Genomic DNA, 83,445 nt, shown 5'->3' on the forward strand with positions numbered 1-83,445 from the left:
CGGTCAAAGTTCCGCACGTTCGGAGACCGGCCGCCGTCGAACCGTGGGCCCAGGTGCAGCCTGCCGAAGGGGCCGGATGGCCAGGCCGGGGATCACCATTCCGACATGGTTGGCCCAGGCGGGGATTCCGGGGGAGCCCCCGGTACCTTTCGTCTCCCCCGGCAGTCGCGTAGATTGAACAAACACGGCGCTTGTCGCCATGGTCCGGACGGGAATCATTGGACGCCATGCGGCCGACAATGGGAGCGGGCTCTTTCTGACGGGAGTTACGTTGCGCGAGATATCTCTTCCCTCCGGTGAGGCTGTCCCGGTGCTCGGGATCGGAACGTGGGGTATGGGCGAGAACCCCAGCACCGCCCCGCGAGAGACCGCTGCGATCCATGCGGCCCTGGATTTGGGAATGTCCGTAGTGGATACAGCTGAGATGTATGGCAACGGCGCGGCCGAGGAACTCGTCGGAAGGGCGCTGGCAGCCCGGCGGAAAGAAGCGTTCCTGATCACCAAAGTCCTGCCGCACCACGCGACATTACGCGGAACCATCGATGCTTGCGAAGGTAGCTTGCGCCGTCTTGGAACGGACATCATCGACCTTTATTTACTCCATTGGCGCGGCGTTGTGCCCTTGGCCGAAACGCTCGAAGCATTTGAACGCCTGCAGGAGGCCGGGAAGATCCGGCACTGGGGCGTCAGCAACCTCGATGTGGCGGACATGGAAGAACTTATGCGCCTGCCGGGCGGGCGGAAAGTCGCGACCAACCAAGTGCTCTACAACCTGACCCGCCGTGGTATCGAGTTCGATCTTTTGCCCCGCTGCGGCGACGGGGGTATACCGGTGATGGCGTACTCGCCGCTGGAGCAGGGGAGGATGCTGAATGATCCTGTGCTGGTGCGCATCGCAACCGAACACGGTGTAAGTCCCGCGCAGATCGCCCTCGCCTGGGTGCTCAGGCATCCGCTCGTCCTCGCCATTCCCAAAGCTTCCAGCCCGCACCATGTCCAGGAATGCCAGCGGGCCCTCGACGTTCAGCTTGCGCCCCACGACCTGGCGGACCTGGATCGCGCCCATCCTCCTCCCACCCACAAACGCGTGCTTGAGATGATCTAGGCGGTGTCAGGGCTTTTCGGGCAGCGCCCTCGGCGAGGGCGCGATGATGGCCCGCGGAGTCCCGGCGGGGAACTGTACTGAAGTTGGCAGACGGAAACATCCCTTGTGGTGGCCGGCGATCACTGCGAGACTGGCAGTGCATCGCGCCGCTCCCTCGTTACGTGGAGGAGGTGCCACGAGGCCAGTTCGGTCCGCACCATACTCGCCGCAGCACCGTTCCAAGGAGGCTCGCCATGAAAACTGTCGTGCAGTACGGAATCAGTCAGGGCGGGCCGGGTGATGGAGCATGATTGAGGTTGCATTGTTGGTGATCCTTAAGGCCAAACCCGGCAAGGAGAAGGACGTCGCAGATTTCCTCCGCTCCGCGCGTTCCGTCGTTGAACAGGAGCAAGGCACGCGTGCTTGGTTCGCCCTCCAGTTAGACGAATCGACTTTCGGAGTATTTGACGTTTTCCCCGATGACGACGCCCGCCAGACCCACCTCTCCGGGGGAGTCGGGCAGGCACTTGCCGCTCAGGGAGCAGAGTTGTTCAGTGTGGAACCGAACATACAGAACATCGATGTGCTCGCATACAAACTCCCCGGCGAAGGCGGATAGGGGACCGGCAAGCCGTCGCCGCTCCACGGTGCCACGTCATGCGCAGGCTTAGGAGCAGAGGGTGACACGTTCGGACACGCGCCGTGCCGAGGCGTTCAGCGACGCCGTCATCGCGATCGTCATCACGTTCCTTGTACTTGAGCTCACGCCGCCGGAGACTGAGCCAGGCGGGCTGATGGCCGGGTTGTTGGGTCAGTGGCCGACATACTTGGCTTATGCGGCCTCCTACACCTACCTGGCCGTGATCTGGCTCAACCATAAATCAGCCTTCTCCCGTATTCGGCAGATGGATATCGGCCTGCAGTGGGCCAACCTAGGCATCCTCGCCACGCTCGCTCTTTTGCCTTGGCCCACAGCGGTGATCATCGATACAGCCAAGTCAGGCAATCTGGCCGATGAGCGGGTCGCGGTCGCGCTGTACGCGATCGTCGGGGCACTGCTGTGCCTGTCATGGCTGGTCTTCTTTTCGCACCTGGCACGGCACCCTGAGCTCACCGAGGAGGAGGTGGAGGATACCTATTTCGCGCGCGAGCGGCCACGTGCCCTTGCCGGGGTGGTGCTTTACCTCGCGGCGGGAACGGCAGGTGTCCTCGTCCATCCGCTGGTCGCATCGGTGATCTTTGTGATCCTGCCTGTTTTCTACGGTCTCACCAGTCACGGGTTCGATCACAGGCCGGCCTTCCTGCGGGGCCCGTAGGCCAGTGCTCGTTGCCCCTGCCTACCTCGCCGGTGCAGTTCCCACGCTCCACCCTCATGTCGAGCGGTCCTGCGTTAAGTGGTCCTACTGACGTTGCAAGCAGGATCCCTGGCCCATAAGGTACTAAGGAAGCTTACCTTTTTGGTTGAGTGCAGTAGTCGATTTGCCGATCAACATCGAGGAGAACGCGCAGTGCCAGTTGAGGACAACATCAAGATTCCAGGGACTCCGTCGATTGAGAGCCCCGCGGTTGAAGAGCCAACAGATGCACGGGAGCCGTTGCCGCCGAAGCCTGATCAGCGGGGTCCGGAGGCCGTGTCACCTACGGGGAGTCCCACCGGAGCACCCGTGAACTCGCGTTCGCAGTCCGGCCAGTACCTGACAACGGCCCAAGGTCTAAGGCTTGGAGATACAGACCATTCACTCAAGGCGGGTCCGCGGGGCCCGATTTTGCTGCAGGACCATCACTTGCGTGAGAAGATCACGCACTTTGACCACGAGAGAATTCCCGAGCGTGTTGTCCACGCCAGAGGAGCCGGGGCACATGGAATCTTCCGCTCTTATGGCACGGCTTCAAAAGTCACAAAGGCAGGGTTCCTTGCGCCGGATGTGGAAACCCCGGTGTTCGTGAGGTTTTCCACTGTCCTGGGATCAAGGGGGTCCGCCGATACCGTCCGTGACACCCGTGGCTTCTCCACGAAGTTCTACACGGATGAGGGCACCTACGACCTGGTGGGAAACAACATTCCTGTCTTCTTCATCCAGGACGGCATCAAGTTCCCGGACATCATCCACGCGGGGAAACCGCACCCTGACAGGGAGATCCCGCAGGCCCAGAGTGCGCACGATACATTTTGGGATTTCGTTTCGTTGCACACCGAAGCCCAAGCCCACACGATGTGGAATATGTCTGACCGCGGAATTCCCCGTTCCTACCGGACCATGGAAGGGTTCGGCGTCCACACATTCAGGTTGGTGGATGCGGCCGGCAAGACCACTCTGGTGAAATTCCACTGGAAGCCGAAGCTGGGCGTCCACTCATTGGTGTGGGAAGAGGCCCAGATTATTAACGGCATGGATCCCGATTTCCACCGCCGTGATCTGGCGGATGCGATCGAATCAGGTGCCTACCCGGAATGGGAGCTCGGCATCCAGACTTTTCCGGACACTGAAGATCAAATGTTTGAAGGTATCGACCTTCTGGATCCCACCAAGTTTATCCCTGAGGAATTGGCGCCGGTTCAGCCGATCGGGCTGATGACGCTGAACGCCAACCCGACCAACTACTTTGCCGAGACCGAGCAGGTAGCCTTCCACCCCGGACACCTCGTCCCAGGTATTGATGTAACCAACGATCCTCTGTTGCAGGTCCGGCTCTTCTCCTACCTGGACACGCAGATTTCGCGGCTCGGCGGCCCGAACTTCGCGCAAATTCCCATCAATCGTCCCCACGCCCCGGTCAATGACATGCTGCGTGACGGTATGCACCAGACTGCCGTGCATGGGGGAGTAGCCCCTTACCATCCAAATTCCCTTGATGGTGGTTGCCCCTTCATGGCAGGGCAGGACGTGGGAGCATTTGTGGACGTCCCTGAGGAAGTCGCCACAGGAATGAAGGAACGGCGCAATCCCGCGTCGTTCGATGATCACTTCAGCCAAGCCCGGCTGTTCTTCCACAGTTTGACTCCGGTGGAGCAGGACCACGTGATCCAGGCCTACACCTTCGAGCTTGGCAAGTGCTACGAAGTGGCAATCCGGGAACGGCAACTTATGGCGTTGGCCAATATCGATGCCGGCCTTTGCGCTGCTGTCGCCAAGGGCCTCGGGATGCCCGCTCCCACGGCCACCGTTGACACGCCGGACGTGAAACCGAGCCCTGCTGTGTCCCAGATTGGTGGAAAGTGGCCTGTTGCCGGTCGCGTCGTGGGCATCATCGCGGACAGTGAAAGTGACCTGTCGTTGGTGACAGCGGCACGCGAGGCGCTGGATGCGGCAGACATGGTTCCGCTGGTTATTGCACCGTCCGGAGGTGTGATCGAGTCGGATCAGGGTCCGGACGTGACTGTTCAAAGGAGCTACCTCACTGCACGCTCCACCGAATTCGACGCAGTCATTGTGGCAGGCGGAGGCACTCCGGCAGCCGACGCCATGCCGGGCCGCGACGCCAAGGCCGGTGAACCCGGGGTGACCCTTGATCCGCGGGTGGTCCTGATGGTGTCCGAAGCGTTCCGTCATGGCAAAGCCATTGGTGCCTGGGGTCCAGGTGCCGCAGTTCTTGACGCGGCCGGCGTCCCTCAGGCTGCCCCCGGGATCGTCAGTGGTGAAGGTCCGGACACGGTAATTCCGGTGGTCCGGGAATTGCTCTCCGCACACCGGGCGTGGGAGCGGTTCCCGGTGGCGGGGTCGGCTTCTTAGCCCCCAAGGACAAACTGTTAAGCACGACGGCGGCGGGTTGCCCCTGTGGGCCAGCCCGCCGCCGTCGTGGTGTCAGGCCGGTCGGTGCTTCCGCACCCTCCTCAAGGCGGCTACTGCCCCCAGACCCGCCAGTACCCACGGGGCACCGACAAGTATGGGGTCGATCCACTGATGGTTCAGGTCAGCTCGCTTTTTCCCGAAGCGGGAACGCGCACCATGGTGGGTGAACTCGCTGAGCACGCCGGTTTCGGTCACCGGGTTGTCCGGTTGCAGAGTTGCGAATGCGCGCACGTGGTTTTCCCACGCGTCCACTCTGTCGGCGGCGATCAGCACAAGCCAGTGGGCTGCGCGGCCCTCGCTGTATTTCCCGTACGCGTACTTCCGCAGCGCACCGGAGATGCCCTTGGGAGGGGTTGAGGTGCCAAAGACGGGGGTCACGAAAGCGTGTTCGATGGACCGCTCCCGGGGCCATTTCTCCTTCTGGCGTTCGGGAAAGTCCCAGCGCGCCCCGGTCTCGATACCGGGCTGCTCGCGGGGGTAGGAGGGCCTGTCCGCCGGGTCGAGGTCCACGCCCCATCCCGGGATCCGTGCCCGCAGCTCCTCCGCAGTTTCCTTCAGCGCGGGCGTGCCGGAGGTGTAGGGCGTCGGTATTTCAGCCATTGCGATCCCCTTTCAGACCGTGGTTGCGACGATCAGGGGCTTGATGCAGTCATCAAGCTTCGCCGAGAAGATGTGGTAACCCTCGGCGATGTGCTCCAGAGGGATGCGGTGGGTGACAATGTCGCTGGGTTTAAGATGCCCGTTCTGGATGTGTTCGAACAACCGGGGCCACTGCCTTTTGACAGGGCACTGGTTCATCCGAAGCGTCAGCCCTTTGTTCATCGCGTCACCGAACTTCACGGCGCTGAAGAGCGGTCCGTAGGCGCCCACTACTGACACCGTGCCGCCCTTGCGGACGGAGTCGATGGCCCAGTTGAGGGCGATGGGAGACCCACCCTGCAGTTTCAGCTTGCTGCTGGTCACGTGCTGGAGGAAGTTACCGTCCGCTTCGGCTCCTACCGCATCTATCACGACGTCGGCGCCCAGGTAGTCCGTGGCTTTTTTCAGGTGCACCACAATGTCGTCGTACTCAACAAAGTTATAGGTTTCGGCATGGGCGAACGAGCGGGCCTTTTCCAATCGGTATTCCAGGTGGTCGATGATGATCACCCGCCCCGCTCCCATGAGCCATGCCGACTTTGCCGCGAACAGGCCCACCGGGCCGGCACCGAACACCACAACGGTGTCACCTTCGGCAATGTCGCCCAACTGGGCGCCGAAGTAGCCAGTAGGCAGTGCGTCCGTGAGCAGGACTGCGTCTTCCTCGTCCATCCAGTCCGGAATCTTGCTGGGACCCACGTCAGCGAACGGCACGCGCACAAACTCAGCCTGGCCGCCGTCGTAACCCCCGCAGGTGTGGGAGTAACCGTAAATACCGCCCACGGCAGTGGCGTTCGGATTCACGTTGTGGCAGTTGGAGTACAGGCCGCGTGAGCAGAAGTAGCAGGACCCGCAGTAGATGTTGAACGGAACCATGACCCGGTCCCCGACCACCAGGTTCTGCACCGAGGAACCCACCTCGTGCACCACGCCCACAAACTCATGACCGAAGGTCATCCCGACCCGCGTGTCCGGCATCATGCCGTGATAAAGGTGCAGGTCTGAGCCGCAGATGGCCCCCAACTTCAACTTCCCGGAAGGGGAACTGATGCGATCCATGGTGTATCGCGGGCCCTATAAGGTACGCGTGGAAGAAAAAGACATACCGCAGATCGAACATCCCAATGATGCGATCGTGCAAGAGGCGCAGAAATGGCGCGGGGTCCTGAACGGAATAATGGCGCAGCCGTAACCCAGAAACGGGTGTTGATTCAGCGAGGAAATGGGGAGTGCAGGTTGAGACGCGAGAGTCGCTCAGAAGGGGCCGTAAGGCCCAACGCTTTCAGACCGCAGGATGTCCGGGACGATCCGCCTGCTGGTCCGTCCGCAAACGAGACAATGAATAAGCTTCAATACTAAGCACACTTATTAATACTGTCGAGGTGTAGCGACAGAAAAGATGACGATCAATTTTGCCGGTTGCGTTGGGCGGGAATGGTGACAGTCACGGTGGTGCCCTTGCCCGGCTGGCTGCTGAGCTTGATCGTTCCGCCGTGGGCGTCGATGACGGCCTTGGTGATGGGGAGCCCCAGGCCGGCGCCTTGGATGGCGGTCTCCATGACGTAGTCGGCTCTGAAGAACTTTGCGAATGCCATGTGTTGCTCTTGTTCTGTCATGCCTATTCCCTGATCACGGACGGACAGTGTGAGAAGCCCGGCGTTAACCACAGCCACATCGTTTGGGGTCTTGAGGTCAAGCCTGGGGAGAACGGCGAGGAGGGCGGAGCCACGAAGGGGCCCGGGATTGGTCAGGCGATGCCGGTCGCCTTGCCAACGGGTGAGGCTTGGAATCCACCTGAAGAGCTAGCGGATTTCCTCGCTGCGGGGAGCCTCCTGTCTATGGTGGGTTCGGCTCTGCCTTGGAACAGATCGCGGGTGCCACGGTTCCGGGTGACATGGTTTACAAGCTTCGTGTCCAGTGGCTCATGCTGCGAGGTCTCGCTTGCTGAGCAGAAAGCCGGCTAGTCCGGCTACAGCCAGGGCAATGCCGGTCATGGTGAGGGCAGCCAGGGGCTCGAAGGCTTCGACGGGCATCGCCGCCGTGTGGCGGAACGGGCTAAGGTCCTGGAGCCAGGCGGGCAGGCGCATCAGTTCGCCGAATTGCCCCAAAACCAGCCCGACGGCCAGAAACCCCCAGCCTAAGGCGATGCTCGCCCGCGGGATAACAGAGAAGGCCACGGCCGTAGCGGCAATGAAAACGACGGCGGCCGGTACGTGAGCCAAGGCGGCGCCGATCAGCAATCCAGGAGGTCCGCTTGCCACGCCCGACACGGCAAGACCTGCGGCGGCTGCGGTTCCCGCAACCGCAGCCACCATCACAGTAGAGACGGTAGCGAGGAGCAGGTTCGCACCGAGCCAGCGTGCCGGGGAACGCGGCGCCGCCAGGAGCAGTTCAGCTCGCCCTTCCGCTTCTTCTGCGCGAAGCCGCAGCACAACCTGGACACCTGCGGCAGCCGCGAGGACACCCGCGATGCCCAGCAGCGCGGTAGTGAAAACGTCAATGAGCTCTCCCCGGCCGCCGGGAACGAGCCGGAAAATCAGCTCGCGAAGCGACTGATTCCCGCCGATGACGTTGGTGACCACGGGCCCCAGCCCACCGGCCATGCCGCCAAGCAGGCCCGAGAAGAGACACCAGCCCAGCAAGATGAATCGTTGTTGGTGCCATGCCAAGCCGAGCAAAGAAGAGGCCCCGGTCGCGGCCCGCTCCCGTCCGGCGCGTTCGGCCAGCAGACTTTCTCCCAGATCTCTTTTGCTCCTGAGCCCGATGACGGCCAGCGCCAGAAGAAGGCTCACCGCAACCAATCCCAGCAGCGGGATGGGATCAGCCACCGAGAACGGCCGGGAACGTTGTCCCCAGCCGATGGGGGAGAACCACGAAAACCATCCACTGGTCACCTGGGTCAGGTCAGCGGACGGGGTACCGAACGCGTCGCCGACGCCCCGCACGAAATACGCCCCGCCGACCAAGGCGGCAGCTGCGCCGTTGGCTGCCCGGCCTGAGGGCATGATCTGTGCGACGAGTCCACTGATTGCTACGAAGAACGCGCCCACCGCGCCGACTGCCGCCCCGGCAGTGATGGCGCCGGACAAGGGCAAGCCTGCGGCAACGTAACCGGCCGCCACGGAGACTGCCAGAAGCAGGTTCGCCGTGCCTCCAAGGATAAGGGTTGCCGTGATGGGTGCGGCCCGGCGGACCGGGACGGAGCCAATCAGTTCCGCTCGTCCGAGTTCTTCATCCGTGCGGGTGTGCCTGATGACCAGGAAGGTGCTCATCAACCCTGCGAGGACGGCGGTGAACGCATAGCCTTGAAAGAACACGACTGCCCCGACTGTGGTCCCGTCGGGAAGTCCCCGGACGAACAGGAACGCAGGGCTTGCCCCGGCAACAGTGATGATCGCTGTCCGGGCTGCTTCATCACCAAATTCGGTGGCCACGGCATTGGCGATGATGAAGCCAAGAAAGGCAATGCTCAGGATCCACACCGGCAACAGCACCCGTTCCCTGCGCGCCTGCACCAGCAGAAGTCCCGTCACTCCGGACATCAGCGAACCTGGCCGTTCGCGCCGCTGTAGTGGCTGAGGAAAAGGGACTCCAGCGATGGTGGCGACACGGTCAAACCGCTGAGTCCGGCCGCTGCTACGGCCTGCAGCAACGGCGAAAGGTCGGCCGGGTCGACGTCGAACTCAACCACGCCGCCGTCGACTAAGAGGTTCTGCACGCCGGGCAAGGAGTGAAACAGTTCAGGTTCGGTGGCTTCGACCCTGAAATGGGTGTGTTTCAGGTGACGCAATCCGGCCAGGGTTCCTGATTCCACGGTGCGTCCCGAGCGAATGAGGGTCACCTTTTCACAGAGCTGTTCAACCTCGCTGAGGATGTGGCTGGACAGCAGCACTGTGGCGCCCTCCGAAATGACGCGCTGAACCTGCCGACGGAAGACCGACTCCATGACGGGATCCAAACCCGCGCTGGGCTCATCGAGCAAATACAGTCGTGCCGGCCGCGCGAACGCAGCAATCAGGGACACTTTTTGGCGGTTTCCCTTCGAATATGTCCTGGCCTTACGACGCGGATCCAATTCAAATTCTTCGATCAAGTCCCGGCGGAGCCGTTCGTTGACACCGCCCCGCAGGCTCGTCAGCAGATCGATGACTTCGCCGCCGGAAAGGTTAGGCCACAAGCTCACATCCCCCGGAACGTAGGCGATGTCCCGGTGGGCGCGGACGGGGTCTTGCCAGGGGTCGAGTCCGAAAACGTGGGCCGTTCCTGCGGTGGGACGCATCAAGCCCAGGAGGACACGCAACGTTGTTGATTTGCCGGCCCCGTTGGGGCCCAGGAAGCCGTGGACTTCCCCGTACCCAACCCGCAGGTCCAGCCCGTCAAGGGCGCGGGTCCTGCCGAAAACTTTGACGAGCTGCACGGCGTCGACGATTGGTTCTGACGATGATGGCATTGCGGAGATCCTGTCTTCGGTCCAACGACCCAGACGGACGCCGGAGCCGTTCCGCGGGCATTTCACCCAGCGGGCCGACCAGGCTTCCCGGCCCTCCGATCCACAGCCTACGTCTGTGCAGTCCCCCAAGGAAGAGGACCACGCACACCCGTTAGGGCGCGTTGTTCACCTTACCGATCAACGCGTCAGCCCGAATTCTCAGTGGTCCACGCCGGGGCGTGCGCGGAAGACGGTGTTGGTGTGGTCCGGTTGGTTGAAGGTGAGACCGAGCAGGGCGTTTTCGGTGACCTCGGGTAGTGCGGGGTGAATCCAGTATTGGTTGGCAGCGAACGTGCGTACATCGAGGTCGAAGGCCAGGACGGTGATCATCTGCTGGATCAGGGTTGATGCTTGGGGGCCCATGTAGTGGGCGCCGAGGAGTTTGCCGGTGTCTTTGTCGGCGATGAGTTTGCAGATGCCGGTGGTGTCTTCCAGGGCCCAACCGTAGGCGACATCCCCGTAGCTTTGGACTTTGGTTGTCACGTTGTGGCCGTGTTCGCGGGCTTGGGATTCGGTCATCCCGACGGTGGCGATCTGGGGGTGGGTGAAGGTGGCGGCGGGGACGTGGTCGTGGGGCATTCTCTGCAGGCTTTCCGGGTTGAGCAGGTTGTGCCGCACCGCGCGCATCTCGGCGTTGGCGACGTGTTTGAGCATGTAGGGCGATGAAACGTCGCCGAGGGCCCAAACTCCCGCAGCGGAGGTTGACCGGCCGTAGTCATCGACCTTGATGCGTCCGGCGCCTATCGTCTCGATCCTGCCGGAGGGCAGGTCCAGCAGGTCCCCGTTGGGGATGCGCCCGGTCGCTACCAGCAGTACCTCCCCGGTGGCGGAGGTGCCGTCGTCGAGCCTGACAGTTATGCCTTGACTTGTCTGGTCGGCGCCGATGATGGTCCGGCCGGACCGGACGTCGAAGCGTTCGGCGGCGAGGTCGTTAAACGGGTCGTGCAGGTCCTCGTCGAGGTTCCGCAGGAGTGTGGAGCGGGCGATGATTGTGACGTCCGTGCCGAGGGCGTCGAAGACGTGGGCGAACTCCATGGCGATGTAGCCGCCGCCGATGACCACCAATGATTTGGGTAGATGAGGGAGCCGCATGATGTCCTCATTGGTGTGGTACCGCACGCCCGAAGCGGCGATGGCCTCCGGGATGAAGGGGCGGGAGCCCGCGGCGATGACAACCTGGTCACCCGAGATGGTTTTCTGCTGGTTGCCTTGACCTGTTTGCAAGGTGCGTTCTCCGATGAAGACAGCGTGCTGGTCGTAGACATCGATGTTCGGAGTCTGTGGTCCGCGCCGGTATTCCTCACCGGCGGCGGCAATGGGGTCGACGCGGTTCTCGAAGATCCGGCCCACTATGCCGGGCCAGTCTACGGAGTTGACCTCGGCGTGGAGGCCCAGCCGTGCGGACCTGGCGGTCTGCAGCGCGGTGTCGGCGGTGTGGACGTACATTTTTGAGGGGATGCAGCCGGCGTTCAGGCAGGTGCCGCCGAACGTTGCTTCCTCGATGATCGCGATCGACCGGTCTTCGAACCCGGGTCCGGGAATGGAGTTCCCGGAGCCCGTGCCGATGATGATCAGGTCGTAATGCCGATCCACGGCGGCCTTGCTGGAAGTGGTGTGCATGCAGGTGGTCCTCACTCTGGGGTCTTCCCACCCTACTGAACACAACCTGTCGGGACCCATTACACGGGCCGCACGGCAAGGCAGGGGAGCGCCCGCGAAGCACGGACACCCCCCTGAATACTTACCGGGTCGCCTGATCATGGCGCAGCGGAGTCAACGTTCTGCTCGTTGTGCACCCCTGACGCCCTCAGCGATTGGTGCTGGGGGCTGTTCCCCGCTCAGCACTGCGAGGGCGTTGTCGGCGGCGAGCATGGCCATGGCGGTGCGCGTCTCCACCGTCGCCGAGCCAAGGTGCGGCAGGAGCGCAACATTGTCCAGTTCCAGCAGGCCGGGATGGACGCGGGGCTCCTGCTCGTAAACGTCGAGCCCAGCTCCCGCGATTGCACCCTCCCGGAGCGCGGATGCCAGTGCGTCTTCATCGACAATGGGTCCGCGGGCGGTGTTGACAAGGTATGCCGAGCTCTTCATTTCTGCGAGTTGCCCGGCCCCGATCAAGTGGTGAGTGGCGGGACCGTAGGGGCAGTGCAGTGAGACGACGTCGGAAACGGCCAGCAGCTCGTTGAGATCGACGCGTCGTGCATCCAACTCGGCGGCGATCGTGGAATCGATTTCGCTGCGGGACTGGTACACGATCTCCATGCCGAAGGCCTTGGCCCGATGCGCGGTTGCCTGGCCGATGCCGCCCATGCCCACGACGCCGAGTGTCTTTCCTTGCAGGCTGGACCCCAGCAGGAAGAACATGCCCCACTTCCATGCCTCGCCCGACCGGATATGCCGTTCGCCCTCACCGAGCCGGCGGGTAGCCATCAGGATGAGGCCGAACGCGATGTCCGCCGTGGCGTCGGTGAGCACACCGGGCGTGTTCGTGGCGACGACTCCGCGCGCGGTGCAGGCGGGCACATCGATGTTGTCGTATCCGACGGCGACGTTCGCTACGACGTTGAGCTGCGGGCCGGCGGCGTCGAGCAGTTCGGCATCAACGCGCTCGGTCAGCAGGGACACGATCGCGTCTGTACCGGCTACCCGCCGCAAGAGCTCTTCGCGGCTGATGGATTCAGGCCCCGTCCAGGCATCGACGTCGTGCTCGGCGCGGAGCTTTTCAATGGCAGCATCGGGAATGCGTCCCGTGACGAGGACCCGGCTCATGCCGTTGCGATCCAGTCGCGCAGGCGGCCAAGGCCGTCGCGGATGTCAGCGACGTCGATGCCTGAGTAGGCGAGCCGGATGTACTGCCGCTCCTCGCCGGGTTGGCGGCGCCCAAAGTGCTCACGTGTGCAGAAGGAGACTCCGGTTTTGTAGAGTGCGTCGCTGGCGAAGTCGCCCACTGCTGTGTATCCCATTTTCTCCATGACGTCGGTAACGTCGGGGAACAGGTAGAACGTCGATTGAGGTACCGCGACGTGCATCCCGGGGACGGAGTTCACGAGCTCGCAGGCAGCATCCCGGCGCTCACGCAGGATGTCGAGCATCTGTTGGACCGGTTCCTGGGTGCCGCGGAGTGCTTCGATGCCAGCCCACTGCACGTAGTGGGTGGTACAGGATTCGTCGTTGGTGTTGAGCGTGCTGAGGACTTTCGCGATCTCAAGTGGTGCGACTGCGCAGCCCAGCCGTGAGCCGGTCATGGCGAACTTCTTGCTGAAGGTGTAAAGAATGACAGTACGTTCAGCCATGCCAGGAATCGAGGCAATCGAGCTCGAGACCCCCTCGTAGCGGGTCTCAAAATAGGCCTCATCGGAGAGAACCCAGAGATCGTGCTCCTGCGCGATCTTGGCGATGGCTTCACGTTCGGCAGCAGTCGACTCGGCGGAGATGGGGTTCTGCAGGTCGTTGTAGATGATTGCGGTGGTGTTCGGAGTGATCGAGGCCCGAACCTGATCGAGGTCGATCGAGAAACCCTGGCTCGTGGGGAGGTAGCGGTACGGTACTGCCTTTCCTCCGAGGTATTCGATCTGCGACTCGTAGATGGGGAATCCCGGGTTCGGGTAGAGCACTTCCTGTCCGGGGTTCATCACGGCCTGCAGGAACTTCGTGATGACCGGTTTGCCGCCCGTCATTACTACTACGTTCTCTGCAGAGAAGGTCACTCCGCGGCGTGAGCCAAGGTCTTCGGCAAGGGCTTCGCGGAGCTGTGGGATGCCCGGGCCGGGGCAATACCCGGTGTAGCCGTCAGCGATTGCCTTGGTCATGGCTTCGACGATATGTGGGGCGGTCGGGATGTTGATGTCGCCGAGATGGAAAGGGTAAACCAGGTTTCCCTTTGCCTTCCAGGATGCCGCGGCTTGGGCCACGCTAAAGGCGGTTTCAGTGCCGAGCCGTTCGAGCCGATGCGCGAGTTGCTGCATGCCGTTTACTCCTCGTTGAGTCAAAAGTCCGTCGTAGACATCTAATATTTAACTAATATATCAAAGGCGGAGCGCTCCGCTCAAGGATGCTCGCGTTCGAGCGGCGTCGCCGATGACCCAAAAATCTGGATCCGGATACTTGAACTACCGGACTGGCGGTCTTTATTGGTTGCGGGTTTGCATCCCATCCGCTGGGCGTATTACGGTCTAGCTACTGAAACCGGCATGGGCGCAAAAGCCCGGAGGGGAGGGGCGCATCACCACTGACCGATCCACGTATCGCCCCATTCCCGTTGAAAGCCCCTCCCGAGGGGCTTTCCCTGTGTTTCAAGGGATGAGATTTATAAGTATACTTATGATATTTGCTGGTTCGGATATCCCGGCACATGTTGCTGAGGTCTTCGGTCTCCGTCGTTGCGAGGAGTAGTTCATGGTCAGCTTTCGTCCCCTGGCCCGCATCGCCTCGGTTTTGACCACCCCACTTGCGCCTGAGGATGTCCTGGCGCTGTTCAATCCGGTCTATTCGTCCCGTCAATTGCGTGGAGTCGTCACCGAGGTAGTCCGCGAAACACCTCAATCAGCCACCATTTTCTTCCGGCCCGGCCGAGGCTGGCATGCCCACCTCGCCGGGCAGTGGGCGAGGATAGGCGTCGAAATCAACGGGGTCCGCCAATGGCGCTCCTATTCGCTGAGTGCGCCGGCTGGCAAAGGTCCGGCCATCACGGTCACTGACGTAGGATCCGTATCCGGAACCTTGGTCCGCAAGACCAAGGTGGGTGACGTCCTTTTCCTGGCGCCGCCCCAGGGCGATTTTGTCCTCCCCGAGCATCCCCGTTCGCTGCTCATGCTCACTGCGGGAAGTGGCATCACACCCGTCATGTCAATGATCCGGACGCTTGTCCCAAGCCGCCCTGACGCTGACGTTGTCCTGATCCACTCCTCCCGTGAAGAAGGCGACAGTATCTTCCGCGAGGAACTGGACGAACTTGCCGATCAATTTCCCAACTTCCGCGTGGTGCAGTGGCACACCAGTGGACGTGGCCGCATGAACTTCACGTCTGCGGCCGCTCTCGAAGAAGTGTGCCCGGACTGGCGCGACAGGGCCGCATACGCGTGCGGCCCGGGGTCTTTCCTGGATGACGCCGAAGCTATGTGGAACCAGGCAGCGTTGACTCCTGCCGGCACATCAGGGAAGACAGCCAGCGGTGGAACGGGGCAGGGCTCGCTCACTATCGAGCGCTTCAGCACCGAGCTCCTGGGAGGTGACGGCAGCGAAGGCGGCGTGGTCACGTTCGAAACTTCCGACCGGGAGGTCACGGCCGACGGCGGTGTCCCTCTCCTCGACGTCGGCGAGGACGCAGGGGTCCTGATGCCCAGCGGCTGCCGCATGGGTATTTGTCACAGCTGTCTGACTCCCTTGCTCGCCGGGAGGGTCCGCGATCTGCGCACCGGTGAGATCCATGGGGCACCTGGGGAACTTATCCAAACCTGTGTCTCGGCAGCCGCCGGGCCTGTCAATCTGGAAATCTGAGGAGTACAACCGCATGTCAGTAGTCTCAGCCAAAGGCTCCGTCACCGCCGTCGGATCCAAGACCCGGCCCGGTGCCCTTGCCGATGAGGGAAGGCCCACGGTGCGGCCGCCGGCGGCCGCACATCTGAGCGACGAGCAAGTAGCCCAACTGGGCCGTGAGCTTGATGCAATCCGCGACGAAATTCTTGCCAAGCGTGGCTCCAGCGACGCTGCCTACATCAGGCGGATGATCAAGATCCAACGTGGGTTGGAAATCTCAGGTCGTGCCGCACTGCTGGTAGGCAAGAACAAGGCTGCCTGGTTCACCGGCACCACACTTCTCAGCCTGGCAAAAATCCTGGAGAACATGGAACTTGGCCACAACATCCTCCACGGCCAGTGGGACTGGATGCGTGACCCGGACATCCACTCCACCACCTGGGAGTGGGACTTCGTTACCCCGTCGCGATCGTGGCAGCACACGCACAACGACCTCCACCACCGTTGGACCAACGTGGTTGGCAAGGACCGCGACGTCGGCTACAACCTTCTGCGCATGGACCCTGACCAGGAGTGGAAGCCCTTCAATCTGGGCAACCCCCTTTACAACGCTTTGCTTGCGCCCGTATTTGAATGGGGCATAGCCCTCTACGACTTGGAGATCCCTGAGTACAAGGAAGGCCTGAAATCCAAGGAGGCCATGAACAAGGACCTCAAAGCGCTGGGGCGGAAGGCGCTCAAGCAATTCGCCAAGGACTATGCGGCCACCCCAGCCTTGGCCATGCTGACGGGCTCCGGGAAACAAGCCCTCTATGGCACCCTCACTGCCAACGCCATCCGCAACGTGTGGGCACACGCCGTCATCTTCTGCGGCCACTTCCCGGAAGGAACGGATACGTTCACCGAGGAAATGGTGGAAGGCGAAACCCGCGGCGACTGGTATGTCCGTCAGATGATCGGATCCGCCAACATCTCCGGGTCACCGTTCATGCACCTCATGACGGGGAATCTGTCGCACCAGATTGAGCACCATCTCTTCCCTGACCTGCCGTCCAACCGGTACGCCGAGATTGCGCCCAAGGTCCGTGACATATGCCAGCGCTACGGCTTGAAGTACACCACAGGGCCGCTGCTTAAGCAGGTCGGCTCTGCCTGGGCCAAGGTCTTCAAGCTCGCTGTGCCCTAACCCTGCCGGATGAGCGCCCGTCCGCGCCGCGATCCCGGTCCCACGGTCTTGGTGAACCGGTTTCTACTCGGGCTTGAATGGTGACAGCCGGCTGATTCTCTGTCGTGCATCGGCTATCAGGGGACGTGCTGCCAGGGCTCCTGACTTCACAGAAGAGAACACCTTACTGATGGTGCCGCTGAAGCGTCCCTCGCTTCGCATGTTTTGGGTCAGTTCCCACGTGGTCCGGATGGAGTGCACGGCGAGGACAACGACGAAGAGGGAGATCACCAGGCCGGCAACTGAGGCGGCCACGATCATCACCCCAGTGATGTGCACCAGGAGCACGGCAGAAATCACAACGGTGTGGGCGTCAAAAAGTTCCATATTCATTTCTTGTGGAGTAGAAGGTGGGCTGGTTTCGCTGGGAATCCCTTAGCCGGAATTATCCTAGAACAGAGGCCAGGGCACCGCCGGCATGTCACCGCTCGGAGCCGGGAACCGTCCAAGCAGGCGCAGTCGCTCGCAGCGTGCGGCGAGCGATGCGATTTCTTCGGCGCTCAGCAAGTCCGCCAGGTTTTGACCCAGCCCACCGTTCAAACCCTCTGCGACACGATCGATGCCTTCGAGCTCCCCGGCGGCCAACGGGTCGCCCAGCCATCCCCACAGCACCGTGCGCAACTTATGGTCATGGTGGAAGGTCAGTCCATGGTCCACGCCGTGTCGGTGTCCGTCCGCCATGGCCAGAATGTGGTCGCCTTTACGGTCGGCGTTGTTGACGATCATGTCGAAGACTGCCATGCGTCTGAGCGCTGGCGAGTCTTCGTGAATGAGGGTGACCATCCGTCCCTTCTCATCCTGTCCTTCGAGAACGTGCTTCCATCCCGTTTCCTGCGCGTGGTCCGTTGCAACCAGATCGACGGCGCGCTGGGCAGGGTCTCGCTCTTGCCACAGTTGGACCATTCCTTCGCCCAACGGGCCATCGCGCAGCCAGGTGCATGGCACGATGTCCCCGCCGAATACCTGCGATACCAGGTACGCGGCCACCTCCCGGTGAGCAAGTTTGCCATCGGGGAAATCCCAGAGCGGACTTTCGCCTGCCATCGGCTTATAAACGACTTTTACGTCCCCGATGGCGCCCAGGAATGTCGCATTTGAAGCCGTCGTGATGCGGCCAGTGAGCGTCAGCTCGGCGGTCGCCAAGTCCGGCGCCGGCATCACGCCTCGGGAAGGGTGCAACTGTGCCCGTCGGCGTCTATGGGGTATCCACAGAGCGGGCACGTCGGGCGTCCGGCTCCGACGATTTCACGGGTGCGCTTGGCGAATGCGCGGGCGGTGCCTACCGGCATGCGCACCAGCAGCATTTCCGCTTCGACTGCGTCGTCCCCAACGAGCGGCTCGTCGTTGTCATCAGCATCGACGTCGGCGATGGGGTAGGCCTCAATCACCACTTGGGCTGTGGTGGGATCCCAACCCAAACTCATGGCTCCAGCGCGGAACTGCTCGTCAACCGCCTCAAGGGGATCGTTGTCGACAAGCTCGATGGGAGTACTGGTCGGTACGCTGAACGGATTCCCCTGAACAGTGATGAGCTGGTCAAGGATCTCGTCGATCTTTTCTGCGAGCTGGGCCGACTGCTGCTTCTCCAAGGCAATACTCACGATCTGCTTCCCTGCACGCACTTGCAGGTAGAACGTCCGCGACCCTGGAAGGCCAATGGTCCCAACTACAACCCGATCAGGCCAGGCAAACTCGTGAACACTTGTAGGCATGCTTGTATTTTAGGCACATAAGGTTCACGGCGCGTTCTGTCCTGCACCGCCGCCCACCGGCGCATCGCCGGAATGGATGCCGTTCGACAGCCATGACAGATCACCCGCATCGGTGTTGGTCGCGTAGACACTGGGCCTGTCAGCGCCGTAGCGCACGATCGATACGGAGGCGGGGCCCACGTTAATACGCTGGAACAGGTCAAGGTGCATGCCGAGCGCGTCCGCAAGGATCGACTTGATGATGTCACCGTGACTCACCGCCACCCAGGTTGCTCCCGGCCCATGCTCGGCTTCGAAGGCTGCATCGTGGCGTCTGATGGCTGCCACGGACCTGGCCTGCATCGCGGCCATGGATTCACCGCCGGGAAACACGACGGCGGATGGTTGTGTTTGCACCACCGGCCACAAATCCTCAGTTGCGAGATCACTGAGCATGCGGCCCTGCCACTGGCCGTAATCGCATTCGGTGATATCGATTTCGACTGGTGCATACGGCGTGCCGGCCTGGCGGTCGAGAATGAGCTGGGCGGTCTGCCGGCAGCGCTCGAGAGGACTCGACACTACCCCGACTACCGGCACTGCTGCGAGCCGGTCTGCCGTCAATGCCGCCTGTTCGCGCCCTACCTGGTCCAGGCTCACGCCCGCGGTCCGGCCGGCCAGCAGTCCAGTTGCATTGGCTGTGGTGCGGCCGTGCCGCACGAGAATAACTGTCGCCATCCACTCAGCCTAGTATCCCGCACGTCCCGGCGTGATCCGCGAATCGTTTATCCCGGTCTCAGGCCATCATCAGGGCCTCGACCTGCTCGGGCAGCAGCAGGCCTTCACTGACAGCGACGTCGACGACGCTCTGTCCGGACACGAGCGCCTTGTGGGCGATGTCGGCCGCAACGGCGTATCCCAGCACAGGGAGCAGTGCCGTGGCTTGTGCTGTGGAGGCCCGTGCCCTGGACCGCAGCAATGCTTCGTTCGCTTCGATGCCCTCGACGCATAGGTCCCGCAGAACATCCGTGCTGTTGGTCAGCCAGTTCATTGATTGCAGCAGGGAGTGGGCGATGACCGGTTCAAAGGCGTTCAGTTGTAGCTGTCCGTTGTCGGCAGCCATGGTGACAGTGAGATCGGCCCCGGCAACGAAGAACGCAACCTGGTTGACGACCTCCGGAATCACCGGGTTGACCTTGCCGGGCATGATCGAGGAGCCCGCTTGGCGCGGGGGCAACCGGATTTCGGCGAGCCCTGTTTGGGGTCCGCTGGAGAGCAGCCGAAGGTCGCTGCAGATCTTGGAGAGCTTGATGGCAGTGCGTTTGAGCGCTCCGGAGAACGTCATGAACGCGCCGGTGTCCCAGGTTGCTTCAACAAAGTCGTGGGCACGGTCCAGTTTGACCCCGCTCACCACCGAGAGCTTGTCAATGACGCGCTCCACATACCGCGGGTCCGCGGTGATGCCGGTACCGATCGCCGTTGCACCCAGACTGCATTCCCGCAACAGCGCGGCTGCCTCGCGCAGACGCCGTTGGTCTTCCTCCAGAGTTACCGCGAACGCGGTGAATTCCTGGCCGAGGGTCATGGGAACTGCATCCTGAAGCTGCGTGCGACCAATTTTCGGGATGGCCGCGAAGGCCCGGCCCCGTTCGGCGAATGATTCTGACAACAGGGCCAGGCGCTCCAGGAGGTCCTCCAACGCGAACACGAGGGCCAACCGCACCGCTGTCGGGTAGACGTCGTTGGTGGACTGGCACTTGTTGACGTGCCCGATCGGGTCCACCACATCGTAGGAGCCGCGGGGGTGGCCCAAGGCCTCCAGGGCGAGGTTGGCGATGACCTCGTTGGCGTTCATGTTGGTCGATGTCCCGGCGCCACCTTGGATGACGTCGACGGGAAAGGCATGGTCAACGTCACCGGCGGCCATTGTGTCGCAGGCTTCAGCGATGGCCTTGCCGACTTCCGACGGAATCAAGCCCAGCTCGGCGTTGGTCAGGGCTGCAGCCTTCTTCACGAATGCGAGTGACCGGACGAGGTGCCGGTGGGTTCCCAACTGGATGCCGCTGATCGGGAAATTGAGGATCGCCCGTTCAGTGTGGATGCCCCACAAAGCGGATTTTGGGACAGCCAAAGAACCCAGGCTGTCGTGCTCGATTCTGACCCCTGCGCTCATGAAGCGATCGCAATGACTTTGGGCTGGGTCATTTCCTCGTAGGCGAAGTGGACGCCTTCCCGGCCCATGCTGCCGTACTTGGAACCGCCGAACGGCATCGCATCATGTCGGTAGTCGGAGGAGTCATTGATCATCACGCCGCCTGCGTCGATCGCCTTGGCGGTGGCCAGGGCCCGACCCAGGTCCTTGGTGAAAACCCCTGCCTGGAGGGCGTATTCGCTGTCGTTGGCCAGTGCGATGGCTTCCTCGGCGGTGTCGAACGGTTCGACGAGGACGACCGGGGCGAAGAGTTCCTCGCTCCAGGCTTCGCAGCTGCGGGGGACTCCTGTGAGAACAGCGGGTGTGAGGACCGGCCCGTTCAGGGTCCCTCCCGTCAGCAGTCGCGCCCCGGCGGCTACGGCCTCCTCGATCTTCCGTTTCGCTTCGGCGGCGGAGGCGCTGCTGATCATGGGCCCGACGTCGGTGTGTTCGTTGCTCGGGTCGCCGGTCTTAAGTGCCGCGGTTTGGGCGACGAAGGCATCAAGGAACGTGTCGAAGACCGATCGTTGGACAAGGATCCGCTGGGCGCCGATGCAGTTCTGCCCGGCGGCCCAGAAGGAGCCGGACACGCTGGCTTCGACGGCGGCTGGGATGTCGGCGTCGTCGAAGACGATGACGGGTGCGTTGCCGCCAAGTTCCATGGACAGGCGCTTGATTCCGGCATTCGCGGCGATGGCCCGGCCGGTGGCGAATCCTCCGGTGAAGGAGACCATGCGGACCAGTTTGGAGGAGATGGTGGTTTGCGCGACCGTGCGGTCACCCAGAACAACGGTGACGAAGTCTGAGGGCAGTCCGGCCTCGCGAAGCAGGTCCACGAGGAGGATGGCCGTCAACGGTGTCAGCTGCGATGGCTTCAGGATGACGGTGTTCCCTCCGGCGATTGCCGGACCGAGCTTGTGGGCCACCAAGTTCAACGCGTCGTTGTAGGGCGTAATCGCTGCGATGAGCCCCAGTGGTTCACGGGTGAACCATCCCTGGCGGTTCTCAGAACCGGCGAACGAGTCGAACGGAACGACTTCACCAACATTCCGGCGCGTTTCCGCAGCGGAGAGCTTAAGGGTGTTCACCGCACGGGAAACCTCTTTGCGGGCCTGCTTGATGGTTTTCCCGGCTTCGGCAACAATCAGTTCGGCGACCTTCTGCGACCGCTGCTGCAACAGGTCCGCGGCGGTGTCCAGAATCCTGCCACGCTCGTGGCGCGGCAGGGCTGCAGCTGCCGGAGCGGACGCAGCGGCACGGATGAGCTCGACACGTACATCCGCCTCACTGCACTGGGGCAGGGTAGCCAGAACGGTACCGTCAAACTTGTTGCGAACCACCAGATCGTTGGTTGTGGCTTCGCTCTTGGCCTCGGCGATGGCTGTTTCAGGCACGGACGGCTCCTTTGGCGAATTCGTCAACGGCGATGATGTCGGAAATGAGGGCGTAGGCGGTCTCGACGCGTCCGGCTCCCGGACCGGAAACGGTGACGGCCCCGAGCAGGTCGGTGGTGAAGGAGACGGCGTTGGTGGCACCGGAAATCCCGGCCAGCGGGTGGTCCGCCGGAAGGGCGATCGGCTGGACGGAAGCAGTGATGCTGCCATCGCTCTCGCGGCGGGCTTCACCGATCAGCTTCCACCGGAAACCGCTTGCCAAGGCCTGGGCGACGTCATCACTCTTGATGTCCTGGATACCGGTGGTTTCCACGTCATTGGGGTGGATGGTGGCACCGAGCAGTTCGTTGGCCAGGATGGCGACCTTGAGCCGGACGTCGGAGCCTCCGATGTCGGCGGTCGGATCCGCTTCGGCGTATCCGAGATCCTGGGCCTCTGAGATGGCCTCGTCCAAGCGCAGGCCGGCTTCCATACGCCCCAGGACGTAGTTGCTGGTTCCATTCAAGATTCCCTGCACGGCGTTCAGCTCCAGACCTCCGAGCATCTTGTGCGCCAAACGGATCACGGGCGTGCCGCTCATGACAGCGCCTTCATACTCAAAGCGAACGCCGTTGTTGGCGGCGAGCTTGGACAATTGAGTGCCTTGCAAGGCCACCGGCCCCTTGTTGGTGGTCACCACGTGCTTGCCCGATTCGATGGCCCATTTCACGTGCGAAACGGCCGGTTCCCCGTCAAGGGGGCTGGTGAAGGTGGCTTCGACCACGATGTCGGCGGGGCTGTTCTTGATGACGTCTTCGTTGCGGGGGTCGGAGCTGCCGCCCGGGAGTCCGTCGAACGAAGATCCGCGAGGCATGGCCAAGACAGCGGCAAGATCGATGCCATCGCCTTGGACGAGCGAGCCAAAGGCGAGGTCGGTAATGGCCACAACGCGGAGCTCGAACCCGAGGGAAGCGAAGCGCTGCGGTTCGTCGCGGATCAGTTCGGCCAAGGCGCGGTTCACGCCTCCGAAACCAATCAGGGCCAGGTTGTAAGTAGTCACGTTGATCTCCTTGGGTAGGGCGGTGATGCTGTCCTCCAAGCTTCAGTCCGCGGAGTGTCAGTTACTTATGGGCGAATCGCCCGCCGAAGATGCCGAAACGCCCAAATGCGGGCAGTTTGATCCGTGGCCGCTTCATATCGCGAGGACTACAGTGGATGTATGGCTGCAAGCCGCAATCCGCTCGATGAGCTGAGGGAAACGATTGGCCATCTGGCCAATCAGCTCAAGCTGCCAGGGTCGGAACGCGTTGACGACCTGGTGGGCGATTTCATCGGTGCGCGGCCCGGTCCCGCCCGGCCGCTGTCCGAAGTGCAGGCCGAGCTCGATGCGCTGGTCGGGCTGGAGACCGTAAAGGAACAGGTCAGGGCCTTGGTGGCATTGCTCCAGGTCCAGGCCCGTCGCAAAGCCCACGGACTGCCGGAGGTGGCCACATCCCAGCATCTTGTATTTCTCGGAAACCCGGGCACGGGCAAGACCACCGTGGCGCGCCTCCTGGCCGAAATGTACCGTGCAGTGGGCTTGCTCCAGAAAGGACACCTGGTCGAGGTGGACCGTTCCGGCCTGGTGGGTCAGTACGTTGGGGCAACTGCCATCAAGACGGATCGGGTAATCCGGCGGGCGTTGGACGGCGTCCTGTTCATCGATGAGGCCTACGCGCTGGCCCCGGAGGACGGCCGGATGGATTTCGGCCCCGAGGCGATCGAGGTCCTGCTCAAGCGGATGGAGGACCACCGCCACCGCTTGGTGGTGATCGTGGCCGGTTACCCGCGGCTCATGGAGTCTTTCTTGCTCTCCAACCCCGGGCTGCGGTCAAGGTTCGCCCGCGAGATCACCTTCCCCGATTACTCAGTAGACGAACTGGAGACGATATTCCAGCAGATGCTGGCCCAACATGAGTACACGCTGGAGCCAGGCGCGGGTCAGATGTTGCGCCGCATCCTCGCCGGGCTTCACGCAGGAGAAGACTCAGGGAACGCCCGCTTCGCCCGCACCTTGTTTGAGCAGTCACTGAATCGCCAGGCGCTGCGGCTGACGCGCGACGAAGAACCGGGCCTCGACGCACTTGATCGTGAAGCGGTCATCACGCTCACCGAGGATGACATCGTCGGGGCCGCTCTGGCTCTGGGCCAGGAGCCGCAGCCGGAAGCCATCCCGGAACCGGAGCCCTCACGCTGGTGGCGCTGGCTTGCCTGACCTGAATCAGGCCTTATCCTTCTGGCTATGATCGCTTCCGGGCCGGTGGCCGGAGATCGCAGCACGGACATCGCCTTCTTTGTGTGCGTCCTTTTTCTTGCCGAACGGCAGCACTTTGAGAAGCGGGTGCAGGATGACCATGATCACCAGGCCCCAGATGGCGCCGAGAATGGCTGAGCACAGCGTGTTGACCAGCCATGCGAGGAAGCCACCCACAACGGGGATTCCGGCAAAGGGTGTCTCAAGGACATGAACAAGGTCGTACGGGCCGTGCCAGCCGAGGTCGTGTGCCCCCTGCAACATGATGTGGCCGCCAACCCAGAGCATGGCGATGGTCCCGATGAGGGTGATCGCGGCCAACACGGCGGGCATTCCCTTGACGAGAAGCCGGCCGAAGCGCTGTGAGCCCGCGGAGTCCTTGGTGGTCAGGTGCAGGCCGATGTCATCCATCTTGACGATCAGTCCTACCGCACCATAGACGATTACCGTAATGGCGATCGCTACGACGACGAGGATGAACGCCCGGGCCCAGAGGGACTCGGTGGCTACCTCGTTCATGGCGATCACCATGATTTCGCAGGACAGGATGAAGTCGGTGGTGATGGCTCCCTTGGTCACCTTGGCTTCGGCCTCAGGGCCGCGTTGGACAGCTGGTGCCTTCTCGGCATCATCAGCATGGCCGCGGAGCTTGTGCCAGACCTTTTCGGCGCCCTCGTAGCAGAGGTAGGAACCGCCCAGCATGAGGATGAACGGAATGATTCCCGGGATGAAGGCGCTGACGAGCAGCAGCGCCGGCAGGATGATCACCAGTTTGTTGCGCAGCGAGCCCCAGAAGATCTTTTTGATCATGGGCAGTTCGCGGGATGGGTCAGCCCCGGACACGTACTGCGGCGTTACGGCGGCGTCGTCGATCACTACGCCGGCAGCTTTGGCCCCAGCCTTGGCGGCTCCCGCTGCGATGTCGTCCACCGATGCGGCCGCGATGCGGGCCAGGGCAGCAATGTCATCCAACAGGGCGACGAGACCGCCGCTCACAGGGCTGCTCCGTCCTGGTCAAGGCCGGAAGGCTGGGCGTGGATAACTGGTACAAGGAGCATGAAGGGCATGCTCGGATTATACGTTGGCTGGTAAAACCGGGGATGGCCGTGACGCGCCTTAGCCCGGACATTGCCACCTGAAATATACCTATGCGCGGGTTTTGCCTGCCAGGCATCACCGGCGTGATCCACCTATGCTGGCTTCATGTCTACTGATGAAGAGAAGGATCCTCCCGTACCTGCTGACCTTGAGGGCAAAATGCCGAGAAAGGTCCACGACGCCTCCCGGCACGACGAAAAGGAAACAACCAAGGAAGAACCTGACGAAAGTTAGTTGGTCGGAGGCGCTCAAAGGAGTGTTGACAGACTCGAAGTAACGCGGGTAACCTGAGTCACATGCTCGCTTAGTAACGCGCGTTACCATCACGCATTACAAGGCAAGCGAACCAGACAAGGAAGGTCTGGCGCACGACTCAGAACACCGAACACCGGAGCATTCGATGGCGAAAAGCACCACCCCCGGCACTGCGGCCGTCCGGCAGCGCGGAGTCACCATGAAAGACGTCGCCAAACATGCCGGTGTTTCCCGGACGGCTGTTTCCTTTGTGCTGAGCAACCGCGAAAATGCCAGCATCTCAGAGGAAACCCGCACCCGGATCAATGACGCCGTGCAGGAATTGGGCTACCGCCCCAATGCCGGCGCCCGTGCGCTGGCATCACAGCGCAGTGACTGGTACGGAATCGTGACGGAGATCGTCACGGCACCCTTCGCCGTCGACATCATCAAAGGCGCGCAAGACCAAGCCTGGCTTGACCGCCGGTTTCTGCTCATCGCGCCATCCGACCAGGCCGATGCCGTAGGACCCAACCAGGGCCTGGAGGATGCTGCCATCGAAAAACTGTTGGAGCAACGAGTGGAAGGGCTTCTCTACGCAGCCACCTTCCACCGGGGCGTCCGGGTTCCAGAGAGCGCCAACGAAGTACCCACCGTCCTGATTAACTGCTACGACGCTGATGGAAAACTGCCCTCGATCGTCCCGGACGAACGTGGGGGAGGCAGAGTCGCCGTCGAACGTTTGCTCCAAGCCGGCCACTCGCGGATCGGAATCATTAACCTTGACCCGGTTATCCCTGCCGCAGTAGGCCGGTTGGAAGGTGCACGCGAAGCACTTTCCGCTGCCGGACTGGAGCTTGACCCGGACTTGGTGGTGTCCGGATACGCAACGGCGGACGGCGGTTACGACGCCGCATGCCGGATTCTGGACCGCTATCCACCGAAGGACAGGCCAACGGCCCTGTTTTGCCTCAATGACCGCATGGCGATGGGCGCTTATGACGCCATCAAGGAACGGGGACTGACCATCCCCGGGGACATCGCCGTGATCGGCTTCGACAACCAGGAACTCATTGCGGCCTACCTCAGGCCAAAACTGACCACGGTTGCGTTGCCATTCGAAAAAATGGGCGCCTTGGGTGTCCAAACGCTTGCCGCTCTTACAGCAGGACAGCCGATCCTTGCCGACCAGCAATTGGTCGACTGTCCGCTGCTAGAACGCTCTTCGGTCTGACCGCGAAATCAACCTCGAAGAGCAAACCCCTTACCCACCCCTTCACCTTGGACGATGAAGATAGGAAAGAGATAACCATCATGACACAACCCCGATTCAGGGCTGCCCGGATGACGGCGGCGAGCCTTGCAATAGGCGCTATGCTTCTCACCGGTTGCACCGCGAACGTTGCCAAGACCAACACGTCCGACGCCGGCGCGAACGCCGGCGCGTTCCTCACCATCCCGCGTGAAGACATGGGCACGTTCGTGCAGAACTTCAATCCGTTCGCCCCCACGGTGAACCCCATGGTTCAGCAATCCATCTACGAATCCCTCCTCATCTTCAACCCCGCCAAGGGTGACACGGTGCCGTGGCTCGCCACCGAGTGGAAGGCCGCCGAGGATGGCAAGTCCGTCACGTTCACCCTCCGTGATGGTGTGAAATGGTCCGACGGGCAGCCTTTCGTTGCAGACGACGTTGCCTATACGTTCGAACTTCAGAAGAAGATCAAGGGCGGCTTCGAGTACTTGGACACCGTCACCGCCGAGGGCAACAAGGTCACTTTCACCTTCAACAAGCCGTGGTCCCCGGCCCTTTACGACGTCGGCCACATCACCATCCTGCCCAAGCACATCTGGTCCGCTGTGCCGGACCCGGAAAAGGATGCCAACGCCAAGCCCGTGGGCACCGGACCATACACCGAGGTTGACAGTTTCCAGGCACAGTCCTTCGTGCTGAAAAAGAACCCCAACTACTGGCAGCCGGAAAAGCAGAAGATCGCCGGTATCAAGATGCTCGCCTTCGCAGGAAACGACGGCGCCAACCTCGCCGCAGCGAACGGCGACGTGGACTGGGCTCCCCAGTACATCCCCAACATCGAAAAGACCTTCGTCTCCAAGGACAAGGAACACCGTCAGTACTGGTTCCCGGCTACGGGTGCCATGATCAACTGGCAGCTCAACACCACCAAAGCGCCATTCAACGATGTTGATGTCCGCAAAGCACTGAGCATGGCAGTTGACCGCGGGCAAGTCACTAAAATCGGCATGAGCGGCTACGCCAAGCCGGCCGACTGCACCGGGCTGTCCGGCAACTACGAGACCTGGAAGAATACCCAGGTCAAGGACAACTGCACGTGGACCAACCACGATGTCCAGAAGGCCAACGAGCTGCTGGACAAAGCCGGCTACCCGAAGGGAGCTGACGGAAAGCGCACGCTGAAGGACGGCAAGCCTTTCGAATTCAAGATCTCCGTGGGTGCTACTTCGTCCGACTGGCTGTCCGTGGCCAACGTCATCTCGCAGAACCTTGCAGAAGTCGGCGTCACCACCAAGGTGGAGTCCCCGGACTGGGCCGCTGTGGTTGCCGGCTACGAGACCGGCGACTTCGACTCCGGCATTGTCTGGAGCGCCAACGACCCCAGCCCGTACAAGTACTTCAACACTTCCATGGGCACAAGCACCGTGAAGCCCGTGGGCACCAAGACGTTCGACAACTACCACCGGTTCGGCGACACCACGGCGGATGCCTTGCTCGCCGACTTCGCAGCGGAGGCCGATCTGTCCAAGCAGAAGGACATCGCCAACAAACTGCAGGAACAGTACAACGACGTCGCGCCGCTGGTGCCGCTGTTCTCCGGCCCTGAATGGGGTGCCTTCAACGACACGCGCTTCACCGGCTGGCCCACCGAGGCCAACCCATACGCCACTCTCTCGGTCCGGTCGCCTACCACAGTGCTGGTCCTGACCACGCTGGAACCGCGCAAGTAGTCCCCACCGCCGCCCTAACCTCGCTGCGCTTCGGCCAGGGAACCCGGGCGGCGTGGGCCCACCCACCGCCGCCCTCACCTCGCTGCGCTTCGGCCAGGGAACCCGGGCGGCGTGGGCCCACCCACCGCCGCCCTAACCTCGCTGCGCTTCGGCCAGGGAACCCGGGCGGCGTGGGCCCACCCACCGCTTGAGGCCCAGTCGGGCCTCACCGCGCACGCCCGGCGGTTCTACGCCGCTGACCCGGCCGACTCCGCCGGGCGTGCCTCCCATACTTTCCGCACTTCCCGAATGGAGGGAAACCGTGCGCTTCATCCTGCGCCGCCTGGGTTTCTACCTGATCGCCTTCTGGGCGTCCATCACCCTGAATTTCCTGCTTCCGCGGTTCATGCCCGGGGACCCCGTCTCCCGCATGTTCGCCCGTTCCCAAGACCGGATGCAGCCTGAACAGATCGAGGCCCTGCGCAAGCTGCTGGGTGTTGACGACCGGCCCCTCTGGGCTCAATACATCGATTACCTGCACAACATCTTCACCGGGCAGATGGGTGTTTCCATCTCCCGTTTCCCCACCCCGGTGACCGAGGTCATTTCGTCCCAGATCGGTTGGACACTCTTGCTGGGCGGTACCGCACTGGTCATTGCCGCCGTCGTAGGAAACCTGCTGGGCATCCTGGCCGCCTGGCGGCGCGGCGGAGCGATCGACTCCGCACTTCCGCCGGTGCTGGTGTTCATCGGCTCCTTCCCGTACTTCTGGCTCGCCATGGGCGCTCTCTACCTGTTTGGCGTGGTGCTGGGTTGGTTCCCGATCCGCCACGCGTTCACGGACGGTTTGGAGCCGGCGTTTACTTGGGAATTCATCGGCGACGTCGGTGCGCACCTTGTGCTGCCGGCGCTGACCATTGTGTTGGTGTCCATCGGCGGCTGGATGCTCGGCATGCGGAACACCATGATTGCCACCAATTCCGAGGACTACATCACCATGGCCGAAGCCAAGGGACTCCGTCCGGGCCGCATCATGCTCCGCTACGCAGCACGCAATGCCATGCTTCCCTCCGTCACGAGCTTCGGCATGGGACTGGGATTCGTGGTGGGCGGCGCCCTGCTCACAGAGGTGGTGTTCGCCTATCCCGGCGTCGGCTACCAGCTCCTCAACGCTGTCCAAGGCCTCGACTATCCGCTCATGCAGGGCCTGTTCCTGACCATCACTGCCGCTGTTCTGCTTGCCAACTTCCTGGTGGACATCCTCTACGTCCGCATCGACCCGCGCGTGCGCAGCAACTAGAGGGACCGATCATGACAACCGCACTTCTGAAGCAGCCAACTCCAACGCCGGTCCGCAAGCCGAACCGCAGCTTCGTCCACGGCCTGCTCACCAACAAGAAAGCCCTGACGGGCATGGCCGTGATGATCATCTTCATCGCCTTGGCCTTACTGGCACCGATCCTGTTTCCCGGCGATCCGTCGCGGATCACGGCCATGGCTTCACTGGAACCTTCAGCCGAGCACTGGCTGGGAACTACGGCCAAGGGACAGGATGTCCTCGCGCTGACCGTCCATGGTTCGCGGAGCTCACTGTTCGTGGGCCTGACAGTGGGCGTGGCATCCACTTTCATCGGTATCCTGGTGGGCCTTGCCTCGGCGTACTTCGGCAAATTCATTGACGAAGCACTGTCCCTGGTCACCAATGTTTTCCTGCTGCTGCCCGGCCTGCCGCTGTTGGTCATCCTGGCCGCGTTCCTTCCGCCGGGACTGGGGACCGTAATCCTGGTACTCGTGGTGACCGGATGGGCCGGTTCCGCCCGCGTGTTGAGATCGCAGGCGTTGTCCATCCGTTCCAAGGATTTTGTGGCTGCAGCCGTGGTGTCCGGCGAACGGGCCGGCCGGATCATGTTCCGCGAGATCCTGCCCAACATGGCCTCGATCGTCATGGGTACGCTCCTGGCTTGCGTCATCTACGGAATCGGCGCCCAAGCAGGCCTGGAGTTCCTGGGCCTGGGCGATGTCAGCACTGTCTCCTGGGGCAACAACCTCTTCTGGGCCGGCAACGAAGGTGCACTGCTCACCGGAAGCTGGTGGGTCTTTGTCCCCTCCGGCGTGTGCATCGCGCTGGTGGCTTTCGCCCTCGCCCTCATCAACTACGCCGTGGACGAGGTCACCAATCCGCGGCTTCGGAAGATCAAAACGCCTAAAACAACACCCACGAACACCGAAAGGAGCACCGCCAAATGACCATCTCCCAAGTTTCTTTCGGCTCCCGCCAACCGGTCCTTGACGTCAAGGACCTCACCGTCAAGTACATCGGTGACACCCGCTCCACCACCGCCGTCGACCGCGTTTCCTTCAGCATCGGCACCGGTGAGGTATTCGGCCTTGCGGGGGAGTCCGGCTGTGGGAAGTCCACCATTGCCAACTCCATCATGAGGCTCCTGAAGGATCCCGCAAAGATCGCAGGCGGAAGCATCTCCTTTGGCGGCAAGGACGTCCTGGCCATGAGCCCGGAAGAGCTGCGGCGTTTTCGGTGGCAGGACGTTGCAATGGTGTTCCAGTCAGCCATGAACTCGCTCAACCCGGTGCTGACCATCGGAGAACAGATCGTGGACATCTTCACCACCCACGCCGGTTACTCCCGTAAAGAGTCGATGAGGCGTGCCGGTGAGTTGCTGGAACTTGTAAGGATCGATCCCGCACGGCTGAAGTCCTATCCGCACCAGCTCTCCGGCGGTATGCGTCAGCGTGCCGTTATTGCCATGGCCGTTGCGCTCAAGCCATCACTGTTGATCCTCGACGAACCCACCACCGCGCTGGACGTGGTGGTGCAGCAGGAAATCATGGCCCAGATCAAGGAGCTTCAGCGCGAACTCGGCTTCTCCGTCCTTTTCATCACGCACGACATGTCCCTGATGGTGGAACTCTCGCACCGGATGGCCGTGATGTACGGAGGCCGGATCGTGGAAACCGCCAAAGCCCAGGACGTCTACGCCACCCCCCGCCATCCGTACACCCAGGCGCTGATGGGCGCATTCCCGCCGCTCACCGGTCCACGCGTTCCGCTGACGGGATTGCCCGACGGCGTGAAGTTCCGGAACATCCCGGACCTCGCCGAGGTGACACCCGGCCATTTTGTGGCTCCGTTCGGTGGCGACGCCCCGGTGGTTGATTCAGCAAACCTGGAAGGAGCCGCACGATGAGCCACTCCCTGATGAGCCCATCGGCCGTGTCCACTACCGGCACCCCCGCCCTTGAGATTCGAGGCTTGGGAAAGACCTTCCCGATGGGCGGCCTGTTCTCCCGCGGGTCCGTCCGCGCTCTGCATGGGGTTGATCTGACCATCCACCAAGGCGAAATCGTGGCCCTCGTGGGGGAGTCCGGTTCCGGGAAGAGCACCCTGGCCCGCTGTGTCGCCCGTCTGGAAAAGCCGAGCTCCGGGGAGATTCTCATTGACGGCGTCGATGTCCTGAAGCGGGATCGTTTCCAGGCGTCGCGGGCGTTTCGGTCCCAGCTGCAGATGGTGTTCCAGGATCCTTTTGGCTCCCTGAACCCGGCGCACAGGATCGAGCATTTCCTGCGGCGCTCCCTGGCGATCCACGGGAAGAATGGTGGTTCCCAGGAGGAGACCCAGCGGCGGCTTGAGGAGCTCATGACCACTGTTGGCCTGGAGGCCGACATGCTGAACTCGTATCCGCACGAGCTCTCCGGCGGTCAGCGCCAACGCGTTGCGATAGCCAGGGCGCTCGCCGTTGAACCGCAGGTCATCCTGGCCGATGAGCCTACCTCCATGCTGGACGTTTCCGTACGGATCGGCGTTCTGAACCTCATGCGCAAGCTCCGTGACCAGCAAGGCATCTCCATGCTCTACATCACCCACGACCTCGCCTCCGCCCGGTACCTGGCGGACCGGACCGCGGTCATGTTCGCCGGTGAACTGGTGGAGGAAGGGGAGTCCCTGGACCTGTTGGCCAACCCCGCGCATCCGTACACGCAACTCCTGGTGTCGGCTGTCCCGGATCCCGCCCGGGCAGGCTCGTACGATCCCGTCCGTAGAGCCGAATTGCGGCAGGCGGTCATGGCTTCCACACACTGCGCTTTCGGCGGCGACCCGGACCAGGCGTGCTCGGACAAAGCACCCGTCCGTCATCAGGTGGGGGACCCCGAAAACCGTCACTGGGTCCGCTGCCACCTGTACCGCCCATGGGCCGCTGCCGGCGGCCATGCCCTGGCGAGTGAACCACTCCACCCCGGCCACCCGGCGTCGATCGCTCAAGAAGAGGCTTCCGCATGACTGAACTGACCCATCCGCTCGCCACCGTTCCGCAGGATGAGCTGGTGGCCCGCGCCGAAGCCGATCCCCTGAGGCCGCGCTTCCACTTTGTCTCACCGGCCGGTTGGCTCAACGACCCCAACGGTGTCAGTCACTGGGACGGCACCTACCACCTCTTCTATCAGTACAACCCCGAGGGCGCTTTCCACCACCGCATCCAGTGGGGCCACGCCACCAGCACCGACCTGGTCACGTGGATTGACCAGCCTGTTGCTTTGGAACCCTCCGAGGGACCTGACGCCGAGGGCTGCTGGTCCGGGGTGTTGGTTAACGACGGCGGCACGCCCACCTTGGTGTATTCGGGCCGCGCAGAGGGCAAGGAGTTGCCGTGCGTCGCTGTAGGAACCCCTGACCTGCTGAGCTGGACCAAGGACCCCGGGAACCCTGTTATCGGTGCCCCACCTGCCGGCGTTGACATCACGGCCTACCGCGATCATTGCGTATGGCGCGAGGGAAGCACATGGCGCCAGCTGGTGGGTTCAGGAATTCGACACCTCGGCGGCACGGCGTTCCTTTATGAGTCTTCGGACCTGCGGTCTTGGGACTACCTGGGCCCGCTGATGATCGGGGATGCCTCGCAGGGCGACCCCGCCGACACTGACTGGACCGGGACGATGTGGGAATGCGTTGACCTCTTCCGGGCAGGGCAGGGATCGTTGGGGTCTGCGCCCGCTGACGGCTCGCCGGATGTGCTGGTCTTCTCCGCGTGGGACGACGGCGAAACCCGCCACCCGCTGTATTGGACCGGCCGCTACGGCGGCGATACGTTCGAGCCGGATACGCTGCACCGATTGGACTTCGGAGGGCGGTTCTTCTATGCACCGCAATCGTTCCAGGATGAGTCCGGCCGGCGTGTCATGTTCGGCTGGATGCAGGAAGGGCGAAGCGATGCCGCCATGGTGGAAGCGGGCTGGTCGGGCGTCATGAGCTTGCCGCGCGTCGCCACGTTGGCGCACGACGGAACCCTGGAGTTCGCACCGGTTCCCGAAGTAGAGAAGCTGCGCAGAAGCCTCTTCAGCGTCCCCGGCCACGTGATGGTGGGGGCGGGTACGTCCGTGGAGACCGGCGTGTCCGGTAACCAGCTGGACCTTGAACTGGATGTGCAACTTGCACCCGGGGCAGAGGTCCGGCTCGGAGTGCTGGCGTCGTCGGACGGGGCCGAGGAGACAGTGATCGTGCTGGACCGGGCCGCTGATGGGACCCCCGGCGGCACCCTTCGCCTGGACCGTACGCGCAGCAGCCTCGACCCCACCATCGATGCGGAAGACAAATCCGGGCCCCTGCCGATGACGGACGGCCGGGTGCGCCTGCGCGTGTTGGTGGACCGGTCCGCCGTCGAAATTTTCGCCAACGGCAAGCCGCTCACGGCCCGCGTCTACCCGACCCTGGGCGGCGAGCGCGTGACGCTGGCAGCCACTGAAGGGTCGGCGCGGCTCCTCTCCTTCGATGCCTGGACGATGGCCGGGATCTTTGACAGCGCCCGCAACCTCATCCCGAAAGGACTGTGAACCCATGGAAATCTCATCACCGATTACCCGCCGTGGATTACTGACGGGCGCCGGCGCGGTTGCGCTGGGCGGGTCCCTGGCGCTGTCCAGCCCTGCAGAGCCCGCCATGGCGGCGGGTGGCCCAGCCTCGAAAGGATCATCGCGGATGCGCCCGGTCTATCACTTCAGCGTGCCTGACAACTGGAAGAACGATCCCCAGCGACCCATCTACCTCGATGGGGAGTACCACTACTACTACTTGTATAACGCTGACTACATCAACGGCGGTGGCGGCACGTCATGGCGCCGTGCCACCACCACTGATCACGTCGCGTTCAGGGACCGCGGGGTCGCGGTGCCGAAGTTCAGCAATTCCAACGGCGACTGTTGGTCCGGATGCCTGGTGGTTGATGAGCGGAATACTGCGGGTTACGGGGCGGGTACGGTGGTGGCACTCGTCACCCAGGCGCCGGAGGGCCGGCAGGCACAGTACCTCTGGTACTCCACAGACAGGGGCCGGTCCTTCATATCAGGTGGCCAGGCTCCGGTTTTGCCCAACCCGGGGGTTCACGATTTCCGCGATCCCAAGGTGATCTGGGACGAGGACCGCAACCGGTGGTTCATGGCCAACGCGGAGGGGCAAAAGCTGGGTTTCTACACGTCCCCGGATCTGCGCTCCTGGACGCGGGTTGGCGAGTTTCTGCGCAGCGATTTGGGGCTGCTGGAGTGCCCCGACCTCTTTAGGATGACCGCCGACGACGGCACCCGGCACTGGGTGCTGGGCACCAGTGCAAACGGCAAGGGCCGCGGACTGCCGGCAACCTATGCCTACTGGACTGGAGCTTTTGACGGCAGCTCCTTTGCTCCAGACCATCCTGAGCCGGAATGGCTCGATTACGGCTTCGACTTTTATGGCGCAGTAACATATCCGCATCACGACGCGTCGGGGGTGGAGGACCCAACCCTCCGACGGGCGATTGGTTGGGCAAATTTCTGGGACTACCCCCACAACACGCCAACCCTTGCCACTGAGGGCTACAACGGCGATGACATGATCGTCCGGGATATCCGGCTCAAGCGTGGCAATGGCGCCTATTATCTCGCCTCCGCCCCCACCTCTGCGCTGGGTGACCACGTAACGCGAACACATCGCGTGGGTGACGTGGCGGTTGCGGGTACACATGACCTGGAGATTCGCTCGACCGCTTACGACCTCACGTGCGAACTGGTGTGGGATCCGGCTGCGCCGCCCGCCAATCTCGGGTTGGAGGTCTGCCGAGCACCCGGTGGCGGCAGGCACGTGGCCGCGGGGGTCTTCCTGGGTGGCCCGTTCACGTACGTCAATCGCCGCCCCACGATCAACCCGACAGCCGGCGAAACGCAAACGCCGGTGGACCCTGCCACAGGCCGCCTCACGCTGCGGATCCTGGTGGATCGAACCAGTGTGGAAATACTCGTTGGAGATGGGCGCGTGGTGCACTCGCACCGGGTGTTCCCCCTTGAAGGCGACGACGGCATCCGTCTTTACGCCCATGAAGGAACAGCGACGTTCCGGGATATGACCATCAGGGAACTCAAGGTCACGCCGTAGCACTGGAGGGCGTGGGGGAATAACTACTGAGAGCACTCAGTTATGAGTGAAGTCAATAAGTGGTTTTCCCATCAGGGATCAGTATTCCCCCACAGCCCAGCCCACCAGGAAGAAGTCCCCATCATGCCTTCACTGAACACGTCCGTCTTGACTGATGCAGTTGTCCTCGTCACTGGGGCCAACGGTGGCATTGGCACCCACTTTGTCCACGAGGCTTTGGCCCGCGGTGCGAGCAAGGTTTATGCCACGGCGCGGAATCCGCGCACGTGGGGCGATGATCGCATCGTCCCGCTCACCTTGGATGTCACGGATCCGGCATCCGTTCGGGCGGCCGTCGAGGCTGCGCAGGACACAACAGTCCTCATCAACAATGCCGGTGCCAGCACACCGACGCCTGGCATCCTCAGCCACACGGATGAGGAGATCCGGCACAACGTGGAGACCAATTTCCTTGGGCCGTTGTTCCTGGCCAGGGCCTTCGCTCCGGTCTTGTCCGCCAAGGAGGAGTCGGTGCTCATTGACATTCATTCCGCCCTGAGCTGGTATGCGGTGGCAGGGATCTACAGTGCCACGAAGGCGGCCCTGTGGTCAGCCACGAACTCCCTGCGCCTTGAACTCGCCGCCGGGAACGTGCATGTCGTGGGGGTCCATGTTGGCTACGTTGACACCCCCATGGCCGCGCACTCCGCCGAGCCGAAAACCGCCCCCGCGGACTTGGTGGCAACCATCTTCGACGCCGTCCAGGCCGGCGAGTATGAAGTCCTCGCGGATGAGACATCCGTGAACCTTAAGGCCGGACTTAGTGCCCCTGTGGAAGCCATCTACCCACAGCTGAAGCGCGTCAGTGCCTGAAACCAAAGGCAGGGACACCTCAGTGGTGGCCCTGCCTTTGGTGCGTATGGTGCCGGTCCCTGCGCCCGAGGTTCGGGCTTCCTGTTGCGACGGTATGCAGGTACGATCCCCTACGCTTGCCGAACCTGTACTTCGGCGGTCAGTGGGGTCCAGGACTTACATGATCCCGGTGGGAACCAGCAGTGCCCAGGCCAGTGCGGGTGCTACGAGGACCACACCGCCGGCGTACACCATCAGTTGCTTGTAGACACGCTGGCGATCGTCTTCGCGGGCATTGGCGACAACCAGTGCGCCGTCGGTGGAGAACGGGGATACATCGACGACGGTCGCGGCGATAGCCAGTGCTGCCACGGTGCCCGAGGCGCTCAGTGAACTGGTTGCAAGCAACGGTCCCGCCAAGGGGATGAAAGCCGTGAGCAGGGCGGTGGAGGATGCAAAGGCCGAGCCGACGCCGATGACGTAGCAAAGAACCAGTGCAATGAGGAGCGGGGCTCCGAGTGCCAGTGCCTGCTCGGCGAGCGTATCGATGACGCCTACGTGCTGCAGCAGGGATACGTAAGTGATCATGCCGGCGACCAGGAGCACGGTGGACCAGGAGACTCCGCCGATGAACGTCTGGTGTTCCTTGATGTTGACCAGCGCCAAGAGCAGTCCTGCGGAGAGTGCCACGAAGCCGATAGGCATGTGGAAGCCCAAGGCGCAGACAAGCATTGCGACGATCAGTGCCAGCGTGAGGATCTGCTGGCCGTGTGGCCGGGCGGTATGCGTGGTGTCCAGGTCAGCGAGCTGGCCTGTGGCGCCGTCGCGGATCTTGCCCAGGAGGGCAAACAGCACCACTGTCAAAACTGACAGGATGAGGTTCAGCGCAAAGCTTGCGGCGAAGAGTGAGCCCTGCGAGATGGGGAAGCCGTTCTTCACTGCGATGTCGTGGACCAGAACACCCGCCACTGACAGCGGTGAGAATCCACCCGCATGTGCTCCGTTGATGATGAAGGCACCCATGAGGACGGGGTGGATGCGTGATTCATAGGCCAGCCCTATGGCGGCAGGGGCAAGAAGGGCGACGGCGGCAGGGGAGAAGGTGCCAAGGGCTGTCAGCGATGCTGCCAGGAGAAAGAACACCCAAGGCAGGAGCATGGTCTTGCCGCGAACCAGCCGGACACACGTCTGGACGATGATGTCGATGGTCCCATTCCGTTGGGCCATGCTGAAGAAGTACGTGACACCGATGATGGTGATGACGATGTTGGCAGGGAAGTCCGCCAGGATTTCCTTGTCCGTCATGCCCAGCATGAAGTAGCCAACGCCGAAGGATGCTACCAGTCCCATAACCCCGATGTTCAGCGGCCATTTCGTGGCGACGACGAACATCACCACGAGGATGACCAGCGGGATGATCTGGATGGCAGTCATGGTCGGCTCCGATTCCGGGGTGGCCGCCGGGTTGAAGATGGCGCCCCCGAACAGGATGGCAACCAGGCCCAGGATCACGGAAGCGGCAACCGTTACCAGCAGGATACGGCGGTGGCGGTTGGGACTGCCGGAATTCTGATCCCGGGTTTCGCTCTCCGATTCGGGAGCTGGTTGGTAAGTAACTTTAGCCATGGTGGTGTCTCCTCATTGAGTGGCTGATGCCAGCGGGGCTTCGACGGCACTGCCGAGAGCCTCCGGGACGTGAATGATGCTGGTGGCGATGGTGCGGGCGGTCCGGTCGACGCCCACCAGGAGGGAACCGTCCCGGTGTTCGGTCCAGGTTTCAATCACGCCGGCCGGCGTGCGGAGTTTTAGCGTGGGGCGGGAAGGGATACCGGTAATGTGGTTCAGCACTGTTCCCGGGGTGCGGGCGGCCAGTGTCAAAGCGATGCTTCCCGTGATGGCCAACGCCGGATGCGGTTTGCCCATGGAGAGCATCATGACGTTGACGTCGCCTTCCAGGTCCTCCCCGGTGGGTGCGCCCACGATCGCAAGCTTGGGGACGGCCCGCGCGGCTTGCGAAGGACTGGCCGCCAGGCCCATCCGGACAGCTGCGAGGCGTCGGATCATGTCCAAAGTATCCAGCTGCAGTTCGACGCCGGCACTCCAGGTTTCATAACGGGCAGTGTCCAGTCCCAACTCCTCGGCACGCACCATGACCACCGGCGCACCGGCGTCGACCATTGATACCGTCCACCGGGTGCCGTTTGCGACAATGACGTCCGTCGGCGCGCCGGTAGGAAGGAGCTTGCCGGTGGTTTTTCCTGCCGGATCACGGAAGCCAAGACCCACCCTGTAGCCAGGAAAAACGACGCCGGGCATGTCTGCATCCGGAATGATCGGCAGTGCGCCCTCGGGGGTCGAAACCCGTTGGATGATGATCTGGCCCGTATTGGTGTTGCGGGTGACGATGCGGGTGGAATCGCCGTCGGGCGAAACCCAGCCTTTTTCAATGGCGTAAAGCCCCACAACCGCGGAGCAATTCCCGCAGTTGCTTCCCCAGTCCACGGCTGCCTCTTCGATGCCTACCTGGGCGAAGGTGAATTCGACATCGACTTCATCGTCGTCGGGCCGACTGAGGATCATCGCCTTGCTGGTGGTGGAGGTGGCCCCGCCGACCCCATCGATCTGGCGGGAGTCCGGGCTTCCGAAGAGCCTGGGAAGCAGCTCGTTGACGTCGGTGCCGGCTTCTTCCAGATGAGCAGTTTCAAAGACCCAGCACTTGCTGGTGCCCCCGCGCATCCATTCCGCTTCTATCTTCATGGTGTTCCCTGCATCTCGGTGATGTTCTTCTTGTACGAGGATGATCGGGATCACAAATGAAGACAATGTTGGATATATGATGGGGGCTGAAGGGATGCTTAATTCACAAGGGTGTCAGCTCACAGTGACTGGATTCGGATACGCCAATGTCTGGAAAAGCTGGCTCTGTGGCAAGTCGGTCTCCCGTAAATACAGTGAATGAACCACTTGGACAGGAGCATGAACGCATGCTTAAGGATGAAAACGCCGAACTATTCGATGTCCGGCGGCTTGCGCTGCTGGTGGAAGTGGTCGAGCAGGGATCGATCACCGCTGCGGCCGACACCATGCTGTATACGCCATCGGCCGTTTCGCAGCAGTTGCGCAAGCTCGAGCAGGAAGTCGGACAGCCTCTCCTCAACCGCCGTTCGCGCGGCGTAGTCCCCACCGAGGCCGGCCAGATACTGGCAGGGCACGCCCGGAAAATTGTTGGGCAGATGCGGGCGGCCCGCGCGGACCTGGACCAGATCGCGGGGCTGCGCCGCGGGTCACTGACGGTTGGTACTTTTCCCACGTTGGCGGGATCGTTTCTCCCGCTTGTCATCCGGGCATTCAAGAAGCGTTACCCCGCCATTGGACTTTCTGTGCGCAGTGCCCGCTTCGACGAATTGGTCTCGGACCTTGAATCCGGGGTAACGGGACTGTGTCTGCTGTGGGATTACCCTTGGAACCGTTTCAGTGATGAGTCCATCCGCATCACTGAGGTCTTCCAGGAGAGCACGGTGATTCTCGTGGCCAAGGGGCACCCCTTGGCTGACCGTGAGGAAGTAAGTATGCGTGAACTCCGGAAGGAGTCATGGATAGTGCGCGCTGAAGCTCATCCGGTAGTGGAAGTGTTGCAGCGATCTGCCCACGATGCTGGTTTTGAACCAAACATCGGGTTCCTGGCCAACGACTACCAGGAGGCGCAGGCCATGGTCAGCGTGGGCATGGGCGTGGCAATGGTGCCTAAGACGGCTGTTGCACTCCAACATCCCGATGTCCGCGTCCTCAGTTTGGGCCCGGACGCCCCCTTACGGCGGGTACTTCTGGCCCAGCGCCAGGACAAGGTCTACGCCCCCGCCGAAGTGGCATTCCACTCCACGCTGGTGGAAATCGCCCGCGAACGGGGGCGCGACTACTTGTAATCAGTGGTCGGCGTCGGCATCAGCCTTCCGGGCGCTTTTCTCTGCGTCCTTCTCCGCACGCACTGCTTCTGCCTCGTGTTGCTCTTCTGCCTTTTCCTGGTGGATGACTTCGGCGAAGAGCTTTTCCATTTCCTTGGCCACGCCAGCGGCCGAGGCGGGGTTCTGGCCCGTAACCAAGCGGCCGTCCACCGCTACCTTCTCCTCGAAGACCCCTGCGGAGACGTGGCGGGCCCCCTGTTCCTCGAGCCGGTCCGCCAGGAAGAACGGGATGACCTTGTCTTTCCCCGCAGCCACTTCTTCGTCATTGGTGAACGCGGCTACGTCGCGGCCTTCAACCAGCCTGAACCCGTTGTCCAGTTCTACGTTCAACAGGCCGGCCGGCCCATGGCAGACGGCACCGACCAGACCGCCCGCGTTGTAGACGCTGGCCACCAGATTCTGCAGGCCTTCGCTGTCCGGGAAGTCCCACATGGTCCCATGGCCGCCCACGAGGTAGATGGCATCGTACTGTGCGGGGTCTACGACGTCGACGCGTGCGGTGTTGTACAGGCCGGCGCGTGTTGTCTCATCCTGGGTAAAGGCAACCTGGATGGGATCGTCCGTGTCCACTTCGTCGCGCGGAGGTTGGCCTCCTTTGATGGAAGCAAAATCGACGAAGTGGCCTGAGTCTTTGAAGACCTTCCAGGGATGTGCGGCCTCTGCCACGTTGTAGCCGGTCTTCTCTCCCGTGTCGCCGAGCTCGGAAACGCTGGTTAGTACCATGAGGATTTTCTTCATGAAGTGCTCCTTTCGTCCTCCTCCACCCTACGCCCCCATCAATTCCGGTCCTTTAGTAGGCTGAACGAGCATCCATGCGTCTGCTGTCGCATGCTGTAGTTGTTCCCTGGATCAGGAGAGTGAGTGCCATGCCCAAGACCGGCAAGAATGATCATGCACGGAAAAACGAGTTGCCATCGACGCTCCAGCGCTCGGATCAGAAGGCCCAGGACACGTTCGCCAAGACCTACGACTCGGCGATGGATTCCTATGACGGCGATGAGGGCAGGGCCGCCCGCACGGCTTTCGCGTCGCTGAAGCACAGCTACGAGAAGGTGGGCGACCATTGGGAACCCAAAGAGGAAAATGGACCTTCCGATGACCACGCGGCTGGAGGGGCCAGCTCGGATAAGCCCACTGCCGGCGGAGTGGACGCCAACGCTTCCAAGGAGCACCTCTACCGGCGGGCCCGCGAGCTGGACATCAAGGGCCGTTCAACCATGAACAAGGATGAGCTGGTCCAGGCACTGCAGAAAGCCAATGACGCGGCTACCCGGAAAGCCCGGGAAAGCTGAATCTGGGCGCAGGATGCCGCAGCGGGCGAATGGTTGGGCTGGGTGATGTCAGGCACATTGTGACGCGTCTGCGAAGCGCCCGGTTTTTGCTGTTGCGCCGAGGTAAGGCTAACCTAAATAGTCTCCATTTCCCCATGCCCTCCCGTTCCGGGCATACATCGCAGGCGGTTCCCTTTGCGCAAACTCAGCCGTTCCACAGCAGCCCTTGGGGTCGCTGCACTTCTTTCCCTGACCGGTTGTGGTCTTAGCGGTGGACAGACAGGCGCCACCGGGAAAGTGGCCGATACCAACCAGCGCATCGTCGTGGATAACTTCCGGGCCCCCGTGGCCAACTGGGCCCTGGAGTCCGATGCCGCGTACATTCTGTCGTTGTCCGGCTGCCTGGAAACCCTGACCAAATATGATTCCGCCCAGGGCAAGGTGGTCCCGTTCCTGGCAACTGAGTGGAAGCAGGTCTCACCACTTGAGTGGGACTTCACCATCCGTGAAGGCGTGAAGTTCCAGGACGGTACCGATCTCACCGCAGAGACCGTCGCCGCTTCGCTGAACTCAGTCCTTAAGGCCAAGGTGCCTGCAAGGGCGTTCAGCCCGGGCATTGTCAGTGGAGTCCAGGCAACTGACGCCAAGACCGTTCGCGTCACCACGCCGGTGGAGAATCCGCTGGTGCCGTTCCGCTTGGCGAGCGTCAACACGGGCATCCTCGCGCCTGCTGCCTATACCGGTGCCACGGTGAGTCCCTTCGGCCACTGCACGGGACCGTTCACCCCAGTGTCTGAGAAGGCGAAGCAGTCCCTGACCCTGGACCGCAACGAGAATTACTGGGGCGGAAAGGTGCAGTTGGCTGGCGCAGAAGTCCGCTTCATCACCAATGGCGCTACCAGGGCCGCGCAAGTGCAAACCGGCGAGGCCGACATTTCCTTGTCCATTCCAGCCTCCGCACTGTCCACGCTTGAGAGTGCACCCGAGGTGTCCGTCCTGAAGGCAGATTCACCCCGCACGGCCACCCTGTACATGAACAACGGCAGGGCACCCTTCAACAACGTGGATTTCCGCAAGGCACTCCGGTCCGCTCTGGACCTGGAAGCCCTGGCCGCCAGCGTCTACGAAGGCGCGGCGTTGCCTGCAGCTGGTCCCATCGCGCCCTCCGAACCATGGGCATCCAGCGAAGCCAAGACTCCCAAGCAGAACCTGGACGAGGCGAAGAAGCTCCTGGCCGATGCCGGCTACACCGCGGACAGGCCGCTGGAGATCATCGCCATCGTGGAGCGGACGGAGTTCGCCGACGTAGCAACGGTGATTCAGGACAACCTCAAGGACATTGGTGTTCCAGTGACCATCCAGGCCAAGGAATACGCCTCGGCTGAACCGGACGTTCTGGCTGGCAACTATGACATGATCCTGAGCCAGCGCAACCGGCTGATTGACATTGCCGATCCCATTGGCTTCCTGACGGCCGACTACACCTGCAAGGGCACGTACAACCTGAGCCACTTCTGCAACGAAGAGTACGACGCAATCATCACAGAAGCTGCCCGGACCTCCACCACTGAGGAACGGTACAAGCTGTATGGCAAAGCCGGTCAACTCCTGAACGACCAAGCCGTGAACCTGTGGCTGGTCAATGAACAAGCCACGGACGCTGTCCGCAGCAACGTCCTGTCCTACGTCCAGGACCCGCTGTCCCGTTACGTCCTGACCGCGCAAACGGCCAAGGCCGGCTCCTGACAACGGGCTGGGACAACCGAAGCACGTATGATCACGTTCCTTGCGAAGCGGACGGCGACCCTGGTGGTCGCCGTCCTGCTGTCGTCTTTCGCCGTCTTCCTGATTCCTTACGTGACCCCAGGCGATCCGGTCCGGAAAATTATCCGGTCCCGTGTAGCCGGCGATGTGGTGGACGAAGCCACCGTTCAGGCACTGGCGGAAAGCCTGGGACTCAACGATCCGCTTCCCGTGCAATATCTCCGGTGGCTGGGTGACTTCTTCACAGGGGACATGGGGTTGTCGCACATTAGCCGTACACCGGTGATTGATCAGGTGTTGCCTGCCTTGGGCATCACCCTCAGCCTTGTGCTGGTGGCTTTGGGCACGGCCGTGCTGGTGTCCCTCCCATTGGGCATTGTTGCGGCCCTGAAGCAAGGCAGCAAAACCGACAAACTGATCACAACTGTCACACAGTCCTTTATTGCCATGCCGGAATACTGGTTGGCACCACTGCTGGTGCTGGTCTTTGCCCTCAAGCTTTCCTGGCTGCCCTCGGCCGGGTGGAATACGGCGTCGTCCATTGTCCTGCCGGCCGCCACGCTGTCCCTTCGGCCCATCAGCTTCTTCACCTCAGCGGTCCGCTCGGGAATGATCGATGCCCTTGAGGCGGAGCACATTCCCGCTGCCCGGGCCCGCGGCCTTAGCCACGTGCAGACTGTCCTGCGGCATGTTGTTCCCAACGGCCTGGTTCCGTTGTCCACGTTGTTCGCGGTGTGGTTCGCCGGTCTTCTGGGAGGTTCGGTCATTGTGGAGGTCATCTTCGCGATCCCCGGGATGGGCCGCCTTCTCTACGACGCCGTGGTCAACAGTGACATCCCCTTGGCGCAAGGAGGCGTGGTGGTTGTGGTGGCTTTGGCTGTTGCCATCACCACCCTCGCGGACTTCCTGCACCGGATTCTGAGCCCAAAGGTGAGTGGCGCCCTTGCGTAAACGGTCAGTGCTCGACGGCGCCGCCGTCGTTATTCTCGTCCTGATAGTTGCCGCCGTCGCGGCTGCACCGTGGCTGGCACCTTTTCCACCGGACGATCAGAACCTCGCTGCACGGCTCGCGCCACCCAGTGCCACACACTGGTTGGGGACGGACCACCTTGGGCGGGATACGCTCAGCCGCTTGCTCGACGGCGGCCGGTTCTCTTTGGTGGTGGCGGCACTGGCCACGGTCCTGACCGGAATCATTGGTTTGGTGGTCGGTGTGCTCAGCGCCCGGCGGAAGGGCTGGGTAGACGAACTGTTCACCCGTACCAATGATGTCTTGTTGGCGCTGCCGGAGATGGTGGTGGCATTGTTCATCGTCGCGGCCATGGGCACAGGTTTTACGTCCCTGCTGGTCGCCCTGACCGTAACCGGGTGGACGCCGTTTGCCCGCCTGGCCCGGACGTTGGCCTACGACGTTTCTGCCCGCGGGTTCGTCGAAGCAGCGCGCGTGGTGGGCTGTTCGCCGTCGTTCATTGTCTTCCGTCACATCATCCCGCACCTCGCAGCGCCGATGCTGGGGCAGGCGACACTGCGTTTCGGACAGCTCCTGATCAGCGTGGGAGCCCTGTCCTACCTCGGGCTGGGCGTTCAACCGCCACAATCCGACTGGGGTTCCATGGTGGCAGCGGCCCAGCCGTATGCGGAGCGGGCACCGTGGGGGATCATTGCTCCGGGCCTCACCATCTTCCTGGTTGCCCTGTGTGTAACGCTGATCGGCCAGCGGACGTCACGGCGGGCAGCCGACCCGGTGGATGTCCTGGTAGTGGAGGGCCAGCATGCCTGAACTGGTGATCGAGAACCTGACTGTGCTGGGCACAGACGCAGGACGCCCGATTCTCTCCGGTGTGAGCCTGGCCGTGCATCCCGGCGAGTTTGTAGCGCTCGTAGGAGGTTCCGGGTCGGGCAAAACCATGACTGCCCGGTCCGTCCTGCAGTTGCTGCCGCAGCCTTTGCGGATTGCCTCGGGGTCCATCCATGTGGACTCCGTAGACGTGACCCGTGCCTCCGGACTTGAGCTGAACCGCATCCGGGGTGGCCGGTTGGGGATGCTCTTCCAGCAGCCCAAGAAGATGTTCAACCCCAGCAAGACCCTCCGTGCCCACCTGAGGGAACCCCTCCGCCTCCATTCAGGCCTGCGCGGAAAAGCTGCGGAGGAGAAGGTGCTGGAGCTGCTGGCTGAAGTGGGATTCGAGGATCCGCAGTGGGGCGCCCGGGCCTACCCGCACCAACTTTCCGGTGGCATGGCCCAGCGTGCCATGACAGCCGTGGCCCTGGCGGGCCAGCCGGGGATCCTGCTTGCTGACGAACCAACGTCTGCTTTGGACAAGGTCCTGGAACGCCAGATCCTGCAGTTGCTGGACCGCGAACGGAGCCAGCGTGGTCTGGGGATTCTCTACATCACGCACAATCTTGCCTCTGTTGCGGCCTTCGCAAATCGCGTCCTGGTGATGGAGGCAGGCAAGATCGTGGAGTCGGGCACCACTGAGGAAGTGCTGGGGAGTCCGAAGATTCCTTACACGCAAAAGCTTCTGGAGGCATCAAACCTCCTGCCATCAGGGACTGTGAAGCAGGTGCACCCGGCGCGGAATGTCCTTACCCTCAACAGCGTCGTCAAGAATTTCGGCCGCGGCCACCGGGGTCGCAGTCCAGCACTTGACGCTGTTTCCCTCGAGCTGAAAAAGGGGGAGATCCTGGGAGTGCTCGGCCAATCCGGTTCCGGGAAAAGCACCTTGGCCAGGTCAATCGTTGGTCTGGAAGGAATGAGCAGCGGCAGCATCACCCGGGCCCTGTCAGCAGACCGGCTTGCCGATCCGACTGCCGTCCAACTGGTGTTCCAGGAACCACATGACGCCTTCGACCCCCGCATGACACTCCGTGCAAGCCTGGAAGCACCCTTGCCACGGCGGCTCCCGTCGAGCGAGAAAACCCAACGGCTGAGCGACGCCATGACGGAAGTGGAACTGGAACCCAGTCTGCTGGACAGGCGTCCGGGCCAATGCTCCGGCGGCCAGTTGCAGCGGGTCACCATCGCCCGGGCGCTCCTGATGGAGCCGGAAGTGCTCATTTGCGACGAAGCAACCTCCGCCCTGGATGCACTGACACAAAGAACCATCCTTGACTTGCTGCAACGCCTGCACCGCGAGCGGGGGCTGTCCCTGATGATGATCACCCACGACATGGACGTGGTGCGCCACATGTGCCAGCGGGTAGCCGTCCTCTATCAGGGGCGGTTGGTGGAACTCACCGACACCGATAAGTTCTTCGCTGACCCGCAGCACCAGCACAGCAAAGACCTGGTCTCGGCCGCGATTCCCTGCAGGGGACTGCATCTGAAAAAGATGAGGACTGCCCCTTAGCAACAGTTCACGTCAGATGATCGAAGTCTCCCCGCACCCAGGCGGCATGCCGTTCAGCGGAGTCGTGCAAAACGGCTTTGGCTCCGGACGATATGACGTTGTTGAAATTCCCATAGATGCGATCGAACCCAAGCGTGTCCAACTGCGCGGCGATCCGCAACACCACGGCTCCGGACAGCGGCAGGCGGTTCGGGTAGCTTCGCATAAACGAGATGGAACGGCGATCCGGATTGGGAAACACGCTGTCACCGGTCAACAGAACCCCCATGCCGGCTGCTCCGGCCGCCCAGTGCGCCACGGCGCTGCCGGGAAAGTGTCCGCCGGTTTGGTGCAGGGTCAGCCCGGGGGCGATCGACATGCTGCCGGACCAGTAGGCAATGGTCGGATCATGGCGTCCCAGCCATTGGTGGTCTGCCTCAGTCACCCATACCGGGGCGCCGCCCAGCCGCCGTGACCATTCGACCTGCACGCCGAACATGTGCGGATGGCTGGCGGCGATCGCCAGGACAGGTCCGTGCTCCAGCACCGCCTTCACAGCGTCGTCGTCGATGTAGCCCACCGGATCCCACAGCAACGAGCCCTGGGACGTCACCACCAGCTGGGCCGTCTGGCCGATTCCGACCTTCGGGTCAGTACTGACGCCGATAAGACCTGGTTCGCTTTCCGAGAGCGATATCCGCTGGCCGGCCGTCCTGAGTTGGTCAAGAGTGACCCACTGTTGCCCTTCCTCAGGGACGTACTGTCGTTCGTCGGCACAGATGGGGCAGACACCCGGAACTGGTTCATCACGTTCCACCGCACAGGCCGCGCAAATCAGCATGGATGGTCCTTTCGGAGCGGTCAGATTCGGGCCCACAGTCCACGGCCAGCGGACCGCCGTCCGCCGCACACTGGTGGGCCCAGAATATTGCACGGGTGCGGCACTCCGGAAGGGCAGGTTTCGGGGCCGACAGTGTTGCCAAAGCCAACGGACAGGCTCACAGTGGGTTACGTCAGGTCACTAACACGATCAGGGAACCGTGTATCCGCCGTGGAGGTCAACCATGAGCACCACATCCGACGACGTCTACCAAGCTTCACCCCCGGACGAAGAACCACAGCTCAAGCGGGTTCTGGGGCCCAAACTCCTGCTCCTCTTCATCGTGGGCGACATTCTCGGAGCGGGCGTTTACGCAGTCACCGGGACGATGGCGGGGACGGTGGGCGGCATTGTCTGGTTGCCGTTCCTTCTGGCCTTTATTGTGGCGACGCTGACAGCTTTTTCCTACTTGGAACTGGTGACGCAGTACCCTCAGGCGGCGGGCGCGGCGCTGTATACGCACAAGGCATTCGGGATCCACTTTGTCACGTTCCTTGTGGCGTTCGCCGTGGTGTGTTCCGGCATCACCAGCGCATCAACATCCGCGAATGTCCTCGCCCAGAATCTGTTCGGAGGTCTGGAAGTCAACGGGTGGATGGGCGCGCCTGACAAAGGAATGATCACACTGGTCGCAATGGCATTCATGCTGTTGCTGGCAGTAATTAACCTCCGCGGGGTTGGCGAAAGCGTGAAGTTCAACGTGGTGCTGACCTCGGTTGAGGTACTCGCCCTGTGCATTGTGATCGGCGTCGGGTTCTTCGTGATGGCGCAGGGAACAGGCAACATCCAGGAAATCACGGTGTTCACCGACTACCAGGACAAGGGGCTGTTCCTGGCTGTTACAGCCGCCACGTCCATTGCCTTTTTTGCCATGGTTGGATTCGAGGACTCCGTGAACATGGTGGAGGAGACCAAGAACCCGGAGCGCATCTTTCCCCGAACCATGTTGACGGGCCTCGGTATCGCAGTGTTGCTCTACATGCTGGTAGCGGTGTCTGTTGTCAGTGTGTTGTCACCCACCGAATTGGGGGAGATCAGGGAATCCGAAGGGGCGGCACTCCTCGAGGTCGTCCACAAGGGCTCCCCGGATTTCCCGATCGATAAGATCTTTCCGTTCCTGGCGGTCTTTGCGGTGGCCAACACTGCCTTGATCAACATGCTGATGGCGAGCCGGCTGATCTATGGGATGGCCCGCCAGCATGTCCTGCCGCGCGGCCTTGGCAAGGTGCTGCCCGGACGCCGTTCACCCTGGGCCGGCATCACTTTCTCCACCGTCCTGGCCCTGGGACTGATCTGGTACGTCAGCATCGATCCGGACAGCAACATCGTGGCCAACCTGTCGGGGACAACCGCTTTTCTGCTGTTGTGCGTCTTCACCGTGGTCAACGTGGCGTGCGTGGTGCTCCGCCGCAAGAGGCACCCGGACCGCAAGGTCTTTTTCACCTCGCCCGGTCAGTTGCCGTGGGTGGCCGCCATCCTCTGCGCCTTCCTCGCTGGTCCCTGGGTGGGCAGGAACCCCATACAGTACCAAGTGGCCGGCGGGCTCATGGCCATTGGTGTCGTGCTCTGGTTCATCACGTGGCTGATCACCAGAAAGTCCACTCCGTCAGCAGGGCCACGCGACCGGGAGCAGGGAACTCCTTCCGGATGAATCACCAGGAGCTGCTGTGAACGATCAAGCAGGCACCACCGAACCGGTCAACACGGAGCCTCCGCTGGACGGCGATGAAGCCGCCACCCTGATGGGCTTCCTTGAGCGACAGAGAGCGACGTTTGCCTGGAAGACGGAGGGACTTGACCGGGACGGCCTGAGGGCCCGGCACGCTCCGTCGTCGTTGACTTTGGGTGGGCTGCTCAAGCACTTGGCCCGCTTCGAGGACGATATGTCCACCGAGTGGCTCCATGGCCGCAGGCAACTTCCCCCGTGGAACGCAGTTGACTGGGACGCCGACCCCGACTGGGACTGGAATTCCGCTGCCGGAGACCCGCCGGAGGAGCTGTATGAAAGGTGGCGTGACGCTGTTGCCCGCTCCAGGGTCTTGTTCGAAGCAGCTATGGCAGAAGGCGGCCCGTCCCGGCAAGGCACCATCGCGTCCCGTCCGGACATCGAGTTGCCCAGCCTGCGCTACATCCTCCTGAACATGATTGAGGAATACGCCCGGCACAATGGCCACGCAGACCTTATCCGCGAATCTGTGGACGGTCTCGTGGGGCAAGACCCGCCCGGCTGAGGCTGCGTCCAGCAACGTCCTCTGGAGGGTTCCGCGAAAAAGATCATCATGCTTACTATTGTGGAGCGCTTGAAGTCAGAGCTGAACACCACACATTGGAGCGGATATGGCACTGGGCAAGGGAACGCGCGTGGAGTGGAACACCTCCCAAGGCAAAACGCACGGGAAGATTGTGGAGAAGAAGACCAGCGACTTCGAATTGGACGGCAATACCCACCGAGCTACTGAAGACGAGCCGCAGTACGTGGTGGAATCAGACAAGACCGGCGCGCGGGCGGCCCACAAAGGCTCCGCCCTGACCGAAAAGAACCAGTGATATGTCCCATCAGCACGATGTAGTCATCATCGGCGGGGGCAATGCGGGAGTCTCCCTTGCGGCCCGGCTGAGCAGATACGGGGTCAAGAACATTGGCCTCATTGAACCCAAGGACCATCACCTCTATCAGCCTCTGTTCTCCCACATCGCCGGCGGCAGGGCTGCGGTCAAGGAAGCCACCCGCAGCCAGGCATCCGTGATGCCCCGGGGGGTTGCCTGGATCAAAGACCATGCGGTGGACGTGGACACCACGGCCAACATGGTGATGCTGGCCTCAGGCAGCACCGTGGGCTATCAACATCTGGTGGTGTGTCCGGGACTCCAGTACCGGTGGGATTCAGTGCCGGGCTTGGCCGAGGCTGTCCATTCGCCGTACGGTGCGTCCCACTATGAATTCGAGCTCGCACCCAAGGCCTGGTCACTCCTGAGCAGTATCCGGTCCGGCACAGTGGTTTTTACCATGCCGTTAGGACCTATTAAGTGTGGGGGCGCCAGTCAGAAGCCGATGTACCTGGCGTGCGACTACTGGCGCGAGCAAGGTGTCCTGGACAAGATCCGCGTGGTGATGGTGCAGCCATATCCCACCGTATTCGGCATCCCCGAGGTGGACAGGGAGCTTGAGCGGAAAATTGCTGAATACGGCATTGAGCTCCGGACAAACAGCGAATTGGTGGCCGTGGACGCTGCCAGCAGGCAAGCGACCATCCGCAACAACGTCACCAACACCACTGAGGAGCTGGGGTACGACGTCCTGAACGCCGTCCCACCCCAGTCTGCGCCGGAGTGGCTCAGAGCTACGGATCTTCCAGCCCCTGGTGGGCAGGACGGGTTCGTCCACGTGGACACCGAAACATTGCGCCACGTCCGCCACTCCAACGTGTGGTCCCTGGGCGACGCTGCAGCCACCACCAACTCCAAGGCCGGCGGTGCCCTGCGCAAGCAGACCAAGGTGCTGGCGAAGAACCTCGTGGCGGCCCGCCAGGGAAAGCCGCCCGCGATGAAGTACGACGGCTATTCCGTGTGCCCCTTCACTGTTTCGCGCACCACGGTGGTCTTCGCTGAATTCGACGACCACTATCGCCCTATGCCTACCATCCCGAAAGTGCCCACGTGGAAGGAAAGCCGGGTGTCGTGGTGGGTGGACCGCATCATGTTCCCCCAGGTCTACTGGCACATGATCCTCAAGGGCAGGGCTTAAGGACGAGTCCATTCCCACCACGTCAGCCAGGCAGCTGCGGGTTCCGGGCTAGGGTGTGGGGCTGCCACCGTTGACGTTGAGGGTTTCGCCAACTACGTAGCTGGATTCGGGCGAAGCGAGGAACACGTACGCCGGGGCAAGCTCTGCCGGCTGGCCGGCGCGGCCCAGGGGAGTGGAGTGCCCGAACTCCGGCAAGGCCTCTTTGGGCTGGCCGCTGCTCACCTGCAGCGGGGTCCAGATGGGACCGGGTGCCACCGCGTTGACCCTGATGCCCTTGGGGGCCAGCTGTTGGGCCAGGCCCTTCGTGAAATTGTTGATGCTGGCCTTCGTGGTGGCATAGTCCACCAGTGTGGGCGAAGGGTTGTAAGCCTGGATCGATGTGGTGTTGATAATGGTTGAACCAGCGGGCAGGTGGGGCAGTGCAGCCTTGGTCAGCCAGAACATCGCGTACACATTGGTCTTTAGTGTGTGGTCGAATTGCTCGTCGGTGATGCCTGCGAGGTCTTCCTGTGCCACTTGCTTGCCTGCGTTGTTGACCAGGATGTCCACTCCGCCCAAGACCGCGATGGCGGTATCCACCAGCTCCCGGCATGTAGCGGAGTCTTTGAGATCGCCTGGCACCTTGACGGCCTTGCGGCCTGCGGCTTCAATAATGCCGGCGATCCGGGCGGCATCTTCTTCCTCTTCGGGAAGGTAGGAAAGCACGACGTCGGCACCCTCCCGCGCGAAGGCAATGGCGGTCGCCGCGCCGATGCCCGAGTCCGCGCCGGTGACGATCGCCTTGCGGCCATCCAGCCGACCGGTTCCGCGGTAGGTTTCCTCACCAAGATCCGCTGTGGGCGTCAACTCTGCGTCCAGTCCCGGCTCGGGTTGGTGCTGTTTCGGCGGGGAGATTTTTTCGTAGGCGGTGACAGGGTTTCGGAACGTGTACTGATCAGTCATGATGGTCCTCCTGTTGTCTACGGGAGAAGCGCTGCGGGTATCGCGCCCCTAAAGCTAAGGAAGCTTATGAATCCACACTAAGCACGCCTGAGGTCAGGTGCAAAACCTGGTGGTGTGTCCCTGCTGTTCGACGCTGGCTGCGCCTAGGTGCTGCTGCCGGAAGCGCCCGACGGCGGGAGGTCGCCGTCGTGCTTCTGTTGGTCTGGGCGTGGACTGCTGTCGGCCGGCAGTGCCGCCGCAGGGGCCGTTGTGGCCCCGCGCTGGAGTTGCAGCAGGGCCAGCAGGGGGAACAACAGGACGGAGAGCATACCGGCGCCGACAAGTGCGGAGGAGATTCCGCTGGTGATGAATCCCTGCTCCCGTCCGATGGTGGTTACGGCCACGATGATGGGCAGCCCCGTTGCCCCGAACAGCAGGATTGCCCGCTTATGGGCCCATGTCGAGCCCCGGGGCGCCGCCAGCAAGGACGGCAGGCCGCGGATGACCAGCAGGAGCACCAGGAACAGCGGGACCAAAGCGAGGGTAGCAGGGCTTGACGTCAACGCGCCGAGATCAAAATCAATACCGGTATCTATGAAGAAGATGGGCACCAGGAATCCGAAGGCGACCGCATCGATTTTTGTTTCAATTACTCTTCGGTCAGCTTCGGGAGCACGCGCGATGGTTACCTGCCAGAGGACGCCGGCCGCGAAGGCACCCAGCAGCATGTCCAGCCCCAGCACCATGCTCAGGACAACCAACGAGCTGAGGACCAGCATGATGGACCGCATGGCGAATTGGCTGCTGGTGTGGAGGGTCCTGGTGACCTGGGCGTGGAAGAGAGTGTGCCGTGCTTTTGAAGCGAAGTAGATGGATACGCCGGTCAGGAGGACAAATCCCAACAACACCACTGAAGCCGTTCCCACTTGCTTCCCGGAGAAGAAGAGTGAAATCGCAATCAGGGGACCAAACTCGCCTACGGCGCCCAGGGCTGCAACGGCAGTGCCGACGGGAGATGTGGATTCGCCCGCATCGCGGATGATGGGCAGCAAGGTTCCCAATGCTGTGGAGCACAAGGCCACTCCAATGATCACGGCGGCCTCGGGGGCGGGAGCCAGCACAAAGCCGGCGCCGACTCCGGCTGCCAGGGAGATCACCCATCCCGCGGAAGCACGTTTGATGGGGCGCCCGCGGATTGCCGTGAAGTCGATTTCGTTCCCTGCAACGAAAAACAGCATCGCCAGCCCAAAATCAGCCAAGGTGTCGGTGAACGGAGTGGATTCGATCCAGCCCAGCAGGCTGGGGCCAAACAGGATCCCCAGGACAATTTCGAAGACCACGATCGGCACCTTGATCACGGGATCAAGCAGCCGAACGGCTAGGGGAGCTGCAACTGCCAACGCTGCGATGAGGACCAGTGACGCGGACAGGCCTTGCATGTCAGGCCCCGGGCCGTCCGGGCCATGTCTTGCCCGCCCAAGGATCGTAGTCGGCAAGGAGTTCCTCCTGCGGCGGGCGCCCGCTGTCGGGAACGTGCTGCAGGTTGATCCGAACCCTGTACCAGAGCGAGCTGGATCCCCTCATCCCGTCAATAAGGACATCTGCCGGGTGCAAAGCGGAGACGACGTCCGGGTGCCGTTCTTTCCATTCCTCCAGCGCGGCGAGGGCTTCTGGTTTCGTTTTGGTGCGGGCCACCTCGATGAGTGGCATCGTGGGCATCCGGCGGCCTGAGCCGTCCCCGCTTCGCGGAGCCTTTTCTGCCGGGCCGAGCTCGGCAGCCAACGCCAGCAGCCCGTCGAGTGACCCCACGGCGTGGTCGATGCCGGCGTGGGGATCACCCACATCGGTATAGCGGCCAGGGACAGTGAGGACCGTGAACTGGTCCGGCCGGGCTGAGCGTACTTCTGCCCAGGTCAGTGGAGTTGAGACGCGGGCATCGGGGAGTGACCGGACCGAATAGGCGGAGGCAACGGTGCGGTCCTTGGCGTTCTGGTTGAAGTCGACGAACACGCTTTCACCCCGTTCCTCTTTCCACCACCTGGCGGTGGCGAGTCCCGGTGCGCGGTTCTCCACCTCCCGGGCCAGGGTTTCGGCGGCGAGCCGGACCTCGCGGTAGGACCAGTGCGGCGCGATCCGCACCAGGATGTGAAGCCCGCGCGAACCGCTCGTCTTCGGCCATCCCACCAAACCCACGTCGTCGAGGACGTCCTGTGCGACGTACGCGGTGTCCACGATCTGCGACCAATCCACACCCGGCATGGGGTCGAGGTCCACGCGAAGCTCGTCAGGGTGCTCAAGGTCCTCGGCGCGGACGGGGTGTGGATTGAGGTCCAGGCAGCCAAGGTTCACTACCCAGGCCAAGCCCGCGGCGTCCCGGATGACCGTTTCTTCAGCGGAGGTTCCGGAGGAGTAGTGGAGCGTAGCTGTGTCGATGAACGGCGGATGGTTTTCCGGCACGCGCTTTTGGAAGAACGGCTCTGCATCGATGCCTTTGGGGAAGCGCTTGAGGACCATCGGCCGGCCGCCGGCTCCCCTCAGCGCACCATCGGCCACTTCAAGGTAGTAGCGGACCAGATCGAGTTTAGTCAGCCCGGGTTCCGGGAAAACCACTTTGTCCGGATTCGAGACACGAACCTCGGCACCGTCAATGTCAAGAATCTCCGCGGGGGTCTTGGAGGGGCTCATGCGGTCACGCTAGCAACGAACGGTTGTCCCAGCCAGAGGAATCGGAGAAAAAGTGGTTCCATGCTGTTGCCGGGGCCACTACATTTACGGAACTGGCATTTATAGTAGCGAAAACGTCTTCTCCAAACCCCGAAAAAAACCAGAGATAGCCAGACGCCAACCCCGCGGGGTGTATCCGTAGCGGTGGAATGCACATTGACGTTTTGAAGGCACATTGATGAAACATATTCTTTCCCGGCATCTATTATGTCTGCCCGGATGGCTCACCAATGAAAGGGGAATGGATTGGGCTGGGTCTGGACCTTCGACAGAAATTTGCAAAGGTAAGTGTCGAGACGGTTAACGGGAGGGTTTTCACGTTTTCTTGAATGACGAGGCCGAATTCATCCCCTGCCCCGGAACGCCTGGTAAGCATGGCGGAACGCCTCTTCGAGACGCGTTTTGCGGCCTGGAGGCATCCAGCCGCCGCAAAGGGAATCCGGCTATATTTGGCCATGTCAGCCCACCACCATCCACTGAGGGAGTCTGCACACTATGGCCAAGGAACTCGCCACCCAGCTCATCGAACAACTCCAGGCTGCCGGAGTGCAGCGGATCTACGGCATCGTCGGCGACAGCCTCAACCCGATCGTGGACGCTGTTCGCCAGACCGGAGGCTCGGCGAAAGGTGGCATCGACTGGATCCATGTACGTCACGAGGAAGCCGCGGCGTTCGCCGCCGCCGCGGAGGCGCAATTGACCGGCAGGCTCGCCGTTTGCGCAGGATCGTGCGGCCCCGGCAATTTGCACTTGATCAACGGCCTGTACGACGCCAACCGCACTGGAGCTCCGGTGCTGGCCATCGCCTCGCATATCCCCAGCAAGCAGATCGGCAGCGGTTTCTTCCAGGAAACCCATCCGGACCGGCTGTTCACGGAATGCTCGGTATATTCGGAACTGATCAGTACTGCCGAGCAGGCACCACGGGTCATGCACAGCGCCATCCAGAACGCCATCGCCCTCAGGGGAGTATCAGTGGTTACGCTCCCGGGCGATATCGCCGGTCTCGAAGCCACGGCCCCCACGCCTTTGCCTGCCACGTTCCGGCCCGCAACGGTGGTGCCAGATCCTGCGGGCGTCCAGGATTTAGCCAACGCCATTAACGACGCCGATAAGGTGGCTGTTTTCGCCGGTGCCGGCGTTGCGGGCGCCCACAGGGAACTTATGGCGCTGGCAGAGCTCATCAAAGCGCCCATTGGACACTCCCTCAGGGGCAAGGATTTTGTCCAGTACGACAATCCGTTCGATATTGGCATGACCGGTTTGCTCGGCTACGGTGCTGCGGCGGAGGGTATCGAGGACGCTGACCTGCTGATCCTGCTGGGCACCGACTTTCCGTACGATCAGTTCCTGCCGGATACCCGGACGGCCCAAGTGGACCGGGCCGCGCAGCGGCTGGGCCGGCGGACCGACGTCGATGTTGCCGTCCACGGCGACGTCCTGCCAACACTTCAAGCATTGCTGCCACTGATCCATGCAAAGAAGAGCCGCCGGTTCCTGGATCAGATGCTTAAGAAGCACGACCGCCTGATGAACAAAGCCGTGGGCGCCTACACCCGCAAAGTGGAGAAGAAGCAGCCGATCCACCCCGAATATGCTGCCTCCTTGCTGGACCAGGTTGCAGCCGAAGATGCCATCTTCACGGCTGACACCGGCATGTGCAACGTCTGGACCGCCCGCTACATCAACCCGTTGGGCACACGGCGACTGATCGGTTCCTTCCTCCACGGCTCCATGGCCAACGCGCTTCCGCACGCGATTGGTGCGCAAGTGGCGTATCCTGGCCGGCAGGTCGTCTCAGTCTCCGGTGATGGCGGCTTGTCCATGTTGCTGGGTGAGCTCATCACCGTTGCCGCGCACAAGCTGCCCGTGAACGTGGTGGTGTTCAACAACTCCACCCTGGGCATGGTCAAGCTGGAGATGCTGGTGGATGGACTCCCTGACTTCGGCGTGGACGTCCCGGACGCAAACTACGCCGAGGTTGCCAAGGCGCTGGGCTTCCACGCAGTGCGCGTCACGGATCCAGCGGACATCGAGGCTGCGTACAGGGAGGCCTTTGCGCACCCCGGACCGTCACTGGTGGAGCTCATTACCGATCCGAACGCGTTGTCCATTCCGCCGAAGATCTCCGGGTCCCAGGTCATCGGATTCGCGACTGCCATGTCCAAAGTGGTCCTGAACCGGGGCGCAGGCGAGGCCGTGAGCATGGCCCGCAGCAACCTGCGCAACATCCCGCGGCGCTGACTCACTGCCGGAGTGCGGTGGCCAGGTAAGGGGCCGTCCGGCTTTCCGTTGAACGGGCGACGACGGCGGGCGGGCCGGTGGCGATCACCTCGCCACCGGCGTCGCCGCCGCCGGGTCCCAAATCGATCACCCAATCTGCGTCCGCCACTACGTCCATCTCGTGTTCGACCACGATCACGGTGTTGCCGGCGTCGACGAGCCTGTGAAGCTGCTTCATCAGCAACTGCACGTCAGCGGGGTGCAATCCGGTGGTGGGTTCGTCCAGCAGGTACAGGGTGTGCCCGCGCTGGACGCGCTGTAGTTCGGTGGCGAGCTTAATGCGTTGGGCTTCCCCGCCGGATAACTCCGTGGCGGGCTGCCCCAACCTGAGGTAACCCAGCCCGACTTCCTTCAAGGTTTGCAGGCTTCGCGAGACGGCCGGGAGATCTGAGAGGAACCCGGAAGCTGTTGAAACGGTCATTCCCAGGACCTCCGCGATGGTCCGGCCACGGTAGGTAACTTCCAGGGTCTCCGGGTTGAAACGGGAACCGTTGCACTCAGGGCAGGGGCCGTAGCTTCCCGGCAGGAACAACAATTCCACCGCCACGAACCCTTCTCCCTGGCACGTTTCGCAGCGGCCGCCGGCGACGTTGAAGGAGAACCTTCCTGCGCCGAAACCCCGGGCACGGGCGCCATCAGTGGCCGCGAATTCTTTCCGCACACCATCGAAAAGGCCCGTGTAGGTGGCCAGGTTCGAGCGCGGAGTGCGGCCGATGGGCCTCTGGTCCACCTTCACGAGGCGATCGAGACGGTGCAGCCCGGACACGGCCGCAGTCCCCGGTACCGCAGTGGGCGACTCGCTGTCCGTGGACTCCGGGTGCAATTCGGCGCTGACAACATCGGCCAGAACCTGGCTGACCAACGTGGACTTACCCGAGCCGGAAACGCCCGTCACAGCCGTGAGCACACCCAGGGGAAAGTCGACCGCAAGCCCGCGGAGGTTGTGCCGGGTGATTCCTCGAAGTTCCAACGACTCATCCCATGGGCGGGCAGCACCTGTACCCGCGCGGCTGCCTTCGGGGAAAAGGAAGGGTCTGGTCACGGAATCCTGCACAGCTTCCAGGCCGCCCACGGGGCCGCTGTAAAGGACCTGGCCACCACCATCTCCGGCATGCGGTCCGACGTCCACCAACCAGTCCGCGGCCCGGACGAAGTCCATGTTGTGCTCCACAACGAACACTGAGTTTCCGGACGCCTTGAGCTGGTTGAGGACCTCAAGCAAGGGTTCGGCATCAGCCGGATGAAGTCCGGCGGACGGTTCATCCAGCACATAAATGACGCCGAACAACCCGGAGCGCAGCTGTGTGGCAATCCTGAGCCTTTGCATCTCGCCGGGAGAGAGCGTCGGCGTTGCGCGGCCCAGTGCCAGGTAGCCCAGGCCGAGTTCCAGGAGCACGGTAACCCTGGCGAGCAGGTCACGGGTGATGGCGACGGCCACCTCGTTGCCTTCGCCGGAGGTCTGGGTGCGGGACGCCGTGCCCGCGGCCGTGAGCTCGGCGGTGGGCCTGATGATCTCTGCCAGTTGCGTCATGGGCAGGGCGTTCAGCTCTGCGATGGTCTTACCGGCGAAGGTGACTGCGAGCGCGTCGGGCCTGAGTCCGCTGCCGTCGCACCGTGGGCATCGGCCGGTCTCCATGAAGCGCAGCACCCGGTCCCGCATGGTGGTGCTCTTGGAGTCCGCGAGCGTGTGGAGAACATAGCTTTTGGCGCTCCAGAACCTACCCTTGTAGGGCTTGGCAACGCGGTCGCGTTGGGGTGTCACTTCCACCACTGGCTGTTCCTCTGTGAAGAGAATCCAGTCCCGGTCCTTCTTCGGCAGTTTTTTCCACGGCGTGTCCACGTCGTAGCCCAGGTGGGTGAGGATGTCCCGAAGGTTCTTGCCTTGCCAGGCGCCCGGCCACGCGGCTATGGCACCGTCCCTAATGGTGAGGGAGGGGTCGGGAACCAAAGACGATTCGCTGACCGTGTGGGCAACGCCCAGGCCATGGCACTCGGGGCATGCTCCGGCGGCGGTGTTGGGGGAGAACGCATCTGAGTCCAGTTGCTTGGCGCCTTGCGGATAACGCCCGGCCCGGGAGAACAGCATGCGCAGCGAGTTGGAGAGGGTTGTCACTGTACCCACGCTGGAGCGTGCGGTCGCGGTGCCGCGGCGTTGTTGGAGCGCGACGGCGGGTGGCAGCCCGGTGATGGACTCCACCTTGGGGTTGTGGCCCTGTTGGATGAGGCGGCGGGCGTAGGGTGCTACGGATTCGAAGTAGCGGCGCTGTGCTTCGGCAAAGATGGTGCCGAAGGCCAGGGAAGATTTGCCGGAGCCGGAGACGCCGGTGAAGGCGACGATCGCATCTCTGGGGACGTCCACGTCAACGGTGCGGAGGTTGTTTTCGCGTGCCCCCCGGACTCGGACAAAGCCATCCTCGGGGGCGGCAACCTGCGCTGCCGGCGCATGGGGAAATGGCCGCTGGGAATTTGTCAGTACTCTGTCCATTTCTATGACTCTAGCCGCGTTCGCGACTTGTCGCTTGGACGGGCCGGCTCCCGGCCTTGGCGCTAAGGGGCGGGGATGATGAATCGTGCCTGCCGGCAGGCGTCGCTTCGCTGTTTGGTTGAGGGATCCCCGGACCCGGCTCCGGGCCGGCACTGATCAAGAAGAACTGATCCGGTCCGCTCAAACGGTAGTGCAGCAGGGTCCCCAGGAGGAGAATGCGGATTATGGCTGACGAAACCCTGGATGAACAGCGCACCAACGAGAACGTGGTCAAGCGGCTGATCGACTGCATCAACAATCGTCATATCGAGGTCATGGATGAGCTGTTCCATGACGACGCCGTGATGCATTGGCCTCAATCCGGGGAAGTGGTTCGCGGGGCGGAGAACCGCAGGGCCATCTACAGCGCCTTCCCACAACTCCCCACCATTACGCCGCGGCGCCTCCTGGGTGGCGGCAACCTGGTCACCGCTGAGGCCCTGCTGGACTATGGCGGACCTACCTATGAGACGGTCTTCATCTTTGAATTCCGCGACGGCAGGATTGCCAAGGAAACAGCCTACTGGAGCGAAGCCTTCCAAGCTCCCGAGTGGCGCTCCCAGTGGGTTGAGGTCACCAAGGCCTAGGCGATCCCAGGACCGCCCCGCAAATCGGCTTCACTCTGCTGGAGGCCGGCGCCGTTGCTGCTTGGTTGCGGACCTGATTTCCTTGGCTGCGCGGTGCCGGCGGGCCGAGCCGCGGGTGGGCTTGGAGGGGCGGCGAATAACTTCCGGGACAAGGCCGGCCCTGACGATGTCAGCGAGTTTGGCCAGGGCGATCTCCCGGTTCCGCAGCTGTGACCGCTCCTCGGCGGCCGTCACTGTGATCACTCCGTCGACAAGTCGTGGCCCAAGGCGCCTGAGCAGCATCTGGAGCTGCCCATCCGTCAGCGCCGCAGTTTTGGCAACGTTCCACATCAGCTCTGCGCGGCTGTCTGTGGTGTTGACATGCTGGCCGCCGGGTCCCGACGAACGCGAAAAGCGCCAGGACAGCTCCGAGGCGGGAACCATCACTGTGGGGGAGATGCGCAGGTCCATGGGTCTAGCCTCGCACGTCCCGAGCCGTGCTGGGTCGGCAAAGGCAGGGACATCCTCCGACACAGTTTTAGAAATTAGGTAAGGCTAAGCTAATCTTTCGTTTTGTGATTGAACTGAGTGAACTCTCCGGGCTTGAAGCCACAGAGCTGGTCCTCCGCTATGGGGACAAGGACGTGGTGCACGGTGCCGGGCTCCACCTGGAGCCAGGCCGCATTGTGGCCTTGGTAGGTCCGAACGGCAGCGGCAAGTCCACGCTGCTCCGTGCGCTCGCCCGTCTGCATGAGGCTTCCTCCGGAACAGTGACGGTCCGGCCCGCCGGCGGAGAAGCATCCGATGCGCTGTTGATGAAGCGCAGTGACTTCGCACGCCACGTAACGTTGCTGTCGCAGAGCCGGCCTGTGCCGCACGGACTGAGCGTTCGTGACGTCGTGGAGTTCGGTCGCCATCCGTACCGCGGACGGTGGCGTGCTGCCGATCCCGAGGGCCCCGCTGCTGTCCACCGTGCCATGGAACTGACAGGCGTTGCTGAACTTGCCGATCGTGGTGTCCAGGAACTCTCCGGCGGACAACTGCAACGGGTATGGCTGGCAAGCTGCCTGGCCCAGGACACGTCGGTGTTGCTCCTCGACGAACCCACCAACCACCTGGACCTCCGGTACAAAGTGGAAATTTTTGACCTGGTCTACGACCTCGCCCGCGTCCACGGTGTGGCGATTGGCGTGGTTTTGCACGACCTCGATGAAGCAGCCGCGCTGGCCGACCACGTGGTGGTTCTCTCGGAGGGTCGGATTGCAGCGGCGGGTCCAGCCCACGAAGCCCTCGATGCAGCGCTGTTGAGCGACGTCTATTCAATCCCCATCGTCACCCATACTGACCCGCTGACCGGCAGGCTGCGCACCCGCGCGGTGGGCCGGCACAACGACAGCTGAAGACTTCCAAGACAACGTCAGCACCCCAACACGAAAGGGACCCCGTGTCCATGAAGATTCACAAGGCCTTGGCCGCCACTGCTGCCTTGGCAGTCCTGCTCACCGGCTGCGGCACTACCGAAGGACCTGCCAGCCAGGCGTCCAACACTGCGGCGGCCGGCGAAGCCATCACCGTAACCGACGCCCGCGGCACCGAAGTCAAGCTCGACGGCCCAGCCAAGCGAGTGGTGGGCACCGAATGGAACGTGGTGGAGAACCTGACCACCCTCGGCGTCATGCCGGTTGGCGTTGCAGACGTCAAGGGATACAGCGCCTGGGTTACCGCTGGCACGCTGGACAGCACTCCCACGGACATTGGAACCCGTAACGAGCCCAGCTTCGACACCGTTGCGTCGCTGGATCCTGACCTGATCGTTGCGACCACTGATCTTGCCGAACCAGTCATCAAGCAGCTCGAAGAGTTGGCTCCCGTTGTGGTGGTGAAGTCTGCCGATGCCAGCCGCCAGATTGCTCAGGCTGAAGACAACTTGAAGCTGGTCGCCAAGGCGACCGGCACGGAGAAGAAGGCCGACGAGGTCATCCGTGCGTTTGATGCCGCCGTCATCAAGGGCAAAGCCGATCTCGAGAAGGCCGGCCTCGGCGGTTCCCGCGTGGCGTTCGCCGACGGCTGGGTTGCTGACGGCAAGGTTTCCATCCGCCCCTACACCAAGGGATCCCTGCTGGCTGACATTAATACGGAACTGGGGCTCGTCGACCCCTGGACAGTTGAAGGGGACCCTGCGTATGGCTTGGGCTCCACGGACGTCGAAGGCCTGACTGCCGTCGATGCCGACCACTTTGTCTACATCACCAACAGTGCCGACGGTGACTTCACCGAGCAGTTGACGGACAACGCCGTGTGGAAATCCCTTCCGTTCGTGACCTCCGGCAACGTGCACCGCCTTGCTGATGGCATCTGGATGTTCGGTGGCCCTGCCTCGATGACCCAGTATGTCGACGCGATCGTCGCGTCCCTCACCAAGTAGTCCCACCTCATGACCGACACTGTGAAGAGGCCCGCCATGACCGTACCCACGGCCGTGGCGGGTACTACCGTCCCCGCGCCGCCCACCGGACACGGCGCCCGGCAAGGAGCCCGGCGTCTTGCCGGACCGGTCCTTGTGGCTGCGGCCGGGATGGTTGTCCTGGTGTTGTTGTCGGCGCTCCACCTCACGCAAGGAACGGCCGACGTCGGCCCGTTGCAGTTGCTGGGGCTGGTCACCGGTGGCGGAACTGACCAGGACACCGCAGTGTTGGTCGCCTCGCGCTTACCGCGGCTTTTCGCCGGCCTGTTGGTCGGCGTCGCGTTGGGGGTGGCCGGTGCAGCCCTGCAGTCGGCCACCCGCAACGTTCTTGCTTCCCCGGACACGCTGGCGGTCAACGCCGGAGCCCACTTTGCCATCGTGGCAGTTGCCGCCTTCGGGCTGACGCTGCCGGCGCTGCTGTCGGGCGGTATTGCCCTTATCGGCGGTCTGGCTGCGGCGATGCTGGTTCTGGCATTGTCCGGCGGGGGAGCCAACGGCAACGGCGGTCCCATCCGTTTGGTGTTGGCCGGCACGGCGCTGGCCCTCGGCCTGCATTCGTCCACCAGCGCGCTGTTGCTGTTGTTCAGCCAGGAAACCACCGGTCTCTACGCCTGGGGGCAGGGCAGCCTTGCCCAGTCACGCACCGATGAACTGATCCAGTTCACACCGGTCATTCTTCTGGCCATTGCAGGCTTGTTCCTCCTCGCCCGCAGGATGGATTTGCTCGGTCTGGGCGACGACGCCTCCCGGCTGGCAGGTGCGGATCCGCGCCTGGCCCGGGTCGGCGCCGTCGTACTTGCCGTCGTCCTGTCCGCAGCGGCAGTAACGATCGCCGGTCCGATTGGCTTCGTGGGTCTCTGTGCCCCGGCCATTGTTCGGCTGCTGGCCTCCCGGCTCCGCGGCCTTGGCCGACACCGGGCGTTGCTGCCAATCTCCGGTGTGGCCGGTGCAGTGGTGGTCATCGGGGCCGACGTTCTTGTCCGTGGCCTCTTCGGTGCCCAAGCCGGCGTCGAAGTTCCCACCGGTGCAGTCACTACGGTCTTCGGCGCCGTTTTCCTGGTGGCACTGGCCATGCGGATGTCCGACGCCGGCTTGAGTGTTGCAGGCGACGCTTTGGCGCGGCTGCGTTCACGCCGGTTCTTCCTCACGGTATTGATCGGGCTGCTGGTGCTGCTCACGGGCTTGCTGGTGGCGGGCGCGTTGCTGGGCGATGCGAAACTCTTGCTCGGTGATCTGGTCAATTGGCTCACGGGCCAGTCCGGAAACCGTGTCAGTGCCGTGCTGGGTACCCGCGTGCCGCGGGTCCTGGCAGCAGTTCTTGCCGGAGCTGCCCTGGCTCTTGTCGGTGCGCTCATCCAGGCAGTCTCCCGGAACTCCTTGGCCGAGCCTGGGATTCTGGGAGTCTCCGGTGGCGGCGGACTGGCGGCAATCATCGTCATCACCACGGTCCCCACCGCGGGCTCGTGGGTCATCACCGGCTCTGCGCTGGGCGGCGCGGCATTGTCCGCGCTGCTGGTCTTCGGCCTCGCCTTCCGCGGAGGGCTGCAGCAGAACCGCCTGGTATTGATAGGCATTGGTGTCTCCGCGGGATTGGCCGCGATGATTACAGTCCTCCTGGTGAGTACGGACCCGTTCAACCAGACCAAGGCGCTGACGTGGTTGTCCGGCTCCACGTATGGCCGTAATTTCGCGTCGGTCCTGCCTCCCCTCCTTGCTTTGCTGGTCTCGCTGCCTGTGCTGGCGGGAATGCGGCGGGATCTGGACCTTATTGCGGTAGATGATGATTCTCCCCGTGTGCTGGGCATCGGGCTGTCCGGATCACGCCTGCTCCTGTTGTCGGTCGCAGTGCTCTTGACAGCGGGTGCTGTCTCATCGGTGGGCGTGATCGCATTTGTTGGTTTGGTGGCCCCCCACGCAGCCCGGACCCTGGTGGGGGCGCGGCACTCCCGCGTGCTTCCGGTGGCCGCCCTCATTGGGGCCGGCACGGTGGTGTTCGCAGACGTGATTGGCAGGACTGCCATAGCACCCGCACAGATCCCCGCGGGAATCATGACGGCCTTGGTGGGAGCGCCGTACTTCGTCTATCTGCTGTGGCGGTCCCGGGTGGACCGAAACGTCTGACCTCCCGCTCCAAGACCTCCCGGACACTGGCCTCCACCACATAGGATCGACTGTATGGCCGGTACCGTGGACGTTCTTGGCCCCATTCTGGAAATGATGACCTGGGTGGGGTTCGTCCCGGGCGTGCCCTTGCTGATCAGTGCCTGGATCATCGCCAAGCGCCGATGCGTTTGGGTGACCGCGGACGGTGAACGCTTTGCCGCGGGCGGATTCATGGGCCTCCACTGGGTAGACCAGTCAGACGAGGAACGCAAAGTCCTGCTGGATGTCCCGGCTGGTTCCGGAGGCTATGAGCCGCGGGCAGTAGTGGTGCATTATGACGTCTGCCATCCTTCGAGATGCTCGCTTGAACCACCGCGGCACGACCATACAGTGCTGATTGTCGGTTGGATCCTCACTGGCGTTGGCATCCTGAGCACGCTGGGCGGATTTGCCCTCCTGGTGCTTTAGAACTGAACCCCTCGAATGACTCTCCGGACCGGATAAGGGAATCGTTGGGGAGACAGGATTTTCACCGTGGTTGCTCAACCTGATCGTCAAAGAAGGGCACCAGGCAGTCCGCGTAGTGGTTCAATGCCTCGGTAAAGGAGAGCAGCCGGATGGTATCCGAAGTGGCAGTTTCCGTTGCGTCGGCGCGAGCTTCATCAACAAGGCACAGCAGCGGCTCTGAACTGAATCCGTTCGCGGTCAAGGTGGCAATTCCCCAAGGATGGTGGGGATCCGCCACCGAGATGCCAGCAGAGTCGAAAGTGTCCCGGAGGACATTGCCCGTCACTGTCCGCCACGACTGGAGGTACGGCGGCCTTAGTTGTTCGATAAGGTCCTCGTCGTTGGCCTCATAGGCTGAACGCAGCGCCGTAGTGAGACCGTCCCACTCCTGGGCGTCGCGGACCATGAGGTGCGCGGCCCGCAGGTGGGCAAGTGTTTCGTCCAACGTCATGGCAGTCCCCAAACTTCCCGTCGTTTGCGTGCCCCGGACAGGCATGCCTGACCGCCGTCGGCCGTCATCATCAAGGAGAACGGACAACAGCCCGCCATGATTCCCGTTAGGCCGGGTGCTGTGCATTTCCGGCCTTTACCGACATTCCTTGGCCGCCTAGTAAATCAGTAGTCTTACTATTAGGCTGGCCGTTTGGGGAAAGTCCCCGGCACGGAAAAGAGCGAGGCGAGGCATGACTGAAGAGCAGGACATCAAGAAGGTCACGGACATCATCAACGACTCCAGGATCGGAATGCTGACCACCATCAACGAAGACGGCGCGCTGGTCAGCCGTCCGCTCGCCGTACAGGACGTCAAGGACGACGGCGACATGTGGTTCTTTACGGGACTGGACACCTCGCAGGTGGCGCATGTCCGGCAGGATGCCCGGGTGAACGTGTCCTTCGGCAAGAACACGGAGTGGGTTTCAGTAGCGGGTACGGCTGAAGTTGTTACGGATCGCCGGAAAATCCGCGAACTGTGGAACCAAGTGGTGGAAGCCTGGTACCCGGATGGACCGGATACTCCGGAAGTGTGCCTGCTGCACGTCGATTCGGACTCGGCTGAATACTGGACCAGTCCGGGTGGAACAGCCGCTACGGTACTTCAGTGGGTCAAGTCCAAGGTCACCAACTCCCGGTTCAGCGTCGGCGAGAGCGGAACAGTGGAACTCTGAACCACCGTGGATGACGCAGAGCGGTTCAAGGTCCTCCTTACGGAGGAACGGGACCGAAAAATGAAGCTGGTGGAAGCACTGCGCAGCGACATCACCTCGGTGAGCCTCGCACGGCAGGACTCCAATGTGGATGACGAACATGATCCCGAGGGCAGCACCATCGCGTTTGAGCTTTCGCAGGCTGAAGCCCTCTTGGAGCAAAGCCGCGCAGGCCTGGAGGAGATCAATGCTGCCCTGGAGCGGATTGTCGAGGGCAGCTACGGGAGGTGCCAGGTGTGCGGCGCGGACATTCCGGAGGCCAGGCTCGAGGCCCGGCCGTGGACGCCCTTCTGCGTGGAGCACGCCTCCGGCCGGCGCCGGTGAGCTACCCGGACATGCCCGGCGAGACGGGGATGAACTCGATGGTTTGCTGGACCTTCTTCCGGGGTCCTCGGTTGAACCCTTTCGCGTCCAGGTTGTTGCCGGCGCGATAAGCAGCCAGCGCCTCGTCGTAGATGTCGTTGAGCCGTTGCCCGGTGAAAACTTCCTGGGTTCCGTCAGTGAAGAGTATGGACACTGAAGCACCGCCAGGGAAGTGTCTCTTCATCCGGACGAAGCCCTCAGGGTCTTGCTGCAGGGAGATCAAAGGTGGACCGCGCTTTCTTTAGTGGTTAGTGACAGTTTCCCGCACTTTCCGGCCACCGCCGTCTTTGGTACTTGGCCGGTTGCGGGCAGGAACCCGGGTGACGGCTTCACGCCGTTCACCAACAGTGTTGAGAATCGAGCCGATGCCATCCACCCTCATTCCCACGGAATCCCCTGTCTTCAAAGGCGGGGGAGTCCTGGCGCCGTTCCGGCCCCAGAGTTCGGCCAGGCAGCCGCTGCCGCAGGTTCCTGAACCCAGGACGTCGCCTGGCCGGACCACCGAGTCCTGGGAGGCATAGGCCACGAGCTCAGCGAAGGGCCAGCCCATGTTGGACAGGAGGTCCCCGCCAATGGCCTCACCGTTGACTTCCACCGCCATGGCCAGGGGGAGAAAACCCTGCTCGTCGTGCAGGTGCTCGAACTCATCAGCGGTCACGATCCAGGGCCCCAGGGTATTGGCGAAGTCCTTTCCTTTACAGGGGCCAAGGCTGACCTTCATCTCCCGCCTTTGAAGGTCCCGCGCCGACCAATCGTTGAGAATGGTGTAACCGAAGATGTGGCGGTGCGCGTCCGGGGCGGACAGGTTCCTGCCCTCACTGCCTGGTACGTGTCCGACGACGGCCGCGACTTCGGTCTCGAAGTCCAGCTCGCTGCAACCCGCAGGAATGCCGATCACCTCGCCGGTGCCGGTCACCGTATGAGGATTCGTGAAATAGAACGTCGGCGCTTCGTACCATTCGGCCACTACGCCTGCCACACCGTCGATGCTCTTGCGAACCCCCTCAACATGCTCCTCGAAGGCAACAAAATCCCTGATGGTGCCCGGTAGCAGCGGGGCCAGCAACTGCACGTCCCGCAAGGCAACAGGACGTACGGTCCGGCGCGTTTCCGCGGCGATGGACAGAGTCTCTTCCAGACCGGCCTGCAGGAGGTGCTGGACGGTGCGTCCCTCGGACAGCGCAAAGCAGTTGTCGTCGTCGACGAACCCTTCCCGAGTACCGCCGTCGTAGTTCCAGCGGGCAATCTTGACCATGGTTTCTTCCTTAGACGGTGGGGCGGGCGGCGGGGGCTGCCGCGGAGGTGATACCGAGACGGCCGGCGTTGCCGGCAAGTACCCGGGTGATATCGGCGTCGGAGAGGCCGGCGGCATGAACCTCCGCAACAGGGTGGTCCGAGCCCATGTCAAAGGGGTAGTCAGAGCCGAGCATCACTTGGGTGGGCCCGGCAGCTTCGATGAGCGCCCTGAGTTCGCGGGGATGGTGGACCAGCGAATCGAAGAAGATCCGCCGAAGATAGGACGACGGCAGTTCGGCGCACTGCCGCGCCTCGGGCCGGACCTTCCAGGCATGGTCCGAACGGCCGATCGTGGTGGGAAGGTAACCCCCGCCATGGGCGGCGAGGATCCGCAGGTCCGGGTACCGGTCCAGGACCCCGCTGAAGATGAGGTGGGACAGGGCCACAGCGTTCTCGGCCGGCTGGGACACGGTGTTGGCCAGGTAAAACCGGTCTAGACGCTCGTCCAGGGAACAGCCGAACGGATGCAGGAAGACCAGGGCACCCAATTCCTCCGCCCGGCTCCAAAAGGATTCCAACCGGGGATCCGACAGCTCCACGGTGGTGCGCTCCGCAGCCCCGGGCGTGCCGGCGAACGATCCGATCTCCACACCAGGCAAACCGCATTCCGTCACGGCGTGCTCCAGCGCTTCGACCATGAGATGGGGATGCTGCAAAGGAACCAGCCCGAGTCCGTTCAGCCGGTCCGGAGCCCTGTCGATGAGCTCACGGACTGCCGCATTCGCCTGCTTGGCCAACGCCAGTGCGAGCTCCGCACGGGCAAAGTAATAGAAGTGCGAGGGTGACGGGGAGACGAGTTGGACATCCACGCCTTGGGCGTCCATGTCTTTCAGGCGTCGGGTGAGGTCAGTGAGCTGTTGCCACCGCTCCTTGATCATGGCGCCTGAGGTGGCCATGGATTCAGGACCGTTCCTCAGGGCTTCCAGGGCCTGGAGGGCCGCGAATCCCTCCGGGTCACCTTCCGCCACTGCTTGTTGGAGTGCCGGAATGAGGACGTGCGCGTGGACATCGATGACGAATTGGTGGTCTGTGGCAAGGGTGTTCATGCAGGTTCCTTCAGCATGGTTGACAGGGAATTCATCAGTCCGGGCACATCGGCGTCCCGGACGCCGTCCAGCATCCACTGCCCCAACTGGACCGATGCCTGTACCACGGCTGTCGCCCGCTCCAAGCGTCGATCCGTGAACTCTTTCCATAAGGTCTCGGTGAGGTGGTCGGCGGAGATCAGGAGTTCCGCAAGTACTGCCGCATCCTCCAAGGCCATGGCGGCCCCTTGGGCGACCGTCGGGGGGCAGCTGTGGGCGGCGTCCCCGATGATGACGGTGCGGCCGCGATTCCACGGGCCTTCCACCAAGTGCGAGGTGAACCACGTGTAATTGATGCGGGCGCTGTGGTCCAGGTTGTCCCTGATTTCGTTCCACGGGCCACCGTAGGCTGCAGCAAGTTCTGCCATGACCTGTGGGCCGTCTTCGTGCCTGCGTTCCTGCGCCTCTTCCACGAGGTAGGCGTAAATGGTGTCCGGTCCGGTGGGGCAATAGCCGGCAATGAAGCATGGGCCACCGTAGGTGAGATCGGTTCGGACTACGTCTTCGGGCCGTTCGACGAAGGCGCGCCAAATGCCCATGCCGGTGGGTTTGGGCTCGACGTCGATGCCGATCGCTGTGCGGACTGCGGAATGGAGCCCGTCAGCGCCTATGAGGAGATCATAGGAGGCACTGGAACCATCGGCCGTGCGGACCGTGACGGTGCCGCCGTCGTCAGCTATGTCGGTGACGGTTTTGCCATAGCTGATGCGGGCGCCTGCTTGTTGGGCCCGGTCCCGGAGGATGGCGGTCAAGTCCGGCCGGTACATTCCGAGCGTTGCCGGAAGATCGTCACCACCGGTCCGGATGTCCTCCAGGACTGCGATGACTGTGCCGGCGGGGTCGGGGGCGCGCAGGCCAAGGGTGCTGAAAGCGTACCCTTGTGCTTGCACCTGATCCCAGACTCCCAGGTTGCGGAGGATTCGCAGGGCGTTGCCTTGGAGCGTTATCCCTGAGCCCAGGCTTTGCGGTTCCGCGGCCTTCTCCAGGACCTCCACCTCGATACCTGCATCGGCCAGGAGGATGGCGGCAGTAAGCCCCGCGGCTCCCGCTCCGACGATTCCGACCCTCTTTACTGCTGCCATCTGAAGACTCCTTTGTGTCGACGGCGTTGCTGCCTGGTGTGCTGCGTGCGGTGGTGGACGGGGTGTCAGCGGACCGCGATGGGATTGACCGGCGAGCCCACAGCCCCGGTGATGGGGAGTGGGGCCGCAGTGAGCATGAAGTCATACCTGCCGTCGGCGGCGCACGCGTGAGCCAGTGCGTCAGGATCCCACATTTCCCCGAGGAACAAACCAAGGTTGGGGATGGCGATCTGGTGCAGGGGCTGGAACGCGCCTTCAAACTCATTGGGCCGGACCTCGAAGCCCCAGGTATCTGTGGCGATACCGGCAATTTCCGAGGTATGCAGCCATTCCGCGGTGCTGAAGGACAGGCCCGGTGCGGACCCGCCGGCGTAGTCGCCCCACCCGTTGCGCCGGACCCGTGTGTACTGACCCGTTCGGATCACAACGATGTCGCCCCGGCGAACAGGGGAGCTGGGACCCTGACGTTCAATGGTGCGTTCCAGGTGTTCGGGGGTGATCGCGAAACCGTCGGGCAGTTCACCATCGGTGCGCCCCAGGTCCGCGCCGAGTGCGCGGCCGACGTCCAGCAGCACGCCGCGGGTGACGATCTTCGCCGCGGCGGTTTCGATCCCGGTGACGAGGTCGCCTTCGGAGGTGACCACATCTCCGGCTGCACGCCCGTTCCAGGCCTTGCCGCGATCAAAAATATGACCCAGCCCATCCCATTGCGTGGAGCACTGCAAAGGCATGGCAATGACGTCATCGGCGCCCCCGAAGCCGTGGGGGAACCCTTGGTTGCCCCGCTCGGCATCCACACCGGTGTCCGTCATTGTGTGCACGGGATTGGTCCGGCGACGCCACCCCTTCTGGGGGCCGTTGGTGTCGAAGGGCTGGGACAGGGAAAAGGCCTCGCCGGTGGTGACCAACGCAGCGGCCTCCACGCGCTTGGCCGCATCAATGAAGTTCAGGGTGCCGAGCACGTCGCCTTCGCCCCAGCGGCCCCAGTTGTTGAACTGCCTGGCCGCGGCGGCGATACTGGCCAGCGGATCTTTCCGCTGGATCAGGGAAACGTTCACGGCATCGGTGGTCACTGTTCGTCCTTACACTGGATGAGCTGGGTGCCCAGCCCGGTGATGGTGCCTTCCATGACGTCCCCGTTCTGCAGGAGCCGTCCCCAGTGCTGGCCATTACCGGCAGGGCTGCCTGTCAGCACCAGATCGCCTGGCTTCAGCGGCATCGTTTGGGAGGCTTCGCTCACCAGTTTGGCAACGCCGAAGATCATGTCCTGGGTGGACTCGTCCTGCATGGCTTTGCCGTTGAGCTTCAGTGTGACCTGGACGTCCTGCGGGTCACCGAAAAACTTGGCCGGTACCAGCAGGGGACCGGTGGGCAGGAACCCCGGTGCGTTCTTGGCGCGGTACCAGTCCGAACCGATGGCGGGCATGTCCTTGCGGAAGACGTACTCGCGGGTGGTGATGTCATTGACCATGGTGTAGCCGTACACGTAGTCCAGGGCTTCCTCGGGAGTGACGCGGAACGCGGTCCTGCCGATGACTGCTGCCAGTTCCAGCTCCCAGTCGTGGGACTTGCTGTAGGACGGCAGGGTGAGATCATCTGTGGCCGACGCGATCGCCGTCGGAAGCCCGATGAAGAAGTACGGTGTGCCCTGACCGGCGCGCTGATCCATCATGGCGGCGGTCTTGGTGCGAACCTCCTCGGCATCCTGGCCGGCTTCGCGGTGGGCTACCGCGAGGTCGATCACGTGCTTGCGGTAGTTGGCCCCTGTTTGCAGCACTTGCATGGGTTCCACGGGAGCAAGGACATCAACGCCGGACAACGCCAGGCCTGTTTCGTCGCCCGCTGAGGCAGCCAAGGCGTCCAGTTCGCTTTCGGTAGTGTCCCAGTGCTGGATGAGCGAGTTGATGTCGCCGTCCAGGGGGAGGACACGTTCTCCCACCACAAGACCAACTTTGGGTTTGCTCTCTCCGGGCTCCTGAAAGCGGATCAGTGCGTAGTTTGGCTGCGTCATTAGCCGCGGCCCTGCTTTGCGTAGGGGTTCAGGAGTGCTTCCTTCATTTCAGCGGAAGCACCTTCTTCCGTTGCGGTGAAGCCTTCGGCCGGCGGGAAGGATTCGGTCATGGAGTGCGGCATGGCGCCGTTCTTGTAGAAGTTGTTGGAACCTTCAGACGGCTTCCACGTGTTGGCGTCCCAGTCCGGGACGTAATTGCGGTAGCCGCCGGAGTTGAGCTCGACGCGGAGACCGGAGGGATCGCGGAAGTACAGGAAGTTCTGCTCGCCCACGCCGTGGATGGAGGGGCCGTATTCCATGGGGGTCCCGTGTTCCATCATCACGTCCGCAGTGCGGAGCAGGTCTTCGGTGGCGTCCACCCAGAAGGCGATGTGGTTGACGCGCCCGGCGCGCTGGGATGTGTCCAGGACCACTCCGAGGTCGTGGGACTTCTCGTTGGTGGTCAGGACTGAGAAGACCGTGATGGGTGCTTCATCCAGGTCCACGAAGGCCATGACGCGGAACCCCAGCGCTTCGTTGTACCACTGGGCGAACCCCCGGACATCGGAGGCAGCCACCGTGACGTGGTCCAGGAAGCGTGGAGCGGCTGCGTGGCTGCTGCGGCGCTCGGGACGGTCCGGGTAGGTGGATTCGAAGCCGGGCTCTGCAACGAACTTCTCTACGTCGTAAAACAGGCGCATGTGGTGGCCGTAGGGACCGGTGAACTCATAGGCCTTGCCAAAGCCGTGACCGCCCGCAGTCCACGTGCCCTGCACGCCGGTTGCTTCAACACGGGCTGCGGCGGCTTCGAGTGCGGCCTGGGAGTTGGTGCGCCACGCCATCCGGCCCAGGGATGCCTCGGGGCCTTCAGTGATGATCAGGCTGTAGCGGTAGTAATCGCCCCAGCAGCGAAGGTAGACATTGCCATCCACGCGGTCGATGATGCGCATGCCGAACTTCTCCTCGTAGAACCGGGCCGAGGCGTCGACGTCCGGAGCGGTGATCTCGAGGTGGGCAAGATGGGAGAGGGGAGTTTCCACGATGAATTCCTTCTATGTACTGATGGCTCGGACAGTTCTCTGCAGGGTCCTGTAACCACCATGAGCCACATCACGTATCCGGAGAAGAGCAAGTATCTGATAGGAGCTATCCGTCAAACAAATAGTTGGAGTCGGTGCGGCTATCAGCCGTATGAATACCAGCTATACCCAAACAGCTATTCTCCGATGGAGTGAGGCTTGTCACAGTGATGGAAATCCCCTCGGCGACCCTGCCGGTACCAGGGACTCTTCAATGGCGAAGGAACACCCATGAGCATCATTGATCCCACTGCGCTCGAGTCGCGCCGTCCGGTCTCCACCCGGGAAGCGGGCAAGGCGCAAGCTGCACTTCTTGTGGCCGGAAGCTGTATGCCGGTCCTGGGCGCCGTTTTGCTGGCACCTGTCCTGCCCACCCTGAACCAGGTTTTCGCGGACACGGCGGGTGTCGCAATTCTTGTGCCGCTGGTCCTGACGCTTCCAGCGTTGTTCGTGGCATTGTTTTCGCCCTTGGCGGGTTACGTCGCTGACAGGATGGGCCGTCAGCAGTTGTTGATCTACGCCATGCTGGCCTACGCACTTTTTGGCACGGCACCGCTATGGCTGGACACCCTTGAGTCCATTGCCGCATCAAGGATCGGCGTAGGTATTGCAGAGGCAGCCATCATGACGTGCTGCACAACCCTGATCACCGACTACTATGCGGGGCAGCAACGGAACAAATACCTGGGCCTCCAAACCATGGTGAGCGCACTTGCTGCGACGGCATTCTTTGCGCTGGGTGGCGCCTTGGGCAGTATCAGCTGGCGGACGCCCTTCTGGCTGTACGCAGTCAGCGCCGTCCTGGCGGTCCCCATGATCTTCAAGCTCTGGGAACCAGCCAAGAGCCAAGCCACGGGCCTGGCAGCGAAACAGCCGGTGCCCTGGCGTCAGATCGGTGTACCTGCTGCTGTGACACTGTTTGGCGGCATGGTGTTCTACGCGTTGATAGTCCACCTGCCCTACGTCATCACAAGTTTGGGCGTCCAGGATGCCGCCCTCATTGGTGGTGCGGCTGCGATCGCTTCGCTTGCAACGGCAGCAGGGGCAATCTCCTTCCGTTTCCTGGCCAAACTGGGCACCCGAAAACTGTTGGCAGGCGCTTTCGGCCTCGCCGCCGTCGGGCTCTGCGTTGTTTCCGTGGCGGGCAGCGTTCCGGTGGCTGTCCTTGGGGCAGTGATCGCCAGTGCGGGCACGGGTGTTTTGTTGCCGACGCTGCTGACGTGGGCGGTCAACGGGCTGGACTTCTCCCAGCGCGGCCGGGGCACCGGTATCTGGACCGGAACCTTGTTCATCGGCCAGTTCCTGACGCCTATAGTCCTGGGCGCGACAGCCGCTGCTCTGGGCAACCTGGGCCTTGCGCTCGGGGCGCTGGGCCTGGCCTGCGCGCTGGCGTTGCTGGCTGTGCTGATTCGTGGGCCGCGGCTGGTACCTGTCAGCCACCGATGAAGACCGTGGCTGGATAACCTAGGAGGATGAAGAACCTGGACCTCAACCTGTTGCCCCAATTGCAGGTGCTGTTGGAACTGCGGAACGTTTCCCGGGCGGCCGAGCGGCTCCAACTCAGCCAGCCTGCAACCAGTGCAGCCATGGCCAGGCTCAGGCGGCATTTCGACGACGAACTCCTGGTGCGTCACGGCCGCACGTACGATCTCACACCCTTTGCGCAGTCGTTGGTCCCGCTGGTGGATGAAGCCATGCTTCATGTCCAGCGGGCCACGCGTGTCCGGTCCGGATTCGATGCCACCACAAGCGAACGCGAGTTCGTCATTGCGGCTTCCGATTATGCAGCTGCTCTCATTGTGGGGCCGCTGCGGGGCATCCTGCAGCAGGAAGCACCACGCGTGGTGGTGGACTTCGTTCCGACCTCCGGACTTGAGGGCACCATGGCCGAATACTCCAAGATGGACCTGTTGGTGGGGCCCACTGGTTACAAGATGCAAGGCGACTCCAAGCAGCTGTTCCGTGACAGTTTTGTAGCAGTGGTCGATGCCGCGAATCCTTTGCTCCGGATGCCGGCCATGACGTTGACGGATCTTATTGGCGTCCCGCACGCGGTGGGGTACTTCGGCGAGGGGATCAGCACCCCGGCTGACAAACTTTTTGAGTCCCGGGGCGTTCGACGGCGGGTGGCAGCGACAGTGGCAGGCTTCCTGTCCCTGCCCCTCCTGGTGGAGGGTACGGACTTGGTGGCCTTGGTGCCGAGGATGCTGGCGTCCAGGGCCCAACGCGGGGCAAGGATCGAGGTTCTGGAGTTCACCGGAGACTTGGAGGCCTCATTGGTCGAGGCAATGTATTGGCATCCATCACAGACCGAAGATCCAGCCAACGCCTGGCTGAGGTCAGTGGTTCAGCGGGCCTGTTCCCAACTGCACGCTCTTTTCCCGGTGACGGCACATCCCATACCCGTCGCAGCAACGTATCCCGTTGGGGCGGACGGATGATGCTGTGGACGAACAGCATGCTTGCTATGACAGACGCCATGGTGGTGATTACAGGCGCCAACGGTGGCCAAGGCCTGGCCGAAACCCTGCTGCTGGCCACTACCGGGGCGACCGTGCTCGCGGCAGATCTGACCGCGGAGCCATCCGCAGCCCTGAAGGCCGTAGCCGCTTCACACCCGGACCGCATTGTCTACCGCCAACTCGATGTCACCGAGCCAAGTGGGTGGGCGCACTTGGCGAAGCTCCTCCACGACGAATACGGCCGGGTGGACGGCTTGGTCAACAACGCCGGCATCACCCGACGCAGCCGCCTGCTCGAGGCAACACCGGCCGATCTCGCCGCCGTATCGGAGGTGAACGTTACTGGGCCTCTGCTGGGAATGCAGGCCTGCGTTCCGTTGATGAAGCCCGGGGCTTCCATCGTCAATGTTGGATCAGTGGCGGCCCTCAGCGGGCATTACCCTGTTGCCTACACCGCCAGTAAATGGGCGCTGCGGGGGCTTACCATCGCCGCCGCCACGGAACTCGGGCCGCAGGGCATCCGGGTGAACTCGGTTCATCCTGGATTTATCGAGACGCCCATGACGTCCGGAGCCAACCCGGCTTTCAGGGAAGCCAGCATCGCCGAGACGCCGCTGGGGAGAACCGGGACTCCCGAGGAAGTTGCGGCCGTCGTGCTTTTCCTCCTGAGCCCAATGGCCGCTTTTGTCACGGGAGTGGACCTGCCGGTTGACGGTGGACAGAGCAGCCACGGCGGAGCGAAATCAATCTCAGATGCGGTGCGTTGACCGATAACACGCGGCTGGCGCCGTTGAACTCCTAGGTCCCCGGGCCCACCAACCGGTAGTTCAACAGGACGATTCCGGACGGGTAATGACGGCACTCCATGAGTTCCAACTTCGTCCACTGACCCACCCGGCCGAAGAACGGAATGCCACCGCCCAGGATGACGGGGATCACGGAAATACCCAGCTCATCGATCAAACCCTGCTCGATGAATTCCGTCACCAACTCACCGCCGCCAAACAGGCAGATGTCTTTGTCCCCGGCAATGGTTTCCTTGATATGCGCAACGAGTTCCCGCAGATCGCCGGAGAACAGTTCGGTAGTGCCCTTGGTAGCGAGTGTTTGATGGTGGGTGACCACGTACGTTGGGACCTTGGACACCCCGCCGCCCATCGCTGACACCTCACGGTAGGTGTTGGCCCCCATGATGTAAGCCCCGGTCCTGCGCTCGGTGGCTTCAAATCCGTAGTCTTCGTCCCTGGCCATGGCATCGTTCAGCCATGAAAGATCGCCGCCCTCTGAGGCGATGTATCCGTCCAAGCTGGAGGCCATGCCCCCGAACACCTTACTCACGGCAAGGATTCGGTGTCCGGGGCGGTTTCAGTTGTGACGGCCGTGTCCGCCACTGCGCCTTGCTTCCGGCTTGCCAGCAGGAACGGCACCGCGATCAGCTCGATGACGCCGGCCACAGCCAAGGATGCCGGGTAGCCGTAAAGATCAGCCCCCCGGCCAAGGAGTGGCTGGATGACCACGCCACCGCTGGAACCCATGAGCGAATCGAAACTGAGTACGGTGGCCCGTTGCTTCGAAGGGATCATGTCATTGATATACGCCTGTCTGACCGGAGTTGCGGCGGCGCCCACTACGCCCCACAGGGCCAGGAGCACCAACGCAAGCCAGAAGTTGCGGGTGAACCCGAGGATCAGCAGGATGACGGCACCCACCAGGCCACCAAGAATCAGGACGGACGTGCGTTTGTGGAACAGTGTTCGTGCGTGGGGAGCGAGCCAGCCGCCCAGGATCTGCGAACCAGCCACAATGGCGGCAGCCAGTCCGGCGATGGAGTAGGCGCGCGGGTCGCCGAACAGATCAAGCAGGAACGGCTGAAGGGCGTAGAAAACATAGATTCCGACGCCGGCGCTGAACGGTGCGGCGAGCATCACGTAGCGTACTGGCGGTTTTTTCAATCCGTTCTCAATGGACGCGGAAAGCACTGCCCGGGTAGCACGAAGGGGGTGCGTCGAGCGTTCAGGCGAGAACCCGACGTCGTGCATTAGGGCGAACGCTACTGCGAACATCGCTGCCAACACAGCTACCCGGAGGATGAACGGCACCCCGAGATTGCTTGCCTGGGCTATGACGCCGCCGGCCACGGAGCCGAGCAACATGGCCACGCCTTGCACCATTTGCCCCCTGCCCAGCACGGACTCGAGCCCGCCTTCGTAACCCGAGAAGCGCAATGCGTCCACTAGCCAGGCCTCCACAGCCCCGGAGAAGAACGTAAAGCCCAAGCCCAGCAGGACGGAGACCACCGCCCACATCCAGAACGGCGCCGAGATCTGCCACAGCACAAAGTACAAATAGGTGGAGACGGCCAGCGTCACCGTGCCCAGCAAGAAGGAAACCCTACGGCCCCAACCGTCGGCGATGACCCCGGTAGGAACCTCGAAAAGAACCATCCCTGCTGTGAAGAACGCATTGGCGGCGAATGCCTCAAGGTTGCTCAGCCCGGCATCAAGCAGGAAGAGAGTGTTGATACCCCAGATGAACGAGGCAGCAATGGTGTTTCCCAGCGTCAGCGTGAGGTAGACACGTTGAATCTTGCGGGCTTCCTCGTTCACCTTGCCCACCTGCACCATCGACCGAGGGCCTTTTGGGCGGCCACGTCCGCCTGCAACCCATACTGATCGCCCATAGAGCCGTTCTACGCCGAAGCCACCGCGAATGCCAGACCACGGAGAAACTGCCGGTGGCTGTCGAGTCCACCGGCAGTTTTCCAGCGTTGAAGCTTCTACGCCTGGACGAGTCCAGCGCCCGGGTGTGAAGCCAACAGCGGCGCGAAAAACCGGCCAAGTTCGGCCGTCGCGGTCAGGGGCAGCACATTGGCGACGTACTGGTCCGGGCGGACCACCACAACGACGCCGTCCCGGCTGAGTCCGCGCAGGTCGAAGATGTCGTTGTTGGGGTCGGTACCGAACACTTTTTCGAGGTAGGTGAGCTTGAAGGGTCCTACCGTGGGTTTGAAGGCCTCGGGTACGGCGTTGATGTCCACGTTGGTGTGGTCTTGTTGGTAGATCACCTTCACATCGAACCAGGCGTCGCGGTCAGCGTCCGACGGCGTCGCGGCCAGCGGCGATTCCGGTGAGCTCGCGATCCACTCGGCGAAGTCGGCTACCGGACCTGGGCTGCCCGCTTGGGCAGTATCGGCAAAGACGTAGATGCGCCATCGGCCATCTGCTTTGGCGTGATGGCCAAGGTGCATGGGGTTGGTGTCGCAGACACGGAGGACGGGTGCCGATTTGAAGCGTTTACCGACGGGGAAGCCGGTGGCGAGCTCCTGGTGCTGTGCCTCGGCAACCAGCATGGACGGGGCATATTGGGTCATGAAGCCGGCCGGGAATTCTGCGGTGCTGGTGTAGAAGGTCTCCAGTTCGGCGGGGTCTTCGAATTCTTCTGGTTTCTTGGCCATCAGTGTGGACCATTGCTTGTCGAAATCGATCAGGTTCCTGGCCACCACCTGGCGTTCGGCCGAGTAGCTGTCCAGTAGGCTTTCGGGGCTGCGGCCTTCCAGGACGTGGCCGAGTTTCCAGCCAATGTTAAAGCCATCCTGCATGGAGACGTTCATGCCTTGGCCGGCTTTCGCGCTGTGGGTGTGGCAGGCGTCGCCGGTGATGAACACCCGTGGCGTGCGGGTACCGCGGTCCTCCGGCGGAACGTCGTCGAACCTGTCTGTGAGCCGGTGTCCTACCTCGTAGACGCTGTGCCAGGCGACATTGCGGACATCCAGGGTGTAGGGGTGGAGGATGTCGTTGGCCTTGCCGATGATTTGCTCGATGGTGGTTTTCCGCACGGCGCCTTTGTCGTTGGGATTAACTTCACCCAAGTCCACGTACATGCGGAACAGGTGGCCACCTTCGCGGGGGATCAACAGGATGCTGCCACCGGCGCCGGACTGGATGGCGCACTTGGTGCGGATGTCCGGGAAATCGGTGACGGCGAGGACGTCCATGACACCCCAGGCGTGGTTGGCCTGATCGCCGGCGAGGTGGCAGCCGATGGACTCGCGAACCTTGCTGCGGGCACCGTCAGCCCCCACCACATATTTTGCCCGGACAGTGCGCTCCCGGCCTTCCTTGGGACCGGACGTATGGGCCAGTGTGACGGTGACAGGGTAGTCGCCGTCTTCGGTGACTTCGAGGCCTTGGAATTCGTAGCCGTAGTCCGGCGTCATCCGCGTGGGGGAGTTGGCCATGAACTCGGCAAAGTAGTCCAGCACGCGGGCCTGGTTCACAATCAGGTGCGGGAACTCACTGATCCCCGCGGGATCGTCCACAGCCCGGGCGGCCCGGACAATGCGGGAGTGGTCGGCCGGGTCCGGCTTCCAGAAGGCCATCTCAGTGATGCGGTAGGCCTCCGCGATGATTCGTTCGGCAAACCCGAATGCCTGGAAAGTTTCGACGCTGCGGGCCTGAATGCCGTCGGCCTGGCCGATGGCGAGCCGTCCGGGGCGACGCTCCACAATGCGGGTTGTGATGTCAGGAAACTGGGACAGTTGCGCCGCGGTCAACATTCCGGCCGGGCCGGTGCCCACAATGAGAACGTCAACTTCGTCGGGCAGCTCGGCGGGGCGGTTGATGCCGACGCCGGCGGCCGGTTCAACTCGCGGGTCACCGGATACGTATCCGTGGTGGTGGAACTGCACGGGCTTTCCTCACTTCTTTGTGGGTCATCAATCAAGGTGTTCGATAATAGAACAGCTTGTTCTATTATCGCTCACACAATAGTAATGCCGCTCACAGTAGGCTTCAAGTGTTCGCAGTGACCCACCACCGAATCTGCCGGAGCTTCCTGCCCAAAGGGCTGTGGACGTGTCAGGATCAGGTATGCCGCGACTGATGCTTTTGGACACTGCCTCTTTGTACTTCCGCGCCTTCTACGGCGTGCCCGATTCCATCCGCCGATCCGATGGCACACCTGTGAACGCGGTGCGGGGGCTGATGGATATGATCGCCCGACTCACCACCGACTACGAAGCCACGCACTTGGTCGCCTGCTGGGACAACGATTGGCGCCCGCAATGGCGCGTGGACCTGATTCCCAGCTACAAGTCGCACCGGGTCGCGGAGATCGTTCCAACTGGTCCGGATGTGGAGGTTGTCCCCGACCCTCTTGAGGCGCAGATTCCCATGATCCGGCGAGTACTGGACCTCGCGGGGATCGCTGTGGTGGGCGTTGACGCCCATGAAGCGGATGACGTCATAGGGACCTACGCGAGCCAGTCCCGGATGCCGACGGATGTGGTCACGGGCGACCGCGACCTGTTCCAGCTCGTCGATGATGACCGTGGAGTCCGCGTCATTTACACAGCACGCGGAATGAAGAACCTGGAAGTCCTCACCGACGTCGTTGTAGTGGGCAAGTACCGTGTGCTGCCCCAGCAATATGCCGACTTCGCAACACTCCGGGGCGATGCCTCCGACGGACTACCCGGCGTTGCCGGCATCGGAGAAAAGACAGCGGCGTCATTGCTTGGCGAACACGGGTCATTGAAGGGGCTGCTTGAGGCGGCGGAAGCTCCCGACGGCGGGTTGTCGGCTTCTGTGCGCGCCAAGCTGTCCGCGGCGGCTGACTACCTCAACGTGGCGCCTACGGTCGTAAATGTGGTGCGGGACTTGGAAGTGCCGACGCTTGATGAAGCAGGTGCCGAGCTGCGTCCCGTCACTGGAGACGCGCGCACGGAACTGGAACAGCTGGCGACGGAGTGGAATTTGGGTGGATCGGTCAAGAGGCTGTTGGAGGCGCTGGACCGAGTCCGCTGACATCCACCCACAGGCTCCGGTTCACTTTCACAGCCGAATGACAGGTTCGGAACAGCCGGGGCTGTGGTGGGTCTCTCATCGTGTTAAGGAGGACGGAACCTTTGACCGTCCCTCAGACACCAGCCGTACCGACGGCTCATTGAGGAGAGGCACATGTCTAAAGTCAAGAGAATCACTCTGGGCGTAGCAGCCGGAGCACTGGCATTGGGCGCAGGCTTGGGCGCGACGAGTATCGCGACGGCGGCCACCACGCCGACGCCGAGCGCCACGGCGTCCCCAAACGGCACGTCGTCAGCGGAAGCAACCACCCCTTCAGACCGGGGCGGAAAGCCAGGCGGACACGGACACGATCGGGGACAGATAGCCGCTGAGCTGGCAACCAAGCTCGGTGTAGATGAGGCTAAGGTCACCGAAGCTTTGAAGGCATTCCGTGAGGCCAACAAACCCACCACGCCGCCTGCTGAAAGAACAGACGGAGTCGAAGGAACCAAGCCGGACCGGACGGAGCAGGACGCGGCACTAGCGAAATCTCTTGCTGCCGCCTTGGGCGTCGACGAAGCCAAGGTCACCACGGCACTGAAAGAAATCCGGGCCGCGGGCCAAGCGGAACGCTCCGCTGCACTGAAATCCAAGTTGGACAAGGCGGTCACGGACGGCAAACTGACCCAGGCAGAGGCAGACGCCGTGACCAAAGCCGTGGAGGCTGGAGTCATTGGGGGAGGCGGCCGCTGACACTGCCAAGCTGACCAGCTGATCAGCTGACCGGCTGAAGCAAGGGATCCCCCGGGCGATATCCGGGGGATCCCTTGCTGTCTGGTCCGTACCTTGCTGGACGCACTTGAGCTGTGCTCGAACGCCGCCGAACGTACTGCGTTGGAGCGAAAGATCGCCGAACTGGCCGAGCAGTGAGGCCTCACGCCAATACGGCAGGGCCGCTTGAAGCAAGCCTGAAACGCCGGTGCCCGAGGACTGTCGCGCTTAATGTGGCTCTAGCCAGCGCCTTTACCACCCAGGAATCGGGCCGGGCCAGACGTGGGGTCAGGACATCACATACGGGGGCGCCGCCAGCATCAGGCCCGACCCGCCGCCCATCGATTTACAGGACAGTCCCCCCGTTATTCGGACAGTCCAGGGCGCCATATATGGGCGTGTTGTTGAACCCGGGCTTCCTATGTTCTGTGGGGTGTGTGGTGGTGGTTGCGTCGGGGTGTTTGGTGTGGGTCGATGTGGGGTGGGGGGATGAA

General features: G+C 62.6%; 76 protein-coding genes. 40 read left to right on the plus strand and 36 right to left on the minus strand.

Going from position 1 to position 83,445, the window contains the following annotated elements; translation table 11 throughout:
• Positions 1 to 271 precede the first annotated feature (271 nt).
• The 4 genes from WBN73_RS14370 to WBN73_RS14385 all read left to right on the plus strand — a co-directional run bounded on the left by WBN73_RS14370 (position 272) and on the right by WBN73_RS14385 (position 4,815).
• Positions 272 to 1,105, plus strand: coding sequence for an aldo/keto reductase (locus tag WBN73_RS14370; RefSeq protein WP_242703590.1), 834 nt, complete (start codon positions 272 to 274; stop codon positions 1,103 to 1,105).
• Between the two features lie 286 nt (positions 1,106 to 1,391).
• Positions 1,392 to 1,703, plus strand: coding sequence for a putative quinol monooxygenase (locus WBN73_RS14375; RefSeq protein WP_207597302.1), 312 nt, complete (start codon positions 1,392 to 1,394; stop codon positions 1,701 to 1,703).
• Positions 1,704 to 1,764: 61 nt separating this feature from the next.
• The gene (locus WBN73_RS14380) at positions 1,765 to 2,400 is read left to right on the plus strand and encodes a TMEM175 family protein (RefSeq protein ID WP_337340561.1); all 636 of its coding nucleotides are present in this window, start codon (positions 1,765 to 1,767) and stop codon (positions 2,398 to 2,400) included.
• Positions 2,401 to 2,592: 192 nt separating this feature from the next.
• Positions 2,593 to 4,815 (plus strand): catalase, encoded by a 2,223-nt coding sequence (locus tag WBN73_RS14385; protein WP_337340560.1) that lies wholly within the window; start codon positions 2,593 to 2,595, stop codon positions 4,813 to 4,815.
• A 72-nt stretch (positions 4,816 to 4,887) separates the two neighbouring features.
• On the opposite strand, the gene WBN73_RS14390 is transcribed toward WBN73_RS14385, so the two are convergent.
• The 8 genes from WBN73_RS14390 to WBN73_RS14425 all read right to left on the minus strand — a co-directional run bounded on the left by WBN73_RS14390 (position 4,888) and on the right by WBN73_RS14425 (position 13,965).
• Entirely contained in the window at positions 4,888 to 5,475 is a 588-nt protein-coding gene (locus tag WBN73_RS14390) for a hypothetical protein (protein WP_207597305.1), read from the minus strand.
• Positions 5,476 to 5,487: 12 nt separating this feature from the next.
• On the minus strand, positions 5,488 to 6,573 hold the full coding sequence (locus WBN73_RS14395; protein WP_337340559.1) for a zinc-dependent alcohol dehydrogenase: 1,086 nt from the start codon (positions 6,571 to 6,573) through the stop codon (positions 5,488 to 5,490).
• 347 nt (positions 6,574 to 6,920) lie between these two features.
• Positions 6,921 to 7,187, minus strand: a complete 267-nt coding sequence (locus tag WBN73_RS14400; protein ID WP_337455592.1) for a sensor histidine kinase — start codon at positions 7,185 to 7,187, stop codon at positions 6,921 to 6,923.
• Between the two features lie 249 nt (positions 7,188 to 7,436).
• Complete coding sequence (locus WBN73_RS14405) at positions 7,437 to 9,056, minus strand: ABC transporter permease (RefSeq protein WP_337340557.1); 1,620 nt, start codon at positions 9,054 to 9,056, stop codon at positions 7,437 to 7,439.
• Positions 9,056 to 9,964, minus strand: coding sequence for an ABC transporter ATP-binding protein (locus WBN73_RS14410; protein WP_337340556.1), 909 nt, complete (start codon positions 9,962 to 9,964; stop codon positions 9,056 to 9,058). Before WBN73_RS14410 ends, WBN73_RS14405 begins: the two co-directional genes overlap by 1 nt.
• A 198-nt stretch (positions 9,965 to 10,162) precedes the next feature.
• The gene (gene mtr / locus WBN73_RS14415; protein ID WP_337340555.1) at positions 10,163 to 11,623 is read right to left on the minus strand and encodes a mycothione reductase; all 1,461 of its coding nucleotides are present in this window, start codon (positions 11,621 to 11,623) and stop codon (positions 10,163 to 10,165) included.
• Positions 11,624 to 11,776: 153 nt separating this feature from the next.
• Complete coding sequence (locus tag WBN73_RS14420) at positions 11,777 to 12,769, minus strand: 2-hydroxyacid dehydrogenase (protein ID WP_337340554.1); 993 nt, start codon at positions 12,767 to 12,769, stop codon at positions 11,777 to 11,779.
• On the minus strand, positions 12,766 to 13,965 hold the full coding sequence (locus tag WBN73_RS14425; protein ID WP_207597321.1) for a pyridoxal phosphate-dependent aminotransferase: 1,200 nt from the start codon (positions 13,963 to 13,965) through the stop codon (positions 12,766 to 12,768). Before WBN73_RS14425 ends, WBN73_RS14420 begins: the two co-directional genes overlap by 4 nt.
• Positions 13,966 to 14,395: 430 nt before the next feature.
• Here WBN73_RS14425 and WBN73_RS14430 point away from each other — a divergent pair, with 430 nt between their 5' ends.
• Positions 14,396 to 15,496 (plus strand): ferredoxin reductase, encoded by a 1,101-nt coding sequence (locus tag WBN73_RS14430; protein ID WP_337340553.1) that lies wholly within the window; start codon positions 14,396 to 14,398, stop codon positions 15,494 to 15,496.
• Between the two features lie 13 nt (positions 15,497 to 15,509).
• Complete coding sequence (locus tag WBN73_RS14435) at positions 15,510 to 16,661, plus strand: fatty acid desaturase family protein (protein ID WP_280627849.1); 1,152 nt, start codon at positions 15,510 to 15,512, stop codon at positions 16,659 to 16,661.
• Between the two features lie 63 nt (positions 16,662 to 16,724).
• On the opposite strand, the gene WBN73_RS14440 is transcribed toward WBN73_RS14435, so the two are convergent.
• The 7 genes from WBN73_RS14440 to WBN73_RS14470 all read right to left on the minus strand — a co-directional run bounded on the left by WBN73_RS14440 (position 16,725) and on the right by WBN73_RS14470 (position 23,015).
• Entirely contained in the window at positions 16,725 to 17,027 is a 303-nt protein-coding gene (locus WBN73_RS14440) for a hypothetical protein (protein WP_280627850.1), read from the minus strand.
• A gap of 63 nt (positions 17,028 to 17,090) precedes the next feature.
• Complete coding sequence (locus WBN73_RS14445; RefSeq protein ID WP_337340552.1) at positions 17,091 to 17,858, minus strand: SCO1664 family protein; 768 nt, start codon at positions 17,856 to 17,858, stop codon at positions 17,091 to 17,093.
• Entirely contained in the window at positions 17,858 to 18,412 is a 555-nt protein-coding gene (locus WBN73_RS14450; RefSeq protein WP_280627852.1) for a DUF3090 domain-containing protein, read from the minus strand. The genes WBN73_RS14445 and WBN73_RS14450 overlap by 1 nt, the downstream gene beginning before the upstream one ends.
• Positions 18,413 to 18,436: 24 nt before the next feature.
• Entirely contained in the window at positions 18,437 to 19,129 is a 693-nt protein-coding gene (locus WBN73_RS14455) for a histidine phosphatase family protein (protein WP_280627853.1), read from the minus strand.
• A 58-nt stretch (positions 19,130 to 19,187) separates the two neighbouring features.
• Positions 19,188 to 20,564 carry an aspartate ammonia-lyase gene (locus WBN73_RS14460; RefSeq protein ID WP_337340551.1) on the minus strand — a complete coding sequence of 459 codons (1,377 nt, stop codon included), beginning with the start codon at positions 20,562 to 20,564 and terminating at the stop codon, positions 19,188 to 19,190.
• Positions 20,561 to 21,976: an aldehyde dehydrogenase family protein gene (locus WBN73_RS14465; RefSeq protein WP_337340550.1), complete on the minus strand. Its 1,416-nt coding sequence runs from the start codon at positions 21,974 to 21,976 to the stop codon at positions 20,561 to 20,563. Before WBN73_RS14465 ends, WBN73_RS14460 begins: the two co-directional genes overlap by 4 nt.
• Complete coding sequence (locus tag WBN73_RS14470; protein ID WP_337340549.1) at positions 21,969 to 23,015, minus strand: homoserine dehydrogenase; 1,047 nt, start codon at positions 23,013 to 23,015, stop codon at positions 21,969 to 21,971. The genes WBN73_RS14465 and WBN73_RS14470 overlap by 8 nt, the downstream gene beginning before the upstream one ends.
• Before the next feature lie 159 nt (positions 23,016 to 23,174).
• On the opposite strand from WBN73_RS14470, the gene WBN73_RS14475 reads away from it, so the two are divergent.
• Positions 23,175 to 24,209: an AAA family ATPase gene (locus WBN73_RS14475; protein ID WP_207597331.1), complete on the plus strand. Its 1,035-nt coding sequence runs from the start codon at positions 23,175 to 23,177 to the stop codon at positions 24,207 to 24,209.
• A gap of 6 nt (positions 24,210 to 24,215) precedes the next feature.
• Here WBN73_RS14475 and WBN73_RS14480 read toward each other — a convergent pair whose 3' ends face one another.
• Positions 24,216 to 25,244, minus strand: coding sequence for a DUF808 domain-containing protein (locus WBN73_RS14480; RefSeq protein ID WP_207597332.1), 1,029 nt, complete (start codon positions 25,242 to 25,244; stop codon positions 24,216 to 24,218).
• Between the two features lie 207 nt (positions 25,245 to 25,451).
• Between WBN73_RS14480 and WBN73_RS14485 the strand changes: the two genes are divergently transcribed.
• From WBN73_RS14485 to WBN73_RS14530, 10 genes are all read left to right on the plus strand, one after another.
• Complete coding sequence (locus tag WBN73_RS14485) at positions 25,452 to 25,580, plus strand: hypothetical protein (protein ID WP_337340548.1); 129 nt, start codon at positions 25,452 to 25,454, stop codon at positions 25,578 to 25,580.
• 166 nt (positions 25,581 to 25,746) lie between these two features.
• Positions 25,747 to 26,814 carry a LacI family DNA-binding transcriptional regulator gene (locus WBN73_RS14490; RefSeq protein ID WP_207597333.1) on the plus strand — a complete coding sequence of 356 codons (1,068 nt, stop codon included), beginning with the start codon at positions 25,747 to 25,749 and terminating at the stop codon, positions 26,812 to 26,814.
• Between the two features lie 80 nt (positions 26,815 to 26,894).
• Entirely contained in the window at positions 26,895 to 28,565 is a 1,671-nt protein-coding gene (locus tag WBN73_RS14495; protein ID WP_280627859.1) for an ABC transporter substrate-binding protein, read from the plus strand.
• 301 nt (positions 28,566 to 28,866) lie between these two features.
• Positions 28,867 to 29,844, plus strand: coding sequence for an ABC transporter permease (locus tag WBN73_RS14500; RefSeq protein ID WP_337340547.1), 978 nt, complete (start codon positions 28,867 to 28,869; stop codon positions 29,842 to 29,844).
• 11 nt (positions 29,845 to 29,855) lie between these two features.
• Complete coding sequence (locus WBN73_RS14505) at positions 29,856 to 30,791, plus strand: ABC transporter permease (RefSeq protein WP_337340546.1); 936 nt, start codon at positions 29,856 to 29,858, stop codon at positions 30,789 to 30,791.
• On the plus strand, positions 30,788 to 31,750 hold the full coding sequence (locus WBN73_RS14510; protein WP_207597337.1) for an ABC transporter ATP-binding protein: 963 nt from the start codon (positions 30,788 to 30,790) through the stop codon (positions 31,748 to 31,750). The genes WBN73_RS14505 and WBN73_RS14510 overlap by 4 nt, the downstream gene beginning before the upstream one ends.
• Positions 31,747 to 32,841, plus strand: a complete 1,095-nt coding sequence (locus WBN73_RS14515) for an ABC transporter ATP-binding protein (RefSeq protein ID WP_337340545.1) — start codon at positions 31,747 to 31,749, stop codon at positions 32,839 to 32,841. The genes WBN73_RS14510 and WBN73_RS14515 overlap by 4 nt, the downstream gene beginning before the upstream one ends.
• Positions 32,838 to 34,388 carry a glycoside hydrolase family 32 protein gene (locus WBN73_RS14520; RefSeq protein ID WP_337340544.1) on the plus strand — a complete coding sequence of 517 codons (1,551 nt, stop codon included), beginning with the start codon at positions 32,838 to 32,840 and terminating at the stop codon, positions 34,386 to 34,388. Before WBN73_RS14515 ends, WBN73_RS14520 begins: the two co-directional genes overlap by 4 nt.
• Positions 34,389 to 34,533: 145 nt before the next feature.
• Positions 34,534 to 35,958 carry a glycoside hydrolase family 32 protein gene (locus WBN73_RS14525; protein ID WP_337340651.1) on the plus strand — a complete coding sequence of 475 codons (1,425 nt, stop codon included), beginning with the start codon at positions 34,534 to 34,536 and terminating at the stop codon, positions 35,956 to 35,958.
• Between the two features lie 123 nt (positions 35,959 to 36,081).
• A complete protein-coding gene (locus WBN73_RS14530) occupies positions 36,082 to 36,810 on the plus strand; it encodes an SDR family oxidoreductase (RefSeq protein WP_337340543.1) in 729 nt (242 codons plus the stop codon).
• A gap of 156 nt (positions 36,811 to 36,966) precedes the next feature.
• Here WBN73_RS14530 and WBN73_RS14535 read toward each other — a convergent pair whose 3' ends face one another.
• Complete coding sequence (locus tag WBN73_RS14535) at positions 36,967 to 38,415, minus strand: SLC13 family permease (RefSeq protein ID WP_337340542.1); 1,449 nt, start codon at positions 38,413 to 38,415, stop codon at positions 36,967 to 36,969.
• 12 nt (positions 38,416 to 38,427) lie between these two features.
• Positions 38,428 to 39,546, minus strand: a complete 1,119-nt coding sequence (locus tag WBN73_RS14540; protein ID WP_280627863.1) for a PrpF domain-containing protein — start codon at positions 39,544 to 39,546, stop codon at positions 38,428 to 38,430.
• A 227-nt stretch (positions 39,547 to 39,773) separates the two neighbouring features.
• Here WBN73_RS14540 and WBN73_RS14545 point away from each other — a divergent pair, with 227 nt between their 5' ends.
• The gene (locus tag WBN73_RS14545) at positions 39,774 to 40,712 is read left to right on the plus strand and encodes a LysR family transcriptional regulator (RefSeq protein ID WP_337340541.1); all 939 of its coding nucleotides are present in this window, start codon (positions 39,774 to 39,776) and stop codon (positions 40,710 to 40,712) included.
• Here WBN73_RS14545 and WBN73_RS14550 read toward each other — a convergent pair whose 3' ends face one another.
• Complete coding sequence (locus WBN73_RS14550; RefSeq protein ID WP_207597344.1) at positions 40,713 to 41,489, minus strand: type 1 glutamine amidotransferase domain-containing protein; 777 nt, start codon at positions 41,487 to 41,489, stop codon at positions 40,713 to 40,715.
• Positions 41,490 to 41,617: 128 nt separating this feature from the next.
• Between WBN73_RS14550 and WBN73_RS14555 the strand changes: the two genes are divergently transcribed.
• The 5 genes from WBN73_RS14555 to WBN73_RS14575 all read left to right on the plus strand — a co-directional run bounded on the left by WBN73_RS14555 (position 41,618) and on the right by WBN73_RS14575 (position 47,139).
• The gene (locus WBN73_RS14555; RefSeq protein ID WP_207597345.1) at positions 41,618 to 42,043 is read left to right on the plus strand and encodes a ChaB family protein; all 426 of its coding nucleotides are present in this window, start codon (positions 41,618 to 41,620) and stop codon (positions 42,041 to 42,043) included.
• 174 nt (positions 42,044 to 42,217) lie between these two features.
• Positions 42,218 to 43,768, plus strand: coding sequence for an ABC transporter substrate-binding protein (locus tag WBN73_RS14560; protein ID WP_337340540.1), 1,551 nt, complete (start codon positions 42,218 to 42,220; stop codon positions 43,766 to 43,768).
• 27 nt (positions 43,769 to 43,795) lie between these two features.
• Positions 43,796 to 44,737, plus strand: a complete 942-nt coding sequence (locus WBN73_RS14565; protein ID WP_337340539.1) for an ABC transporter permease — start codon at positions 43,796 to 43,798, stop codon at positions 44,735 to 44,737.
• Complete coding sequence (locus tag WBN73_RS14570) at positions 44,721 to 45,566, plus strand: ABC transporter permease (RefSeq protein ID WP_207597348.1); 846 nt, start codon at positions 44,721 to 44,723, stop codon at positions 45,564 to 45,566. The genes WBN73_RS14565 and WBN73_RS14570 overlap by 17 nt, the downstream gene beginning before the upstream one ends.
• Positions 45,559 to 47,139 carry an ABC transporter ATP-binding protein gene (locus WBN73_RS14575; protein ID WP_337340538.1) on the plus strand — a complete coding sequence of 527 codons (1,581 nt, stop codon included), beginning with the start codon at positions 45,559 to 45,561 and terminating at the stop codon, positions 47,137 to 47,139. The genes WBN73_RS14570 and WBN73_RS14575 overlap by 8 nt, the downstream gene beginning before the upstream one ends.
• Positions 47,140 to 47,146: 7 nt before the next feature.
• On the opposite strand, the gene WBN73_RS14580 is transcribed toward WBN73_RS14575, so the two are convergent.
• Positions 47,147 to 47,959: a hydrolase gene (locus WBN73_RS14580; protein WP_337340537.1), complete on the minus strand. Its 813-nt coding sequence runs from the start codon at positions 47,957 to 47,959 to the stop codon at positions 47,147 to 47,149.
• 223 nt (positions 47,960 to 48,182) lie between these two features.
• Here WBN73_RS14580 and WBN73_RS14585 point away from each other — a divergent pair, with 223 nt between their 5' ends.
• From WBN73_RS14585 to WBN73_RS14600, 4 genes are all read left to right on the plus strand, one after another.
• A complete protein-coding gene (locus WBN73_RS14585) occupies positions 48,183 to 49,649 on the plus strand; it encodes an APC family permease (protein WP_207597351.1) in 1,467 nt (488 codons plus the stop codon).
• Between the two features lie 16 nt (positions 49,650 to 49,665).
• Positions 49,666 to 50,229, plus strand: a complete 564-nt coding sequence (locus WBN73_RS14590) for a DinB family protein (protein WP_242703593.1) — start codon at positions 49,666 to 49,668, stop codon at positions 50,227 to 50,229.
• Positions 50,230 to 50,335: 106 nt separating this feature from the next.
• Positions 50,336 to 50,545 (plus strand): DUF2945 domain-containing protein, encoded by a 210-nt coding sequence (locus WBN73_RS14595; RefSeq protein WP_207597352.1) that lies wholly within the window; start codon positions 50,336 to 50,338, stop codon positions 50,543 to 50,545.
• 1 nt (position 50,546) lies between these two features.
• Positions 50,547 to 51,743, plus strand: a complete 1,197-nt coding sequence (locus tag WBN73_RS14600) for an NAD(P)/FAD-dependent oxidoreductase (RefSeq protein ID WP_337340536.1) — start codon at positions 50,547 to 50,549, stop codon at positions 51,741 to 51,743.
• Positions 51,744 to 51,791: 48 nt separating this feature from the next.
• Here WBN73_RS14600 and WBN73_RS14605 read toward each other — a convergent pair whose 3' ends face one another.
• From WBN73_RS14605 to ligD, 3 genes are all read right to left on the minus strand, one after another.
• Positions 51,792 to 52,685 carry a glucose 1-dehydrogenase gene (locus WBN73_RS14605; protein WP_337340535.1) on the minus strand — a complete coding sequence of 298 codons (894 nt, stop codon included), beginning with the start codon at positions 52,683 to 52,685 and terminating at the stop codon, positions 51,792 to 51,794.
• A 143-nt stretch (positions 52,686 to 52,828) separates the two neighbouring features.
• Positions 52,829 to 54,103: a cation:proton antiporter gene (locus WBN73_RS14610; protein ID WP_280627872.1), complete on the minus strand. Its 1,275-nt coding sequence runs from the start codon at positions 54,101 to 54,103 to the stop codon at positions 52,829 to 52,831.
• 1 nt (position 54,104) lies between these two features.
• Entirely contained in the window at positions 54,105 to 55,349 is a 1,245-nt protein-coding gene (gene ligD, locus WBN73_RS14615; RefSeq protein ID WP_337340534.1) for a non-homologous end-joining DNA ligase, read from the minus strand.
• 534 nt (positions 55,350 to 55,883) lie between these two features.
• Here ligD and WBN73_RS14620 point away from each other — a divergent pair.
• Positions 55,884 to 57,632, plus strand: a complete 1,749-nt coding sequence (locus tag WBN73_RS14620; RefSeq protein WP_337340533.1) for a pyruvate dehydrogenase — start codon at positions 55,884 to 55,886, stop codon at positions 57,630 to 57,632.
• 1 nt (position 57,633) lies between these two features.
• On the opposite strand, the gene uvrA is transcribed toward WBN73_RS14620, so the two are convergent.
• Positions 57,634 to 60,156 (minus strand): excinuclease ABC subunit UvrA, encoded by a 2,523-nt coding sequence (gene uvrA / locus WBN73_RS14625; RefSeq protein WP_337340532.1) that lies wholly within the window; start codon positions 60,154 to 60,156, stop codon positions 57,634 to 57,636.
• A gap of 224 nt (positions 60,157 to 60,380) precedes the next feature.
• Here uvrA and WBN73_RS14630 point away from each other — a divergent pair, with 224 nt between their 5' ends.
• Positions 60,381 to 60,782, plus strand: a complete 402-nt coding sequence (locus WBN73_RS14630) for a nuclear transport factor 2 family protein (RefSeq protein WP_242703594.1) — start codon at positions 60,381 to 60,383, stop codon at positions 60,780 to 60,782.
• 30 nt (positions 60,783 to 60,812) lie between these two features.
• On the opposite strand, the gene arfB is transcribed toward WBN73_RS14630, so the two are convergent.
• Positions 60,813 to 61,232, minus strand: coding sequence for an alternative ribosome rescue aminoacyl-tRNA hydrolase ArfB (arfB, locus tag WBN73_RS14635; protein WP_207597360.1), 420 nt, complete (start codon positions 61,230 to 61,232; stop codon positions 60,813 to 60,815).
• 104 nt (positions 61,233 to 61,336) lie between these two features.
• Between arfB and WBN73_RS14640 the strand changes: the two genes are divergently transcribed.
• The 4 genes from WBN73_RS14640 to WBN73_RS14655 are packed head-to-tail and all read left to right on the plus strand — an operon-like array spanning position 61,337 to position 65,796.
• Positions 61,337 to 62,161 (plus strand): ABC transporter ATP-binding protein, encoded by an 825-nt coding sequence (locus tag WBN73_RS14640; RefSeq protein ID WP_207597361.1) that lies wholly within the window; start codon positions 61,337 to 61,339, stop codon positions 62,159 to 62,161.
• 44 nt (positions 62,162 to 62,205) lie between these two features.
• The gene (locus WBN73_RS14645; RefSeq protein WP_337340531.1) at positions 62,206 to 63,186 is read left to right on the plus strand and encodes an ABC transporter substrate-binding protein; all 981 of its coding nucleotides are present in this window, start codon (positions 62,206 to 62,208) and stop codon (positions 63,184 to 63,186) included.
• Between the two features lie 9 nt (positions 63,187 to 63,195).
• Entirely contained in the window at positions 63,196 to 65,346 is a 2,151-nt protein-coding gene (locus WBN73_RS14650) for an iron ABC transporter permease (RefSeq protein WP_337681318.1), read from the plus strand.
• 54 nt (positions 65,347 to 65,400) lie between these two features.
• Positions 65,401 to 65,796, plus strand: coding sequence for a hypothetical protein (locus tag WBN73_RS14655; protein ID WP_337340529.1), 396 nt, complete (start codon positions 65,401 to 65,403; stop codon positions 65,794 to 65,796).
• Between the two features lie 61 nt (positions 65,797 to 65,857).
• Here the strand turns inward: WBN73_RS14655 and WBN73_RS14660 are convergent, their stop codons facing one another.
• Positions 65,858 to 66,286, minus strand: coding sequence for a hypothetical protein (locus tag WBN73_RS14660; protein WP_337340528.1), 429 nt, complete (start codon positions 66,284 to 66,286; stop codon positions 65,858 to 65,860).
• Between the two features lie 232 nt (positions 66,287 to 66,518).
• Here WBN73_RS14660 and WBN73_RS14665 point away from each other — a divergent pair, with 232 nt between their 5' ends.
• Both WBN73_RS14665 and WBN73_RS14670 read left to right on the plus strand, forming a co-directional pair.
• Positions 66,519 to 67,001, plus strand: a complete 483-nt coding sequence (locus WBN73_RS14665) for a pyridoxamine 5'-phosphate oxidase family protein (protein ID WP_207597364.1) — start codon at positions 66,519 to 66,521, stop codon at positions 66,999 to 67,001.
• A 6-nt stretch (positions 67,002 to 67,007) separates the two neighbouring features.
• On the plus strand, positions 67,008 to 67,364 hold the full coding sequence (locus WBN73_RS14670) for a TraR/DksA family transcriptional regulator (RefSeq protein WP_280627877.1): 357 nt from the start codon (positions 67,008 to 67,010) through the stop codon (positions 67,362 to 67,364).
• A gap of 1 nt (position 67,365) precedes the next feature.
• Here the strand turns inward: WBN73_RS14670 and WBN73_RS14675 are convergent, their stop codons facing one another.
• From WBN73_RS14675 to WBN73_RS14705, 7 genes are all read right to left on the minus strand, one after another.
• Complete coding sequence (locus tag WBN73_RS14675; protein ID WP_207597366.1) at positions 67,366 to 67,626, minus strand: hypothetical protein; 261 nt, start codon at positions 67,624 to 67,626, stop codon at positions 67,366 to 67,368.
• Between the two features lie 18 nt (positions 67,627 to 67,644).
• Positions 67,645 to 68,658 carry a fumarylacetoacetate hydrolase family protein gene (locus WBN73_RS14680; protein WP_337340527.1) on the minus strand — a complete coding sequence of 338 codons (1,014 nt, stop codon included), beginning with the start codon at positions 68,656 to 68,658 and terminating at the stop codon, positions 67,645 to 67,647.
• A gap of 10 nt (positions 68,659 to 68,668) precedes the next feature.
• Positions 68,669 to 69,745: an amidohydrolase family protein gene (locus WBN73_RS14685; protein ID WP_337340526.1), complete on the minus strand. Its 1,077-nt coding sequence runs from the start codon at positions 69,743 to 69,745 to the stop codon at positions 68,669 to 68,671.
• Positions 69,742 to 70,866, minus strand: a complete 1,125-nt coding sequence (locus WBN73_RS14690) for an FAD-dependent oxidoreductase (protein ID WP_337340525.1) — start codon at positions 70,864 to 70,866, stop codon at positions 69,742 to 69,744. Before WBN73_RS14690 ends, WBN73_RS14685 begins: the two co-directional genes overlap by 4 nt.
• A 65-nt stretch (positions 70,867 to 70,931) precedes the next feature.
• Positions 70,932 to 71,939 (minus strand): cyclase family protein, encoded by a 1,008-nt coding sequence (locus WBN73_RS14695; RefSeq protein ID WP_337340524.1) that lies wholly within the window; start codon positions 71,937 to 71,939, stop codon positions 70,932 to 70,934.
• A complete protein-coding gene (locus WBN73_RS14700) occupies positions 71,936 to 72,877 on the minus strand; it encodes a fumarylacetoacetate hydrolase family protein (protein WP_337340523.1) in 942 nt (313 codons plus the stop codon). The genes WBN73_RS14695 and WBN73_RS14700 overlap by 4 nt, the downstream gene beginning before the upstream one ends.
• Positions 72,877 to 73,896 (minus strand): VOC family protein, encoded by a 1,020-nt coding sequence (locus WBN73_RS14705; RefSeq protein WP_337340522.1) that lies wholly within the window; start codon positions 73,894 to 73,896, stop codon positions 72,877 to 72,879. The genes WBN73_RS14700 and WBN73_RS14705 overlap by 1 nt, the downstream gene beginning before the upstream one ends.
• Positions 73,897 to 74,166: 270 nt before the next feature.
• Between WBN73_RS14705 and WBN73_RS14710 the strand changes: the two genes are divergently transcribed.
• Genes WBN73_RS14710 through WBN73_RS14720 form a run of 3 tightly spaced genes read left to right on the plus strand, consistent with a single transcriptional unit; the run spans position 74,167 to position 77,164 of the window.
• Positions 74,167 to 75,381, plus strand: coding sequence for an MFS transporter (locus WBN73_RS14710; RefSeq protein WP_337340521.1), 1,215 nt, complete (start codon positions 74,167 to 74,169; stop codon positions 75,379 to 75,381).
• A gap of 26 nt (positions 75,382 to 75,407) precedes the next feature.
• On the plus strand, positions 75,408 to 76,376 hold the full coding sequence (locus tag WBN73_RS14715; protein ID WP_207597373.1) for a LysR family transcriptional regulator: 969 nt from the start codon (positions 75,408 to 75,410) through the stop codon (positions 76,374 to 76,376).
• A gap of 17 nt (positions 76,377 to 76,393) precedes the next feature.
• Entirely contained in the window at positions 76,394 to 77,164 is a 771-nt protein-coding gene (locus WBN73_RS14720) for an SDR family NAD(P)-dependent oxidoreductase (protein WP_337340520.1), read from the plus strand.
• A gap of 31 nt (positions 77,165 to 77,195) precedes the next feature.
• Here WBN73_RS14720 and WBN73_RS14725 read toward each other — a convergent pair whose 3' ends face one another.
• From WBN73_RS14725 to WBN73_RS14735, 3 genes are all read right to left on the minus strand, one after another.
• Positions 77,196 to 77,714, minus strand: coding sequence for a dihydrofolate reductase family protein (locus WBN73_RS14725; RefSeq protein WP_207597375.1), 519 nt, complete (start codon positions 77,712 to 77,714; stop codon positions 77,196 to 77,198).
• A 17-nt stretch (positions 77,715 to 77,731) separates the two neighbouring features.
• A complete protein-coding gene (locus WBN73_RS14730; protein WP_337340519.1) occupies positions 77,732 to 79,003 on the minus strand; it encodes an MFS transporter in 1,272 nt (423 codons plus the stop codon).
• 170 nt (positions 79,004 to 79,173) lie between these two features.
• Positions 79,174 to 81,084 carry an FAD-binding monooxygenase gene (locus WBN73_RS14735; RefSeq protein ID WP_337340518.1) on the minus strand — a complete coding sequence of 637 codons (1,911 nt, stop codon included), beginning with the start codon at positions 81,082 to 81,084 and terminating at the stop codon, positions 79,174 to 79,176.
• A 181-nt stretch (positions 81,085 to 81,265) separates the two neighbouring features.
• Between WBN73_RS14735 and WBN73_RS14740 the strand changes: the two genes are divergently transcribed.
• Both WBN73_RS14740 and WBN73_RS14745 read left to right on the plus strand, forming a co-directional pair.
• Complete coding sequence (locus WBN73_RS14740; protein WP_242703600.1) at positions 81,266 to 82,201, plus strand: 5'-3' exonuclease; 936 nt, start codon at positions 81,266 to 81,268, stop codon at positions 82,199 to 82,201.
• 153 nt (positions 82,202 to 82,354) lie between these two features.
• Positions 82,355 to 82,933, plus strand: a complete 579-nt coding sequence (locus WBN73_RS14745) for a Clp protease N-terminal domain-containing protein (protein ID WP_337340517.1) — start codon at positions 82,355 to 82,357, stop codon at positions 82,931 to 82,933.
• Positions 82,934 to 83,445: the final 512 nt, after the last annotated feature.

This window comes from Paenarthrobacter sp. CCNWLY172, from assembly GCF_037402035.1.
Lineage (GTDB): Bacteria > Actinomycetota > Actinomycetes > Actinomycetales > Micrococcaceae > Arthrobacter.

Coding starts and splice junctions, on each gene's coding strand:
- WBN73_RS14605 (WP_337340535.1), bottom strand. CDS start 52,685: ATGACTGATCAGTACACGTTCCGAAACCCTGTCACCGCCTACGAAAAA.
- WBN73_RS14490 (WP_207597333.1), top strand. CDS start 25,747: ATGGCGAAAAGCACCACCCCCGGCACTGCGGCCGTCCGGCAGCGCGGA.
- WBN73_RS14650 (WP_337681318.1), top strand. CDS start 63,196: ATGACCGACACTGTGAAGAGGCCCGCCATGACCGTACCCACGGCCGTG.
- WBN73_RS14690 (WP_337340525.1), bottom strand. CDS start 70,866: ATGGCAGCAGTAAAGAGGGTCGGAATCGTCGGAGCGGGAGCCGCGGGG.
- WBN73_RS14430 (WP_337340553.1), top strand. CDS start 14,396: ATGGTCAGCTTTCGTCCCCTGGCCCGCATCGCCTCGGTTTTGACCACC.
- WBN73_RS14455 (WP_280627853.1), bottom strand. CDS start 19,129: ATGGCGACAGTTATTCTCGTGCGGCACGGCCGCACCACAGCCAATGCA.
- WBN73_RS14525 (WP_337340651.1), top strand. CDS start 34,534: ATGCGCCCGGTCTATCACTTCAGCGTGCCTGACAACTGGAAGAACGAT.
- WBN73_RS14450 (WP_280627852.1), bottom strand. CDS start 18,412: ATGCCTACAAGTGTTCACGAGTTTGCCTGGCCTGATCGGGTTGTAGTT.
- WBN73_RS14495 (WP_280627859.1), top strand. CDS start 26,895: ATGACACAACCCCGATTCAGGGCTGCCCGGATGACGGCGGCGAGCCTT.
- WBN73_RS14540 (WP_280627863.1), bottom strand. CDS start 39,546: ATGAAGATAGAAGCGGAATGGATGCGCGGGGGCACCAGCAAGTGCTGG.
- WBN73_RS14410 (WP_337340556.1), bottom strand. CDS start 9,964: ATGCCATCATCGTCAGAACCAATCGTCGACGCCGTGCAGCTCGTCAAA.
- WBN73_RS14460 (WP_337340551.1), bottom strand. CDS start 20,564: ATGAGCGCAGGGGTCAGAATCGAGCACGACAGCCTGGGTTCTTTGGCT.
- uvrA (WP_337340532.1), bottom strand. CDS start 60,156: ATGGACAGAGTACTGACAAATTCCCAGCGGCCATTTCCCCATGCGCCG.
- WBN73_RS14550 (WP_207597344.1), bottom strand. CDS start 41,489: ATGAAGAAAATCCTCATGGTACTAACCAGCGTTTCCGAGCTCGGCGAC.
- WBN73_RS14655 (WP_337340529.1), top strand. CDS start 65,401: ATGGCCGGTACCGTGGACGTTCTTGGCCCCATTCTGGAAATGATGACC.
- ligD (WP_337340534.1), bottom strand. CDS start 55,349: ATGAGCCCCTCCAAGACCCCCGCGGAGATTCTTGACATTGACGGTGCC.
- WBN73_RS14685 (WP_337340526.1), bottom strand. CDS start 69,745: ATGAACACCCTTGCCACAGACCACCAATTCGTCATCGATGTCCACGCG.
- WBN73_RS14680 (WP_337340527.1), bottom strand. CDS start 68,658: ATGGTCAAGATTGCCCGCTGGAACTACGACGGCGGTACTCGGGAAGGG.
- WBN73_RS14535 (WP_337340542.1), bottom strand. CDS start 38,415: ATGGCTAAAGTTACTTACCAACCAGCTCCCGAATCGGAGAGCGAAACC.
- WBN73_RS14475 (WP_207597331.1), top strand. CDS start 23,175: ATGGCTGCAAGCCGCAATCCGCTCGATGAGCTGAGGGAAACGATTGGC.
- WBN73_RS14745 (WP_337340517.1), top strand. CDS start 82,355: ATGTCTAAAGTCAAGAGAATCACTCTGGGCGTAGCAGCCGGAGCACTG.
- mtr (WP_337340555.1), bottom strand. CDS start 11,623: ATGCACACCACTTCCAGCAAGGCCGCCGTGGATCGGCATTACGACCTG.
- WBN73_RS14520 (WP_337340544.1), top strand. CDS start 32,838: ATGACTGAACTGACCCATCCGCTCGCCACCGTTCCGCAGGATGAGCTG.
- WBN73_RS14425 (WP_207597321.1), bottom strand. CDS start 13,965: ATGCAGCAACTCGCGCATCGGCTCGAACGGCTCGGCACTGAAACCGCC.
- WBN73_RS14630 (WP_242703594.1), top strand. CDS start 60,381: ATGGCTGACGAAACCCTGGATGAACAGCGCACCAACGAGAACGTGGTC.
- WBN73_RS14510 (WP_207597337.1), top strand. CDS start 30,788: ATGACCATCTCCCAAGTTTCTTTCGGCTCCCGCCAACCGGTCCTTGAC.
- WBN73_RS14700 (WP_337340523.1), bottom strand. CDS start 72,877: ATGACGCAGCCAAACTACGCACTGATCCGCTTTCAGGAGCCCGGAGAG.
- WBN73_RS14665 (WP_207597364.1), top strand. CDS start 66,519: ATGACTGAAGAGCAGGACATCAAGAAGGTCACGGACATCATCAACGAC.
- WBN73_RS14375 (WP_207597302.1), top strand. CDS start 1,392: ATGATTGAGGTTGCATTGTTGGTGATCCTTAAGGCCAAACCCGGCAAG.
- WBN73_RS14485 (WP_337340548.1), top strand. CDS start 25,452: ATGTCTACTGATGAAGAGAAGGATCCTCCCGTACCTGCTGACCTTGAG.
- WBN73_RS14725 (WP_207597375.1), bottom strand. CDS start 77,714: ATGGCCTCCAGCTTGGACGGATACATCGCCTCAGAGGGCGGCGATCTT.
- WBN73_RS14440 (WP_280627850.1), bottom strand. CDS start 17,027: ATGGAACTTTTTGACGCCCACACCGTTGTGATTTCTGCCGTGCTCCTG.
- WBN73_RS14595 (WP_207597352.1), top strand. CDS start 50,336: ATGGCACTGGGCAAGGGAACGCGCGTGGAGTGGAACACCTCCCAAGGC.
- WBN73_RS14445 (WP_337340552.1), bottom strand. CDS start 17,858: ATGCCGGCGCCGGACTTGGCGACCGCCGAGCTGACGCTCACTGGCCGC.
- WBN73_RS14530 (WP_337340543.1), top strand. CDS start 36,082: ATGCCTTCACTGAACACGTCCGTCTTGACTGATGCAGTTGTCCTCGTC.
- WBN73_RS14715 (WP_207597373.1), top strand. CDS start 75,408: ATGAAGAACCTGGACCTCAACCTGTTGCCCCAATTGCAGGTGCTGTTG.
- WBN73_RS14575 (WP_337340538.1), top strand. CDS start 45,559: ATGCCTGAACTGGTGATCGAGAACCTGACTGTGCTGGGCACAGACGCA.
- WBN73_RS14405 (WP_337340557.1), bottom strand. CDS start 9,056: ATGTCCGGAGTGACGGGACTTCTGCTGGTGCAGGCGCGCAGGGAACGG.
- WBN73_RS14660 (WP_337340528.1), bottom strand. CDS start 66,286: ATGACGTTGGACGAAACACTTGCCCACCTGCGGGCCGCGCACCTCATG.
- WBN73_RS14710 (WP_337340521.1), top strand. CDS start 74,167: ATGAGCATCATTGATCCCACTGCGCTCGAGTCGCGCCGTCCGGTCTCC.
- WBN73_RS14610 (WP_280627872.1), bottom strand. CDS start 54,103: ATGCAAGGCCTGTCCGCGTCACTGGTCCTCATCGCAGCGTTGGCAGTT.
- WBN73_RS14515 (WP_337340545.1), top strand. CDS start 31,747: ATGAGCCACTCCCTGATGAGCCCATCGGCCGTGTCCACTACCGGCACC.
- WBN73_RS14555 (WP_207597345.1), top strand. CDS start 41,618: ATGCCCAAGACCGGCAAGAATGATCATGCACGGAAAAACGAGTTGCCA.
- WBN73_RS14545 (WP_337340541.1), top strand. CDS start 39,774: ATGCTTAAGGATGAAAACGCCGAACTATTCGATGTCCGGCGGCTTGCG.
- WBN73_RS14585 (WP_207597351.1), top strand. CDS start 48,183: ATGAGCACCACATCCGACGACGTCTACCAAGCTTCACCCCCGGACGAA.
- WBN73_RS14505 (WP_337340546.1), top strand. CDS start 29,856: ATGACAACCGCACTTCTGAAGCAGCCAACTCCAACGCCGGTCCGCAAG.
- WBN73_RS14435 (WP_280627849.1), top strand. CDS start 15,510: ATGTCAGTAGTCTCAGCCAAAGGCTCCGTCACCGCCGTCGGATCCAAG.
- WBN73_RS14390 (WP_207597305.1), bottom strand. CDS start 5,475: ATGGCTGAAATACCGACGCCCTACACCTCCGGCACGCCCGCGCTGAAG.
- WBN73_RS14720 (WP_337340520.1), top strand. CDS start 76,394: ATGCTTGCTATGACAGACGCCATGGTGGTGATTACAGGCGCCAACGGT.
- WBN73_RS14565 (WP_337340539.1), top strand. CDS start 43,796: ATGATCACGTTCCTTGCGAAGCGGACGGCGACCCTGGTGGTCGCCGTC.
- WBN73_RS14740 (WP_242703600.1), top strand. CDS start 81,266: ATGCCGCGACTGATGCTTTTGGACACTGCCTCTTTGTACTTCCGCGCC.
- WBN73_RS14420 (WP_337340554.1), bottom strand. CDS start 12,769: ATGAGCCGGGTCCTCGTCACGGGACGCATTCCCGATGCTGCCATTGAA.
- arfB (WP_207597360.1), bottom strand. CDS start 61,232: ATGGACCTGCGCATCTCCCCCACAGTGATGGTTCCCGCCTCGGAGCTG.
- WBN73_RS14600 (WP_337340536.1), top strand. CDS start 50,547: ATGTCCCATCAGCACGATGTAGTCATCATCGGCGGGGGCAATGCGGGA.
- WBN73_RS14620 (WP_337340533.1), top strand. CDS start 55,884: ATGGCCAAGGAACTCGCCACCCAGCTCATCGAACAACTCCAGGCTGCC.
- WBN73_RS14580 (WP_337340537.1), bottom strand. CDS start 47,959: ATGCTGATTTGCGCGGCCTGTGCGGTGGAACGTGATGAACCAGTTCCG.
- WBN73_RS14395 (WP_337340559.1), bottom strand. CDS start 6,573: ATGGATCGCATCAGTTCCCCTTCCGGGAAGTTGAAGTTGGGGGCCATC.